Origin of the sequence: Leclercia sp. S52 (genome assembly GCF_039727615.1) — a bacterium.
In the GTDB taxonomy this organism is placed as follows: Bacteria; Pseudomonadota; Gammaproteobacteria; order Enterobacterales; family Enterobacteriaceae; genus Enterobacter; species Enterobacter adecarboxylatus_B.
In genome coordinates this window covers 3,969,082-4,081,230 of sequence record NZ_CP152474.1, presented here as the reverse complement: position 1 = coordinate 4,081,230, position 112,149 = coordinate 3,969,082, and the positions used below count along the sequence as shown (strand labels likewise).

Annotated in this window: 110 protein-coding genes, 1 tRNA gene, 1 other RNA gene and 8 pseudogenes (1 of these 120 only partly in view); 70 read left to right on the top strand and 50 right to left on the bottom strand. The window is 55.5% G+C overall.

The window, feature by feature from the left end; all coding sequences use genetic code 11:
* Positions 1–451: the 3' portion of a DUF2884 domain-containing protein gene (locus AAHB66_RS19510; protein WP_347114146.1), read on the top strand. It extends 269 nt beyond the left edge of the window; the window shows 451 of its 720 coding nt (coding positions 270–720); its start codon lies beyond the left edge, outside the window; it ends in the stop codon at positions 449–451.
* A gap of 120 nt (positions 452–571) precedes the next feature.
* On the opposite strand, the gene AAHB66_RS19505 is transcribed toward AAHB66_RS19510, so the two are convergent.
* The 6 genes from AAHB66_RS19505 to AAHB66_RS19480 form a co-directional block, all read right to left on the bottom strand.
* Positions 572–910: an endonuclease domain-containing protein gene (locus AAHB66_RS19505; RefSeq protein ID WP_347114145.1), complete on the bottom strand. Its 339-nt coding sequence runs from the start codon at positions 908–910 to the stop codon at positions 572–574.
* A gap of 63 nt (positions 911–973) precedes the next feature.
* Positions 974–2,116, bottom strand: coding sequence for a radical SAM family heme chaperone HemW (hemW, locus tag AAHB66_RS19500; protein WP_347114144.1), 1,143 nt, complete (start codon positions 2,114–2,116; stop codon positions 974–976).
* Positions 2,109–2,702 carry an XTP/dITP diphosphatase gene (locus AAHB66_RS19495; protein ID WP_347114143.1) on the bottom strand — a complete coding sequence of 198 codons (594 nt, stop codon included), beginning with the start codon at positions 2,700–2,702 and terminating at the stop codon, positions 2,109–2,111. The genes hemW and AAHB66_RS19495 overlap by 8 nt, the downstream gene beginning before the upstream one ends.
* A 3-nt stretch (positions 2,703–2,705) precedes the next feature.
* Positions 2,706–3,002, bottom strand: coding sequence for a DUF167 family protein YggU (gene yggU, locus AAHB66_RS19490; protein WP_333853941.1), 297 nt, complete (start codon positions 3,000–3,002; stop codon positions 2,706–2,708).
* Complete coding sequence (locus AAHB66_RS19485; protein ID WP_032613937.1) at positions 2,999–3,565, bottom strand: YggT family protein; 567 nt, start codon at positions 3,563–3,565, stop codon at positions 2,999–3,001. Before AAHB66_RS19485 ends, yggU begins: the two co-directional genes overlap by 4 nt.
* A gap of 21 nt (positions 3,566–3,586) precedes the next feature.
* Positions 3,587–4,288 (bottom strand): YggS family pyridoxal phosphate-dependent enzyme, encoded by a 702-nt coding sequence (locus AAHB66_RS19480; RefSeq protein WP_347114141.1) that lies wholly within the window; start codon positions 4,286–4,288, stop codon positions 3,587–3,589.
* A 17-nt stretch (positions 4,289–4,305) separates the two neighbouring features.
* Here AAHB66_RS19480 and AAHB66_RS19475 point away from each other — a divergent pair, with 17 nt between their 5' ends.
* Positions 4,306–5,283, top strand: a complete 978-nt coding sequence (locus tag AAHB66_RS19475) for a type IV pilus twitching motility protein PilT (protein ID WP_347114140.1) — start codon at positions 4,306–4,308, stop codon at positions 5,281–5,283.
* A gap of 99 nt (positions 5,284–5,382) precedes the next feature.
* Entirely contained in the window at positions 5,383–6,072 is a 690-nt protein-coding gene (locus tag AAHB66_RS19470; protein WP_347114139.1) for an IclR family transcriptional regulator, read from the top strand.
* A gap of 38 nt (positions 6,073–6,110) precedes the next feature.
* Here the strand turns inward: AAHB66_RS19470 and ruvX are convergent, their stop codons facing one another.
* The 8 genes from ruvX to metK all read right to left on the bottom strand — a co-directional run bounded on the left by ruvX (position 6,111) and on the right by metK (position 13,126).
* A complete protein-coding gene (gene ruvX / locus AAHB66_RS19465; protein WP_180209603.1) occupies positions 6,111–6,527 on the bottom strand; it encodes a Holliday junction resolvase RuvX in 417 nt (138 codons plus the stop codon).
* Positions 6,527–7,087, bottom strand: a complete 561-nt coding sequence (locus tag AAHB66_RS19460) for a YqgE/AlgH family protein (RefSeq protein ID WP_142487043.1) — start codon at positions 7,085–7,087, stop codon at positions 6,527–6,529. Before AAHB66_RS19460 ends, ruvX begins: the two co-directional genes overlap by 1 nt.
* A gap of 91 nt (positions 7,088–7,178) precedes the next feature.
* A complete protein-coding gene (gshB, locus tag AAHB66_RS19455; RefSeq protein WP_333853932.1) occupies positions 7,179–8,126 on the bottom strand; it encodes a glutathione synthase in 948 nt (315 codons plus the stop codon).
* 19 nt (positions 8,127–8,145) lie between these two features.
* On the bottom strand, positions 8,146–8,877 hold the full coding sequence (gene rsmE / locus AAHB66_RS19450) for a 16S rRNA (uracil(1498)-N(3))-methyltransferase (protein WP_347114138.1): 732 nt from the start codon (positions 8,875–8,877) through the stop codon (positions 8,146–8,148).
* Between the two features lie 113 nt (positions 8,878–8,990).
* Positions 8,991–9,698, bottom strand: a complete 708-nt coding sequence (endA, locus tag AAHB66_RS19445) for a deoxyribonuclease I (RefSeq protein ID WP_333853927.1) — start codon at positions 9,696–9,698, stop codon at positions 8,991–8,993.
* A gap of 94 nt (positions 9,699–9,792) precedes the next feature.
* Positions 9,793–10,290 (bottom strand): SprT family zinc-dependent metalloprotease, encoded by a 498-nt coding sequence (locus AAHB66_RS19440; protein WP_347114137.1) that lies wholly within the window; start codon positions 10,288–10,290, stop codon positions 9,793–9,795.
* Between the two features lie 72 nt (positions 10,291–10,362).
* The gene (locus AAHB66_RS19435) at positions 10,363–11,760 is read right to left on the bottom strand and encodes a sugar porter family MFS transporter (RefSeq protein ID WP_347114136.1); all 1,398 of its coding nucleotides are present in this window, start codon (positions 11,758–11,760) and stop codon (positions 10,363–10,365) included.
* A gap of 211 nt (positions 11,761–11,971) precedes the next feature.
* On the bottom strand, positions 11,972–13,126 hold the full coding sequence (gene metK, locus AAHB66_RS19430) for a methionine adenosyltransferase (protein ID WP_337017038.1): 1,155 nt from the start codon (positions 13,124–13,126) through the stop codon (positions 11,972–11,974).
* A 660-nt stretch (positions 13,127–13,786) separates the two neighbouring features.
* Between metK and yqgB the strand changes: the two genes are divergently transcribed.
* The 3 genes from yqgB to speB all read left to right on the top strand — a co-directional run bounded on the left by yqgB (position 13,787) and on the right by speB (position 17,112).
* Positions 13,787–13,918: an acid stress response protein YqgB gene (gene yqgB, locus AAHB66_RS19425; RefSeq protein ID WP_127472193.1), complete on the top strand. Its 132-nt coding sequence runs from the start codon at positions 13,787–13,789 to the stop codon at positions 13,916–13,918.
* Between the two features lie 8 nt (positions 13,919–13,926).
* Positions 13,927–15,903: a biosynthetic arginine decarboxylase gene (speA, locus tag AAHB66_RS19420; protein ID WP_347114134.1), complete on the top strand. Its 1,977-nt coding sequence runs from the start codon at positions 13,927–13,929 to the stop codon at positions 15,901–15,903.
* Between the two features lie 288 nt (positions 15,904–16,191).
* Entirely contained in the window at positions 16,192–17,112 is a 921-nt protein-coding gene (gene speB / locus AAHB66_RS19415) for an agmatinase (RefSeq protein WP_014071686.1), read from the top strand.
* A 3-nt stretch (positions 17,113–17,115) separates the two neighbouring features.
* Here the strand turns inward: speB and AAHB66_RS19410 are convergent, their stop codons facing one another.
* A complete protein-coding gene (locus AAHB66_RS19410) occupies positions 17,116–18,327 on the bottom strand; it encodes an MFS transporter (protein ID WP_347116525.1) in 1,212 nt (403 codons plus the stop codon).
* Positions 18,328–18,741: 414 nt separating this feature from the next.
* On the opposite strand from AAHB66_RS19410, the gene AAHB66_RS19405 reads away from it, so the two are divergent.
* From AAHB66_RS19405 to AAHB66_RS19340, 14 genes and pseudogenes are all read left to right on the top strand, one after another.
* On the top strand, positions 18,742–19,065 hold the full coding sequence (locus tag AAHB66_RS19405; protein ID WP_013098654.1) for a non-heme iron oxygenase ferredoxin subunit: 324 nt from the start codon (positions 18,742–18,744) through the stop codon (positions 19,063–19,065).
* On the top strand, positions 19,062–19,370 hold the full coding sequence (locus tag AAHB66_RS19400; RefSeq protein ID WP_347114133.1) for a recombinase-like helix-turn-helix domain-containing protein: 309 nt from the start codon (positions 19,062–19,064) through the stop codon (positions 19,368–19,370). The genes AAHB66_RS19405 and AAHB66_RS19400 overlap by 4 nt, the downstream gene beginning before the upstream one ends.
* A gap of 10 nt (positions 19,371–19,380) precedes the next feature.
* A complete protein-coding gene (locus AAHB66_RS19395; protein ID WP_347114131.1) occupies positions 19,381–20,403 on the top strand; it encodes an aromatic ring-hydroxylating dioxygenase subunit alpha in 1,023 nt (340 codons plus the stop codon).
* Positions 20,403–21,153: pseudogene (locus tag AAHB66_RS19390) on the top strand (SDR family oxidoreductase). Before AAHB66_RS19395 ends, AAHB66_RS19390 begins: the two are co-directional and overlap by 1 nt.
* 12 nt (positions 21,154–21,165) lie before the next feature.
* A complete protein-coding gene (locus AAHB66_RS19385; protein ID WP_347114129.1) occupies positions 21,166–21,954 on the top strand; it encodes an IclR family transcriptional regulator in 789 nt (262 codons plus the stop codon).
* Positions 21,955–22,032: 78 nt separating this feature from the next.
* A pseudogene (locus tag AAHB66_RS19380) lies at positions 22,033–22,944 on the top strand (VOC family protein); the annotation flags it as partial.
* Positions 22,945–22,956: 12 nt separating this feature from the next.
* Entirely contained in the window at positions 22,957–24,144 is a 1,188-nt protein-coding gene (locus AAHB66_RS19375; protein ID WP_347116523.1) for an FAD-dependent oxidoreductase, read from the top strand.
* A gap of 26 nt (positions 24,145–24,170) precedes the next feature.
* Entirely contained in the window at positions 24,171–25,427 is a 1,257-nt protein-coding gene (locus AAHB66_RS19370; protein ID WP_347114127.1) for an MFS transporter, read from the top strand.
* A gap of 10 nt (positions 25,428–25,437) precedes the next feature.
* A complete protein-coding gene (locus AAHB66_RS19365; RefSeq protein WP_347114126.1) occupies positions 25,438–25,968 on the top strand; it encodes a cupin domain-containing protein in 531 nt (176 codons plus the stop codon).
* Between the two features lie 9 nt (positions 25,969–25,977).
* Positions 25,978–26,748, top strand: a complete 771-nt coding sequence (locus AAHB66_RS19360) for an alpha/beta hydrolase (protein WP_347114124.1) — start codon at positions 25,978–25,980, stop codon at positions 26,746–26,748.
* Positions 26,732–27,526, top strand: a complete 795-nt coding sequence (locus tag AAHB66_RS19355; RefSeq protein WP_347114122.1) for an SDR family oxidoreductase — start codon at positions 26,732–26,734, stop codon at positions 27,524–27,526. The genes AAHB66_RS19360 and AAHB66_RS19355 overlap by 17 nt, the downstream gene beginning before the upstream one ends.
* 9 nt (positions 27,527–27,535) lie before the next feature.
* Positions 27,536–28,306, top strand: a complete 771-nt coding sequence (locus AAHB66_RS19350) for an aspartate dehydrogenase (protein ID WP_347114121.1) — start codon at positions 27,536–27,538, stop codon at positions 28,304–28,306.
* Between the two features lie 9 nt (positions 28,307–28,315).
* Positions 28,316–29,786 (top strand): annotated as a pseudogene (locus tag AAHB66_RS19345) (aldehyde dehydrogenase).
* Between the two features lie 13 nt (positions 29,787–29,799).
* Entirely contained in the window at positions 29,800–31,440 is a 1,641-nt protein-coding gene (locus AAHB66_RS19340; RefSeq protein WP_347114120.1) for a thiamine pyrophosphate-binding protein, read from the top strand.
* 48 nt (positions 31,441–31,488) lie between these two features.
* On the opposite strand, the gene AAHB66_RS19335 is transcribed toward AAHB66_RS19340, so the two are convergent.
* A complete protein-coding gene (locus AAHB66_RS19335; RefSeq protein ID WP_347114118.1) occupies positions 31,489–32,247 on the bottom strand; it encodes a M48 family metallopeptidase in 759 nt (252 codons plus the stop codon).
* Positions 32,248–32,527: 280 nt separating this feature from the next.
* On the opposite strand from AAHB66_RS19335, the gene tkt reads away from it, so the two are divergent.
* On the top strand, positions 32,528–34,519 hold the full coding sequence (gene tkt / locus AAHB66_RS19330) for a transketolase (RefSeq protein ID WP_347114116.1): 1,992 nt from the start codon (positions 32,528–32,530) through the stop codon (positions 34,517–34,519).
* Between the two features lie 44 nt (positions 34,520–34,563).
* Here the strand turns inward: tkt and AAHB66_RS19325 are convergent, their stop codons facing one another.
* From AAHB66_RS19325 to AAHB66_RS19305, 5 genes and pseudogenes are all read right to left on the bottom strand, one after another.
* The gene (locus tag AAHB66_RS19325; RefSeq protein WP_347114114.1) at positions 34,564–35,214 is read right to left on the bottom strand and encodes an ATP-binding cassette domain-containing protein; all 651 of its coding nucleotides are present in this window, start codon (positions 35,212–35,214) and stop codon (positions 34,564–34,566) included.
* Positions 35,208–35,885 (bottom strand): ABC transporter ATP-binding protein, encoded by a 678-nt coding sequence (locus AAHB66_RS19320; RefSeq protein ID WP_347114113.1) that lies wholly within the window; start codon positions 35,883–35,885, stop codon positions 35,208–35,210. Before AAHB66_RS19320 ends, AAHB66_RS19325 begins: the two co-directional genes overlap by 7 nt.
* On the bottom strand, positions 35,873–36,580 hold the full coding sequence (locus tag AAHB66_RS19315) for an energy-coupling factor transporter transmembrane component T (RefSeq protein WP_347114111.1): 708 nt from the start codon (positions 36,578–36,580) through the stop codon (positions 35,873–35,875). The genes AAHB66_RS19320 and AAHB66_RS19315 overlap by 13 nt, the downstream gene beginning before the upstream one ends.
* Complete coding sequence (locus tag AAHB66_RS19310; RefSeq protein WP_347116522.1) at positions 36,581–37,159, bottom strand: ECF transporter S component; 579 nt, start codon at positions 37,157–37,159, stop codon at positions 36,581–36,583.
* 36 nt (positions 37,160–37,195) lie between these two features.
* Positions 37,196–37,612, bottom strand: a pseudogene (locus tag AAHB66_RS19305) (PPC domain-containing DNA-binding protein); the annotation flags it as partial.
* 376 nt (positions 37,613–37,988) lie between these two features.
* Here AAHB66_RS19305 and epd point away from each other — a divergent pair.
* From epd to AAHB66_RS19275, 6 genes are all read left to right on the top strand, one after another.
* Positions 37,989–39,008 carry an erythrose-4-phosphate dehydrogenase gene (gene epd, locus AAHB66_RS19300; protein WP_106994362.1) on the top strand — a complete coding sequence of 340 codons (1,020 nt, stop codon included), beginning with the start codon at positions 37,989–37,991 and terminating at the stop codon, positions 39,006–39,008.
* Positions 39,009–39,057: 49 nt separating this feature from the next.
* Complete coding sequence (gene pgk / locus AAHB66_RS19295; protein WP_032613905.1) at positions 39,058–40,221, top strand: phosphoglycerate kinase; 1,164 nt, start codon at positions 39,058–39,060, stop codon at positions 40,219–40,221.
* 89 nt (positions 40,222–40,310) lie between these two features.
* Positions 40,311–41,390, top strand: a complete 1,080-nt coding sequence (fbaA, locus tag AAHB66_RS19290) for a class II fructose-bisphosphate aldolase (protein ID WP_032613902.1) — start codon at positions 40,311–40,313, stop codon at positions 41,388–41,390.
* Between the two features lie 188 nt (positions 41,391–41,578).
* Positions 41,579–42,436: a small-conductance mechanosensitive channel MscS gene (locus AAHB66_RS19285; RefSeq protein WP_347114109.1), complete on the top strand. Its 858-nt coding sequence runs from the start codon at positions 41,579–41,581 to the stop codon at positions 42,434–42,436.
* A 141-nt stretch (positions 42,437–42,577) separates the two neighbouring features.
* Positions 42,578–43,213 (top strand): arginine exporter ArgO, encoded by a 636-nt coding sequence (argO, locus tag AAHB66_RS19280; RefSeq protein WP_347114108.1) that lies wholly within the window; start codon positions 42,578–42,580, stop codon positions 43,211–43,213.
* Between the two features lie 92 nt (positions 43,214–43,305).
* Complete coding sequence (locus tag AAHB66_RS19275) at positions 43,306–44,097, top strand: oxidative stress defense protein (protein WP_347114107.1); 792 nt, start codon at positions 43,306–43,308, stop codon at positions 44,095–44,097.
* Positions 44,098–44,156: 59 nt separating this feature from the next.
* Here AAHB66_RS19275 and argP read toward each other — a convergent pair whose 3' ends face one another.
* Positions 44,157–45,050, bottom strand: a complete 894-nt coding sequence (gene argP / locus AAHB66_RS19270) for a DNA-binding transcriptional regulator ArgP (protein WP_106994367.1) — start codon at positions 45,048–45,050, stop codon at positions 44,157–44,159.
* Positions 45,051–45,200: 150 nt separating this feature from the next.
* On the opposite strand from argP, the gene rpiA reads away from it, so the two are divergent.
* Both rpiA and serA read left to right on the top strand, forming a co-directional pair.
* Positions 45,201–45,860 (top strand): ribose-5-phosphate isomerase RpiA, encoded by a 660-nt coding sequence (rpiA, locus tag AAHB66_RS19265; RefSeq protein ID WP_166185451.1) that lies wholly within the window; start codon positions 45,201–45,203, stop codon positions 45,858–45,860.
* Between the two features lie 268 nt (positions 45,861–46,128).
* Positions 46,129–47,361 (top strand): phosphoglycerate dehydrogenase, encoded by a 1,233-nt coding sequence (gene serA, locus AAHB66_RS19260; RefSeq protein ID WP_225758107.1) that lies wholly within the window; start codon positions 46,129–46,131, stop codon positions 47,359–47,361.
* 102 nt (positions 47,362–47,463) lie between these two features.
* Here serA and AAHB66_RS19255 read toward each other — a convergent pair whose 3' ends face one another.
* The 3 genes from AAHB66_RS19255 to zapA all read right to left on the bottom strand — a co-directional run bounded on the left by AAHB66_RS19255 (position 47,464) and on the right by zapA (position 48,640).
* Positions 47,464–48,060 carry a 5-formyltetrahydrofolate cyclo-ligase gene (locus tag AAHB66_RS19255; RefSeq protein WP_106994370.1) on the bottom strand — a complete coding sequence of 199 codons (597 nt, stop codon included), beginning with the start codon at positions 48,058–48,060 and terminating at the stop codon, positions 47,464–47,466.
* A gap of 25 nt (positions 48,061–48,085) precedes the next feature.
* Positions 48,086–48,269: non-coding RNA, 6S RNA (gene ssrS, locus AAHB66_RS19250), on the bottom strand.
* 41 nt (positions 48,270–48,310) lie between these two features.
* A complete protein-coding gene (gene zapA / locus AAHB66_RS19245) occupies positions 48,311–48,640 on the bottom strand; it encodes a cell division protein ZapA (RefSeq protein ID WP_032613890.1) in 330 nt (109 codons plus the stop codon).
* Positions 48,641–48,807: 167 nt separating this feature from the next.
* Between zapA and AAHB66_RS19240 the strand changes: the two genes are divergently transcribed.
* From AAHB66_RS19240 to AAHB66_RS19205, 8 genes are all read left to right on the top strand, one after another.
* Positions 48,808–49,386: a YecA family protein gene (locus AAHB66_RS19240; protein ID WP_146145529.1), complete on the top strand. Its 579-nt coding sequence runs from the start codon at positions 48,808–48,810 to the stop codon at positions 49,384–49,386.
* Between the two features lie 21 nt (positions 49,387–49,407).
* Positions 49,408–50,721 carry a Xaa-Pro aminopeptidase gene (pepP, locus tag AAHB66_RS19235; RefSeq protein ID WP_347114106.1) on the top strand — a complete coding sequence of 438 codons (1,314 nt, stop codon included), beginning with the start codon at positions 49,408–49,410 and terminating at the stop codon, positions 50,719–50,721.
* Entirely contained in the window at positions 50,718–51,896 is a 1,179-nt protein-coding gene (gene ubiH, locus AAHB66_RS19230; RefSeq protein ID WP_347114105.1) for a 2-octaprenyl-6-methoxyphenyl hydroxylase, read from the top strand. Before pepP ends, ubiH begins: the two co-directional genes overlap by 4 nt.
* A gap of 12 nt (positions 51,897–51,908) precedes the next feature.
* The gene (ubiI, locus tag AAHB66_RS19225; RefSeq protein ID WP_347114104.1) at positions 51,909–53,111 is read left to right on the top strand and encodes an FAD-dependent 2-octaprenylphenol hydroxylase; all 1,203 of its coding nucleotides are present in this window, start codon (positions 51,909–51,911) and stop codon (positions 53,109–53,111) included.
* Between the two features lie 428 nt (positions 53,112–53,539).
* Positions 53,540–54,634 (top strand): glycine cleavage system aminomethyltransferase GcvT, encoded by a 1,095-nt coding sequence (gcvT, locus tag AAHB66_RS19220; RefSeq protein ID WP_142487017.1) that lies wholly within the window; start codon positions 53,540–53,542, stop codon positions 54,632–54,634.
* Between the two features lie 23 nt (positions 54,635–54,657).
* Entirely contained in the window at positions 54,658–55,047 is a 390-nt protein-coding gene (gene gcvH / locus AAHB66_RS19215; protein ID WP_039029826.1) for a glycine cleavage system protein GcvH, read from the top strand.
* 127 nt (positions 55,048–55,174) lie between these two features.
* Positions 55,175–58,048, top strand: coding sequence for an aminomethyl-transferring glycine dehydrogenase (gene gcvP, locus AAHB66_RS19210; RefSeq protein WP_347114102.1), 2,874 nt, complete (start codon positions 55,175–55,177; stop codon positions 58,046–58,048).
* A gap of 76 nt (positions 58,049–58,124) precedes the next feature.
* Positions 58,125–58,868, top strand: coding sequence for an SDR family oxidoreductase (locus AAHB66_RS19205; protein WP_347114101.1), 744 nt, complete (start codon positions 58,125–58,127; stop codon positions 58,866–58,868).
* 58 nt (positions 58,869–58,926) lie between these two features.
* Here the strand turns inward: AAHB66_RS19205 and bglA are convergent, their stop codons facing one another.
* Positions 58,927–60,360 carry a 6-phospho-beta-glucosidase BglA gene (bglA, locus tag AAHB66_RS19200; RefSeq protein WP_347114100.1) on the bottom strand — a complete coding sequence of 478 codons (1,434 nt, stop codon included), beginning with the start codon at positions 60,358–60,360 and terminating at the stop codon, positions 58,927–58,929.
* A 115-nt stretch (positions 60,361–60,475) separates the two neighbouring features.
* Complete coding sequence (locus AAHB66_RS19195) at positions 60,476–61,207, bottom strand: MurR/RpiR family transcriptional regulator (RefSeq protein WP_347116521.1); 732 nt, start codon at positions 61,205–61,207, stop codon at positions 60,476–60,478.
* A 52-nt stretch (positions 61,208–61,259) separates the two neighbouring features.
* On the opposite strand from AAHB66_RS19195, the gene yqfB reads away from it, so the two are divergent.
* Complete coding sequence (gene yqfB, locus AAHB66_RS19190) at positions 61,260–61,571, top strand: N(4)-acetylcytidine aminohydrolase (protein WP_347114099.1); 312 nt, start codon at positions 61,260–61,262, stop codon at positions 61,569–61,571.
* Between the two features lie 164 nt (positions 61,572–61,735).
* On the top strand, positions 61,736–62,386 hold the full coding sequence (locus AAHB66_RS19185; RefSeq protein WP_347114098.1) for a hemolysin III family protein: 651 nt from the start codon (positions 61,736–61,738) through the stop codon (positions 62,384–62,386).
* A 98-nt stretch (positions 62,387–62,484) separates the two neighbouring features.
* On the opposite strand, the pseudogene AAHB66_RS19180 reads toward AAHB66_RS19185, so the two are convergent.
* Both AAHB66_RS19180 and ygfZ read right to left on the bottom strand, forming a co-directional pair.
* Positions 62,485–63,636, bottom strand: a pseudogene (locus AAHB66_RS19180) (IS481 family transposase); the annotation flags it as partial.
* 139 nt (positions 63,637–63,775) lie between these two features.
* A complete protein-coding gene (gene ygfZ, locus AAHB66_RS19175) occupies positions 63,776–64,756 on the bottom strand; it encodes a tRNA-modifying protein YgfZ (RefSeq protein ID WP_347114097.1) in 981 nt (326 codons plus the stop codon).
* A gap of 304 nt (positions 64,757–65,060) precedes the next feature.
* On the opposite strand from ygfZ, the gene sdhE reads away from it, so the two are divergent.
* Positions 65,061–65,327 carry an FAD assembly factor SdhE gene (gene sdhE, locus AAHB66_RS19170; protein WP_142487010.1) on the top strand — a complete coding sequence of 89 codons (267 nt, stop codon included), beginning with the start codon at positions 65,061–65,063 and terminating at the stop codon, positions 65,325–65,327.
* A complete protein-coding gene (locus AAHB66_RS19165) occupies positions 65,308–65,721 on the top strand; it encodes a protein YgfX (RefSeq protein ID WP_347114095.1) in 414 nt (137 codons plus the stop codon). The genes sdhE and AAHB66_RS19165 overlap by 20 nt, the downstream gene beginning before the upstream one ends.
* 4 nt (positions 65,722–65,725) lie before the next feature.
* Here AAHB66_RS19165 and fldB read toward each other — a convergent pair whose 3' ends face one another.
* Positions 65,726–66,247, bottom strand: a complete 522-nt coding sequence (fldB, locus tag AAHB66_RS19160) for a flavodoxin FldB (protein WP_347114094.1) — start codon at positions 66,245–66,247, stop codon at positions 65,726–65,728.
* Between the two features lie 101 nt (positions 66,248–66,348).
* Here fldB and xerD point away from each other — a divergent pair.
* The 5 genes and pseudogenes from xerD (at position 66,349) to lysS (ending at position 72,438) form a co-directional block, all read left to right on the top strand.
* Positions 66,349–67,246 (top strand): annotated as a pseudogene (gene xerD / locus AAHB66_RS19155) (site-specific tyrosine recombinase XerD).
* Positions 67,247–67,267: 21 nt separating this feature from the next.
* The gene (gene dsbC, locus AAHB66_RS19150; RefSeq protein WP_347114093.1) at positions 67,268–67,981 is read left to right on the top strand and encodes a bifunctional protein-disulfide isomerase/oxidoreductase DsbC; all 714 of its coding nucleotides are present in this window, start codon (positions 67,268–67,270) and stop codon (positions 67,979–67,981) included.
* Between the two features lie 5 nt (positions 67,982–67,986).
* Positions 67,987–69,721: pseudogene (gene recJ, locus AAHB66_RS19145) on the top strand (single-stranded-DNA-specific exonuclease RecJ).
* A 91-nt stretch (positions 69,722–69,812) separates the two neighbouring features.
* A protein-coding gene (gene prfB / locus AAHB66_RS19140; RefSeq protein ID WP_333853859.1) for a peptide chain release factor 2 occupies positions 69,813–70,911 on the top strand; the annotation gives its coding sequence in 2 pieces (ribosomal slippage) (positions 69,813–69,887 and positions 69,889–70,911; 1,098 coding nt in all).
* 9 nt (positions 70,912–70,920) lie between these two features.
* Positions 70,921–72,438, top strand: a complete 1,518-nt coding sequence (gene lysS, locus AAHB66_RS19135) for a lysine--tRNA ligase (RefSeq protein WP_333853858.1) — start codon at positions 70,921–70,923, stop codon at positions 72,436–72,438.
* Between the two features lie 39 nt (positions 72,439–72,477).
* Here lysS and idi read toward each other — a convergent pair whose 3' ends face one another.
* On the bottom strand, positions 72,478–73,020 hold the full coding sequence (idi, locus tag AAHB66_RS19130) for an isopentenyl-diphosphate Delta-isomerase (protein WP_347114092.1): 543 nt from the start codon (positions 73,018–73,020) through the stop codon (positions 72,478–72,480).
* Between the two features lie 163 nt (positions 73,021–73,183).
* Between idi and actS the strand changes: the two genes are divergently transcribed.
* From actS to AAHB66_RS19115, 3 genes are all read left to right on the top strand, one after another.
* On the top strand, positions 73,184–73,921 hold the full coding sequence (gene actS, locus AAHB66_RS19125; RefSeq protein WP_347114091.1) for an amidase activator ActS: 738 nt from the start codon (positions 73,184–73,186) through the stop codon (positions 73,919–73,921).
* A gap of 80 nt (positions 73,922–74,001) precedes the next feature.
* Positions 74,002–74,075: transfer RNA gene (locus AAHB66_RS19120), tRNA-Gly, on the top strand.
* A gap of 687 nt (positions 74,076–74,762) precedes the next feature.
* Positions 74,763–75,374 (top strand): hypothetical protein, encoded by a 612-nt coding sequence (locus AAHB66_RS19115; RefSeq protein ID WP_347114090.1) that lies wholly within the window; start codon positions 74,763–74,765, stop codon positions 75,372–75,374.
* Positions 75,375–75,383: 9 nt separating this feature from the next.
* Here AAHB66_RS19115 and AAHB66_RS19110 read toward each other — a convergent pair.
* The 5 genes from AAHB66_RS19110 to AAHB66_RS19090 all read right to left on the bottom strand — a co-directional run bounded on the left by AAHB66_RS19110 (position 75,384) and on the right by AAHB66_RS19090 (position 78,241).
* Positions 75,384–76,504, bottom strand: a protein-coding gene (locus tag AAHB66_RS19110; RefSeq protein ID WP_105580531.1) for an IS3 family transposase whose coding sequence is annotated in 2 segments (ribosomal slippage) — positions 75,384–76,246 and positions 76,246–76,504 — 1,122 coding nt in all. Because the reading frame shifts where the segments join, the coding sequence is not laid out codon by codon here.
* A 445-nt stretch (positions 76,505–76,949) separates the two neighbouring features.
* Positions 76,950–77,258, bottom strand: coding sequence for a hypothetical protein (locus AAHB66_RS19105; protein WP_207909049.1), 309 nt, complete (start codon positions 77,256–77,258; stop codon positions 76,950–76,952).
* The gene (locus tag AAHB66_RS19100) at positions 77,240–77,437 is read right to left on the bottom strand and encodes a hypothetical protein (RefSeq protein ID WP_045623679.1); all 198 of its coding nucleotides are present in this window, start codon (positions 77,435–77,437) and stop codon (positions 77,240–77,242) included. The genes AAHB66_RS19105 and AAHB66_RS19100 overlap by 19 nt, the downstream gene beginning before the upstream one ends.
* Positions 77,438–77,442: 5 nt before the next feature.
* Positions 77,443–77,643 carry a hypothetical protein gene (locus AAHB66_RS19095; RefSeq protein WP_045623671.1) on the bottom strand — a complete coding sequence of 67 codons (201 nt, stop codon included), beginning with the start codon at positions 77,641–77,643 and terminating at the stop codon, positions 77,443–77,445.
* Positions 77,633–78,241: a tyrosine-type recombinase/integrase gene (locus tag AAHB66_RS19090; protein WP_045623673.1), complete on the bottom strand. Its 609-nt coding sequence runs from the start codon at positions 78,239–78,241 to the stop codon at positions 77,633–77,635. Before AAHB66_RS19090 ends, AAHB66_RS19095 begins: the two co-directional genes overlap by 11 nt.
* Before the next feature lie 2,073 nt (positions 78,242–80,314).
* Here AAHB66_RS19090 and AAHB66_RS19085 point away from each other — a divergent pair.
* The 9 genes from AAHB66_RS19085 (at position 80,315) to AAHB66_RS19045 (ending at position 87,778) form a co-directional block, all read left to right on the top strand.
* Positions 80,315–80,482 carry a hypothetical protein gene (locus AAHB66_RS19085; protein WP_022649293.1) on the top strand — a complete coding sequence of 56 codons (168 nt, stop codon included), beginning with the start codon at positions 80,315–80,317 and terminating at the stop codon, positions 80,480–80,482.
* Between the two features lie 102 nt (positions 80,483–80,584).
* Positions 80,585–81,421 (top strand): helix-turn-helix domain-containing protein, encoded by an 837-nt coding sequence (locus tag AAHB66_RS19080; protein WP_045617467.1) that lies wholly within the window; start codon positions 80,585–80,587, stop codon positions 81,419–81,421.
* Positions 81,422–81,842: 421 nt separating this feature from the next.
* Positions 81,843–82,238, top strand: coding sequence for a hypothetical protein (locus AAHB66_RS19075; protein WP_032623407.1), 396 nt, complete (start codon positions 81,843–81,845; stop codon positions 82,236–82,238).
* On the top strand, positions 82,228–82,584 hold the full coding sequence (locus AAHB66_RS19070) for a hypothetical protein (RefSeq protein WP_347114089.1): 357 nt from the start codon (positions 82,228–82,230) through the stop codon (positions 82,582–82,584). Before AAHB66_RS19075 ends, AAHB66_RS19070 begins: the two co-directional genes overlap by 11 nt.
* 689 nt (positions 82,585–83,273) lie before the next feature.
* Entirely contained in the window at positions 83,274–83,495 is a 222-nt protein-coding gene (locus AAHB66_RS19065) for a hypothetical protein (protein WP_023304372.1), read from the top strand.
* Complete coding sequence (locus tag AAHB66_RS19060) at positions 83,492–83,854, top strand: hypothetical protein (protein ID WP_023306398.1); 363 nt, start codon at positions 83,492–83,494, stop codon at positions 83,852–83,854. Before AAHB66_RS19065 ends, AAHB66_RS19060 begins: the two co-directional genes overlap by 4 nt.
* 15 nt (positions 83,855–83,869) lie before the next feature.
* The gene (locus AAHB66_RS19055; RefSeq protein WP_049110495.1) at positions 83,870–84,901 is read left to right on the top strand and encodes a major capsid protein; all 1,032 of its coding nucleotides are present in this window, start codon (positions 83,870–83,872) and stop codon (positions 84,899–84,901) included.
* A gap of 333 nt (positions 84,902–85,234) precedes the next feature.
* A complete protein-coding gene (locus AAHB66_RS19050; RefSeq protein ID WP_347114088.1) occupies positions 85,235–87,100 on the top strand; it encodes a hypothetical protein in 1,866 nt (621 codons plus the stop codon).
* Positions 87,101–87,778 (top strand): phage baseplate protein, encoded by a 678-nt coding sequence (locus tag AAHB66_RS19045; RefSeq protein ID WP_347114087.1) that lies wholly within the window; start codon positions 87,101–87,103, stop codon positions 87,776–87,778.
* A 5-nt stretch (positions 87,779–87,783) separates the two neighbouring features.
* Here the strand turns inward: AAHB66_RS19045 and AAHB66_RS19040 are convergent, their stop codons facing one another.
* A complete protein-coding gene (locus AAHB66_RS19040; RefSeq protein ID WP_045350901.1) occupies positions 87,784–89,019 on the bottom strand; it encodes a tyrosine-type recombinase/integrase in 1,236 nt (411 codons plus the stop codon).
* A 272-nt stretch (positions 89,020–89,291) separates the two neighbouring features.
* On the opposite strand from AAHB66_RS19040, the gene AAHB66_RS19035 reads away from it, so the two are divergent.
* Entirely contained in the window at positions 89,292–89,801 is a 510-nt protein-coding gene (locus AAHB66_RS19035) for a LysE family translocator (RefSeq protein WP_347114085.1), read from the top strand.
* A 162-nt stretch (positions 89,802–89,963) separates the two neighbouring features.
* Here AAHB66_RS19035 and fabV read toward each other — a convergent pair whose 3' ends face one another.
* From fabV to AAHB66_RS19020, 3 genes are all read right to left on the bottom strand, one after another.
* Positions 89,964–91,160, bottom strand: coding sequence for an enoyl-ACP reductase FabV (gene fabV / locus AAHB66_RS19030; RefSeq protein WP_347114084.1), 1,197 nt, complete (start codon positions 91,158–91,160; stop codon positions 89,964–89,966).
* Between the two features lie 171 nt (positions 91,161–91,331).
* The gene (locus AAHB66_RS19025; RefSeq protein ID WP_347114083.1) at positions 91,332–91,559 is read right to left on the bottom strand and encodes a hypothetical protein; all 228 of its coding nucleotides are present in this window, start codon (positions 91,557–91,559) and stop codon (positions 91,332–91,334) included.
* 83 nt (positions 91,560–91,642) lie between these two features.
* A complete protein-coding gene (locus AAHB66_RS19020) occupies positions 91,643–92,494 on the bottom strand; it encodes a nickel/cobalt efflux protein RcnA (protein WP_347114082.1) in 852 nt (283 codons plus the stop codon).
* Between the two features lie 123 nt (positions 92,495–92,617).
* On the opposite strand from AAHB66_RS19020, the gene rcnR reads away from it, so the two are divergent.
* From rcnR to AAHB66_RS19005, 3 genes are all read left to right on the top strand, one after another.
* Complete coding sequence (rcnR, locus tag AAHB66_RS19015) at positions 92,618–92,890, top strand: Ni(II)/Co(II)-binding transcriptional repressor RcnR (protein ID WP_347114081.1); 273 nt, start codon at positions 92,618–92,620, stop codon at positions 92,888–92,890.
* A 73-nt stretch (positions 92,891–92,963) separates the two neighbouring features.
* Positions 92,964–93,194 carry a 4Fe-4S mono-cluster protein YjdI gene (yjdI, locus tag AAHB66_RS19010; protein ID WP_333853799.1) on the top strand — a complete coding sequence of 77 codons (231 nt, stop codon included), beginning with the start codon at positions 92,964–92,966 and terminating at the stop codon, positions 93,192–93,194.
* Between the two features lie 10 nt (positions 93,195–93,204).
* The gene (locus AAHB66_RS19005; RefSeq protein WP_039029866.1) at positions 93,205–93,477 is read left to right on the top strand and encodes a GNAT family N-acetyltransferase; all 273 of its coding nucleotides are present in this window, start codon (positions 93,205–93,207) and stop codon (positions 93,475–93,477) included.
* 53 nt (positions 93,478–93,530) lie between these two features.
* Here AAHB66_RS19005 and AAHB66_RS19000 read toward each other — a convergent pair whose 3' ends face one another.
* Positions 93,531–94,760, bottom strand: a complete 1,230-nt coding sequence (locus tag AAHB66_RS19000) for an amino acid permease (protein ID WP_347114080.1) — start codon at positions 94,758–94,760, stop codon at positions 93,531–93,533.
* Between the two features lie 118 nt (positions 94,761–94,878).
* On the bottom strand, positions 94,879–95,340 hold the full coding sequence (locus AAHB66_RS18995) for a multidrug/biocide efflux PACE transporter (protein WP_347114079.1): 462 nt from the start codon (positions 95,338–95,340) through the stop codon (positions 94,879–94,881).
* A gap of 106 nt (positions 95,341–95,446) precedes the next feature.
* Between AAHB66_RS18995 and AAHB66_RS18990 the strand changes: the two genes are divergently transcribed.
* The 3 genes from AAHB66_RS18990 (at position 95,447) to AAHB66_RS18980 (ending at position 96,931) form a co-directional block, all read left to right on the top strand.
* Positions 95,447–96,322, top strand: a complete 876-nt coding sequence (locus AAHB66_RS18990) for a LysR family transcriptional regulator (protein ID WP_347114078.1) — start codon at positions 95,447–95,449, stop codon at positions 96,320–96,322.
* Between the two features lie 80 nt (positions 96,323–96,402).
* Positions 96,403–96,807, top strand: a complete 405-nt coding sequence (locus AAHB66_RS18985) for a hypothetical protein (RefSeq protein ID WP_347114077.1) — start codon at positions 96,403–96,405, stop codon at positions 96,805–96,807.
* Positions 96,788–96,931 carry a hypothetical protein gene (locus tag AAHB66_RS18980; RefSeq protein WP_347114076.1) on the top strand — a complete coding sequence of 48 codons (144 nt, stop codon included), beginning with the start codon at positions 96,788–96,790 and terminating at the stop codon, positions 96,929–96,931. The genes AAHB66_RS18985 and AAHB66_RS18980 overlap by 20 nt, the downstream gene beginning before the upstream one ends.
* A 14-nt stretch (positions 96,932–96,945) precedes the next feature.
* Here AAHB66_RS18980 and AAHB66_RS18975 read toward each other — a convergent pair whose 3' ends face one another.
* Together AAHB66_RS18975 and AAHB66_RS18970 are read right to left on the bottom strand one after the other, a co-directional pair.
* A complete protein-coding gene (locus AAHB66_RS18975) occupies positions 96,946–97,722 on the bottom strand; it encodes an ABC transporter substrate-binding protein (protein WP_347114075.1) in 777 nt (258 codons plus the stop codon).
* Between the two features lie 14 nt (positions 97,723–97,736).
* Positions 97,737–98,915, bottom strand: a complete 1,179-nt coding sequence (locus AAHB66_RS18970) for a M20 aminoacylase family protein (protein ID WP_347114074.1) — start codon at positions 98,913–98,915, stop codon at positions 97,737–97,739.
* 247 nt (positions 98,916–99,162) lie between these two features.
* On the opposite strand from AAHB66_RS18970, the gene AAHB66_RS18965 reads away from it, so the two are divergent.
* Together AAHB66_RS18965 and AAHB66_RS18960 are read left to right on the top strand one after the other, a co-directional pair.
* Positions 99,163–100,341, top strand: coding sequence for an acetyl-CoA C-acetyltransferase (locus AAHB66_RS18965; RefSeq protein WP_347114073.1), 1,179 nt, complete (start codon positions 99,163–99,165; stop codon positions 100,339–100,341).
* 327 nt (positions 100,342–100,668) lie between these two features.
* Entirely contained in the window at positions 100,669–101,352 is a 684-nt protein-coding gene (locus AAHB66_RS18960) for a porin (RefSeq protein WP_347114072.1), read from the top strand.
* Between the two features lie 150 nt (positions 101,353–101,502).
* Here AAHB66_RS18960 and AAHB66_RS18955 read toward each other — a convergent pair whose 3' ends face one another.
* Positions 101,503–102,678 carry an oligogalacturonate lyase family protein gene (locus AAHB66_RS18955; protein ID WP_347114071.1) on the bottom strand — a complete coding sequence of 392 codons (1,176 nt, stop codon included), beginning with the start codon at positions 102,676–102,678 and terminating at the stop codon, positions 101,503–101,505.
* A gap of 455 nt (positions 102,679–103,133) precedes the next feature.
* On the opposite strand from AAHB66_RS18955, the pseudogene kduI reads away from it, so the two are divergent.
* The 3 genes and pseudogenes from kduI to AAHB66_RS18940 all read left to right on the top strand — a co-directional run bounded on the left by kduI (position 103,134) and on the right by AAHB66_RS18940 (position 106,524).
* Positions 103,134–103,971, top strand: a pseudogene (gene kduI, locus AAHB66_RS18950) (5-dehydro-4-deoxy-D-glucuronate isomerase).
* A gap of 62 nt (positions 103,972–104,033) precedes the next feature.
* Positions 104,034–104,795: a 2-dehydro-3-deoxy-D-gluconate 5-dehydrogenase KduD gene (kduD, locus tag AAHB66_RS18945; RefSeq protein WP_032613810.1), complete on the top strand. Its 762-nt coding sequence runs from the start codon at positions 104,034–104,036 to the stop codon at positions 104,793–104,795.
* A gap of 313 nt (positions 104,796–105,108) precedes the next feature.
* Entirely contained in the window at positions 105,109–106,524 is a 1,416-nt protein-coding gene (locus AAHB66_RS18940) for a sugar porter family MFS transporter (protein WP_347114070.1), read from the top strand.
* Between the two features lie 80 nt (positions 106,525–106,604).
* On the opposite strand, the gene AAHB66_RS18935 is transcribed toward AAHB66_RS18940, so the two are convergent.
* From AAHB66_RS18935 to AAHB66_RS18915, 5 genes are all read right to left on the bottom strand, one after another.
* Positions 106,605–107,732, bottom strand: coding sequence for an oligogalacturonate lyase family protein (locus AAHB66_RS18935; protein WP_347114069.1), 1,128 nt, complete (start codon positions 107,730–107,732; stop codon positions 106,605–106,607).
* A gap of 66 nt (positions 107,733–107,798) precedes the next feature.
* Positions 107,799–109,088 carry an ABC transporter substrate-binding protein gene (locus tag AAHB66_RS18930; RefSeq protein ID WP_347114068.1) on the bottom strand — a complete coding sequence of 430 codons (1,290 nt, stop codon included), beginning with the start codon at positions 109,086–109,088 and terminating at the stop codon, positions 107,799–107,801.
* A 13-nt stretch (positions 109,089–109,101) separates the two neighbouring features.
* On the bottom strand, positions 109,102–110,229 hold the full coding sequence (locus tag AAHB66_RS18925; protein ID WP_347114067.1) for an ABC transporter ATP-binding protein: 1,128 nt from the start codon (positions 110,227–110,229) through the stop codon (positions 109,102–109,104).
* A gap of 12 nt (positions 110,230–110,241) precedes the next feature.
* Positions 110,242–111,144, bottom strand: a complete 903-nt coding sequence (locus AAHB66_RS18920; protein WP_032613800.1) for a carbohydrate ABC transporter permease — start codon at positions 111,142–111,144, stop codon at positions 110,242–110,244.
* Positions 111,137–112,027: a sugar ABC transporter permease gene (locus AAHB66_RS18915; RefSeq protein ID WP_032613798.1), complete on the bottom strand. Its 891-nt coding sequence runs from the start codon at positions 112,025–112,027 to the stop codon at positions 111,137–111,139. Before AAHB66_RS18915 ends, AAHB66_RS18920 begins: the two co-directional genes overlap by 8 nt.
* Positions 112,028–112,149: the final 122 nt, after the last annotated feature.

Here is a 112,149-nt window from a genome sequence, read left to right as displayed (position 1 = left end):
TGCCCTGACCCGCGTGGAAAAAGGCCGTGTCGCGCTGGATAAGATCATCGCTAAAGAGGTGGGGGAGAGCAGCAATATGCGCTCGCGCCTGACCAAACTGGACGCGCAGTTAAAAGAGCAGATGAACCGCATTATTGAACATCGTACCGATGGCCTGACGTTCCACTATCAGGCGATCGATCAGGTGCGCGCCGATGGCCAGCAGCTGGTGAATCAGGCGATGGGCGGCATTTTGCAGGACAGCATCAACGAGATGGGCGCCAAAGCGGTGCTGAAAGGCGGTGGCAATCCGCTGCAGGGCGTGCTGGGTAGCCTGGGTGGCCTGCAAACCTCGATTCAGAATGAGTGGAAGAACCAGGAAGCGGATTTCAAGGCGTTCGGCAAAGATGTGTGTAAGCGCGTTATATCGCTGGAAGAGAGCCGCAAGGGGCTGGTGGGGTCGCTGAAGTAGGTTAGTGCTTCAGTGCGGTCTGGGCCCCTCACCCCGGCCCTCTCCCCAGGGGAGAGGGAGTAAATGTTCCCTCTCCCCTGGGGAGAGGGAGTAAATGTTCCCTCTCCCTGTGGGAGAGGGTTAGGGTGAGGGCATCAGGCATTGCAGGTGCTCCAGAATAGTCATTAATACTCCCTCCTCATTCGCCCTGAATTCATTATTCCAGAACCGAATTACACGCCAGCCTTGCGCATTCAGATACGCGGTCCTGCGCAGATCATATTCCTCATCATCCTGATGTTGCCCGCCATCCAGTTCAACGATTAACCGCGCCTTAAAGCATGCAAAGTCAACGATGTAAGAACCAATTGGCATCTGGCGGCGGAACTTGTAGCCATAGAAATGACGCCCCCGGAGTAAATACCAGAGACGTGTCTCTTCAGGCGTCATATTTATTCGTAACTGTTTTGATTTTTCCATCCCCGCACTCTGCCAGCTTTTCCTTCAGCCAGCAGAACGGGATGCAAAATCCTGAATCAGGCTTCAGGACTCTTCGGCGAGGAATAGCTCAAGGAGGGAGTTTAAGAACAGTTTGCCATGCTCGGTGATCTGCCAGAACGCATCGCATTCGGTCAGATACCCCTGCGCCAGCGCCTCGTCAATCTGCGGGCGAATCACCGACTCCGCTAACCCGGTATATAATGCAAACTCTGCGCGCGGCGCGGCTTCCAGCAGGCGGAAGCGGTTCATAAAGAACTCAAACGGCTTATCTTCGGCTTCGACGTCGTGCTGGCGCTCCAGATAGCGTCCTTCCATATAGCCACGCGGATGTCGCGTTTTGGCGGTACGCAGAATACGCCCGTCCGGGAAGGTTACTTTGCCATGGGCGCCGCAGCCAATCCCCAGATAATCACCAAAACGCCAGTAGTTCAGGTTGTGCTGGCACTGATAGCCCGGCTTCGCATAGGCCGAGGTTTCGTACTGCTGATACCCGGCGGCGGTCAGCAGCTGGTGGCCCTGCTCGAAAATATCCCACAGCGCATCATCATCAGGCAGCACCGGCGGGCGCGAACCAAACAGCGTGTTCGGCTCAATGGTCAGCTGATACCAGGAGAGGTGCGGCGGGTTCAGTTCAATGGCCTGGCGCAGATCGTCCAGCGCTTCCTCCAGGGACTGATCCGGCAGACCGTGCATCAGGTCGAGGTTAAAGCTGCGCAGGCCCAGCCCGGTCGCCAGGTGCGCGGCGCGCTTTGCCTCACCCGGGCCATGAATACGGCCCAGACGCTTTAGCTTTGGCTCGCTGAAGCTCTGTACCCCAATGGAGATACGGTTCACCCCGGCGCGCTGATACTCGACAAAACGGTCGGCCTCAACCGTACCCGGATTGGCCTCCATGGTAATTTCTGCATCCGCAGCCAGATTGAGGCGCGCACGCACGCCATCCAGCAGCGTCTGCATCGCCGGGCCTGAGAGCAGGCTCGGCGTACCGCCACCGATAAAAATGGTCTTAACTTCACGTCCCTGCGCGTAAGCGACGTCGGCGTCCAGATCGGCAAGCAGATGCTGAACGTAATCGTCATGAGGCACTTCGCCTTTCAGCGCATGCGAGTTGAAATCGCAGTACGGGCATTTCTGCACGCACCACGGGATGTGAATATAAAGACTCAGAGGTGGCAAATTAGCCATTACGTAACGCTTCCAGTAACAGTTTCAGTGCGCGCCCACGATGGGAAATCGCGCTTTTTTCTTCGCGGGTGAGTTCCGCGGCGGTTTTGCCCTCGGTCGGGACAAAGAAAATCGGATCGTAGCCAAAGCCGCCGTTGCCTGCCGACTCGCGAGCGATGACGCCCGGCCAGCTGCCGTGGCAGACAATCGGCGTAGGATCTTCGGCATGGCGCATATAGACCAGCACGCAGTGGAACTGCGCCTGGCGCTGCTCATCCGGTACGTCCTTAAGCGCTTCCAGCAGCTTTTCGAGGTTCTGCTGGTCGCTGGCATCGACGCCGGAATAGCGGGCGGAGTAAATCCCCGGCGCGCCGCCCAGCACGTCCACCGCCAGACCGGAGTCGTCAGCAATAGCTGGCAGACCGGTGACCTGCGCGGCATGGCGCGCCTTCAGAATGGCATTTTCGATAAAGGTCAGGCCGGTCTCTTCGGCAGAGTCCACGCCCAGCTCGGTCTGCGCGACCACATCCAGACCGAAATCATTTAACAGCGAGGCCAGCTCGCGCACTTTACCGGCGTTACCGGTAGCGAGAACAACTTTTTGCATGTGTTAATCCTGTTGTATCAGTGCCGCGACTTCCGTCGGGATTTGTTGCGGATTAAGAATTTTGACCTGCTTGTGACGTCCCAGTTCACCTTTCTCGATCAGCACCTGGCTTTTCGCGACGCGGAACTGTTTTGCCAGATACTTCACCAGATGGGCATTCGCCTGGCCATCCACAGGAGGGGCGGTGATGGCGACTTTTACTTCGTCGCCATGCAGCCCGATAATCGAATCGCGGCTGGCTTTCGGCTGAATATACAGCCGTAAAACCAGCCCGTCGGCGCAGGTGCTGACAGCACTCATAGCGCCATCCACAGCCCCGGCAGCAGGATGTTGCCCGTGGATTGCAGCAGTTCAGCGATACCCATATTGATCACGTACAGCAGCAGCACGAGGATCATCGGGGAGAAGTCGATCCCGCCCATGGCTGGCAGCAGATTACGAATCGGACGCAGCAGTGGGTCGGCAAGCTGAATCAGGGAGTACTCCACCGGGCTGCGGCCCTGGCTCACCCAGCTCATGATCGCCATCAGCAGCAGTACCCAGAAGATCAGCAGGCCGATCGTTTTTATCAGGATTAACACCGCCGCGATCCAGATGATCGGCTGGAAGGTGATGACCATAAACAGCACGATCGCTTTCACCACGCAGAGGATCAGCGCCACCAGCAGAGAGGCGCTATCAATCGGCCCCATCGGCGGGATCACCCGGCGCAGCGGCCCGATGATTGGCTGCGTCACTTTGACGACAAACTGTGAGAAGGGGTTGTAAAAATCACAACGGGCCCACTGCATCCAGACGCGTAACAAAAGCACCATCGTATACAGTTCAATGACCGTTGAGAGCAGGAAGGTCAACGTCTTCATGGCGTTCCTCAGGTTTCCTTATTATTGGGTGTAATCGCGCGCACCGAAAATTGCTGTGCCGATGCGCACCATGGTGCTGCCAGCCGCAATCGCGGCAGCCATATCGTCCGTCATGCCCAGTGAAAGCGTGTCGACCGTTGGGAAGCGTGTTTTAAGCGCCTCAAATGCTACAGCCATTTGCCGCGCAACCGCAAACTGCCTGTCGTAATCTGACTCCGGGGCCGGGATCGCCATTAACCCGCGAAGCCTGAGGCCAGGCAGCGCCGCCACCTGATCCGCCAGCTGATCCAGTTCCTCCAGAGCAATACCTGACTTGCTGTTTTCGTCGCTGATATTGATTTGAATCAGCACGTTAAGCGGCGGCATCTCTGCCGGACGCTGCTCGCTCAGACGGCTGGCGATGCGCAGACGATCGACGGTATGACACCAGTCGAAATGCTCCGCTACCAGCCGGCTTTTGTTCGACTGTAATGGCCCGATAAAGTGCCACTGCAGATCCGCGGTGCCTTGTTCCTGGAAGTGGCGGATTTTTTCCACCCCTTCCTGCACGTAGTTTTCACCGAACATGCGCTGGCCTGCAGCAATCGCTTCTGCGATGGCACTCGCAGGCTTGGTTTTGCTGACTGCAAGCAATGTAATTTCTTCTGAAGCACGGCCGCAACGCGTTGCTGCGGCTGAGATTTTGTCCCTGACCTGTGCCAGGTTATGCGCAATGTCGTTCATTTTCCGAGGATCATTAAATGGATATGGAAGAAATTGTGGCCCTTAGTGTAAAGCATAACGTGTCGGATCTACACCTGTGCAGTAACGCACCACCGCGCTGGCGGCGACGAGGGAAGATAGAATTCGCCCCGTTTCCCGGGCCGGATGTGGTGAAGCTGCTCAAAAGCTGGCTCAGCGACGAACAGCAGGGAGCATGGTGCGCCCAGGGGCAGGTGGATTTTGCCGTCAGCCTGGAGGCACTCCGGCTGCGGGGCAGCGCCTTCGCCCATACGCAAGGGTGCTCGCTGGCGCTCCGGCTGCTGCCGGAACGGTGCCCGCAGCTGCGCACCCTGGGCACGCCGCGGGCGATCCCCGAGCTGCTGACCAGCGATAACGGCCTGATCCTGGTGACCGGGGCCACCGGCAGCGGCAAGTCCACCACCCTGGCGGCGATGGTCGACTTTCTCAATCACCACAGCGACGGGCATATTCTGACCCTGGAAGATCCGGTTGAGTTTATCCATCAGAGCAAGCGTTGTCTGGTGCAGCAGCGGGAGATTGGCCTGCATTGTCCCTCTTTTGCCGATGCGCTGCGGGCGGCGCTGCGTGAAGATCCCGACGTGCTTCTGTTAGGCGAGCTGCGCGACAGCGAAACGATCCGCCTGGCGCTCACCGCCGCAGAGACCGGACATCTGGTGCTGGCGACCCTGCATACCCGGGGTGCCGCCCAGGCGATAGAGCGGCTGGTGGATGCCTTCCCGGCCGAGGAGAAAGAGCCGGTACGTAAGCAGCTGGCCGGCAGCCTGCGCGCGGTGCTGGCGCAAAAGCTCGAAAGGGATAACCAGCAGGGACGCGTCGCGCTGTTTGAGCTGCTGGTTAATACCCCTGCGGCGGCCAATTTGATCCGTGAAGGCAAAACCTTTCAACTGCCCGGGGTGATCCAGACCGGCCTGCAGGCGGGAATGCTAAACTTCGATCAGAGCCGGGCTGAGCGCAGGGCGCAGGGGCGGCTGTAATGCGCGTTCAGTTTCCGGCAGAGAATGATTTTCACAGCCTTGTATCCTTTTGCACGGGCGGTAAAATCGAGCCACTAATTGCACACCTTGAAAGCGGCTATGTCATCACAACCGAACCAAAGTCTTATCGACGGCATTCGCTGTCTGCAATATCTGGTTTCCAGCGGCCGCGCCATCGGCTGCCGTGAACTGGCGCGGCTGATGGGGATCAACACCACCCGTGTTAACCGTTTGCTGATGACCATGGCCTCCATTGGCCTGACCATGCAGGACGATCACCGTCGCTACCTGCCGGGCCCTGGCATCCATGCGCTGGCGGCCCAGTCAATCCGCGGCTCAGAGCTGTTCTCCCGCGCCTTGCCCCGGCTGGAGCGCGATGCGCCACGCGATATCGTGGTGGCGCTGGGTGTGCTGTGGGAGGATCAGGTGATCTATATCTGGCACGCCGTGCCTGGCAGCCAGGCCAGCCAGGCGCTGGCTGGCTTTCATATGCTGCCTGCCTGGCAATCGGTGATTGGCATGTCGCTGCTGGCGAGTGAGACGGACGAGGCATTGATGCCGCGCTTCACGCCCGAGCAGTGGAAAAACCTTGCCCCGCACGTGGCGCAGCAGCGCCAGCAGGGGCATGTAGTCTGGCACCATGACGACGGCGAAGTGTCGATGGCCATACCCGTGGGCGTGCATCATGCCGCGCTGGCCTTTGCCGGGATGTGGAATGTTGACGACGAGCATGTCCGCACGCGTCTGGCTGAACTGACGGCGCTTAACGCCACGCTGCTGGAAGAGTAAGGGGCATTTGCCCGGGCAGCCGGGCAAAGGGTAGGGGATCAGTAACCCTGCTCGAAGAAGCTTTCGAGGATAATCACCGCCGAGGCGGAATCGACGCTGCCTTTATTGAGCGCGCGGAAACCGCCGTGCTCAAACAGACCGGCGCGGGCTTCTACGGTGCTCAGTCGTTCATCGTGCAGCTTGATCGCCACGCCAAAACGGCCATGAATTTTATTGGCAAAGTTACGCGCGCGGGCAGTCAATGGCTGTTCAGTGCCATCCATATTCAGCGGCAGACCGACAATGACCTCATCCGGCTGCCACTCTTTCAGCAGTCGCTCAATCAGGTTCCAGTCCGGTGTGCCGTTTTGCGCTTTCAGCGCCGTCAGCGGGCGGGCGGTGCCGGTGATGCGCTGGCCGATCGCCACGCCGATACTTTTGGTGCCGAAATCAAACGCCAGAAGCGTGCCGCTCATCAGGCGTGCCCCGCTACGCCAGGCATGGTCTGGATATCAATGCCAATCAGCTTTGCTGCATCACGCCAGCGATCGGCGATAGGGGTTTTAAACAGGATGTTTAAATCTGCCGGGGCCGTCAGCCAGGCGTTATCCAGGATCTCCTGCTCAAGCTGGCCTTTTTCCCATGAGGAATAGCCAAGCGCCACCAGCACATCGGCAGGCTGCTTTTCTGTGCCCAGGGTTTCCAGCACGTCGCGGGAGGTGGTGATCACGGTGTTATCGGAGATACGGATACTGGAGGAAAAGCCTGGCGGCGTGTGCAGAATAAAGCCGCGATCTTCGGCCAGCGGGCCGCCCAGCATCACCGGTTTATCGAGACGAATTTCAGGAACACGTTCGTCCTGGGAAATTTTTAATTTGTCCAGAATGCCTTCAACAGACAGATTTTCCAGCGGTTTATTGATGATAATCCCCATCGCGCCATCTTCGCTGTACTCGCAGATGTAAACGACCGCACGACGGAAAATCGGATCCTGGAGAGCAGGCATGGCAATCAGAAAGTGATGCTGTAAATTCATTGTCAGAGGTTCTGTTTCCTGGTTTAAAAAGCGACAGCACCCAGTATGCGGACAAACCTGAATGCTGTCACTAACAGTATTGGCTGGGTTATTACTGCTTCAGACGTTTTTCGATCGCATCCATCAGCATGCCGGTAATGGAGACCGGGAACGCGGCTTCGATTTCGCGAATACAGGTCGGGCTGGTGACGTTCACTTCCGTCAGGCGATCGCCAATGATATCGAGGCCAACAAAGATCAGCCCTTTGGCTTTTAACATCGGGCCGACGCGGCGGGCAATTTCCCAGTCGCTTTCGGTCAGCGGACGCGGTTCGCCACGGCCACCGGCCGCCAGGTTACCGCGGGTTTCGCCGCCCTGCGGAATACGCGCCAGGCAGTACGGCACCGGCTCACCGTCCACCACCAGCACGCGCTTGTCGCCGTCGACAATCGCCGGGATATAGTTCTGCGCCATGCAGTAGCGGGAGCCATGCTCGGTCAGCGTTTCGGCGATCACGCCAAGGTTCGGGTCGCCCTCTTTAACGCGGAAGATAGACGCGCCGCCCATGCCGTCCAGCGGCTTCAGGATGATATCGCCGTGTTTCTGCCAGAAGGCTTTCAGCTGCGCTTTGCTGCGCGTCACCAGCGTCTCTGGCGTCAGGTCGGAGAACCAGGCGGTGTAGAGCTTCTCGTTACAGTCGCGCAGGCTCTGCGGTTTGTTGACGATCAGCGTCCCTTTCTCTTCTGCGCGCTCAAGAATATAGGTGCAGTAAATGTATTCGGTGTCGAACGGCGGATCTTTACGCATCAGGATGACGTCGAGTTCGGCCAGGGGCAGATCCTGCTCGGAACCGAATTCATACCATTTATCGTAATTCTGCTCGACGTTGACGATGCGGGTGCGCGCACGGGCTTCGCCGTTAATCAGGTACAGGTCGCTCATCTCCATATAGTGGAGCTGATAGCCGCGACGTTGCGCTTCCAGCAGCATAGCGAAGCTGGAATCTTTCTTGATATTGATGCTTGTGATGGGATCCATCACGATGCCGAGCTTGATCATTGTCTTCTCCGTTAATGCTTCAACCTAAATCGCCAAAACGCACCTGCAGGGCAGTGATGGCGGTTAGCGCGGTGGTCTCAGTACGCAGAACGCGGGGTCCCAACAGAATATCAGTAAACTGGTAGCGTGCGGTCATGGCGATCTCCTCTGCCGACAGACCCCCTTCCGGGCCAATCAGCAGCCGCACGCGTTCAACCGGCAGCGGCAGGGTGTTAATACTGGCGCTGGCGCGGGGATGCAGGTTGAGCTTCAGACCCTGTTCCTCTTCCGCACACCAGGCTTCAAGATCCATTGCCGGGCGGATCTCCGGGACGCGATTGCGGCCACACTGTTCACAGGCGGCAATAGCGATTTTTTGCCACTGCTGGAGCTTCTTATTCAGACGTTCGGCATCCAGTTTAACGCCGCAGCGCTCAGAAAAAAGTGGCGTAATGAGGCTTACACCCAGTTCGATCGATTTCTGGATAGTGAATTCCATTTTTTCGCCGCGCGACATCACCTGGCCTAAATGGATATGCAGCGGCGATTCACGATCGTCGATTTCGCTACTCAAAATATTAACCTGCACGCTTTTTTTATCGGCGCGGGTAATTTCTGCGTCAAACACCTGGTTTGAACCATCAAACAGCTGAATTGACTGGCCTGCGCCCATACGCAGCACGCGGCCAACGTGGTTGGCGGCCTCTTCAGACAGGGCAATTTCACTGCCAGCGGCGATCAATTCAGGATGATAAATACGAGGAACACGCATAGTTAAGAAGTCCATCAAGAGCTGAGTCCCCGGCACATTCTGTCCCCTCTCCCCTGTGAGGAGAGGGTTAGGGTGAGGGGCATATGTAAATAAACAATTGCCGCTAGTGTAGGTTAGCTCTTTTGCGCCTGGCAAGCGCGCTGGACGTACGGGTTGTGATTCCCCTGCACTTTGGCAATGCGCTCGTCGCGCTGGCACTCCCAGGCCGTCACCGGATAGAGTTTATCCCATGCGTTAAAGAGCTGGGTTTGCTGGCGGGAGAGGTTGAGGTCATAGCGGTCGCGCATATAGAAGTAGGTGCGGGCAATGCTGCCGCGGGCGCGGGCGGGTGGCTCGGCAAGCTTCTCTTTGAAGTCGACCTTCATGGCGCACTGACCGTACTGCCCTTCGCCGCCGTTCCACTGGCTGTACATAAAGTTGCCGCGATCGCCGTTCACCTCGCCCACGGCGGGCTGCAGGTTATGCATATCGCTCTCTATCTGGCGATAGACCGGGTCTTTGGCGCAGTTTTTACGCCCGCCATCCTGCCAGCACTGACGCTGGTGGCCAAACTGCCAGGCTGGCACCACATGTTCCCATTCGATACGGCTGGCGCGGTTCTCATTTTTACGCACTTTGTAGCCGCAGGAGGCCAGATCCACGACCCCTTTTTTGCCCTGCCAGTTAATTTTGCAGCCACAGTAAAAATCGCCCGCGACGTCAGCGTTGACCTTCACGCCTGCGGCTTTTGCCTGAGAGAAACTGTTAATACCTTCGGCCAGCGCATGGCCTGAGAACGCCGTCGTCAGAAAGGCGACCGCGAGAGAAAAATTACGGGACATCGTGAACTCCGTGTCAAAACGAGCCCGCAACGTAACGAAAGTTGTTCCTGTATGCAATCAGGCAGATCATGAATGTTCCTGATGATTCTGCCGCTTACTCCGCAATAAGGGGTTCGCCGCACTTCACGCAGCGGTAGGTGGCTTCGCCGCGCACCACCCGGTTATGGCGACGCACGGTGAGCTGGTGCTGCTGGCACTGACAGCGGTAGGGGAATGTATTGCGCCGTACCGAATCAAGCTCGAACTGGTGTGTTCGACGCGCCGGAACGCCCAGCACTGCTTCCATCATCCATTTCCACTCTTTGCCGTGGGGTGACACGCGGCCAAAGTGCTTCCATACCAGCAGATGCGCCAGCTCGTGCGGGATCACTTCATCGATAAAAGCCTGCTGGTTTTCCAGCATCAATACTGGATTGAGGCGGATTTCATAGGCATCCAGCCAGGCGGTGCCTGCTGCGGTGCCGCGCTGCTGCCAGACCAGTTTGGGTTCAGGGTAGTTCCGGGCGAGCTTCAGATTGGCCTGCGCCAGGTTGTCACGCAGGCTGCGCATGGCGGCTTGCTGAAGCGCAATGGGGAGACGGGGTGTTTTCATAACGGCAGAGCATAGAGCCTGTAGCGGGGCGGTGCAAGCGGCTTCCTCCCGGACGGGAGGAAGCCGAAAGGATCAGTCGTGAGCGCCAATTTCGCGCAGTGGACGGCCTTTCATCAGGTTACGTTCAATATGCTCCAGCGACACGTGTTTGGTTTCAGGAACCAGCCACAGCGTCAGCACGATAAACAGCAGGTTCAGACCGCCGTACACCCAGAAGGTGTTGGCATTGCCGAACGTATCGAGCATGGTCAGGAAGGTTGCGCCGACGATCATGTTGGCGATCCAGTTGGTAGCGGTGGAGCAGGTGATGCCGAAATCGCGCCCTTTCAGCGGCTGGATCTCGGAACACAGCACCCAGATCAGCGGACCTGCGCTCATTGCAAAACCAACGATAAACATCAGCAGCATCCCGACGGCCACGTACTGCATGGTCGTGGACTCGATACCCACATGCAGCATCGTACCCAGCACACCCATGCCAACGGCCATCACCAGGAAGCCCAGCGTCAGCGTCGGTTTACGGCCCCAGCGATCCACCAGGCCGATGGCGATAAAGGTCGCCAGCACGTTGGTCAGACCGACGATCACCGTGCCCCACATCTGTTCAGTGGTGTTGCTGTAACCCGCCAGCTCAAAGATTTTTGGCGCGTAATACATGATGACGTTCATCCCGGTGAACTGCTGCATCACCTGCAGCAGCACGCCAAGGAACACCGCCCGGCGGAAGTTGCTGTTCTCTTTAAACAGCGCCCAGCCGCTCTGTTTGACCTTCAGGCTTTCGCGGATCTCTTCCAGCTCGCGTTTCGCTTCTGCACTGGTATCGCGCAGGCGCAGCAGCACGCGCTCCGCATCGTTAAAGCGCCGTTTGGCCGCGAACCAGCGCGGGCTGTCAGGCAGGAAGAAGACGCCGATGAGCAGCAGGATCGCCGGGATAATTATAACCCCCAGCATCCAGCGCCATGCGCCGCTGTAGCTGAACGCGGTGTCAGAAAGATAGGCGCCGAGAATACCGATGGTGATCATCAGCTGATACATGGAGATCATGCTGCCGCGAATTTTCTCCGGGGCGATCTCCGACAGGTAAAGCGGGGCGGTGTAGGAAGCAACGCCTACCGCCAGGCCCAGCAGCACGCGGGAGACAATCAGCACTTCCACGTTAGGGGCTGCAGCGGAAAAGAGTGAACCGGCGACAAACAGAATGGCACCAATCATCAGGCTCTTTTTACGCCCGAGTTTGAAGGAGAGCCAGCCGCTGCCGACCGCGCCGACCGCCGCACCGAACATCATCGAGCTGACCACCCACTCCTGGGTGTGGGAGCTGATCTGGAATTCATCCGTGATGAAGGGCAAGGCCCCGGCAATCACGCCGATATCAAGACCGAAAAGTAATCCTGCCAGTGCTGCGAGGAAGCAGACGAAGAAGGTCATCGTCTTGTTTGACGTCCGCCCCTGTTTTTTATTGTCAGGCATTTTGCCCTCCATTTGGCTTAGCTGTTTCATCAATGTAAAGATTTGATTAGGAAACAGTAAAAGTATGTCAGAGGGGCGGGTGTGACAAAGAGAGTAATCCGAAAGGGGGGCTGATTTTATCTGGATGTAAGCGATTTCACTGAGGGCGTTATGCAGCAGAAAACAAAAAAGGCCAGCACGGGGCTGGCCTTTCAGAAGCGCTGTCAGTCGATTATTTCAGACCGGCAGCTTCACGCAGCTGGGCGGCTTTGTCGGTTTTTTCCCATGGGAAATGTTCGCGACCAAAGTGACCGTAAGCAGCGGTTTCTTTGTAGATTGGGTGCAGCAGATCCAGCATCTGGATCAGGCCGTATGGACGCAGATCGAAGAACTCGCGCACCAGCAGGGTCAGCTGCTCAGAGGACACTTTTTCGGTACCAAAGGTTTCAACCATGATGGAGGTCGGTTCTGCTACGCCGATGGCGTAGGAGACCTGGATCTCACAGCGGTCAGCCAGACCGGCGGCAACGATGTTCTTGGCAACATAACGCGCTGCGTAGGCTGCGGAACGGTCAACTTTAGACGGATCCTTACCGGAGAAGGCACCGCCACCGTGACGCGCCATGCCGCCGTAGGTATCAACGATGATCTTACGACCGGTCAGACCGCAGTCGCCCATTGGCCCACCGATAACAAAGCGGCCCGTTGGGTTGATGAAGTATTTGGTAGAGGCGTTCAGCCACTCGGTCGGCAGAACCGGCTTGATGATCTCTTCCATCACCGCTTCCTGCAGGGATTTCTGGTCGATATCTTCAGCGTGCTGAGTTGACAGAACTACCGCGTCGATGCCGACAATTTTGCCGTCGTCGTACTGGAACGTGACCTGGCTTTTCGCATCCGGACGCAGCCACGGCAGGGTGCCGTTTTTACGCACTTCAGCCTGACGCTGCACCAGACGGTGAGCATAGGTGATTGGCGCTGGCATCAGCACGTCGGTTTCGTTGGTTGCATAACCAAACATCAGGCCCTGGTCGCCCGCGCCCTGCTCCAGCGGATCGGCACGGTCAACGCCCTGGTTGATGTCCGGGGACTGTTTGCCAATGGCGCTCAGTACGGCGCACGAGTTGGCATCAAAGCCCATATCAGAATGCACATAGCCGATTTCACGCACGGTGTTACGGGTGATCTCTTCGATATCAACCCATGCACTGGTGGTGATTTCACCGCCAACCATTACCATGCCGGTTTTGACATAGGTCTCACAGGCGACGCGCGCTTTAGGATCCTGCTCAAGGATCGCATCCAGTACGGCATCGGAGATTTGGTCAGCAATTTTATCAGGATGTCCTTCTGATACAGACTCGGACGTAAACAGGTGTTTTGCCATGTTTTAATTTACCTAAGGAGAATTTGTTTAGCTCAAACTGTCGTGTGGGGTCGCCGAGGCAGCTTTTTCCACCAGGACTTGCAGATGATGACACTGGCAGTCTGAGTGTTAATCAGTATGGATGGATTAACATCTGGACGGCTATTTTAGGTCACTTCTTCGCCCGATTTCCAGCTTTTTTTATATATGCGCTTACGGCCCTGAAAACCCGAGTGGAAATTTTTGCTGACGGTCCCGGCAATGCGCACATTTATATTTTGCATTTTCCCCGTCTTGTCGGTATAAAACGCGGCGCGCGGCTCATACAAAAAAGCACACGACGTTTCTTCGTGTCGCCACTTCCAGCCGGGTAAAGCAGTGAACTTTTAGCTTTAACTTGTCGCGAGTTTTATCAGGCTTGCGTGGAGGTGATACGAGATAATGAACCGTCGTTTTCCGCTTAGTCAGTTCTGCCTTTCAGGCCGGAACATGCTCCCCGCCATTCGCATTTCTAATCTGCAAACCTGCCGATGTTATACCCATCTCGGCGCTTCTCAGGATTCCAGGGCAGGCACTACGCTTTGTGAAGACTGAACAAGGGCGCTCTTGTAAATACAAGAGTTTTCTCGTGGTTTCGCCGGACCTTGTCATACAGAGTTCGGATACGTGTTTTACAATGATATGAATAAGAAACCGGTCGCACGCCCCGGCTTTCAGCATTCTGTGCTGGAAATCCGGTCGGATAATGGGTTGTTATCGCAGATTGACGCTGCGATAGTAGTCAACTGTTTTACACTGAATAGTAAGAGTTGAGGTTCGCTATGTCTGACGACATGTCTTCGTTTTCGCCTTCGTCAGCAGGCGAACAGGGTGTACTACGTTCTATGCAGGAGGTTGCGATGAGCTCCCAGGAAGCCAGCAAGATGCTGCGCACTTACAATATTGCCTGGTGGGGCAATAACTACTACGACGTCAACGAACTGGGCCATATCAGCGTTTGCCCGGATCCTGACGTACCGGAAGCGCGCGTCGATCTCGCTAAGCTGGTGAAAGCGCGCGAAGCGCAGGGGCAGCGTCTGCCTGCACTGTTCTGCTTCCCGCAGATCCTGCAGCACCGTCTGCGTTCCATTAACGCCGCCTTCAAACGCGCGCGTGAATCTTACGGTTACAACGGCGACTATTTCCTGGTCTATCCGATCAAGGTGAACCAGCATCGTCGCGTTATCGAATCCTTAATTCACTCCGGCGAACCGCTGGGGCTGGAAGCCGGTTCCAAAGCGGAGCTGATGGCGGTACTGGCCCATGCCGGAATGACCCGCTCGGTGATCGTTTGTAACGGCTATAAAGACCGTGAATACATTCGTCTGGCGCTGATCGGCGAGAAGATGGGCCACAAGGTCTATCTGGTCATCGAGAAGATGTCCGAGATTAATATCGTGCTGGAAGAGGCCGAGCGTCTGAACGTGATACCGCGTCTTGGCGTGCGTGCGCGTCTGGCCTCGCAGGGCTCCGGTAAGTGGCAGTCCTCCGGCGGTGAAAAATCCAAATTCGGCCTCGCAGCGAACCAGGTTCTGCAGCTGGTCGAAATCATGCGTGAGCGTGGTCGTCTGGACAGCATTCAGCTCCTGCACTTCCACCTCGGTTCGCAGATGGCCAACATCCGCGATATCGCCACCGGCGTGCGCGAGTCGGCCCGTTTCTACGTCGAGCTGCACAAGCTGGGTGTGAACATCCAGTGCTTCGACGTGGGCGGCGGTCTGGGCGTGGACTATGAAGGGACCCGCTCGAAGTCCGACTGTTCGGTGAACTATGGTCTGAACGAGTACGCCAACAATATTATCTGGGCGATTGGCGATGCCTGTGAAGAGAACGGTCTGCCGCACCCGACGGTGATCACCGAGTCCGGACGTGCGGTTACCGCGCACCACACGGTGCTGGTGTCTAACATCATCGGCGTTGAGCGCAACGAATACACCGAAGCCACACCGCCGGAAGACGATGCACCGCGCGCGCTGCAAAGCATGTGGGAAACCTGGATTGAGATGCACGAGCCAGGTACACGTCGTTCCCTGCGCGAGTGGCTGCACGACAGCCAGATGGACCTGCACGATATTCATACCGGCTATTCATCCGGAACATACAGCCTGCAGGAGCGTGCCTGGGCCGAGCAGCTGTATCTCAACATGTGCCACGAAGTGCAGAAACAGCTCGACCCGAGCAACCGCGCGCACCGTCCGATTATCGACGAGCTGCAGGAGCGTATGGCGGACAAAATGTACGTCAACTTCTCCCTGTTCCAGTCGATGCCGGATGCATGGGGTATCGATCAGCTGTTCCCGGTCCTGCCGCTGGAAGGCTTGAATCAGGTGCCTGAGCGCCGTGCGGTGCTGCTGGATATCACCTGTGATTCCGACGGGGCTATCGATCACTACATCGACGGTGACGGGATCGCCACCACCATGCCGATGCCGGAGTACGATCCGGAGAACCCGCCAATGCTGGGCTTCTTTATGGTCGGGGCCTATCAGGAGATTCTGGGCAACATGCACAACCTGTTCGGGGATACCGAAGCGGTTGACGTGTTTGTCTTCCCTGACGGCAACGTGGAAGTGGAGCTCTCTGACGAGGGCGACACCGTGGCGGATATGCTGCAGTACGTGCAGCTGGATCCGAACAAGCTGCTGACCCAGTTCCGCGATCAGGTGAAAAAGACCGATCTGGACGATACCCTGCAGAAACAGTTCCTGGAAGAGTTTGAAGCGGGTCTGTACGGCTACACGTATCTGGAAGACGAGTAAAAAAAACCTCCCTCTCCCTGTGGGAGAGGGTCGGGGTGAGGGCATCAGGCTACAGCGTTGCTGATGCCCGGTGGCGCTGCGCTTACCGGGCCTACAAATGTAGGCCGGATAAGGCGAAGCCGCCATCCGGCAGATTGCTATACTCACTTGAACCCGTACGAAATAGCAGCGATAATCCGCCGCAACAGGCACTATTCGAATCAATCCCTTCCTCGTCGGGTTTAACGACGCGGAGGGGATTTTTTTTCATCTATTTTTAATGCACCGACGTTATAAAGAGGTCAGGACATGAGCACTTTAGGGCATCAGTACGATAACTCCCTGGTATCGAACGCTTTTGGTTTTTTACGCCTTCCGATGAACTTCCAGCCGTACGACAGCGATGCGGACTGGGTGATCACCGGTGTGCCATTTGATATGGCGACATCCGGCCGTGCCGGTGGCCGTCACGGCCCGGCAGCGATCCGTCAGGTCTCCACCAACCTGGCCTGGGAGCACAACCGTTTCCCGTGGAACTTCGACATGCGCGAGCGCCTGAACGTGGTTGACTGCGGCGACCTGGTATATGCCTTCGGTGACGCGCGTGAAATGAGCGAAAAACTGCAGGCCCACGCCGAGAAGCTGCTGGCTGCCGGCAAGCGTATGCTCTCCTTCGGGGGTGACCATTTCGTGACCCTGCCGCTGCTGCGTGCTCACGCGAAGCATTTCGGTAAGATGGCGCTGGTGCATTTCGATGCTCATACCGACACCTATGCGAACGGCTGCGAATTCGACCACGGCACCATGTTCTTCACCGCGCCAAACGAAGGCCTGATCGATCCAAACCACTCCGTGCAGATCGGTATTCGTACCGAGTTCGATAAAGACAACGGCTTCACCGTGCTGGACGCGGGCCAGGTGAACGATCGCGGCGTGGATGACATCATCGCGCAGGTGAAGCAGATTGTTGGCGATATGCCGGTATACCTGACCTTCGACATCGACTGTCTGGATCCAGCCTTTGCGCCTGGCACCGGCACCCCGGTGATCGGCGGCCTGACCTCCGATCGCGCCATTAAGCTGGTACGTGGTCTGAAAGATCTGAACATCGTGGGCATGGACGTGGTAGAAGTGGCCCCGGCTTACGACCAGTCCGAGATCACCGCGCTGGCCGCGGCGACCCTGGCTCTGGAAATGCTCTACATCCAGGCGGCGAAGAAAGGCGAATAAGCCTTACGCGCTAATTGCTGCTGCGCGACGCATGCGCAGCAGCAACATTCCGCCCGCCAGCAGGGTGATAGCCTGAGAGACCACCAGAACCGAAAAGCCGGAACTGACCGACCCGACCGATCTCATCACCATCCCCATCAGCAGCGGAATAAAGGCCGCGCAGATATTGCCGATCCCATTGATGATCCCGTACGCGCTTCCCACCGCTTCCCGCGCGGCATGGTGCTGGATCACCGCCGGAATAGCCGCCCCCTGAAGCCCCCAGAAGACGTTAGCCGAGAGCATAAACAGCGCCAGCCATGCCGGCTGATGGCTCAGCATCAGCGCAACCACCGACAGCGCCGTCAGCAACCCGCCTACCACAAACAGCACCGGCGCCTGTTCCGGACGCATTTTGTCGAGCAACACGCCGCCGAGGAATTTCGAGCCAAGGCTTAGCAGGAAGGGGATGGCCGCAAGCCAGCCCGTCGCGTGCAGCGAGAAGTGGTGCTCATCGCGCAGCCATGCCGGCAGCCACGCGCTGCTGCCCCAGAGATAGCTCAGCGTGGCGATTTCCACCAGCAGGATCCATCCGAGCAGCGGCGTTTTCCAGGCCAGCGTAAAGGTCTGCATAAACCCCGGTTTTTTCCTCTTCACCGGGCTGCGTGGCGCTGGCAGAAAACGCCAGATAAGACCGCCGCCGAGTACCAGGTTCATTACCGCCAGCGCGTAAAATGACCCGGCCCAGCCCAGATGCGCCATCAGCCAGGTGACCAGCGGAAAGCCGATGGCCAGCCCGAGAGAGACGCCGAGCGCGGTCACGGCGTTGGGTTTACCTATCTCCTCCGGGCTAAAGTTGTCACTGATAAACCGCGTTTTCAGGGAAAAGAGCGGCCCTTCGGCAATACCCAAAATCACGCGGGCGATGAGCATGCCCATCAGCGAGCCTAACAGCGGAGAGATGGCGCACACCACGGCCCATATCGCAATACTGATTAATAGTCCCCGTCGGTAATGCAGTTTGCTTTCAATAACCGGCGTTAATAATAAAGCGGAAAAACCATAACCCAGAAGAAAGCAGGTCATGAGCATTCCTTGTAACATTCTGTTTTCATTTAACTGAAAATGATCGGCAAATTCCGGGTTTAAAATCATCACCGAGATATTCACCCGGTCGACGTAGGAAATAATAATCAGTAATAACAGTGCGATTGTGCCTTGCCATCTTGCCGTCATCATGCCCGCCTTAAGTTTTTATCTCTTTATATTTTTATCAATGTGATTGTTACGCAGGTAAAATGGTTCACCTGTGAAACTCATTGTTTGTAAAGATTATTTTAAAAATAAGTTTCACTGGTGAAACACCGCTCAGACTCTTTCTTTTATTTTTAAGGAGTAAAATGAAAAGAAGTCAATATCATTTTTGCAATTTTAAAGGGCATCAATAAAACGTATTCATTCACGGCTTAATAATGAAAATTTCATATCGCTGCATTTTTTCGTGATCCTTTGCACACTTAACTAATTAATTGCCATTCAATTAACAAATTCGTCACATTGCCGCTTGACGAAACATTCATCGCTTTTATATTGACCGTATTAAATAAGAAACAGAGTTTCATATATGAAACAAAAGCCTGGAGGATCGTGATGAGCTGGATAGGCGTATGTGACGCAGAACAAGTACAGGAAGATTTCCCTTTTAGCGGTAACGTTGAGGGCAAAGAGATCGGTGTTTATTTGATTGACGGTGAGTATTACGCCCTTGAAGACGTATGCCCGCACGCCTATGCGCTGCTGAGCCAGGGCTTCGTGGAAGACGGTAAAGTGGAATGCCCGCTGCACGAGGCGGTTTTCGACGTTAAAACCGGCCAGTGCCTGCACGGCCCCGGCGGTCGTAACCTTAACCGCTACCCGGTTCGGGTCTTTGAAAACCAAATCCAGATTACCTTCGTCGAGGAGACCGTGGCATGAGCGACACCCTGAACTTCAATCCGGCGCTGCCGGAAAGCCGTCAGTTTACCCCTCCCGCAGAGGGCGGTAACGGCGCCATCCATAAGCCGGGTGATTACACCAACCTGATCTGGCAAACCCGCAGCCGCGAACCGGAAAACTGGGAAGTGAACCTGATCGCCACGCTGGAAGATCTCTTCGAACAGGGCGCGGAAACTTTGCCTGAGCTGGTTAACGGGCTGAACGCGATGCGCATGCACGATCTGCAGGGCGAGCCGTGGAGCGAGACCAGCTTCCAGGCATTCTTACAGGTTAACGGCTACTGAGGACAACGCGATGACGACTACCGTACAAAACTATCTCGATAAAGGTCTGCGTGGGCTCTGGTATCCGGTGCTGGCCAGCTGGGAAGTGCAGTCTGCGCCGGTGGGCATTACCCGCCTGGGCGAGCAGATTGTGGTCTGGCGTAACAAAGACGGCCAGGTACAGGCGCTGGAAGACCGCTGTCCGCACCGCGGCGCGCGGCTGTCGATGGGCTGGAACCTCGGGGACCGCATCGCCTGCTGGTATCACGGCGTGGAAGTGGCGGGCAACGGCGAAGTGAAAGATGTGCCCGCCGTGGATAAATGTCCGCTGGTTGGCCAGCAGTGCGTGCGCAGCTACAACGTGCAGGAGGCGCACGGCGCTATCTTCCTGTGGTTCGGCGTTACCGCTGACCAGCAGCCGGACGAACTGACCTTCCCGGATGAACTCGCCGATACGGACGACTTCAGCAACTTCCTCTGTACCGCCGCATGGAAATGCAATTACCAGTACGCGCTGGAAAACGTGATGGACCCGATGCATGGCACCTATCTGCACTCCTCCTCGCACTCGATGGCGGAAGGGGACCGCAAGGCCGACATGGTACTGCAGCCAACCAAAACCGGCTTCATCTTTGAGAAGAAAGGCCAGAGCGGCATCAACTTCGACTGGGTGGAGCTGGGCAACAGCGGCACCTGCTGGATGCGTCTCTCCATTCCGTATAAAAAGCGTTTCGGGCCGGGCGGCCACTTCTTTATCGTCGGCATGGTGGTGCCGGAAGATAACGACAACTGCCGCGTCTTCTTCTGGCGCATCCGCCGCGTACAAGGGTGGCAGCGCGATATGTGGCGCTTCATGTACCGCAATCGTCTGGAAAAACTGCACTGGGAAGTGCTGGAGCAGGACCGCGTAGTGCTGGAAAGCCTGGCGCCAAACGCCCGCGACCATGAATACCTTTATCAACACGACGTCGGCCTCTCCCGCCTGCGCCGCATGATGCAAAAGGCCGCCAAAGAGCAGCTGGCGATGCGCGAAGCGCAGCAGGGAGCCGCCTGATGAACGGGCTGTTGAGCGGAAAACGCATCGTTGTGACCGGCGCCGCGCGCGGGCTGGGCTATCACTTTGCCAAAGCCTGCGCGGAGCAGGGCGCGGCGGTGGTGATGTGCGACATCCTGAAAGGCGAGCTGGCTGAGAGCGCGCACGGGTTAAGTGAGCAAGGCTATGCGATCGAATCCCACGTTATCGATCTGGCCGATCCGCACTCCATCGAGCAGGTCTTCAGCGCCATTGGCGAGCAGGGGCAGATTGACGGGCTGGTGAACAACGCGGCGATGGCCACCGGCGTGGGCGGTAAAAACATGCTCGATTACGATCCGGATCTCTGGGATCGGGTGATGAGCGTGAACGTTAAAGGCACCTGGCTGGTGACCCGTGCTGCAGTGCCGCTGCTGCGCGAAGGGGCGGGGATCGTGAACGTGGCCTCCGACACCGCGCTGTGGGGCGCGCCGCGCCTGATGGCCTATGTCGCCAGCAAGGGGGGCCGTGATTGCCATGACCCGCTCAATGGCGCGCGAGCTGGGTGAAAAACGCATTCGCATCAACGCCATCGCCCCGGGGCTCACCCGCGTCGAGGCAACCGAATATGTGCCCGCCGAACGGCATCAGCTCTACGAAAACGGCCGCGCGTTAACGGGCGCACAGCAGCCGGAGGATGTCACCGGCAGCGTGGTCTGGCTGTTAAGCGATCTGTCGCGGTTCATCACCGGACAGCTTATCCCGGTCAACGGCGGTTTTGTCTTTAACTAAGGTATGGCGATTATGGCAAACGATCAGGAAGTGAAGTATCTGGTGCCGGGGCTGGAGCGCGGTTTACAGCTGCTGTTGGCCTTTGGCGAGCAGCATCGCGATCTGACCTTTGCCGAGCTGCACCGGCTGGTGGATATGCCGAAGGCCACCGCCTACCGCGTGGTCCAGACGCTGGAGTACATGGGCTTTCTGGAGCGTAACGCGCGCACCAATACCTTCTCGCTGGGCATGAACGTGCTGCGTCTGGGCTTTGAGTACATCGCCTCGCTGGACGTGGCGCAGGTCGGCCAGCCGGTGATCGAACAGCTGCGCGACCTGAGCCAGTGCAGCAGCCATCTGGCGATCCGCGACGGACGCGACATCATCTACGTTGCCCGCGTCAGCGCCGCCGGGTCGCGCATCAATCAGGTCAGCATTGGTACCCGTTTACCGGTGCACTGCACGTCCCTGGGACGCATGCTGTTGACCGATATTTCCCGCGCCGATTTTGAACACCTGTTCCCGCACGAACGCCTGCCGGGCAACACGCCGGGGCAGCTCCACGACCGCGAAGCCCTGTGGCAGATGGTGCAGCAGGACAAAGCGCGCGGGTATGTGATCGGCGAATCCTTCTTCCGCCACGGCATCTCCTCCATCGTCTACCCGGTGTATGACCGCAGCGGACGGGTGGCGGCGGTGGTGAGCATTCTGGTGCCGTCGGAAGAGATCCCGCAAACCGACCGCGAGCGCCTGCAAAACGACGTCCGTCTGGCGGCGGATAAAATCTCTGGCTTCTTAGGGTATTTGTCACAGGCCAGTTAAATCAGTGAGTTAACGTCAGGCGCTTGACTGCGTCGGGCATGTTTTACGCCCAATTTGGGCCAGATGAGGCAACGAACGATGAGTGTAACCGGAATTGAAAAGCTGGAATTTGGCGTGGAAGACCTGACGCACTGCGCCAAATTTATGCGTGATTTTGGCCTGACGGGCGATGCCAGCGGCCAGCGTTTTACCACCTTAAGCGGCGCGCGTGTGGAACTTAACCCCATCGACAGCCCCGACCTGCCGCCGGCCTTTGAAGCGGGCAACACCCTGCGCCGCATGACCTGGGCGGTGGCCACGCAGGGCGATCTGGATGCGCTGCGCCCGAAGCTTGCGCAGCAGCCCGGTTTTCGCGAGGTGGGCGGCGCGCTGGAGTGTCTCGACCCGAACGGCATGACGCTGCGCGTGCAGGTCAGCCAGCAGACTGACGTAGAGCTGTACGTCGAGCCGATCAACCAGTGGGGCGATGCCCGCCGTATCGACACCCCGAGCCCGGTTTATGACCGTGCCCAGCCGATTAACGTCGGGCACGTGGTGTTCTTCGTGGAGGAGCTGGCGGCAGTGGAAAAATTCTATCGCGAAGTGCTTGGCTTCCAGGTCTCGGATCGCTACATCAACCGCGCCGTGTTTCTGCGCTGCGGCGTGCGCGGCGGCCATCACAACCTGTTCCTGCTGCAGCTGCCGAACCGCAAGCGCGGCCTGAACCACGTGGCCTTTACCGTGCGCGATATTCATGAAGTGATCGGCGGCGGGATTGCGATGAACAAAAACGACTGGAGCACCTTTATTGGGCCGGGCCGCCATCCGGTGTCGTCGGCCTACTTCTGGTACGTCAACAGTCCGACCGGCGGCGCGTTTGAGTATTACACCAATGACGATTACCTGACCGAAAACTGGCAGCCGCGCGAGCTGGAGCACTCCCTTATCTCCTTTACCGAATGGGCGGTGGAAGGCGGGATTGACCACGACACGCGCCGTCAGCAGAAAAAAGCCGGAGGCGGTATGACCTCGCGCATTGTCATTATCGGCGGCGGTCAGGCGGGCGGCTGGGCGTCGAAGACCCTGCGCGACCAGGGCTTTGACGGCGAGATTTGCGTGGTGGCGGAAGAGGAATGGGATTTCTACGAGCGCCCGCCGCTGTCAAAAGCGTCTCTGCTGGAGCCGGACGCAACCCTCCCGCGCCTGTTTACCGAAGAGGCGCAGCAGACGTTGAACCTCAGCTGGTACCGTCCGCTGCGTGCTGAACAGATCGATCGCGAGGCGAAAACGATCGTTTTGAGCAACGGTGAGCATCTTAGTTACAACATGCTTTTGCTTGCCACCGGTGGGCGGGCGCGCCTGCCGGGCGAGGCGTGGGCGAAGCATCCTCAGGTCTTTACCCTGCGTCACTGGCAGGACGCGCAGCGCCTGAAGCGTCGCCTGACGGAAAGTCAAAACCTGGCGATTATTGGCGGCGGCTGGATCGGCCTGGAGATTGCCGCTTCCGCGCGTAAAAGCGGCGTGGCGGTCACGCTGTTCGAGCAGCAGCCTGCGCTGTGTATGCGTTCGGTGAGCGGTGAGGTGTCTCAGCAGTTAGAAAAGATCCATCGCGAGCAGGGCGTGGATATCCGCACCGGCTGCGGCGCGCTGGAGCTCGAAGATAGCAACGGCCTGCCGGTCATCCACTGCGACGGTAAACGGGAAACCTTTGATGCGGTGGTGGTGGGGATCGGCGTCGATCTCAATCTCGAGCTGGCGCGCGACGCCGGGCTGAAAACCGGGCGCGGGATCGTTGTGGATGCCCAGGGCCGTACCTCGGATCCGTTTATCTTCGCCGCGGGCGACGTCGCACAGCATCATCACCACGGTTTGTGCATCCAGTCATGGGCGTTTGCCCAGAACCAGGCGGTGGCGACGGCGAAGGCGATGCTCAACCCCAATGCGCCAGGCTACGACGACGCACCGTGGCTGTGGTCGGATCAATACCAGCACAATATTCAGATCCTCGGCATTCCGCAGCCGGGGAGCAGCACGATAGTGCGTGAGGACAGGCTGTTCTTCTCGCTGGACGCGAACGGGCGGCTGACGCAGCTGGTGGCGTTCAACGATGCGCGTACCGTCAAGCTGGCGAAGCGCTGGATGGCGGCCGGGCGGGATTTATCGGACGTGCCGCTCGCCGATCCGGCCTTTTCACTGATGTCATTGCGATAAAAAAACCGCACCCGTAGGGGGGAGACATGACCACATTAGAGACCAACACCGCGCCCGTTGAGGCCAGCGGTGAGGGCACCCGCACGCCTGAAAAAGCGGTGCGCTGGGCCATTCCGCTGTCGCTTTTGGCCTGCGTGCTGCTGGCGTTTTTCGACAAAATCAGCATTGCGGCGCTGTTTTCTGACGGCCATTTCCAGCAGGCGATGGGCATAGATTTTGACACCACGCGCCTCGGCATTCTGATGAGCGCTTTCCTGCTGAGCTACGGCTTTTCGTCAGTCTTTCTCAGCGGGCTGGGGGACAAAATTGCGCCGCTGCGCCTGCTCACCGGGATGATGGTGGTGTGGTGCGTGCTGATGGTGGCGATGGGCTTTACCCATAACTACACGCTGATGATTGTCCTGCGCATCCTGCTCGGCGTGGCGGAGGGGCCGCTGTTCCCGCTGGCCTTCGCCATCGTGCGCCACAACTTTCCGCAGCATCTGCAGGCGCGCGCCACCATGCTGTGGCTGCTGGGCACGCCCGTTGGCGCGGCGTTGGGTTTCCCGCTCTCCATCTGGCTGCTGAACACCTTCGGCTGGCAGAGCACCTTCTTCGTGATGGCGATGCTTACCGTGCCGGTGCTGCTGTTTGTGCGTATCGGCCTGCGCGGCATCCGGCTGGAGGCGAAACCGACAACATCACAGGCCTCGCAGGATGAACGTCGTGCGGCCCGGCGCGAGCTGTTTATCAGCCCGCACTTCTGGATCATCTGCATCTTTAACATCGCCTTCCTGACCTATCTGTGGGGTATCAACGGCTGGCTGCCGGGCTACCTGATTAAGGGCAAAGGTATTCATCTGGAGCACGCGGGCTGGCTGTCGTCGATGCCGTTTATCGCCATGCTGGCGGGTGAGGTGATCGGCGCCTGGCTCTCGGATCGGGTCGATAAGCGTGCGGCGGCCTGCTTTATCTCAATGGCGGGGGCAGCGGCAGGGCTGGCGGTGGTGATGCATCTTGATACTCCGTTGACCGTTATCGCGGCGATGAGCTTCAGCACCTTTATGTGGGGCACCGGTGCACCCAACATTTTCGCCCTGCTGGCAAAAGCCACCCATCCACGGGTGAGCGCCACGGCGGGCGGCATTTTCAACGGGCTGGGAAACTTTGCGGGCGCGCTGTCGCCGGCGGTGATGGGCGCGCTAATCGCCTACACCCACAGCATGGATTCCGGAATGATTTTTCTGGCGGTGATGGCGGCGGTGGGCTGCGTCCTGTTACTGCCGCTGCTGAGACGTTACTGAGGAGAGTGTTATGACTGATTCAACCGTAACTGCAAAACCAGGCGTTAAACCTGACCATCTGACCATGGAAGAGTGGGTCGAGTCGCGCATTGCGCGCTTCGAAGGCCGTAAATACGACTGGAATGCGCTGAAGTTCCAGGCCGATTTTGACCCGAAATATCGCCGCGCCCAGATGCGCTACATCGGCACCGGCGCCACGGGCGTGGCGAACGACACCAACACCGTACAGGCGGACCATTTTACCTTCTCCACCATGGTGCTGCCGTCGAAGTGTGAAGGGCCACTGCATCTGCACGATGATGTGGAAGAGGTGTTCTTCATGCTCAAAGGGCAGATCACGCTGATGATTCAGGACGGCGATAACTACACCGAAACCGTGCTGCGCGAGCGCGATCTGATTTCCGTTCCGGCGGGGATCTACCGCGGGCTGTTCAACCACGGCGAAGAAGAGGCGCTGATGTGCGTCATGCTGGGTACCAACAAGCCGGAGATCCCAACCTACCCATCCGATCATCCGCTTTCCAAAGTGAAGCGGAACTAAGGGGGCTTCATGACGGAGTTTCGGGAACAGGGCAGCGGTATTCCGCTGATGCTGCTGCACGGTATCAGCTCCGGCGCGGCCTCCTGGCATAAGCAGATGTCGCTGGACGGCTTTCGCGTGCTGGCGTGGGACATGCCCGGCTATGGCGAAAGCCCGATGCTGGCGGTAGAGCGGGCAAACGCCGGTGATTACGCCGACGCGCTGGCGGCGATGCTCGATCGCGCGGGCATCTGGCAGGCTGTGCTGGTCGGCCATTCGCTGGGGGCGCTGGTTGCCAGCGCGTTTGCCGCGAAGTTCCCGGATCGCGTCCTGCACCTGGTGCTGGCGGATGCCGCGCAAGGCTACGGCCAGGCCGCACCGGCGCAGCGCGAGCAGGTCTGGCGCAACCGCGAGCAGCAGATGGCGCTGGGCGGGGAAATCCTCGCCCAGACCCGCGCCGCGAAACTGTTGCGCCCCGGCGCACGTGCGGAGGATATCGCCGTCGTCGCGGCGGGAATGCGCAAGCTTCGCCCGGAAGGCTACCTTGCCGCCGCGTGGATGCTGGCGCACGACGATATTCATGCCTGGCTTGAACGCTACGCGGGCAACTTTGAAGTCTGGTGCGGCGAGCAGGATGCGATCACCCAGCCGGAGCTGGTACAGGGGCTGGCGCTGCGCTACGGCATGCCGTTTATCGCTATTCCGCAGGCCGGACACGCCAGCTATCTCGATAACGACGCGTTTTTTAACCAACAGCTTTTACGCATTAACGAAGAGGTGCGCGATGAATGCACAAATTGATGGACGCGTAGCGGTCGTCACCGGCGGTTCTTCTGGTATTGGCTTTGAAACGCTGCGGCTGCTGCTGGGCGAGGGGGCAAAGGTGGCCTTCTGTGGCCGCGATCCGGACCGTCTCGCCAGCGCCCACGCCGCGCTGCAAAACGACTACCCGGACGGGGAGATTTTCGCTTACCGCTGCGATGTGCTGAAAGCCGACGAGGTGCTGGCGTTTGCCCGTGCCGTGAACGACCGCTTTGGCGCGGCGGATATGCTGATCAACAACGCCGGGCAGGGTTACGTGGCGCACTTCCACGACACCCCGCGCGAGGCATGGCTGCACGAAGCCGAACTCAAACTGTTTGGGGTGATCAACCCGGTGCAGGCGTTTCAGCCTTTGCTGGAGCAGTCAGATATCGCCTCCATCACCTGCGTCAACTCCCTGCTGGCGCTGCAGCCGGAGGAGCACATGATTGCCACCTCCGCCGCCCGCGCGGCGCTGCTGAACATGACGCTGACGCTCTCGAAAGAGCTGGTGGGTAAAGGCATTCGCGTCAATTCCATCCTGCTCGGCATGGTGGAATCGGGCCAGTGGCAGCGCCGCTTTGAGAACCGGGCGGACAAAAGCCAGAGCTGGCCAGAGTGGACGGCGGATATCGCGCGCAAACGCGGCATTCCGATGGCGCGCCTCGGCAAACCGCAGGAGCCCGCGCAGGCGCTGCTGTTCCTCGCCTCGCCGCTGGCCTCGTTTACCACCGGGGCCGCGCTGGACGTTTCCGGCGGTTTCTGCCGCCATCTGTAAGGACGCATCATGAAAAAAATCATGTTAATCGGTTTTGGTGCCATGGCGCAGGCGGTGATTGAGCGTCTGCCTGCCGGTGTGGCTATCGGCTGGATCGTCGCGCGTGAATCTCACCACGCGGCCATTCGCGCGCAGTTTGGCGATGCGGTGGTGGCGCTGACCTCCCCGATGGCGTGCGCCGACACGCCCGATCTGGTGCTGGAGTGCGCCAGCCAGCAGGCGGTGGCGCAGTACGGCGAAGAGATTCTGCGTCGCGGCTGGCATCTGGCGGTCATCTCCACCGGCGCGCTGGCGGACAGTGAACTGGAGCAGCGCCTGCTCAGCGCGGGCGGCAAGCTGACGCTGCTCTCCGGGGCGGTAGCCGGCATCGACGGGCTGGCGGCGGCGAAAGAGGGCGGGCTGGAGCGCGTGACCTATCAGTCGCGTAAAAGCCCGGCCAGCTGGCGCGGCAGCTACGCCGAGCAGCTTATCGATCTTAATTCGGTGTCCGTTGCACAGGTCTTCTTTGAGGGCAGCGCCCGTGAGGCGGCGCGCCTGTTCCCGGCGAACGCCAACGTGGCGGCGACGGTGGCACTTGGCGGCGTAGGGATGGACGACACGCGCGTGCAGCTGATGGTCGACCCGGGAACAAAACGCAACACCCACACGCTGCACGTCGAAGGCGTGTTTGGCGAGTTCCATCTGGAGCTGAGCGGGCTGCCGCTGGCCAGCAACCCGAAAACCTCCACCCTGGCGGCACTGAGCGCGGTCCGCGCCTGTCGCGAGCTGGCCCTGAGCTGAGGAGTGACGATGGACGATCTGAAGATTTTTATTGGCGGCCAGTGGCGACACGGCGGTGGCAATCCGATGCAGAGCCACTTCCCGGCAGACGGGTCGATCAACGCGACGCTGAACGCAGCAAGCCTGGACGATTTGCAGGAAGCCATTGAGGCCGGAGAGCGCGCCTGGCGCAATCCAGACTGGCGCAACAGCCTGCCGCATATGAGAGCCAGGATCCTGCACAAGGTCGCGGATCTGATTGAATCCCGCGTGGACGAGCTGGCGCAAATGCAGAGCCGCGATAACGGCAAGCCGCTGGCGGAGGCGCGTGGGCTGGTGATGAGCGCGGCGGGAACGGCGCGCTACTTCGCTGCCGCCTGCGAGCTGCTGGAAGGGGAACTTCCGACCCCGCGCCAGCAAGATTTGCTGACGCTGAGCCGCTATGAGCCGCTCGGCGTGGTGGCGGCCATCACGCCGTGGAACTCGCCGATTGCCAGCGAGATGCAGAAAGTCGCCCCGGCCATCGCGGCGGGTAACGCGGTGATCCTCAAACCTGCCGAGGCTACGCCGCTGATGGCGCTGGAGCTGGCGCGGATTTTTGAACAGGCCGGGCTGCCCGCCGGGCTGCTGAGCGTACTGCCGGGCAAAGGCTCGGTGATTGGCGATGCGCTGGCGCGTCACCCTAAGGTGCGCAAAATTTCCTTTACCGGCGGCACCACCACGGGACGTCATCTGGCGCACGTGGCGGCGGAAAAACTGATCCCGGCGTCGCTGGAGCTGGGGGGGTAAATCCCCGACCATCGTGCTGGAAGACGCGGACGTTGAGCAGGCCGCGCGCGGGATCTGCTACGGCATTTTCAGCTCGGCAGGGCAGGCGTGCATCGCCGGTTCACGGCTGTTTATCCACCAGAGCATTTACGCCCCGCTGATGGCACGGCTGCTGGAGTTAACCCGGGGTCTGCGCGTCGGCCATCCGTTTACCGACGGCACGCACGTAGGGCCGCTGATTAACGAGAAGCACCGCCAGAGCGTGATGGAGTATGTCGAGCTGGCGAAGCGTGAAGGCGGTCGCGTGCTGTGCGGCGGGGAGATCCCGGCCGATCCCACGCTGGCAAACGGCAGCTTCTTCCAGCCAACCATTATCGAAGGGCTGAGCAACAGCGACCGCGCCTGTCAGGAGGAGATCTTCGGCCCGGTGCTGGTGGCGATGCCGTTTCGCGATGAAGCTGAGCTTATCCGCGAGGCGAACGACTCGGTTTACGGCCTGGCGGCGGGGATCTGGACGCGCGATACCGGGCGCGCCCTGCGTCTGAGCGAGCAGCTGGAGGCGGGTACGGTGTGGATCAACACTTACAAGGTCTTTGCCATTTCGACCCCGTTCGGGGGCTTTAAAGAGAGCGGTCTGGGCCGCGAAAAGGGCATTCAGGGGCTGAAGGCCTGGATGCAGCAAAAGAGCATTTATCTGGCGACGGGTAACAGCGTCAACCACTGGTGCGACTGAGAAAGGGTGAGCAATGAGCGAAATGATAACCGTCGGCGACGCCATCGCCAGAACGCTGGAGCAGTATCAGGTTGAGGCCATCTACGGCGTCATCTCTATTCACAACCTGCCGATCGCCGATGCGGTAGGGCAGCGCGGCAACATCCGCTTTGTGCCCGCACGCGGCGAGGCGGGGTCCGTCACCATGGCCGATGCACACGGGCGGTTTTCCGGTCTCGGCGTGGCGCTGACCAGCACCGGCGCAGGGGCAGGTAACGCGGTAGGCGCGCTGGTAGAGGCGATGAATGCGAATACGCCGCTGCTGCATTTAACCGGTCAGGTGGAAAAAGCCTGGCTGGATGCCGATACCGGCTTTATCCATGAAACGCGCGACCAGCTGACCTTCCTGAAGGCCAGTTCAAAGCGGGCGTACCGCATCAGCAATGCCAACCAGGCAATGGCTATTCTGCATAAAGCCATTCAGGACGCGCAGACCCCGCCGTGCGGGCCGGTCTCTGTTGAAATCCCGATTGATATTCAGGGGGCAAAAATTCCGCTGTCGCTGGTAACGGCGCCTGTGAAACCGGCATCGGTTTCAGCGGTAGATGCCGGAGTGGTTGATGCGCTTTGGGCGCAGCTTAAGCAGGCGAAACAGCCGCTGCTGTGGCTGGGCGGCGGTGCGCTGACATGCGTTGATGCCGTGAAACAGCTGGCGGATGCGGGCCTGACCGTTATCTCCAGCACCCACGCGCGCGGCGTGCTGCCGGACAGCCACCGCGCCAGTCTGCGGGCGTTCCACAACTCGCCGTCCGTTGAAGCGCTTATCGCCCAGTGTGACTTTACGCTGGTCGCCGGTTCACGCCTGCGCAGCAACGAAACGCGCTCCTGGACGCTTGAGCTGCCTTCTCCGCGCGTGCAGATCGATATCGACCCGGCGGCGGCGAGCCGTAATTATCTGATGGATAACACCCTCATTGCCGATTGCTCTGCGCTGTTAACGGCGCTGGCGGCGAAAACGCAGGGCCGCGAATGGGGCAATGCCCGGTGGGATACGCAGGTACAGCAGGCGGTTGAGCAGGCTGAACAGGGGCTTCGCGAGCAGTGCGGCGCCTATGCAAAGCTCAACGACGCCATCGAGAAAGCGCTGCCGGAGGATGGCATGCTGGTGCGCGATATCACCGTTTCCGGCAGCCTGTGGGGCAGCCGCCTGTTCCGCGCCAACGGCCCGCTGATGAACATCCACTCTCTGGCCGGGGCGATAGGCATGGGCCTGCCAATGGCCATCGGCACCGCGATTGCCAACCCGCAGCGTAAAGTGGTGGGGCTGGTGGGGGACGGCGGCCTGAGCCTGAACCTTGGCGAACTGGCGACGCTGGCGCAGGAGAAAGCCAACGTGACGCTGCTGATCATGAACGATGGCGGCTATGGGGTGATGCGCGGCATTCAGGATAAGTATTTCGGCGGGCGTCAGTATTATAACGAGCTGCATACGCCGGACTTTACCCTGCTGGCGCAGGCGATTGGTCTGCAGGCGTGGAGCGTTGAGCGGGCTGAAGATTTTGATGCGGTGATGACGGAAGCGCTGGCGATGCCGGGACCGTCGGTGGTGGAAGTGCGGATGGGGAAGATTGGCGCGCTGAAGTTTGCCGGGCCGCCGCAGAAGACGCTGTACTGATAACGCGTTGTTGCCCGGTGACGCGGTGCGCACCGGGCAGCTGTGCAGTTATTTAATGCCGTCTGTCGCCATGCGATCGCGAATATGTTGCGCACGCTCTGCAGAGGCAGGGTGGTCGTCAAACATTGAGCTTTGACGACCCGCTTCCTGTTGAGCCAGTTTTTCGAAGCTGGTGGCTAAACCTGACGGGTTGATGCCGCGTTTGCGCAACAGATCGTAAGAGTAGTCATCGGCCTCAGATTCCTGACGCTGGGAGAACTGGGAGTTGACCAGTTTTTCACCGAGATCGCCAAGCTGCGACTGGGACAGGCTGCCGACAATGCCGCCGGCAGACGCTGCCGCCACGCGCACCGCATTGGTACCGAGGGCAACCTGCATTCCTTTCTTCACGTGGCCGAGGGCAACGTGACCCATTTCATGCCCGATAACCGCTTCGACTTCGTTGTCGGTCATCATATCCATCAGCCCGCTGTAGACGCGGATACAGCCGTTGGCCATGGCGAAGGCGTTGACGTCTTTGGCCATGTAAACCTTATAGTTCACCGGCTGGCCATTGATGTTGTCGCCAAGGGCAGAAGCAATCTTATCCAGACGCTGAGCGTAGGTGCTGCCAGCCGGGGCGATGGTGGCTTTACCGTCCATCTCCTTACAGGCCTCATCGCTTAATGTTTTAACCTGAGCATCGCTCAGGGAGTAGGCCTGAAACGCCTCTGCCCCGGAGCTCATCAGCCCGCCAGAGTCCATATTCTGACACCCGCTCAGCAGGAGCGTTGTTCCCAGAGCCAGCACTATCGCACGCATTTTCATTTGGTTGCTTCCGCACTCGTTAAACACGATAAATTCTGAAAGTACATCACGGCAGCGAAGCCGGAGTATGGCTAAGTATAAAGAATATAAACGGAGGCGGGCGAGAAGATTGCGCAACGTGCGAGCCTGTTCCAGAGATTTCTTAACCGGCAAAAGAATGGTCCATGTACATGCTTTGTCGCTTGGGTTACATTGTTGGCACTTTTTTCTGGCGTAGCCCAAAACGCGCTGTCGTCAAGCCGAAACGGGTATGGCCTTCAACATCCGATCTGGAGTCAAAATGTCCTCACGTAAAGAGCTTGCCAATGCTATTCGTGCGCTGAGCATGGATGCTGTACAAAAAGCTAAATCCGGTCACCCGGGTGCCCCTATGGGTATGGCTGACATTGCCGAAGTGCTGTGGCGTGATTTCCTGAACCACAACCCGCAGAACCCGGCATGGGCTGACCGCGACCGCTTCGTGCTGTCCAACGGCCACGGCTCCATGCTGATCTACAGCCTGCTGCACCTCACCGGCTATGACCTGCCAATCGAAGAGCTGAAAAACTTCCGTCAGCTGCACTCCAAAACCCCGGGACACCCGGAAGTGGGTTACACCGCAGGTGTCGAAACCACTACCGGTCCGCTGGGTCAGGGTATTGCTAACGCAGTGGGCATGGCGATTGCTGAGAAGACGCTGGCGGCGCAGTTCAACCGTCCGGGTCACGACATTGTTGACCACTTCACCTATGCGTTCCTCGGCGACGGCTGCATGATGGAAGGTATCTCTCACGAGGTATGCTCCCTGGCCGGTACCCTGAAGCTGGGCAAACTGGTTGCGTTCTATGACGACAACGGCATCTCCATCGACGGCCACGTTGAAGGCTGGTTCACCGACGATACCGCAGCACGTTTCGAAGCCTACGGCTGGCACGTGGTGCGTGGCGTTGACGGCCACGATGCGGAAGCGATTAAACGTGCAGTAGAAGAAGCACGCGCTGTGACCGACAAACCGTCCCTGCTGATGTGCAAAACCATCATCGGTTTCGGTTCCCCGAACAAAGCCGGTACCCACGACTCTCACGGTGCACCGCTGGGTGACGCAGAGATCGTTCTGACCCGCGAACAGCTGGGCTGGAAACACGCCGCGTTTGAGATCCCATCTGAGATCTACGCGCAGTGGGATGCTAAAGAAGCCGGTCAGGCAAAAGAAGCCGCCTGGAACGAGAAATTTGCTGCCTACGCTAAAGCCTTCCCACAGGAAGCGGCTGAATACACCCGTCGTATGAAAGGTGACATGCCGTCTGACTTCGACGCGAAAGCGAACGAGTTCATCGCTAAGCTGCAGGCTAACCCGTCCAAGATCGCCAGCCGTAAAGCGTCCCAGAATGCCATCGAAGCTTTCGGTCCGCTGCTTCCAGAATTCCTGGGCGGCTCCGCTGACCTGGCGCCTTCTAACCTGACTATCTGGTCTGGTTCCAAAGCGATCAACGAAGATGCTGCCGGTAACTACATCCATTACGGTGTACGTGAATTCGGTATGACCGCGATTGCCAACGGTATCTCCCTGCACGGTGGTTTCCTGCCGTACACCTCCACCTTCCTGATGTTCGTGGAATATGCCCGTAACGCGGTGCGTATGGCTGCGCTGATGAAACAGCGTCAGGTGATGGTTTACACCCACGACTCCATCGGTCTGGGCGAAGATGGCCCGACTCACCAGCCGGTTGAGCAGGTCGCTTCCCTGCGTGTCACCCCGAACATGTCCACATGGCGTCCATGTGACCAGGTTGAATCCGCGGTAGCGTGGAAATATGGCGTTGAGCGTCAGGACGGCCCGACCGCACTGATCCTCTCCCGTCAGAACCTGGCTCAGCAGGATCGTACCGAAGAGCAGCTGGCGAACATCGCCCGCGGTGGTTACGTGCTGAAAGACTGCGACGGTCAGCCGCAGGTGATCTTCATCGCCACCGGTTCTGAAGTTGAACTGGCCGTTGCGGCCTGGGATCAGCTGGCAGGCGAAGGCGTGAAGGCCCGCGTGGTTTCCATGCCGTCTACCGACGCCTTCGACAAGCAGGACGCGGCTTACCGTGAATCCGTGCTGCCGAAAGCCGTTTCTGCCCGTGTTGCTATCGAAGCGGGTATCGCTGACTACTGGTTCAAATACGTGGGCCTGAACGGCGCAATCGTCGGCATGACCACCTTCGGTGAGTCTGCTCCGGCTGAGCAGCTGTTCGAAGAGTTTGGCTTCACCGTTGAGAACGTGGTCGCAAAAGCGAAAGAACTGCTGTAATCACATAAGCAGAACAAATAAAGGGTCGCGTAAGCGGCCCTTTTTTATGGCGATAACCGACCTGCCTCCAGACGAACCACGCGCGAGAAATGACGCCGGGTAAAGGCCGGGTCATGACAGATCGCCACGATGCTGGTTCCCCGCTGACGACAGACCTCCAGCCAGTTTTCAAATACCGACAGCCAGTGGGGATCAAAGTCCCGGCTGGGTTCATCCAACAGCAGAACCTCTGGCGCCATCGCCTCCAGACTGGCGACGGCCACCATTCGCCGCTGCGCGGTATGCAGATCCAGAGGATGCGCGTCGGCAACCTCCTCTAACCGGCACAGCTGTAATGCGGCCTGAGTACGGCGCGCAATGTCTGCCGCCGGTAATTTTTGCAGCTTCAGGCCAAACGCCACCTCTTCGGCAACTTTACTGTGGAAAATCTGGTTTTCCGCCTCCTGAAACAGCACGCCGACATGACGGGCACGCTGGCGGTTTTTCAGGTGGGCTATCGGTTCATCCTTGAAGAGCACCTCCCCGGAGGAGGGGGCAAGAAGCCCGGCCATGATGCGCAACAGCGTGGATTTTCCCGCGCCATTATCACCCGTCAGTGCCAGCCATTCGCCTTCCCCAAGCGCAAGAGAGATGTCGCGCAGGCACTCATCTGCCGCGCCTGGCCAGCGATACCTGACCTGATTGAGGGTTAACATAAGGGGTGTAATGCTCCGTCGCGCAGCTGCCAGGCCTGCTGGCAGTGGGGAATAAAAGGGGAAGGGTTGCGCTCGAATAGCACAATCAGAGCCTGTTGTTCCAGCGCCCAGCGGTGCAGCCGAACCAGCAGCCTGTCGGTGGCTTGCGCGGTCAGGCGGCTAAAAGCTTCATCGAGGATCAACAGCCGGGGCAGCATGGCGAGCGCGCTGGCGATCGCTATGCGCTGAGTCTCACCGCCGGAGAGCGTCCCGGGATGGCGCTGGCGCAGCGGCTGACAGTCGGTCAGGGTGAGTGCCGCGTCAATGCGCTGCAAAATTTCCGCTTCATCCAGGCAGAGGTTTTCCGGGCCAAACGCCACCTCCTCCTCAACGCTGAAGGTACAGCCGGAAAGCTGCAGATAAGGCGACTGCTGCACCAGCTGGATGGTGGATGCCCGTTCCACGAGGGACAGCTCTCCAACCGGCGTTCCCAGCAGAAGACCTTTGCCTGCGATCTTCCCGGGCAGGAAATCCGGGTACCAGCCCGCCATAAGCTGCGCCAGGGTGCTTTTCCCGCTGCCGTTATCGCCAAAAATTGCCACCATTCCCGGCCCGGAACAGTGAAAGTCCAGGCATGAAGGCGGATGGGTGGCATGGAGGGGGAGAAAACGAAACTGCTCTAGCGTAACCATATCCAGACTCCCGTTTCCGTCACCATCAGCAGAACCATGCCGTAGCGCGCCAGGCGCTGCAAGGTGCTGTCCTGCGGAGCCCACAGCGTGGTGCGCGTGCGATGCAGGCGAAAGCCGCGCATATCCAGCGCCGCTCCGCGTACGGCTAAATCATTGAGCGCATTGTGGGTGAGCGGCACAATCAGAGCTGGGATCGCGGTCAGACGCTGATACCAGGCCTCATCCAGCGGCACGCCCCGCGCCCGCTGGGCTTCATGAATTATCGTCAGCTGGCGTTTAAGCTGTTCAACCACCAGCAGCGGGCCGGCAAACAGGTAGGCCACGCCAGGCGGCAGACGGGAGGCAAACAGCGCCCGGATAAAGCGCTGAACCGGAACATAGGCCATCCACAGCTGCGACGTCGAGACAATGGCCAGGATGCGCAGCCACAGGGTGATGGCGTGCGCCCAGCGCTGCGGATCGCGAGGCTGACCGCTGATCCACTCTACCAGCATGCCGCCATGCACCAGCCATAACCCCGTCCCCAGAGGGATCATCAGTAAGGCAACATACTTTGCCCGCCTGCGGGTAGGTTTCAGCACCAGCAGGCAGAGAAAGGTGGCCAGGCTGTAAACGGGCAGCAGGGTCTGGGCTGGCAGCAGCAAGGTGCTGCAGGCCGCCAGCGCCCACAAGGTTAACGAGGTAAAGGGGTGCATTTAGCGCACGGCTGACATCGTCGGGAACTGGCGCGTGGTGCGTAAGGGCAGCTGGCGCAGCAGGATCCACACCAGCACTGCGGTCAGCACCTTATCAACCAGATTGGCGCCCAGCACGGTGATGGCGACCGACTCCACCAGGTTTTGCCCGACGGCCTGGAACCAGGCGACAAACAGATCTGCGCCGCCTCCGGTGACGCCGCCAAAGAGGGTGGTGCGTAACGGTACCGCAACCAGGGTGACGGCGAGAGTAATAACGATCCCGCTGATGACCACTTTCGGCAGGGTGCGAAACCAGCCCGCCCGCGCCAGCCAGCCGGCGACCAGCCCGATAACCATAGCCACTGGTGCAAAGGCGGCGGCAATGGGATCGGTTAACAGCCCCCACAGCAGGTTGGTCAGCAGACCGGTCAACATGCCGATGACCGGGCCGAGCAGTACGGCGCTAATCAAGGTGCCGATGGAGTCGAGGAAAATGGGCAGCTTAAGCATGCTGATCAGCTGACCGCCGATCATGTTAATGGCAATAGCGATCACAATCAGGACCAAAGCCTGGCTGGAAAACGGGCGACGCGACATAGAGAAACCTCTTGTTGAGTGGTCAATTAACGGGGGGGAGATATGCAGTTCGTCATAGCCGGAAAGCGGGCAGGGCTGGCGGCTAAATGCCAGATCCCTCAGCTCACCGATCACTAACTCAAGGGTGGTGCGCACGGTGCAGCCTGGCATCATATGACCTCCCAGCATCGCCCCTTGTGGGTCCGATACGCTGAGGTGCAGATGTTCGCCGGTCAGCTCAAGCGTGCCATTGAGGGAGATAATTTCCCAGGTTCCGGTGAGCAGGGTGGTGGCCTCCTGTCCGGCATAGCGCAGCGCGACGTCGGTCAGGCTACCGGTACAGCCAGCAATCCAGGCGGCGCGTAGCTGTTGCTGTTGCACAAAGCCCCGCAGCTGCGAAAACACTTCCTGGCCGGGAAGCAGACGAAGGGCATAAAAGCGGGCTTCTGATGAAGAGGTGCGAGGCATGGTCATAATTTGCAGGTCTCCGAGACTCGGACGAGCCGCACATAATATCGGCACCGGAGGATATGCTTTCTGATATAAATCAGGATTTACGCCGCGACAACGAAAAGATATTGCTACGCTTATTCACGATTCTGGAATATGGAATAAAACCGGTGATAATTGCACTTTAAATGTGACGCACGTCATATAGCTGGCTTATTGGTCTGGACAGACATTCCCTTTATTCCATGTTTCGCTTATTCTAGCTGAAGCGTTTCAGTCGATTAAACGTTCGACAAATGACCAATCAGTTGGAGTTTGTGACAGGCGAGGATTCCCCTCAGAGCGTTGCTGCATTACTCTGTCAGCCACCTCGAATCAGGGAAAGCTTTGCAGGAGACTTATGACCGTACGCGTAGCGATTAATGGTTTCGGTCGCATCGGACGCAACGTGGTTCGTGCTTTATATGAATCCGGGCGTCGGGCGGAAATGACCGTGGTGGCCATCAATGAACTGGCGGATGCCGCAGGCATGGCGCATTTATTGAAGTATGACACCAGCCATGGGCGCTTTGCCTGGGACGTTCGTCAGGAGAGAGAGCAGCTGTTCGTTGGTGATGACGTGATTCGTGTGCTGCACGAGCAGACGATCGACGCCTTACCCTGGCGTGAGCTGGGCGTGGATGTGGTGCTCGACTGTACCGGCGTCTACGGCAATCGCGAACACGGCGAAGCCCATCTGGCGGCTGGCGCGAAGAAAGTGCTCTTCTCACATCCCGGCAGTAACGATCTCGATGCCACGGTGGTTTACGGCGTTAACCATCATGAGCTGCAAGCGGAACACCGCATCGTCTCCAATGCCTCCTGCACCACCAACTGTATTATTCCGGTCATCAAACTGCTGGACGATGCCTATGGCATTGAATCGGGCACCGTGACCACGATTCATTCCGCCATGCACGATCAGCAGGTCATTGACGCATACCACCCGGATCTGCGACGCACTCGCGCGGCGAGTCAGTCCATTATTCCGGTGGATACCAAACTGGCGGCCGGTATTACCCGAATTTTCCCCCAGTTTGAAGACCGTTTTGAAGCCATCGCCGTGCGTGTTCCTACTATTAACGTGACGGCGATCGACCTCAGCGTAACCGTGAAAAAACCGGTAAAAGCCTGTGAGGTCAACCTGTTGCTGCAAAAAGCGGCACAGCAAGCATTTCATGGTATAGTTGACTATACGGAATTACCGTTGGTCTCAGTAGATTTTAACCACGATCCGCATAGCGCCATTGTTGATGGCACTCAAACGCGCGTGAGTGGAGCGCATCTGATCAAAACGCTGGTCTGGTGTGATAACGAATGGGGCTTTGCTAACAGGATGCTCGACACCACGTTAGCCATGGCCGCACAAGGTTTCAGGTAAGACGCGTATTGCGTCTGCAAAACTTTAAGAATCAACGAGAGGATTCACCATGTCTGTAATTAAGATGACCGATCTGGATCTGGCAGGTAAACGCGTTTTCATCCGTGCGGATCTGAACGTACCGGTTAAAGATGGGAAAGTGACCAGCGACGCGCGTATCCGTGCATCTCTGCCAACCATCGAACTGGCACTGAAGCAGGGCGCGAAAGTGATGGTCACCTCCCACCTGGGTCGTCCGACCGAAGGCGAGTACAACGAAGAATTCTCTCTGCTGCCGGTTGTTAATTACCTGAAAGACAAACTGTCCAGCCCGGTACGTCTGGTTAAAGACTACCTGGACGGCGTTGAAGTTGCTGAAGGTGAGCTGGTTGTTCTGGAAAACGTTCGCTTCAACAAAGGCGAGAAGAAAGACGACGAAACCCTGTCCAAAAAATACGCTGCCCTGTGCGACGTGTTCGTAATGGATGCTTTCGGTACCGCTCACCGTGCGCAGGCTTCTACTCACGGTATCGGTAAATTCGCTGACGTCGCCTGTGCAGGTCCGCTGCTGGCTGACGAACTGGAAGCACTGGGCAAAGCCCTGAAAGAACCAGCTCGTCCAATGGTTGCTATCGTTGGTGGTTCTAAAGTGTCTACCAAACTGACCGTTCTGGACTCTCTGTCCAAAATCGCTGACCAGCTGATCGTGGGTGGCGGTATCGCCAACACCTTCGTTGCCGCTCAGGGCCACAACGTGGGTAAATCCCTGTACGAAGCAGACCTGGTTGACGAAGCCAAACGCCTGCTGACTACCTGTGATATCCCTGTTCCAACTGACGTTCGCGTGGCAACCGAGTTCTCTGAAACCGCAACCGCTGAGCTGAAATCTGTCTCTGACATCAAAAACGAAGAGCAGATTCTGGACCTGGGCGATGCCTCTGCAGAGAAACTGGCTGAAATCCTGAAGAATGCGAAAACCATTCTGTGGAACGGCCCGGTTGGCGTGTTCGAATTCCCGAACTTCCGTAAAGGTACTGAAATCGTGGCTAACGCGATTGCAGACAGCGAAGCATTCTCCATTGCTGGCGGCGGTGACACCCTGGCAGCCATCGATCTGTTCGGTATTTCCGACAAGATCTCCTACATCTCCACTGGCGGCGGCGCATTCCTCGAATTCGTGGAAGGCAAAGTTCTGCCAGCAGTAGCCATGCTCGAAGAGCGCGCTAAGAAGTAAGCCATTTTAGGGCAGGGAAACCTGCCCAATTTTCAGCGTGCTTTTAAGAGCTCGCCCCTTTCCAAGGCCGAAGATACAGGACTCGCAACATGTCTAAAATTTTTGATTTCGTAAAACCTGGCGTGATCACTGGTGATGACGTTCAGAAGGTGTTCCAGGTAGCAAAAGAAAATAACTTTGCTCTGCCAGCTGTTAACTGCGTCGGTACCGACTCAATCAACGCCGTACTGGAAGCCGCAGCAAAAGTTAAAGCTCCGGTAATCGTTCAGTTCTCCAACGGCGGCGCTGCGTTTATCGCAGGTAAAGGCGTGAAAACTGACGTTCCTCAGGGCGCGGCAATCCTGGGCGCAATCTCTGGCGCACATCACGTACACCAGATGGCTGAGCACTACGGTGTTCCGGTTATCCTGCACACTGACCACTGCGCGAAGAAACTGCTGCCGTGGATCGACGGTCTGCTGGACGCTGGCGAAAAACACTTCGCGGCAACCGGTAAGCCACTGTTCTCTTCTCACATGATCGACCTGTCTGAAGAGTCTCTGGAAGAGAACATCGAGATCTGCTCCAAATACCTGGCGCGCATGGCCAAAATGGACATGACTCTGGAAATCGAACTGGGTTGCACCGGTGGCGAAGAAGACGGCGTGGACAACAGCCATATGGACGCTTCTGCCCTGTACACTCAGCCAGAAGACGTTGATTACGCCTACACCGAACTGAGCAAAATCAGCCCACGTTTCACCATCGCTGCTTCCTTCGGTAACGTGCACGGCGTGTACAAGCCAGGCAACGTGGTTCTGACTCCAACCATTCTGCGTGATTCTCAGGAATACGTTTCCAAGAAACACAACCTGCCGCACAACAGCCTGAACTTCGTCTTCCACGGCGGTTCCGGTTCTTCTGCTCAGGAAATCAAAGACTCCGTAAGCTACGGTGTTATCAAAATGAACATCGATACCGACACCCAATGGGCAACCTGGGACGGTATCCTGCAGTACTACAAAACCAACGAAGCTTACCTGCAGGGCCAGCTGGGCAACCCGAAAGGCGAAGACCAGCCGAACAAGAAATACTACGATCCACGCGTATGGCTGCGTTCAGCCCAGACCTCTATGGTGACGCGTCTGGAGCAGGCATTCAAAGAGCTGAACGCGGTTGACGTTCTGTAATTTGCGCTGCTAAAAGCCTCAGAAAGCCCGCGTTAATCGCGGGCTTTTTTTATGCTTTTTCAACTGGCTACAGGCACTATTTATGTGATCTGTTTGGCAAAACTCCCCGCTTTTGTTTACCCTTTACTAACTTGCCTGCCTCGATGGGGGATGCATTTTTATGGTCTGGCTTAGATAAGGAATTTTGAATGGAAGATCTCGGTGTTGTAGATAGCATCAATAACGCGGGCTCCTGGCTGGTGCGTAACCAGGCATTGCTGTTGAGTTACGCCGTCAACATTGTGGCGGCTATCGCCATTATCATCATCGGTATGATCGTGGCGCGCATCATCTCTAATGCGGTTAACCGCGTGATGCGTGCGCGTCATATTGATGCCACTGTGGCAGATTTCCTCTCTGCGCTGGTGCGTTACGGCGTTATCGCATTCACGCTGATCGCGGCCCTTGGCCGTGTCGGGGTGCAAACGGCGTCGGTTATTGCTGTACTGGGTGCCGCCGGTCTGGCCATTGGTCTGGCCTTGCAGGGCTCGCTGTCAAACCTGGCTGCCGGGGTACTGCTGGTGACCTTCCGTCCTTTCCGCTCCGGTGAGTATGTCGACCTGGGCGGCGTGGCCGGTACGGTGCTGCAGGTGCAGATCTTCTCTACCACCCTGCGCAGCGCGGATGGCCGTATGGTGGTGATCCCGAACGGGAAAATCATCGCCAACAATATCATCAACTTCTCCCGCGAGCCCGTCCGTCGCAATGAGTTCATCATTGGCGTGGCGTATGACTCGGACATCGACAAGGTGAAGCAACTGCTCACCAATATTATCGAGTCGGATGACCGCATTCTGAAAGATCGCGAGATGACCGTTCGCCTGAACGAGCTGGGTGCCTCCTCGATCAACTTTGTGGTGCGCGTCTGGAGCCACAGCGGTGATTTGCAGAGCGTGTACTGGGACGTGCTGGAACGCGTGAAGCGCGACTTTGACGCCAACGGCATCAGCTTCCCGTATCCGCAGATGGACGTAAACTTCAAGCGCGTGAAGGAAACGGCGGAATAATACTTTCCCCATAACCCGGCACGCGCAATGCGTGCCGGGTTTAATCAGTTTCACTTATTGCCAATTAATATTATCCATTTCCTCTTATTATCCTCCCGCAGTATAGTCTGCCCTCAAGACAGTTTTTTGAGATTAATCCCCATGTTATCTTTTTACATTCAAGGGCTTATGATTGGCGCAGCGATGATCCTGCCCCTCGGCCCGCAAAATGCGTTCGTCATGAATCAGGGCATTCGTCGTCAGTATCATCTGATGATTGCGCTGCTCTGCGCGGTGAGCGATATGCTCCTCATCTGCGCCGGGATTTTCGGCGGCAGCGCGCTGCTGATGCAGTCCCCCTGGCTGCTGGCGCTGGTCACCTGGGGCGGGGTGGCGTTTCTGCTGTGGTATGGCTTTGGTGCTCTGAAAACGGCGATGGGCAACGATATTGAGCTGGCCAGCGCCGAAGTGATGAAGCAGGGGCGCTGGAAAATTATCGTCACCATGCTGGCGGTCACATGGCTCAATCCGCATGTCTATCTGGATACCTTCGTGGTGCTGGGCAGCCTGGGTGGGCAGCTCGATGCCGAGCCAAGACGCTGGTTTGCGCTGGGTACCGTCAGCGCCTCTTTCCTGTGGTTCTTTGGGCTGGCGCTGCTTGCCGCCTGGCTGGCTCCCCGTCTGCGCACCGCCAAAGCCCAGCGCATTATCAACGGCCTGGTCGGTGTGGTGATGTGGGTTATCGCTTTCCAACTGGCAAAAGAGGGGATTCATCATATTCGGGAACTATTCGACTAAGCGTTGTCTTATGGACATTCGACCAGCAGCCGCTAAGCTTGCTGGCATGCGCCCTGTTACATGGGCACTCTTCGCAACATGGAGGAATAAAAGTGAAGTTGAATGTAATCGCCCTGGCGGCATTAATAGGTTTTGGCGCAGCATCCGTTCAGGCCAGTGAACTGCCTGACAGCCCGCACATTGTGACCTCCGGTACCGCCAGCGTTGATGCGGCCCCGGATATTGCAACCTTAGCCATCGAAGTGAACGTGGCGGCAAAAGATGCCGCTACCGCCAAGAAACAGGCAGACGATCGCGTTGCGCAATATCTCTCTTTCCTGGAGCAGAACGGCGTCGCTAAAAAAGATATCAATTCTGCCAACCTGCGTACTCAGCCGGATTATGACTATAAGGATGGCAAAAGCATCCTGAAAGGTTACCGCGCGGTGCGTACCGTGGAAGTCACGGTGCGTCAGCTTGATAAGCTCAACTCCCTGCTGGATGGCGCGCTGAAAGCGGGTCTGAACGAAATCCGTTCTGTCTCCCTGGGTGTTGCGCAACCTGAGAAGTATAAAGACGAAGCGCGTAAAGCGGCGATTGATGATGCCGTGCGTCAGGCGCAGCAGCTGGCTTCTGGCTTTAACAGCAAGCTGGGCCCGGTTTACAGCGTCCGTTACCACGTCTCTAACTATCAGCCGAGCCCGATGGTACGCATGATGAAAGCGGAAGCGGCGCCAGTCTCTGCGCAGGATACCTACGAACAGCCAACCATTCAGTTTGACGATCAGGTTGACGTGGTGTTCCAGCTGGAGCCAGCGCAGGGTCAGCAGCAGAACCAGCAGGTTCAGCAGACTCAGCCGGTTCAGCAGAATCAGCAGCAGGATACGGCGACTAAAGCACCGTAAGTCTGGTATTCAGCACAGAAAAAAGGCCGGGTCAGCGTTAATGCGACCCGGCCTTTTTATTAGTCCTGACGCAGGACTTTATGTCCATGGGCCAGCAGCGCGTCGGTGACGTTGCGCATCATCCGGCTTTCCGGGGCAAAGCGGTGCCAGTAGAGCATACGGCGCTGGTGTAAGCCTGGTGTCAGGTCGATCAGCTCGCCGCTGTTCAGCTCTTTCTCGATCTGCAGATGCGGGATCATGCAGCAGGTGGTGCCCTGACGTGCCAGCTGGACGAAGGCTTCGGAGGAGTTCACGATATGGCAAGGTACGCTGCCCGGCGGCAGGTCGAAGTTCTGCTGTAAAAATGCCTGATGCATGTCATCAAGATGGTCAAAGGCTACGGCAGGTGCTTTCAGCAGCGCCGCGCGGGTAACGCCATTCGGGAAGTAACGCTCGGCAAAGGCTTTTGAGCCAACGAACAGATAATCCAGCGCCCCCAGCTGATCCACCAGGCAGCTTGGCAGCGCCTGAGGTTGGATACTGACTGCACCCACTACTTCACCGCGGCGCAGACGCTCCTGGGTACGGGTTTCGTCTTCAACCTGCAGATTCAGGCGAATAGGCGAATCGGCCAGCACCGGGGCGAGGGCAGGGAGGAGCCAGGTTGCCAGACTGTCGGCGTTGACCGCCAGAGAGAGCAGCAGCGGCGTAGAGCCAGTCTGTTCGTCGCCCAGCCACTCATCTTCCAGCAGCTCAACCTGACGCAGTAGCGCCAGCAGCTTTTGCCCCTGTTCGGTTGGACGCGGCGGCACGGTACGAACCAGCAGCGGCTGCCCGAACATGTTTTCAAGCTGTTTGATTCGTTGTGAAACAGCGGATTGGGTAATGCACAGCTTTTGTGCTGCGCGTTCGAATCCGCGTTCACGAATAACGGCATCAAGCGCCTGTAATGTTCTGTAGTCCGGACGTTTCATTGCTCTGGCTGACTCCCAAAAAATTCAATACTTCGCACTATGACATAAATTTATGTTTGATACAGACGAAATTGGTGACCTCGCAGATCACATGGCGCAGGCGAATGCTCTATAATGCGCGTCACGCAAAATCATCACGGGCACGAGATCATGACGCAGGATGAACTGAAAAAAGCAGTAGGATGGGCCGCTCTCCAGTATGTACAGCCGGGTACCATTGTCGGCGTGGGCACAGGGTCAACGGCAGCACACTTTATTGATGCGCTGGGCACCATGAAAGGCCAGATCGAGGGCGCGGTTTCCAGCTCCGATGCCTCCACGGAAAAGCTGAAAAGCCTGGGGATCACCGTTTTCGATCTCAACGACGTTGACCGTCTGGGGATCTACGTCGACGGCGCGGATGAGATCAACGGCCATATGCAGATGATCAAGGGCGGTGGCGCGGCGCTGACGCGTGAGAAAATCATCGCCTCCGTGGCTGACAAGTTTATCTGTATCGCCGATGCCTCCAAGCAGGTCGATATCCTCGGCAACTTCCCGCTGCCGGTTGAAGTGATCCCGATGGCGCGCAGCGCGGTTGCCCGCGAGCTGGTGAAACTGGGTGGCCGCCCGGAATACCGTCAGGGCGTGGTGACGGATAACGGGAATGTGATTCTGGATGTTCACGGTCTGGAGATCCTCGACGCCGTAGCGCTGGAGAATGCCATCAATGGTCTGCCAGGCGTGGTAACCGTAGGGTTATTCGCCAATCGTGGCGCGGACGTCGCGCTGATCGGCACTGCCGATGGCGTCAAAACCATCGTGAAATGATCTGACGGGGGGAGTCTCCCCCCCGCTAACTTTTTTTGCAACAGCGATATTCGGTGACTTGTGTCACATTTCGAAATCTCTCCTGACGATCCTGCCGCTTTCGTATTCCTTCACAGCATTATTCACTGCCAATTGGCGCTGTATGACATTTCTTCAGAGTCCCGACGCAAACGTTCATATTGCTGCAATAGTTTTTTTTGATATGTTGGCTGGAGCGGATTTCAATCCAGCACAACAACAGTTCAGACAATCAGACAGGGTCGGGGAAATGGCAAAGGTATCACTGGAGAAAGACAAGATTAAATTTCTGCTGGTCGAAGGGGTGCATCAGAAAGCACTGGATAACCTTCGTGCGGCAGGTTACACCAACATCGAATTTCACAAAGGCGCGCTGGATACCGAACAGCTGAAAGAGTCGATCCGCGACGCCCACTTCATTGGCCTGCGATCCCGTACCCACCTGACTGAAGACGTTATTGCCGCAGCAGAAAAACTGGTTGCGATTGGCTGCTTCTGTATCGGCACCAACCAGGTCGATCTCAATGCTGCTGCGAAGCGCGGTATCCCGGTATTCAACGCGCCATTCTCCAATACCCGTTCCGTGGCGGAGCTGGTGATCGGTGAACTTCTGCTGCTGCTGCGTGGCATCCCTGAAGCTAATGCCAAGGCCCACCGCGGGATCTGGAATAAACTGGCATCCGGCTCTTTTGAAGCGCGTGGTAAAAAGCTGGGCATTATCGGCTACGGCCACATCGGCACGCAGCTGGGCATTCTGGCGGAATCGCTGGGGATGCACGTCTTCTTCTACGACATCGAAAACAAGCTGCCGCTGGGGAATGCCACTCAGGTTCAGCATCTCTCCGACCTGCTCAACATGAGCGATGTCGTGAGCCTGCACGTGCCGGAAAACGCCTCCACCAAAAACATGATGGGTGCAGAAGAGCTGGCGCTGATGAAGCCGGGCTCGCTGCTGATCAACGCCGCGCGCGGTACGGTGGTGGATATCCCGGCGCTGTGCGAAGCTCTGAAAAGCAAACATCTGGCGGGTGCTGCCATCGATGTCTTCCCGACCGAGCCGGCGACCAACAGCGATCCGTTCACCTCGCCGCTGTGCGAGTTTGACAACGTGATCCTGACTCCGCACATCGGGGGCTCTACTCAGGAAGCGCAGGAAAACATTGGTCTCGAAGTAGCCGGTAAGCTGAGCAAATACTCTGACAACGGCTCAACCCTGTCGGCGGTTAACTTTCCGGAAGTCTCTCTGCCGCTGCACGGCGGACGTCGTCTGCTGCACATCCACGAAAACCGTCCGGGCGTGCTGACGGCCATTAACCAGATCTTCGCTGAGCAGGGCGTGAACATCGCCGCACAGTATCTGCAAACTAACGCCCAGATGGGTTATGTGGTTATCGATATCGAAGCGGATGAAGACGTTGCAGAGAAAGCGCTGCAGGGGATGAAGGCTATTCAAGGCACGATTCGCGCGCGCCTGCTGTATTGATTGTGCGGTTTGTGGTGTCGGGTGGCGCTTGCGCTTACCCGACCTACAAAGTCCGAGGGTTTATGTAGGCCGGGTAAGGCGTAGCCGCCACCCGGCTTTATTCTACCAGAGCCAGATTTTGCTGGGCGTCACCACCGCAGGCAGCGGAATATCCCATTTCTCTACCGGTAACGCGTCCACGCGCTGACAATCATGGGCATAGCCTACGGGCTGTAAGCCGTGCTGCTGCCAGTTTTGCAGAGTGCGATCGTAAAAACCTCCGCCCATACCCAAACGCTGTCCGCTCTCATCAAATGCCACCAGCGGCGTCACCAGTACGTCCAGCTGATCCAGCGGCAGCACGTCGCGCACGTCCAGCTTAGGTTCGGTGATTTTCAGACGATTCACCACCAGCTCGCTGTGAGGATGGTAGTGCAGAAACAGTAAGTTCCCCGGGCTGAACGGGTGAAGTACCGGCAGGTAGACTTTTTTCCCGGTGCGCCAGAGCTCATCGATCAGCGGTTGGGTATCGAGTTCGCCATCAAAAGAGAGGAACAGGGCAACGGTATGCGCCATCACGACGGGTGGATAAGCCATCATGCGGGCCGCGGCTTGCTGCGCGAAATGGGCTTGCTGTTCGGATGTTAAGGCTCGGCGTTGCTGACGGATAAACTGACGAATGTGTTGACGAGAGGCAGGGACTTCAGGAAGTTGCGTCATGGTAGTCGCTGGGTAGAAAGGTGAGGGAATCTCCGAGATGCCGCCGCAGGCTGTAACCCTTGAACCCTTGGTTCAAGGTGAATGTGTCGTCATAGTTTTAAGGCTTCTCGGACGAACCGAGCATGCTCACCAACCATGGAGCGCCACATTCTTGTGGTATGAAATATCGGCTCAGGGGACTGGCCCGCATGCGAACATCTCAGAGAAATTTTTCCTTCAGGGTCACTCTACCATAGTAGACCACGAAGTGTTATTCAAAGTTTTGCCCCGGTCTGTCTGTAATTCGACCCTGATCAAGCAATGCCTGTTCAATGGTCTGCTGGAGCATTTTAATGCGTTGTTCCATGCTCGCCGCGTAATCGCGGGTCTTCGCTTTTTCCTGAGCCAGTTCATAACTGATGTTCAACGCGGCGATGAAGACCAGCTGCTCAGTATTTGTGACTCTAGTGCGTTCTTTTAAATCTTGCAACCGCTGATTCAAATCATCCGCAGCCTGATTCAAAGCATCCCTTTGTTCAGGCGGACAATTCACTCGCAGCGAACGGCCAAAAATTTGGATATCGACGGGTTGTGCAGACATGCCACCTTCCTGCTGTTTGACTGCGCTGCCTTCACTTCCGCTACCGGGGGCTGCGAAGGGGCGACACTATAGCTACCCTGGCGTGTAGAAACAAGCCCTATTCTGGTTCACCAGGGTCCAAAGTGGTAGCATATCATGAATATTCCTCCCTTTGATGACGAATGAGCATGTCTATGCAGAACGAAATGCCTGGTTACAACGATGTCAGCCAGTTACTGAACCAGCAGGGAGTGGGTTTAACCCCGGCTGAAATGCACGGTCTGATCAGCGGGATGCTGTGTGGTGGAAACAACGACAGCTCATGGCTGCCGCTGGTTCACGACCTGACGAACGAGGGTCTGGCGTTTGGGCACGACCTCGCCCAGGCGTTGCGCAGCATGCATGGCGCAACCAGCGATGCGCTGGAAGACGACGGCTTCCTTTTTCAGCTTTATCTGCCTGATGGCGACGACGTCAGCGTGTTCGATCGCGCCGATGCGCTGGCCGGTTGGGTCAATCACTACCTGCTAGGGTTGGGTGTGACGCAGCCTAAGCTGGAAAAAGTGACGGGCGAGGCCGGGGAAGCGATCGACGATCTGCGTAACATCGCTCAGCTGGGCTACGATGAAGACGAAGATCAGGAAGAGCTGGAGATGTCACTGGAAGAGATCATCGAGTACGTGCGTGTGGCGTCGCTGCTTTGCCACGATACCTTTACGCGCGTAAAACCGACCGCGCCGGAAGTGCGCAAACCAACCTTACACTAATAACGATTCCAGGAGGGTGTCATGACTCAGCAAGAGTACCTTCGCCGCCGTCAGGCGCTGCTGGCGACTATGCAGCCGGGCAGCGCCGCGTTGATTTTTGCCGCACCGGAAGCCACGCGCAGCAACGATAGCGAATATCCGTACCGCCAGAGCAGTGATTTCTGGTACTTCACCGGCTTCAATGAGCCGGAGTCGGTGCTGGTGCTGATCAAAAGTCACGACACCCATAACCACAGCGTGCTGTTTAACCGCGTTCGGGATCTCACCGCCGAGATCTGGTTTGGCCGCCGTCTGGGCCAGCAGGCCGCGCCGGAAAAGCTGGGCGTGGATCGCGCCCTGGCGTTCAGCGAAATCAACGAGCAGCTCTACCAGCTGCTCAATGGCCTGGATGTGGTCTACCACGCGCAGGGTGAATACGCCTATGCCGATGAGATTGTCTTTGCCGCGCTGGATAAGCTGCGCAAAGGTTCCCGGCAAAATCTGAAAGCCCCTGCAACCCTCACCGACTGGCGTCCTGCCGTCCATGAACTACGCCTGTTTAAATCGGCGGAAGAGCTGGATGTGATGCGTAAGGCGGGTGAGATCAGCGCTCTGGCGCATACCCGGGCGATGCAAAAATGCCGTCCGGGGATGTTCGAATATCAGCTGGAAGGCGAAATTCACCATGAATTTACCCGCCACGGCGCACGCTATCCGGCCTATAACACCATCGTTGGCGGCGGTGAAAACGGCTGCATTCTGCACTACACCGAAAACGAATCGGAACTGCGGGATGGCGATCTGGTGCTGATCGACGCCGGATGCGAATTTAACGGCTATGCCGGGGATATCACCCGCACCTTCCCGGTCAACGGCAAATTCACCCCGGCCCAACGCGCCATCTACGACATCGTCCTGCAGTCGCTGGACACCGCGCTGATGCTGTTCCGCCCCGGTACCTCCATTCAGGACGTCACCGGCGAAGTGGTGCGCATTATGATTAGCGGCCTGGTGGATCTGGGGATCCTCAAGGGCGATGTCGAACAGCTGATTGCTGAGAACGCGCATCGTCCTTTCTTTATGCATGGCCTGAGCCACTGGCTGGGGCTGGATGTGCATGACGTGGGCGTCTACGGTCCGGAACGTTCCCGCGTGCTGGAGCCCGGAATGGTGCTGACCGTTGAACCGGGGCTCTATATCGCCCCGGATGCCGACGTGCCCGCCGAGTATCGCGGGATCGGCATTCGTATCGAAGATGACATCGTGATCACCGAATCCGGTAACGAAAACCTGACGGCTTCGGTAGTGAAAAACGCCGATGAGATTGAAGCCCTGATGGCGGCGGCTCGCCCATGAGCATCATCATCGTTGGCGGAGGCATGACCGGCGCCACCCTGGCGCTGACGATCTCCACCCTGACCCAGGGTAAACTGCAGGTCCATCTGGTTGAGGCCGTGGCGCCGCAGTCGAACGGCCATCCGGGGTTTGATGGCCGCGCCATCGCCCTGGCGCAGGGCACCTGCCAGCAGCTGGCCCGCAGCGGCATCTGGCAGGCGATTGCCGACTGCGCTACCGCGATCGAAACCGTTCATGTCAGCGACCGGGGCCACGCCGGGTTTGTCACTCTTGAGGCGCAGGATTATCGAATTGATGCGCTGGGGCAGGTGGTTGAGCTGCACGACGTAGGTCTGCGCCTGTTCCGCCTGTTGCAGGATGCCCCTGGCGTGACGCTGCATTGCCCGGCGCGCGTAGAACACTTCACCCGCAGCGAAACCTCGGTCAGCGTCACGCTGGATGACGGCAGTACGATCGAGGGTCAACTGCTGGTGGCGGCCGACGGCTCCCGTTCGGCGCTTGGCCAGCAGTGTGGCATCCAGTGGCAGCAGCAGCCATACCATCAGCTGGCGGTGATCGCCAATGTCGCCACCGCCGAACCGCACCGTGGCCGCGCCTTTGAACGTTTTACCCAACACGGTCCGCTGGCGATGCTGCCGATGTCGCAGGGGCGCAGCTCGCTGGTCTGGTGCCATCCGCTGGAAAAGGCGGATGACGTGCAGGGCTGGTCTGACGAACGCTTCTGCGCCGAGCTGCAAAAAGCCTTTGGCTGGCGGCTTGGGCGTATTACTCATGCCGGGAAGCGTTCGGTCTATCCGCTGGCATTAACCACCGCGTCGCAGTCTGTCTCCCATCGCGTCGCGCTGGTGGGCAATGCGGCGCAGACGCTACACCCCATCGCTGGACAGGGCTTTAACCTCGGACTGCGCGATGTGATGAGCCTTGCCGAAACGCTGGCGCAGGCCTTTGCCCAACAGCAGGATTGCGGCGCGTATCCAGTGCTGGGCCAGTATCAGAAACGACGTCAGGCAGATAAAGAAGCCACCATCGGCGTGACCGACGGGCTGGTGCATCTGTTTGCCAATCGCTGGGCACCGCTGGTTGCAGGGCGTAACCTGGGGCTGATGGCGATGGAATTATTCATTCCGGCACGCGACGTGCTGGCGCAGAGGACTCTCGGTTGGGTCGCTCGCTAAGGAGTAAACAAAGTGCAGAATGTTGATGTCGCCATTGTCGGTGGCGGAATGGTAGGACTGGCGCTGGCCTGCGGTCTGCAGGGTAGCGGTCTGCGCGTGGCGGTGCTGGAGCAGAAACCGCCTCAGCCTGTCGCTTCCGATGCGCCGCCTGAACTCCGGGTCTCGGCGATCAACGCCGCCAGTGAAAAGCTGCTGACCCGCATCGGCGTCTGGTCAGACATTATCGCCCAGCGCGCCAGCTGCTATCACGGGATGGAAGTGTGGGATAAAGACAGCTTCGGGCATATCGCCTTTGATGATGAGAGCATGGGCTACAGCCATCTTGGTCATATCATCGAAAACGCGGTGATTCACCATGCATTGTGGCAGAAAGCGCAGCAGTGCAGCGACGTCACGCTGATTGCCCCCGCGCAGCTGCAGCAGGTGGCCTGGGGCGAAAACGATGCCTTTATCACCCTGCAAAGCGGCGACATGCTGACCGCGCGCCTGGTGGTGGGGGCCGATGGCGCAAACTCCTGGCTGCGTAACAAAGCCGACATTCCGCTGACGTACTGGGACTACCGCCATCATGCGCTGGTCGCCACCATCCGCACCGCAGAGCCGCATCAGGCCGTGGCCCGGCAGATTTTCCATAACGACGGTATCCTCGCCTTTCTGCCCCTCAGCGATCCGCATCTCTGCTCGATCGTCTGGTCGCTGTCCCCTGAGAAGGCCCAGCAGATGCAGGAGGCGTCCGCCGAAGAGTTCAATCAGGCCCTGTGCGTGGCCTTTGATAACCGGCTGGGGCTCTGCACCGTCGAAAGCGAGCGTCAGGTGTTCCCGTTAACCGGTCGCTACGCGCGGCAGTTCGCGGCGCACCGTCTGGCGCTGGTGGGTGACGCGGCGCATACCATTCATCCGCTGGCCGGGCAGGGTGTGAACCTGGGCTTTATGGATGCCGCCGAGCTGGTGAGCGAGCTGCGCCGCCTGCATCGTGAGGGCAAGGATATCGGGCAGCATCTTTACCTGCGCCGGTACGAGCGCAGCCGTAAGCACAGCGCGGCCATGATGCTGGCGGGCATGCAGGGGTTCCGTGAACTCTTTGCCGGTGCCAATCCGGCGAAAAAACTGCTGCGCGATCTCGGCCTGAAACTGGCTGACACCCTCCCGGGCGTCAAACCCCAACTTCTGCGTCAGGCGATGGGTCTTAACGATCTGCCGGACTGGCTACTTTAATTTAGAACCCCGTCACACTTTATTCTGTCGGCCTGTGGGTCGGCAGAATTCCCTCGTTTGAAATAATCTAATTTCACCGACTTTTTCGCATTAGATTATCTAATCTGGCTATTTTTATGTTACGGAAATTCCGCGCGTTTTTCCGCACTAAATATCAGCCCATGCTAAATCCTGTCTTATTAACTTTGCTTTTGTGCGGGATGTTTCGCATTTTTATAGTGAATAACTCTGTACGCTTTGCTGGCATTTTTGACCATAAGCTAATGTGATGACCCACTTTGCCTTATGGTTAACCGCCGTTTTCGGTGGTAAGTTCAGGTAAAAGAGAACGTTTGCGTCGGCGTCCGGGAGCGATGCCGATGCCGGGTTTTATGGTGATTTTTTCAGCATAAAACGCAAGACAGCCCAGCTTATTCAACGAGGAAAAGATGGCTCAACAGACGCCTTTGTACGAACAACACACCTTATGCGGTGCGCGCATGGTCGATTTCCATGGCTGGATGATGCCGCTGCATTATGGTTCGCAGATTGATGAGCATCATGCGGTGCGCACCGATGCCGGTATGTTCGACGTCTCGCATATGACCATTGTCGATCTGCACGGCAGCCGCACCCGGGAGTTTTTGCGTTATCTGCTGGCGAACGACGTGGCCAAACTCACGAAGCCGGGCAAAGCGCTCTATTCCGGAATGCTGAATGCCTCCGGCGGCGTGATTGACGACCTGATTGTTTATTACCTCACCGAAGATTTCTTCCGCCTCGTTGTTAACTCCGCCACCCGTGAAAAAGACCTCGCCTGGATCACCCAACACGCTGAACCTTACGCCATCGACATCACCGTGCGTGACGACCTGTCGCTTATCGCGGTGCAGGGGCCGAACGCGCAGGCGAAAGCCGCATCCCTGTTCACTGATGAACAGCGCCAGGCCACCGACGGCATGAAGCCGTTCTTTGGCGTGCAGGCGGGCGATCTGTTTGTGGCGACCACCGGCTATACCGGTGAAGCGGGCTACGAAATTGCGATGCCGAACGAAAAAGCGGCCGATTTCTGGCGTGCGCTGGTGGAAGCGGGCGTTAAGCCGGCCGGCCTGGGGGCGCGCGATACGCTGCGTCTGGAAGCCGGGATGAATTTGTATGGCCAGGAGATGGACGAAGGTGTCTCTCCGCTGGCGGCTAACATGGGCTGGACCATTGCATGGGAGCCGGCCGATCGCGACTTTATCGGTCGTGAAGTGCTGGAGCAGCAGCGTGAGAAGGGCACCGAACAGCTGGTTGGCCTGGTGATGACCGAGAAGGGCGTGCTGCGCGGCGAGCTGCCGGTACGTTTCACCGACGCCAATGGCAACCACTGCGAAGGCATTATCACCAGCGGCACCTTCTCCCCGACGCTGGGATACAGTATTGCTCTGGCGCGTGTGCCGGCGGGTATTGGCGAGACTGCCGTGGTGCAGATCCGCAACCGCGAAATGCCGGTCCGCGTGACCAAACCGATTTTTGTTCGCGCCGGTAAGCCGGTCGCCTAATTATTTTTATCAGGAGAAATTCAATGAGCAATGTGCCAGCAGAACTGAAATACAGCAAAGAACACGAGTGGCTGCGCAAAGAAGCCGACGGCACCTACACCGTTGGGATCACCGAGCATGCTCAGGAGCTGTTAGGTGACATGGTCTTTGTGGATCTGCCGGAAGTGGGCGCGACCGTAACCGCCGGTGACGACTGCGCCGTGGCCGAATCTGTAAAAGCCGCTTCTGATATCTATGCGCCAGTGGGCGGCGAAATCGTGGCGGTTAACGACGCCCTGAGCGACTCCCCGGAGCTGGTAAACAGCGAGCCATACGGCGAAGGCTGGATCTTCAAAATTAAAGCCAGCGACGAAGCGGAAGTTGCCGCCCTGCTGGATGCGACTGCGTACGAAGCCCTGTTAGAAGACGAATAACGTTGTGCCGGATGGCGCTGCGCTTATCCGGCCTACAGGACAACGTAGGCCCGGTAAGCGTTAGCGCCACCGGGCAACAGAGTTACAGACAACTACGATTCACTGCACGTTTCAGGAACCATCGCTCATGACACAGACTTTAAGCCAGCTTGAAAACCGTGGCGCCTTCATTGAACGTCACATTGGGCCGGATGCTCAACAACAGCAGGAGATGCTGAAGACGGTTGGCGCGGATTCGCTCGACGCACTGATCGGCCAGATCGTGCCAAAGGATATTCAGCTCGCGACCCCACCGCAGGTGGGTGAATCGACGACTGAATACGCTGCGCTGGCGGAACTGAAAGGCATTGCCAGCCTGAACAAGCGCTTTAAGTCTTACATTGGCATGGGCTACACCAACGTGCAGTTACCGCCGGTGATCCTGCGCAACATGCTGGAGAACCCGGGCTGGTACACCGCCTACACCCCCTACCAGCCGGAAGTCTCTCAGGGCCGTCTGGAAGCGCTGCTTAACTTCCAGCAGGTTACTCTGGATCTGACCGGTCTCGACATTGCCTCGGCCTCGCTGCTGGATGAAGCCACTGCCGCCGCAGAAGCGATGGCGATGGCAAAACGCGTCAGCAAACTGAAGGGTGCAAACCGCTTCTTCGTCGCCGCCGACGTTCACCCGCAAACCCTCGACGTGGTGCGTACCCGTGCGGAGACCTTTGGTTTTGAGGTGATCGTTGATGACGCCGATAAAGTGCTGGATCACCAGGACGTGTTCGGCGTACTGCTGCAGCAGGTTGGCACCACCGGTGAAGTGCACGACTACGGCACCCTGATTACCGGGCTGAAGGCGCGCAAGATTGTCGTCAGCGTGGCGGCCGATTTTATGGCGCTGGTGCTGTTAACCGCTCCGGGCAAACAGGGCGCGGACATCGTCTTCGGCTCTGCGCAGCGCTTCGGCGTGCCGATGGGCTACGGCGGTCCACACGCGGCCTTTTTCGCCGCGAAAGATGAATTCAAACGCTCCATGCCAGGCCGCATTATCGGCGTATCAAAAGATGCCGCCGGTAACACCGCCCTGCGCATGGCGATGCAGACTCGCGAGCAGCACATTCGTCGTGAGAAAGCGAACTCCAACATCTGTACCTCGCAGGTGCTGCTGGCTAACATCGCCAGCCTGTACGCCGTCTTCCACGGCCCGGCTGGCCTGAAGCGTATCGCCAGCCGCATTCATCGTCTGGCGGATATCCTCGCCTGCGGCCTGCAGCAGAAAGGACAAAAACTGCGCCACGCGCACTTCTTCGATACCCTGTGTGTCGAAGTGGCCGACAAAGCGGCGGTGCTGGCCCGTGCTGAAGCCGCAGAGATCAACCTGCGCAGCGACATCCTGAATGCTGTGAGCATCACCCTGGATGAGACCACCACTCGCGAAGATATCCAGGTGCTGTTCAACGTCCTGCTGGGCGAAGGTCACGGTCTGGATGTGGCTACCCTCGACAAAGAGGTGGCGCATGACAGCCGCTCCATTCAGGCGACCATGCTGCGCGACGACGCGATCCTTGCCCATCCGGTGTTTAACCGCTACCACAGCGAAACCGAAATGATGCGCTACATGCACTCGCTGGAGCGCAAGGATCTGGCCCTGAACCAGGCGATGATCCCGCTGGGCTCCTGCACCATGAAGCTGAACGCCGCCGCTGAGATGATCCCGATCACCTGGCCGGAATTCGCTGAGCTGCACCCGTTCTGCCCGGCAGATCAGGCGGAAGGCTACCATATGATGATCAACCAGCTCTCCGACTGGCTGGTGAAGCTGACCGGCTACGACGCTCTTTGCATGCAGCCGAACTCCGGCGCTCAGGGTGAGTACGCGGGCCTGCTGGCAATCCGTCACTATCACGAGAGCCGCAACGAAGGCCATCGCGATATCTGCCTGATCCCAAGCTCTGCGCACGGCACCAACCCGGCCTCGGCCCAGATGGCAGGGATGGAAGTGGTGGTTGTCGCCTGCGATAAGAACGGCAACATCGATCTGGCGGACCTGCGTGCGAAAGCAGAACAGACCAGCGATAAGCTCTCCTGCATCATGGTGACCTATCCGTCCACCCACGGTGTGTACGAAGAGACTATCCGTGAAGTGTGCGAAATCGTGCACCAGCACGGTGGCCAGGTCTACCTCGATGGTGCCAACATGAACGCCCAGGTGGGCATCACCACCCCAGGCTTTATCGGCGCGGACGTGTCGCACCTGAACCTGCACAAAACCTTCTGCATTCCGCACGGCGGTGGCGGCCCGGGTATGGGTCCAATCGGTGTGAAAGCGCACCTGGCGCCGTTCGTACCGGGTCACAGCGTGGTGCAGATCGAAGGCATGCTGACCCGTCAGGGCGCGGTCTCTGCGGCACCGTTCGGCAGCGCCTCTATCCTGCCAATCAGCTGGATGTATATCCGCATGATGGGTGCGGAAGGGCTGAAGAAGGCCAGCCAGGTGGCGATCCTCAATGCGAACTACATCGCAACGCGTCTGAAGTCCGCCTTCCCGGTGCTCTACACCGGTCGCGATGGCCGCGTGGCGCACGAGTGTATTCTGGATATTCGTCCGCTGAAAGAGCAGACCGGCATCAGCGAGCTGGACATTGCTAAGCGTCTGATCGACTACGGCTTCCATGCGCCAACCATGTCGTTCCCGGTCGCGGGCACGCTGATGGTTGAGCCAACCGAATCCGAAAGCAAAGCCGAACTGGACCGCTTTATCGACGCGATGCTGGCAATCCGCATGGAGATCGACCGCGTTCAGGATGGTGAATGGACGCTGGAAGATAACCCGCTGGTTAACGCCCCGCACACCCAGCACGAAATGGTGGCGGAGTGGAATCACGCTTACTCCCGCGAGCTGGCGGTCTTCCCGGCAGGCGTTGCCAACAAGTACTGGCCGACCGTGAAGCGTCTTGATGACGTCTACGGCGACCGCAACCTGTTCTGCTCCTGCGTGCCGATGAGCGAATACCAGTAACCTTTCTGCTATAACATAATCTGTAGGCCGGGTAAGCGTCAGCGCCACCCGGCTTTTTTTTATCTGGAGGTAGTGAATGGCAATCGCACTTGTAACCGGCGCCAGTCGCGGAATTGGCAAAGCGACCGCGCTGCAGCTGGCACGCGAAGGCTATACCGTGGCGGTGAATTATCACCACAACATCAAAGCCGCAACCGATGTGATCGCGCAGATTACGGAAGAGGGCGGCAGGGCCTTTGCCGTGCGGGCGGATATCAGCGACGAAGCCCAGGTCATGGCGATGTTCGATAGCCTCGACCGTGAAGGCGAGCCCCTTACCGCGCTGGTTAACAACGCCGGCATCCTGTTCGAGCAGAGCACCATCGAAAATCTCTCTGCCGAGCGCATTAACCGGGTGCTGGCCACCAACGTAACCGGGTATTTCCTCTGCTGCCGTGAAGCGGTGAAACGCATGGCGCTGAAGCATGGCGGGAAAGGCGGGGCGATTGTGAACGTCTCGTCCGCGGCATCGCGACTGGGTGCGCCGGGGGAGTATGTGGATTACGCGGCCTCCAAAGGCGCGGTGGATTCACTGACAACCGGGTTATCGCTGGAGGTGGCGGCGCAGGGCATCCGGGTTAACTGCGTCCGTCCGGGGCTGATCTACACCGAAATTCATGCCTCCGGCGGGGAGCCAGGACGCGTGGATCGGGTGAAGTCGATGCTGCCGATGCAGCGTGGCGGCCAGCCTGAAGAGGTGGCGCAGGCGATTGTCTGGCTGCTGAGCGAGAAGGCGTCGTACGTGACGGGCAGTTTTATTGAGTTAGCGGGCGGGAAGTAATCCCACCCGTATCATTTGTAGGCCGGGTAAGGCGAAGCCGCCACCCGGCGTTACAGAGTTAAAGTTTCTCGCCGTTGCTGGCGATAACGGCTTTGTACCACTCAAAGCTCTTCTTGCGCGAACGGGACATGTCGCCGGTGCCGTCGTCGTGCTTGTTCACGTAGATAAAGCCGTAGCGTTTGCTGTACTGACCGGTGGTGAACGACACGCAGTCGATGCAGCCCCACGGGGTGTAGCCCATCAGGTCCACGCCATCGTAAGTAACGGCTTTTATCATCTCTTCGACGTGGGCGCGGAGGTAGTCGATACGGTAGTCATCGTTGATGCTGCCGTCTTCTTCCACTTTATCGTAAGCGCCGAAGCCGTTTTCCACGATAAACAGCGGCTTCTGATAGCGCTCATACAGTTCGCACAGGGCGTAGCGCAGGCCCACCGGGTCGATCTGCCAGCCCCAGTCCGATGCTTTCACGTGCGGGTTCGGGACGCTGCCTTCGAAGCCGGAGATCGCATCGCCAGTACCGCCTTCCGCTTTCACCGCGTTGGTCATGTAATAGCTGAAGCCCAGATAGTCACAGGTGCCTTCACGCAGGATCTGCTCGTCGCCCGCTTCCATATTGATGGTGAAACCGCGGCGCTCCCATTCGTTCAGCACGTAAGACGGGTAGTAACCGCGCAGCTGCACGTCGGTAAAGACATAGCGCTCACGCATCGATTCCTGGGCAAACATCACGTCTTCGGGTTTGCAGGAGAACGGATAGAGCGCCACCATCGCCAGCATGCAGCCGACTTTCATTTCCGGGTTGATACGACGCGCGGCTTTCACCGCCAGGGCGCTGGCCACGAACTGGTGATGCAGCACCTGATACATGGTCTCTTCCGGGTTCTGATGCTCGGTATAGACCACGCCGGAGCAGCAGTAGCCGAACAGCGGGGCGCGCCAGTTACGCTGGTTGTTGATCTCGTTGAAGGTCATCCAGTATTTGACCTTGCTCTTGTAGCGCTCAAACACCACTTCAGCGAACTTAACGAAGAAGTCCACCACCTTACGGTTGGTCCAGCCGCCGTACTCCTGCACCAGGTGCAGCGGCATTTCGAAGTGGGAGAGGGTGATCACCGGCTCGATGTTGTACTTCAGCAGCTCATCGAACATGTCATCGTAGAACTTCAGCCCCTCTTCGTTCGGCTGGGTTTCGTCACCTTTCGGGAAGATACGGGTCCAGGCGATGGAGGTGCGGAAGCATTTGAAGCCCATCTCGGCAAACAGCTTGATGTCGTCTTTATAGTGGCCGTGAAAGTCGATGGCTTCATGGTTCGGGTAGTATTTGCCCTCAACCACTTCCTGGGTGATCTCACGCGGCACGCCGTGTGCGCCGCCGGTCAGCACGTCACAAATGCTCGGGCCTTTGCCGCCTTTGTTCCAGCCGCCTTCAACCTGATGCGCCGCAACCGCGCCGCCCCATAAAAAGTCTTTTGGTAAGGTGAGTTTTTTCATCTTTGCTAATCTCATTTATTACTGACTGTTTTTGAGTCTAACAAAGGGGATTAAAAAGTCACGATATAACAATTCGCAGAAATTGTAATATGTTACATATGAAAAACAGGGTGTTTTATTCCGTTAATTTCTTCGCCAGTTTACGCCCCAGGGATTCAAGAATATAAATCACCGGGATTTGCGTCGTAATATCATAGACGCCTGCGATACGGGTTTGCGGGACGTGCCAGGAGAGATTAAAGTCCGCCAGTTTCGCCAGCCGCGAATGTTCGTGGCTGGTGATGGAGAGCACCTTGCAGTGATGCAGGCTGAACTGGCTGGCGAAGCGCAGGATCTCTTCGGTTTCGCCCGAGACCGAGAGAACAATCGCCAGCGCATTTTTCGCCATATCATTAGTGACCGGGAAATAAGGATCGTCGATATGGTTGCTGAATTTACCAATATTGGAAAAGAAGCGTGCACCATATTTTGCCAGCGAACCTGAGGTGCCTGCGCCGACAAATATAATGCGCTCCGACGATAAAATAATATCGACGGCGTTATTTAATAGCGAATCAAATTCGTCGTTGTTTACGCTTTTGAAAAAACTGATAATCTCGCTGGCACCAAAATTGGCCTGCTGCGGTTCGTTTTGTTCGAGATATAACTTAAAACGGACGCGGAATTCAGAATAGCCATCGCAATTCAGCTTGCGGCAAAAGCGTAGCACGGTGGTGGTAGAGACCCCCGCCGTATCCGCCAGTTCGCGGATGGTCATGTACATCACCCGATCGCGGTTTTTAATGACGGTGTTGTAAACCATCATCTCCAGATTATTGAGACTGGCAATGGCGGAATGGGAGAACATGCTCACAGGGGCTAAACTCACTCATCAGACTTCATCTTCAGGGAATAATAACATGCAGCCAAACGACATCACTTTTTTTCAGCGCTTTCAGGATGACATTCTGGCCGGGCGTAAGACCATCACCATCCGTGATGAGAGCGAGGCGCACTTTAAAGCGGGCGATGTGCTACGGGTGGGGCGTTACGAAGACAACGGCTATTTTTGCACCATTGAGGTGACGGGTACCTCGACCGTGACGCTGGAGACGCTGACCGAAAAACATGCTCAGCAGGAGAACATGACCCTCGGTGAACTTAAGCGGGTCATCGCGGAGATCTACCCAAATCAGACTCAGTTTTATGTCATTGATTTTAAATGTCTTTGATTTAAATCGGAACGCCCGTTAGCTGAAAATATCATCCAAATATATGATTGTATTAAATAAATATTTATATGATATTTATTTTAGCTAACAGGTGTTCACTGGAATCATTCTCAGTTAGCATAGTCAGCGATGCAGTATTCACTTATGTTTTCCCGGAGTTCTCTATGGTTAGCAAACCATTAACCGCACAGGGATATTCGCTGGCTGAGGAAATAGCCAACAGTATTAGTCACGGAGTCGGCCTGGTGTTTGGCATCGTCGGGCTGGTATTGCTGCTGGTTCAGGCGGTCGACACCAACGCCAGCGCGCTGGCGATAACCAGTTACAGCCTGTACGGCGGAAGCATGATTCTGCTGTTCCTGGCATCTACCCTTTACCATGCCATTCCGCATCAGCGGGCCAAGATCTGGCTGAAAAAATTCGACCACTGCGCCATCTATCTGCTGATTGCCGGGACCTATACGCCGTTTTTGCTGGTGGGGCTGGATTCACCGCTGGCGCGCGGGCTGATGATTGTTATCTGGGGCCTGGCGCTGCTGGGGATCCTGTTCAAGCTGACCATCGCGCACCGTTTTAAGATGCTGTCGCTGGTGACCTATCTGACCATGGGCTGGCTGTCGCTGATTGTGATCTATCAGCTGGCGGTTAAACTGGCGGCAGGTGGGGTGACGTTGCTGGCGGTGGGCGGAATTGTCTATTCGCTGGGGGTGATTTTTTACGTCTGCAAGCGCATCCCCTATAACCACGCGATCTGGCACGGGTTTGTGCTGGGAGGCAGCGTGTGCCATTTCCTGGCGATTTATTTGTACGTTTAAGGTGATGTGCGGCCTGATGCCCTCACCCCAGCCCTCTCCCACTGTACGGTCCGGGGACATGGTAGACAGATGTTCGGGGACATGGTGAACACTTTTTAACATCCTTTACCCATGGTGATCGACTTTTTCTTCAGGTCGATCACCCCCACTTTCATGCTGTACCACCAGACCTCATAGCCTCCATCATCTGCCGTTTCCCGCAGACCAACCCGCTCTCCCCTGAACGCCTTGCCTGCCATCAGACTGACGCCGCGGATTGTCAGCTTCCCGCTGATATCCACCTTCCGGACCTGCACGTCCTCGTCGTATTCCGGTGGCCTTGTGTGGCCGCTGTACTGCCGTGCAGACGGCTGGTAGCGGGAGGCCGGCACCGCCATACCCAAGGCCTCATGCGGGCGTTCAAGGTTATAGACCGTCCGCCAGTGATCGAAGGCGCGCTGCAGTTCACCGCTGTCCGTGAACCACTTACCCTGCAGGACTTCCGCCTTCAGGCTGCGGTGAAAACGCTCCAGCTTGCCCTGGGTCTGCGGATGGTAAGGCCTCGAGTGGCTCACCCGGATCCCCTGACGCATCAGCCACAGCTCCAGTGCCGTCCAGATGCCGGTGGTGTCGCCCCAGGGCGCGCCGTTATCCATGGTCATCCGGTCCGGCAGGCCGTAGCGTTCAAACACCCCGACCAGCTGCTGCTGCACGGTCTCACGCCGTTCATCGGGACAGTGCATCAGGCACAGGGAAAAACGGGAGTGGTCGTCCAGCAGGGTGAGTGGATGGCAGCGTCCGCCGCCAAAGGGAAAGTGGCCCTTGAAGTCCATCTGCCAGAGCTGGTTGGGGGCCGAATGTTCGAAGCGCCCTGTTGCGGGCACTCCTGGCGCACCACCCGGCAGCAGGCCATGGCGGGCCATCAGGTTATGGACGGTGCTGAAGGCAGGCATGCGGTGGCCCTGGTCTTCCAGCCAGCGCTTGATCTTGCGCGCGCCCCAGCGTTAGTGACGGACATGTGCCATACGCAACAGGTCAGTGATGTCGTCGGACGACCGGTTCGGGGAATGATGAGGAATGCGGGGGCGGTCCTGAAGACCGGGAGCGCCTTCCTCAGCCCAGCGGCGAAGCCACTTGTAGCCGGTGGCAGGTGAGATGCCGTAGTGACGGCACAGTGCGCGGACGTTCGCCCCGTCCTGCGAGGCGAACAATACAAACTCGGTACGTAGTGACATGGTATCTCTCGCATCCCACGGCATAAGCGACTCCACAGACGGGTTCTTATGCCTTAGTTGTAAGTGTCTACCATGTCCCCGAACAAGTGTTCATGATGTCCCCGGACCGTACACCCACAGGGAGAGGGTGCACACATTAAAAACGGTAACCCCAGGGTTACCGTTTTGCTTTTATTCACTCTTCCAGCGAATACGGCAGCGGCTCGATGCTCAGGGTATTCACATCTTCACGCACGCGGAATACGCTGTCGGGTTCCATGTCATTGTTCATAACGGCCTGCACCAGCAGACGACCATCATCGAGCTGAACGGCGGCGAGCACGGTGCCGGTCCGGCGCCAGTTCTCACCCATTTTCAGCTCCAGATCTTCGCCGGCTTCCGGTACACGGCTGGCCTGGCCCGCCAGATACCACAGCGCGCGTTTGTTGGCACCGCGGAACTTCGCGCGGGCGACCATCTCCTGGCCGGTGTAGCAGCCTTTTTTAAAGCTGATCCCGCCGAGCGCCTGCAGGTTGGTTGCCTGAGGAATAAACTGCCCGCTGTTGGCGGCGTCGATAACCGGGATGCCCGCTTCAATGTTCAGCGACAGCCACTGCTGGCTGTTATTCAGCTGGGCTTCGCCACGCAGGGCCTGGGTCACGCGCTCTGCGGTGGCAACATCGGTCACCAGCAGGAAGCGTTCCGCCGGGTGTTCAAACCACAGCAGCGAGGTGGCACCATCGTGGGTTACCTGTTTTTCGGCATCAGGCAGTTCGCTGAACAGGTTTTTCAACGCTGCGCGCGCCTGGAACCCGGCTACGCCCAGCAGCACCAGCTCGTCATCGGCGGCGATGGTCACTTTTGAGAACACCGCATATTTTTTCAGCTCGGCGAGCTGCGCATCGCGCAGGCTGCGGCGTTCGATCAGGGCAAAACCGTCCTGGCGGCGGAAGAGGCGCAGGTTGCTCCACATCTTGCCTTTCGGATCGCAGTGCGCGGCCAGCAGGTGTTGGTGTTCGGTCATTTGACTGACGTCAGCGGTCACCTGGCCCTGCAGGTACTTTTCGCTGTCCGCGCCGACGAGAGTTGCCAGCGCCCAGTCATCAAGAGTCATAAGCGTCAGCGGCAGACGCGCAGAGGCGACAGGCTGGCGCGGAGAAAAAGGTGTGAATGCCATAGTGATGTCCTGAATTGCATAACGCTTTGTTGATGCCTAATGGTAAAAGAGACTGTAGCCAATGCAAGCGGTTTCAACAGGCTATTCGTGCCCTCGCGCTGTTCTGCGTAACGCGACGCAAAACGGATGAACACCCGTTTTTGTTGTGGTTTTTTCTGGAAGAGTGCGCCTGCAACGCAATATTCCAGTAATGAAACAGCAAAAAACACGTTACACTAAGAGCCGTTTCTTCCCGGTAGATTCTCATTCTCAGCCGATACGAACGGAACACTGCCTGAACTCAACGTTATGCAGGAAAATGCACATGGACATTACTAACAAAGCCCGCATTCATTGGGCATGCCGCCGCGGTATGCGCGAACTCGATATCTCCATCATGCCGTTCTTCGAATACGAATACGACACCCTGAGCGATGAGGACAAACAGCTCTTCATCCGCCTGCTGGAGAACGACGATCCTGATTTATTTAACTGGTTGATGAATCACGGCGAACCTGCCGATGCCGAACTGCAACGAATGGTGCTTTTAATTCAAACACGGAATCGGGAACGTGGTCCTGTGGCAATCTGATTTACGCGTCTCGTGGCGCGCCCAGTGGATGTCTCTTTTGCTCCACGGCCTGGTTGCGGCCTGCATTCTGCTGATGCCGTGGCCGCTGAGCTACACCCCGTTATGGCTTATCTTACTGTCGCTGGTGGTTTTCGACAGCGTGCGCAGCCAACGGCGCATTAATTCCCGCCAGGGCGAAATCAAACTGTTCATGGACTCCCGTCTGCACTGGCAGGGCAGCGAGTGGGAGATTGTCGGCTCGCCGTGGATGTTAAATGCCGGGATGATGCTCCGGTTACGTAAAGGCGACGGAAAACGCTACCAGCATTTGTGGCTGGCGGCAGACAGTATGGATGAAGGGGAGTGGCGGGATCTGCGCCGGATGCTTTCGCAGCAACCGACGCAGGGGCGGTAGCGGGTTAACTGAACTGCTCCGCCATTTCGCCGAGGATCTGCTCGCACCAGCTCTGCAGGCGTTCCTCGCTCAGATCGTATTGATTCGTCTCATCAAGGGCCAGCCCGACAAACAGCTGGCCATCGGCAATGATCGGTTTCTTGCTGGTAAACTCATAGCCTTCGGTCGGCCAGTAACCGATGAAGGTCACGCCTTTTGGCGCCAGCTTGTCGTGCAGCATCCCCAGCGCGTCGAGGAACCACTCGCCGTAGCCCAACTGATCGCCCATGCCGTACAGCGCGATAATTTTACCTTCCAGCTGCAGGCCATCCAGACTATCCCAGATGGCTTCCCAGTCTTCCTGCAGCTCACCGAAATCCCAGGTCGGGATACCGAGGATCAGCACGTCGTACTGCTCCATCAGCGTCGGGGCGTCGTCTTTAAGATTATGCAGGGTGACCAGTTCCGGACCGATAATGTCGCGAATTTTCTCTGCGGCCATCTCGGTGTAGCAGGTGCTGGAACCATAAAACAGACCAATATTCATCGCTAAAATGTCTCAATACTTGCTATGACTTTGCGAGTAGTGTACCAGAAACAACCTGCATTCAGGCATAATGCACCCATTGCAGAACGAAAGAGGCTGACGTGGAAAAGGATCTCGCACTCATCGAGCAGTTTCTCGATGCGCTGTGGCTGGAGAAGAATCTTGCCGAAAATACCCTCAGCGCTTACCGACGCGATCTGGGGATGCTGGTGGCCTGGTTGCATCATCACGATCTCTCGCTTGCCACGGCCCAAAGCGGGGATCTGCAGGCGCTGCTTGCCGAGCGTATGGAGGGGGGGCTATAAAGCCACCAGCTCCGCGCGGCTGCTGAGCGCCATGCGACGCCTGTTCCAGCATCTGTATCGTGAGAAATTACGCGCCGACGATCCCAGCGCCGTGCTGGCGTCACCCAAGCTGCCCCAGCGTCTGCCGAAGGATCTCAGCGAAGCACAAGTTGAGAGATTATTACAGTCGCCGGTGGTTGACCAACCGCTGGAGTTACGCGATAAAGCGATGCTTGAGGTCTTGTACGCGACGGGACTGCGCGTCTCTGAGCTGGTCGGTCTGACGATGAGCGATATCAGCCTGCGTCAGGGCGTGGTGCGGGTGATCGGTAAAGGCAACAAAGAGCGTCTGGTGCCGCTGGGTGAAGAGGCGGTGTACTGGCTGGAGAACTATCTTCAGCATGGGCGTCCGTGGTTGCTTAACGGTGTCTCCATTGATGTGCTGTTTCCTAGCCAGCGTGCGCAACAGATGACGCGTCAAACCTTCTGGCATCGCATCAAACATTACGCCACACTGGCGGGTATCGACAGTGAAAAACTTTCGCCGCACGTTCTGCGTCACGCTTTTGCGACCCATCTTCTGAATCACGGCGCCGACCTGCGCGTGGTCCAGATGCTGCTTGGGCACAGTGACCTTTCAACGACGCAAATCTACACGCATGTCGCGACGGAACGCCTGCGGCAGCTACACCAACAGCATCACCCACGTGCGTGATGACTTGTAACAGGAACCAATATGAAAAAGTCTTTAGTGCTGTTCTCTCTGCTGGCAGCCTCATTATCTGGCCTGGCGCATGCTGACGATGCGGCCATTAAACAGTCTCTGGCGAAGCTCGGCGTTACCGGGAGCGAGATCCAACCTGCGCCGATCCCAGGGATGAAAACCGTGATGACCAGCGGCGGCGTGCTGTACGTTACCGAAGACGGTAAGCACTTTCTGCAGGGGCCGCTGTACGATGTGAGCGGCGCCCAGCCGGTCAACGTCACTAACCAGATGCTGATGAAAAACCTGAACGCGCTGGAAAAAGAGATGATCGTTTACAAAGCGGCGCAGGAAAAGCATGTCATCACCGTCTTCACCGACATCACCTGCGGCTACTGCCACAAGCTGCACGAAGAGATGAAAGACTACAACGCGCTGGGGATTACCGTGCGTTATCTTGCTTTCCCGCGTGCGGGCGTGCAGAGCCAGCCTGAGCAGGACATGAAAGCCATCTGGTGTGCGAAAGATCGCAACAAAGCCTTTGATGACGCTATGAGCGGCAAAGGCATTCAGCCCGCCTCCTGCGATATCGACATCGCCAACCACTACGCGCTGGGCGTGCAGTTTGGCGTGACCGGTACGCCCGCCATCGTCCTGAGCAACGGCTACGTGGTGCCGGGTTACCAGGGGCCGAAAGAGATGAAAGAGTTCCTCGACGCGCACCAGAAACAGTTTGGCGGTAAATAATTCGCGTGAAATCTTCGATACAACTCCGTCGTCGTGAAGTGAACGACAGCGCCGCGTTACCCGCGGAGCTGTCGCCCCTGTTGCGTCGACTGTACGCCAGCCGTGGCGTGCAAACGGCAGACGACCTTGAACGAAGCGTAAAAGGCATGCTGCCCTGGCAGGCGCTGAGTGGCGTCGATACGGCCACGGAGCTGCTGTACAACGCTTTTAGGGAAGGGACGCGCATCATCGTGGTGGGGGATTTCGATGCCGATGGCGCCACCAGTACCGCGCTGAGCGTGCTCAGCCTGCGGGCGATGGGGTGCGATAACGTCTCCTACCTGGTGCCGAATCGCTTTGAGGATGGCTACGGCCTGAGCCCGGAAGTGGTCGATCAGGCCCACGCCCGCGGCGCGCAAATGATCCTCACCGTCGACAATGGGATCTCATCCCATGCCGGTGTCGATCGTGCGCACGAGCTTGGGATCCCGGTGCTGGTCACCGATCACCACCTGCCTGGCGACACGCTGCCGGCGGCGGAAGCGATCATCAACCCCAACCTGCGCGACTGCGACTTCCCGTCGAAAGCGCTGGCGGGCGTCGGCGTGGCCTTCTACCTGATGCTGGCGCTGCGCACGAAGCTGAGGGATAAGGGCTGGTTCGAGGCGCAGGGCATTGCCGCGCCCAATCTGGCTGAATACCTCGATCTGGTGGCGCTGGGCACCGTGGCGGACGTGGTGCCGCTGGATGCCAATAACCGCATTCTCACCTGGCAGGGCTTAAACCGCATTCGGGCGGGCAAATGCCGGCCGGGCATTAAGGCGCTGCTGGAGATCTCCAACCGGGAGCAGCAGCGGCTGGCGGCCAGCGATCTGGGCTTTGCCCTCGGTCCGCGTCTCAACGCCGCCGGGCGACTGGATGATATGTCGGTGGGCGTAGCGTTGCTGCTGTGCGACAACGTCGGCGAAGCGCGCGTGCTGGCCAACGAGCTGGATGCCCTGAACCAGACCCGCAAAGAGATCGAGCAGGGGATGCAGGCCGAAGCCCTGATCCTGTGCGAAAAGCTGGAGCGCAGCGGCGAGACGCTGCCCGGCGGGCTGGCAATGTACCACCCCGAGTGGCACCAGGGGGTGGTCGGGATCCTGGCCTCGCGCATCAAAGAGCGTTTTCACCGGCCGGTGATTGCGTTTGCGCCGGCCGGAGACGGCACGCTGAAAGGATCGGGCCGATCCATCCAGGGGCTGCATATGCGCGATGCGCTGGAGCGTCTGCATACGCTGCACCCGGATCTGATGATCAAATTTGGCGGCCACGCGATGGCGGCGGGCTTGTCGCTGGAGGAGGCGAAGTTCGAGCGGTTCCAGCGCCTGTTCAGCGAGCTGGTCACCGACTGGCTTGATCCGGCCCTGTTGCAGGGGGGAAGTGGTCTCCGACGGTCCGTTAACGCCTGCTGAAATGACCATGGAGGTGGCGCAAATGCTGCGTGATGCCGGGCCGTGGGGGCAGATGTTCCCGGAGCCGCTGTTCGATGGTCGTTTCCGTCTGCTGCAACAGCGGCTGGTGGGTGAACGCCATCTGAAAGTGATGGTGGAGCCGGTCGGCGGCGGTCCGCTGCTGGACGGTATCGCCTTTAACGTCGATACCAGCATCTGGCCGGACAACGGCGTGCGCGAAGTCGAACTGGCCTACAAACTGGATATCAACGAGTTTCGCGGCAACCGCACGCTGCAAATCATCATCGACCATATCTGGCCACTTTAGCATCACTATTCCGCTATAAAACAGGGCGTGAATCCGGTACAATTCCGCCCTTATCTCCGCATTTTGACTAGTCCATAAAAGAAAACAGACCATGTTTGAAATTAATCCGGTAAAAAACCGCATTCAGGACCTCACGGAGCGCTCCGACGTTCTTAGGGGGTATCTTTGACTACGATGCCAAGAAAGAGCGTCTCGAAGAAGTAAACGCCGAGCTGGAACAGCCGGACGTCTGGAACGAACCTGAACGCGCACAGGCGCTGGGTAAAGAGCGTTCCTCTCTGGAAGCTATCGTCGATACGCTGGATCAGATGGCGCAGGGTCTGGATGACGTGTCCGGGCTGCTGGAGCTGGCCGTTGAGGCCGACGACGAAGAGACCTTCAACGAAGCCGTGGCAGAACTCGACGTGCTGGAAGAGAAGCTGTCCCAGCTGGAATTCCGTCGCATGTTCTCCGGTGAATACGACAGCGCTGACTGCTACCTGGATATTCAGGCCGGTTCCGGCGGGACAGAAGCCCAGGACTGGGCCAGCATGCTGACCCGTATGTACCTGCGTTGGGCGGAAGCCCGCGGCTTCAAGACCGAGATCATCGAAGAGTCTGAAGGCGAAGTGGCAGGCCTGAAATCTGTCACCGTTAAAATCATCGGCGATTACGCCTACGGCTGGCTGCGTACTGAAACCGGCGTTCACCGCCTGGTGCGTAAGAGCCCGTTTGACTCCGGCGGCCGTCGTCACACCTCCTTCAGCTCCGCGTTTGTCTATCCGGAAGTGAAGGACGATATCGATATCGAAATCAATCCGGCCGATCTGCGTATTGACGTTTACCGCGCCTCCGGTGCGGGCGGTCAGCACGTTAACCGTACAGAATCCGCAGTGCGTATTACGCACTTGCCGACCGGGCTGGTAACACAGTGCCAGAACGACCGTTCCCAGCATAAAAACAAAGACCAGGCCATGAAGCAGATGAAAGCGAAGCTTTATGAACTGGAGATGCAAAAGAAAAATGCTGAGAAGCAGGCGATGGAAGATAACAAATCCGACATCGGCTGGGGCAGCCAGATCCGTTCTTACGTCCTTGATGACTCCCGCATCAAAGACCTGCGTACCGGTGTTGAAACCCGTAACACGCAGGCGGTGCTGGACGGCAGCCTGGACCAATTTATCGAAGCAAGTCTGAAAGCAGGGTTATGAGGAACCAACATGTCTGAACAACAAGCACAGGGCGCTGACGCGGTCGTCGATCTTAACAATGAACTGAAAACCCGCCGCGAGAAGCTGGCTGCACTGCGCGAGCAGGGCGTGCCGTTCCCGAACGATTTTCGTCGTGACCACACCTCAGACCAACTGCACGCTGACTTCGACGCTAAAGAGAACGAAGAGCTGGAAGCGCTGAACATCGAAGTGGCCGTTGCAGGCCGCATGATGACCCGTCGTATCATGGGTAAAGCCTCCTTTATTACGCTGCAGGACGTTGGCGGCCGCATTCAGCTGTACGTCTCACGCGACGATCTGCCGGAAGGCATCTACAACGAGCAGTTCAAGAAATGGGACCTGGGCGATATCCTCGGCGCCAAAGGCAAGCTGTTCAAAACCAAGACCGGCGAGCTGTCCATTCACTGCACCGAGCTGCGTCTGCTGACTAAAGCCCTGCGCCCGCTGCCGGACAAGTTCCACGGCCTGCAGGATCAGGAAGCGCGCTACCGTCAGCGTTACCTGGATCTCATCTCTAACGATGAATCCCGCAACACCTTCAAAATTCGCTCCCAGATCATGGCCGGTATTCGCCAGTTCATGGTTAAACGCGACTTTATGGAAGTGGAAACCCCAATGATGCAGGTGATCCCGGGCGGTGCCTCTGCGCGTCCATTCATCACCCATCACAACGCCCTGGACCTCGACATGTACCTGCGTATCGCGCCGGAACTGTACCTGAAGCGTCTGGTGGTTGGCGGTTTCGATCGCGTATTCGAGATCAACCGTAACTTCCGTAACGAAGGCATCTCCGTGCGTCATAACCCAGAGTTCACCATGATGGAACTCTATATGGCGTATGCGGATTACAAAGATCTGATCGAGCTGACCGAATCCCTGTTCCGTACCCTGGCGCAGGACATTCTGGGCACCACCGAAGTGCCTTACGGCGAAGAGGTCTTCGACTTCGGTAAGCCGTTCGTTAAGCTGACCATGCGCGAAGCGATCAAGAAATACCGTCCGGAAACCGAGATGGCCGATCTGGACAACTTCGATTCTGCAAAAGCGATCGCCGAAAGCATCGGTATCAAGGTTGAGAAGAGCTGGGGTCTGGGCCGTATCGTGACCGAGATCTTCGAAGAAGTGGCCGAAGCGCACCTGATTCAGCCGACCTTCATCACCGAGTATCCGGCAGAGGTTTCTCCGCTGGCGCGTCGTAACGACGAGAACCCGGAGATCACTGACCGCTTTGAATTCTTCATCGGTGGCCGCGAAATCGGCAACGGCTTCAGCGAGCTGAACGATGCAGAAGATCAGGCGCAGCGCTTCCAGGATCAGGTTGATGCGAAAGCGGCAGGCGACGACGAAGCCATGTTCTTCGACGAAGACTACGTGACCGCGCTGGAACACGGCCTGCCGCCAACTGCAGGTCTGGGCATTGGTATCGACCGTATGGTTATGCTGTTCACCAACAGCCACACCATCCGTGACGTGATCCTCTTCCCGGCGATGCGTCCGGTGAAGTAAGTCGTACAGATGTAAAAAAAAGCCCCGGAAGGGGCTTTTTTATTGCGCTGCGAAGGCTCTGAGTGCCTCGCGAGCCGCACTTGCTTCCATGACCATCCACGGGCTAAAGGCCCAGGGCGTTGCATCCAGCGCGCGGAATAACGCCTCCAGCTCAACCCACTGATAGTCCATCACTTCATCATCATTTATTGTTATTTCACTGGTGATGCGAGCGGCAAATACCGGGCAAATTTCATTTTCAACAATCCCGGAAGGGTCGGTTTTACGGTAGCGAAACTCAGGCGCGACGGGGGTGATATGAGTAATTTCAGCACCCACTTCAAAACGGCAGCGGCGGATAATCGCCTGCTCTGTCTCTTCGCCAGACTGCGGATGGCCGCAGACCGAGTTCGTCCAGACGCCGGGCCAGGCTTTTTTGCTCAGTGCGCGTCGGGTAATCAAGCATTCACCGTTGGCGTTAAAGAGCCAGGAGGAGAATGCCATGTGCAGTGGGGTATGTGAGGTGTGTGCGGCGTATTTTTCCTGAGTGCCAATCACCTTTCCCTGGTCATTTACCAAAATAACGTGTTCTTGAATGCTCATTCGTGCTCCAGGACCAAACATGCCAGACGGTTCAGCACCATCAGCGGCAATATTATACTGCATTCTTATACGAACGGTTTGTCGCGCAGAGCGGAAAAGGCTGACCCAAATCAGTCCGGGCTGCTATCATAGCGCGGCCATTCACGTTGACCGAGGAACTGTTTTGTTTGCAGGAAGCCCGACGAAAAACCCTGTTTCTGCTCTGTTTTGCCTGATCCTGGCCCTGTTGCTGGCGGGATGCGCGGGCAATCAGTCATCGGACTCTGGTCCTGTGTATACCGTTAAGCGCGGCGATACGCTGTACCGCATCTCGCGTGCCACCGGCACCAGCGTGAAGGATCTGGCGCGTCTGAATAATATTTCGCCGCCTTATACCATTGAAGTGGGGCAAAAGCTGAGGGTCAACGGCAGCAGCACCACGACCAAAAAATCCTCTTCAAAGCGCAGCGGTAAAACCGCCGCTGTGACACCTTCTTACGCTGTACCTAAGTCCTCCTGGCCGCCTGTCGGGCAGCGCTGCTGGGTCTGGCCTGCCAGCGGAAAAGTGGTGATGCCGTACTCCACCGCAGAAGGGGGAAACAAAGGGATTGATATCGCGGGTACCCGCGGATCGCCTGTGTACGCTTCGGATGCGGGCAAGGTGGTCTATGTCGGCAATCAGCTGCGCGGTTATGGCAACCTGATCATGATTAAGCATGGCGAGGATTACATCACCGCCTATGCCCATAACGACACCCTGCTGGTGAATAACGGACAAAACGTGAAGGCCGGGCAGAAGATTGCGACTATGGGCAGCACCGGCTCCAACACCGTGGCGCTGCATTTCCAGATCCGTTATAAGGCGACGGCGATCGATCCGGTACGCTATTTACCGGCGCAGGGCGGTAATCCTAAGTGCTAAGTGGTTATTTTATCGCCGGTTAGCGCAAAGGAGTCTTGTCAGGAGAGGCGTAAGGTCTATAATGCTTTACGCACCTCAAAGCGGGCGTAGTTCAATGGTAGAACGAGAGCTTCCCAAGCTCTATACGAGGGTTCGATTCCCTTCGCCCGCTCCAGAATCTCCCCAGGTGGAACCGTTCGAAAAACTCCGGTTCTTTCAGCATGTTACGCAGTAGTGCTTACTAACATGCTTAGGCGTTCTACCATAGTTCACTACTTTGACACTTGTCACGAATGGTTACTCGGTGAAATGAGAGTGTAGCCAATCGTCGGCGGTGGTTTCAAGTTCTTACCGCGATAGCCCAACAATGAACGCAAAGCCTACACCAGGCAGCGACGGATCGCACTTCTCATAACCTTACAGTGAAGCGCATTTTTTGCCGATGCTCCCACATGCCACACGTCGCGATGACGTTGCAGGGAATAAACAGGTTTATGGTGGTCACGGTACTTGCAGACCATATGCAAGCTCTGCCAGCGGTTCGGCCTCGCTCCTTCGGGTACATGGTCATCCTGATAAACTTCACTGTCTGACATAACCCTGATGAAGTCGCCAGAGGCTCCGCTTGTTGTCTTACCACCAACGGGCTTATTGGCTGCTATTGCATTTTATTTCTTAGGTGGTATTGTGAGCTTAGGCACCCGCCTAAGTTTTGGACAGCTTAAAAAAGGTAGCAGTACCGCACACATTCTTTTAAACCTTCTTCAAAGTGTCGGATCTGGCAAATGGTTGAGGGTAACAAAATGTCCAATACCAAACCTTAAATGATTGCCAAGAGATCTGATGCGCGGAGTGGTTTATCATGAACGCTGCTATCCAATCTATCTGCTACAACATTTCTCAACACCCTGAAATTCGTAACACACCCTTGAAACGTTCCCACCTTCACGAGGTGATTTCTGCTCTCTTAGGCTATGCCAGCCATGCGGCAATGGTTGAAGAAGACAAGAAGCCACAGCTTGAATATAGCCTTTCTGAGGCAGAATATATTGTTCTGAATTTGCCTCAAGGTTTGGAAAGAGCGCTGAAGTTTGGCGTATCTGATGATGCATTTCGTATCTTCATCTCAGAATTAAAGTCTGGCTTGTCTGCGAAGGTATCCGAATCAGTGGATGATTTTTATGATGACCATATTCGGGAAATCCTCGAAGAAGAGATATACCGAGAAGCGTCAGACTCTGGGGAGATGGCTGAGAGTAACGCTTACTTCGAATCCCTTCCAGATATGGATTACAACCTTACATTCAGTGGTGATCTTTGGAAGTCGGTTGATGAGTGGTCAATTTCTGATACGGGAACACTGTCAGGTGAGTATGATCCCGAAGGTGATCGTATGTACAACGGGCATTTGCTTAACGTCCAAGGTAAGTTAACGTTTGCAAAAGCAGGGCGTTTGACCTGCCCCCAGGATTAGATACAACCTTCAGTTAGTAATGTCGGTTGGTTTTTCTTCATATTTCCCGTTTCGCCAGTCCGCTGCAAATTCAGCCGGAGTCTGGTAGTTCAGCGATGAATGTGGACGACACTCGTTATAATCCTGCCGCCAGTCATTAATCGTTTTCCTGGCGTGAACTATATCGCTGAACCAGTGCTCATTGAGGCACTCATCCCTGAATCGTCCGTTAAAACTTTCAATAAATCCGTTCTGTGTTGGCTTGCCCGGCTGGATAAGCCGCAGCTCCACCCCATGCTCATAAGCCCACTGGTCAAGTGCTCTGCAGGTAAACTCCGGCCCCTGGTCCGTTCTTATCGTCGCCGGATAGCCGCGAAACAGTGCAATGCTGTCCAGAATTCGCGTGACCTGAACGCCTGAAATCCCGAATGCGGCGGTAATCGTCAGACACTCCTTCGTGAAGTCGTCCACGCAGGTCAGGCACTTGATCCTGCGACCGGTGGCCAGCGCGTCCATGACAAAATCCATCGACCAGGTCAGGTTGGGCGCCTCCGGGCGGAGCAGCGGCAGACGTTCTGTTGCCAGCCCTTTACGACGTCGTCTGCGTTTTACGCCCAGCCCGTTAAGGTGGTAAAGGCGGTACACGCGCTTGTGATTAACATGAAGGCCTTCACGGCGCAGTAACTGCCAGATGCGTCGGTAGCCAAAACGCCTGCGCTCCAGTGCCAGCTCAGTGATACGCCCTGATAAATGCGCATCAGCAGCCGGTCGCTGAGCCTCATAGCGGCAGGTCGACAGGGACAAACCTGTAAGCCTGCAGGCACGACGTTGCGACAGACCGGTCGCATCACACATCAACACCACAGCTTCCCGCTTCTGGTCTGTCGTCAGTACTTTCGCCCCAGAGCCACCTGAAGCGCCTCCTTATCCAGCATGGCTTCAGCGAGCAGCTTCTTGAGGCGGGCGTTCTCTTCCTCAAGCGACTTCAGGCGCTTAACCTCGGGCACCTCCATACCGCCATACTTCTTACGCCAGGTGTAAAAGGTGGCGTCGGAAATGGCGTGCTTGCGGCAGAGCTCACGGGCAGAAACCCCGGCTTCGGCCTCTCGGAGAATACTGATGATCTGTTCTTCGGAAAAACGCTTCTTCATGGGGATGTCCTCATGTGGCTTATGAAGACATTACTAACATCGCGGTGTATTAATCAACGGGGAGCAGGTCACCCCCCTTGATTATTTCAAAGCCCGTATGTAATCAAGCAAGGCTTTCAGTTGGCTACCTTTCATCGCAGGAACACGAATACGCATATCAGCCTTTCCTGTACTGGCGTACCTGCTTTCCCCCTTGCAGTAATCGAAGGCTCATTGTTATGATCTGATGGTCTGGCATTCCTAACACTCCGTGGTGGTTTGTTGTTTGTCGGATCGCTGTGTGGGATGTTCTCAGCATCCTGCACAGCACTATTAACAGCATTGCGTAAATTTCTCGGTAACAGATGACGCTGTATCGTCGTCCCTGCAAACTTCACTACCTGCGTATAAACGCACACCGTAGCACCACACCAGATAAAGCTGGTGATTAGCTCTTCTTCCTTTTTCAATACTCATCTCCGAGAATTGCACCTAAGAAAAATTCTGTTTGCTCTTCGCTGCCTTTGACGCTGTAACACTCGATAGCCTTTCTCATTTCGCTTTCGTCCGTATAACCAGCCAGCCATTCTATCAGGCTTTCTAAATACTCCTCCGCTCTGTTCACGTCGTGATCTTCTGGTAACACCTTGATTGCATCTGCCATGAAACAGGCTTCTACGTGGTCGTAATGAAACAGCAGGGCAAGAATACTTTCTTGTTGCCATTGTTCAGGCGTTTTCAATCCGTAACTGTTAGTCATTTGATACTCACCCATTTACGATCCTCGTTCGGTGTTGCTTGTTGAATTGCATCTTTCAACACCTGTTCAAAGTTCACGCCGTGCTCCTGGCTTCTCTGCCACATGTCCAAAAATGCTACGGCGAATTTCAATTCTTCTTCGCTCTTAATAGGGCTGAAAGCGGTTGTGTGTTCGTTCATCTCTATAATCTCCATACTCATTACTCCTCTTCAAAGGTCATTGTGTAGCGGCATTGCTGCGACGGTCTGATCGTCACTGTCTCTGTATAATTGGCGTTGCTATAAACGCAAATCCGCGCGTTGTCTGTTTCCTGTTCGTCACTAAGAACAAGGGTTATTTGTCCGGCATTTGCCAGGGCTGGCAGTAGTGCCAGCGTCAGCACAAGATATTTAGATTTCAAGGCTAAACTCCTCTGTCAATTCGTCGCCTACTTCGAGCGTGTAACCAATATAAAAGAGCGTTGACCGTGGATCAGCATGACCCAGGAGAAGGGCGATCTGTTCAACCGGCACACCTGCACTGAATAAAATTCGCCCTTTTGATTTTCGCGGGGTATGACACCCTACGTTAGAGAATCCCACTCTACGCCCGATCTTGCTGAACTCAGTGAACACAGTGTTACGGGTTACGGCGTTGCCTTTGCTACGGAGATCGCCTTTGCTAAAGATGAAATCCGTCTTCACAGGCATAGTGGATTGTTCCTCTCTCCGCATCTCTACGATTTTCCGCATGGTGTCAGTAATCTTGATACGGAGCGGTTTCACCTTCTTATTAGGATCTGCCTTTCGTTTAGATTTCTGCTGTTTCACCTCGATATGCGTTTTCCCTGCACTGAATTGTGACCAGGTGAGGGTTAACAGGTCAGAGATACGTAATGCGCTCTCATACTGCATCACCCATGCACAGTAGAACAGGTTTGTTCTGGTATTGCGTCGTAGCTCTGCCGCCACTGCTTTCACGTCCTCCGCGCTTTTAAGCGCAACTGCGATACCTTCCATTCTTTATCCCTCCTCTTGTTCGTTTCGTTGAAATCATAATTGATCAGAAATTGATCATTTTCAATATGTTGCACGATACATTTGTTTATGAAGAGCACGAAATGATCAAAAGGTATGCGCGGTTGCTTGAGTTGCTTAACGGCGTGATCGAGGCCGCCCCAATTCTGCCGCCCGTCAGTACCGAATATCTGTAACTGATTGAAAAATAAAAATAAATTAAATTTCATCAATGATTCATAAAACTGTGGTTATGTCAAGAAATTTATTTTCGATGGTGGGGTGTTACCCCTGTTCGCACGGTGAGGTGATGTAAAAGTGTACTGATTCAATTAAATCAATGAGTTGCAGAATACACTTTATGAAAGTGTATCGAAGCGGGGCGAAATTGCACGACAGATGATAATAATTCTCACCTGAGTTGATTGCATCAAGAGATGATTAGAATGCTAACTAATTGGCGGGTTTCAGCATGGAAAAAGCGAATTGTTACTTTATAACAAATAAACGAGAGAACTCGTTCAACGAATCCGGCACGGGTGCAAAGTAGTTTTCATGACAAATGGCGCTGTATTCAGCACTACACAACGGTTTGGCTAAACTGATCATTCTGACAATGAAAGTGAACAATCTACTTTAGCTTACATTTACCCAGGATCTTTACCTGTCATTTAAGATAGGTTTTGACGTTAATAATGTATGGTTTTGATAGGGATAACCTAATATTTTCCTCTGGCTGTTCTTAGGATTGTTGCATGTGCGATTCGTAGTGAGCAGGGCGACGATCTACCGTTGGGTGAAGGGCTGAAAGTGACGTTTTGTCACTCTCGTAATATACGGGAAAAACCCGTATGTTCAGATGTTGGTTAACTGGATATACGGGAAAAACCCGTATGTCTGCATGATGACATACAGGAAAAACCCGACTATGTGACGGAGCGTCACACATACTAATCGTCCTATCTGTGACGTTATGTCACACTTACAAACTACTTCTGTGACGTTATGTCACACCTGGGGCACGTTATCTGTGACGTTATGTCACACTATAAGACTACTTAATTATAATACTAAGATCTATAAGACTATCTTTCATGGTTTTGCGCTTGTCGCAAAGATCTTTTGCCTGGCGCCTATCGCCGTCACTCCTGGCAAGCAGCCTTACTTCGCTTCCTTTCGGGCTACGTTGGCTGGCCTCGTTCCGCTCACGACGCAGCGATCAGCGCATCTGTCTGTGATTGTGCCAGGGCTTCGCCCTCGTGAAACGAGGCACAGAAGCTATGCGCCGTGTGCGCAATGTCTTTCGGCATAACTTCTGCCTGTCTTCCATGCTCCGCATTTCATCCATGCGAAGTTAGCCCACGGCTAAGGCTTCACTGGTCGCTGATAGCTCCAGTTCATCCAGCCTCAATCCAATACCAACACCTACTATCCTGATAACTACCGTTATCCCTCTGTAGTTGTGCTATTGGTTTCGGTAAGTGCCAGAGGGCGCACAGGAAGCCCGTAGAGCGATTTAAACAGGGTAGGGAATGCAATGGTAGCCTGAAAGCGTCAGAACGCCGCAGAGAGCGTTACAGGCTGTTTTTCGTTGTTCTTGTGGCTGTCTTCTCTGGTGGCAAGTTCTACCACAAAAACAGATTGACATCCATTGTTTATTTTGTGTATAAAGAGCACAAATCGCAAAGCAGAAATACAACGCATTGAAAATGATCAAAAAAATTTCGAATAATCACCGTTAAGGGGTTGACAAAAGTTTAGAAATAGGTTAGAATACCCATATAGCATAAAACTTTATCCACATAATCTCTTAATGCACTTTGAGCCGTCAGGCTGCAAGGTGTCTTTTTATTTACGCCAACCATAGGAGGCCACACTGAGATACTTTGACGTTGAAGACACACTTCAACAATTGAAAGACGGAACCACCAACCGTTACCGCATCCGAGCACTACGCAACGCTTGCCGCGCTCGTGGATACCACGAGAGGGAAGCCTTTCTCACAGAAGTATTGAAGCGCTGGGATGAAATCCGCACTTCGACCACCAACGAATAAACCAGAAGGAGGAAACCAGAATGATCGAGAAGAAAACCAAACTACCGCCGTCCACATCGTTAATGATCCCGGATGCCACATTCCAGATTCTGTTCAAAGAAGCAAAGCGCCGAAAAATGAGCGTAAGCGCACTACTTCTTGAAGAGTGTCAAAACCTGGCGGTTAAATATTCGAAAGCTGGCGCGTAACAACTACGAAACAGCATTTACATCCCCCCACGAATGAGAAGCGGAGAAAACCCAAATGAAGAGCATTCGTAATTTACTGAGCATACATAGGAGCATAGAACAATGGCAAAAACCCTCGCCGAGATTAAGGCAGATCCAAAATACCAATACACCGATAAAGATGGAAAAGTAAGAGATCGTACAATCAACATCCCGCATTACTTCCGAGAGATTCCACGTATTTATTCTCCCAATCTCGAAAATGGTTTCATGGATTTTTGCCCGAAGGCGCAAAAGTTGTACTGTTATTTTCAGGGATGGGAAAATTCAGGGAATTTCTGTTACGAAAGCCAGACAGAACTTGGAAAGGTGATCGATTTATCCAGGGAGCACACCTGCAAACTCATTCAGAAGCTGCAAGATGCAGGGCTAATCACGAAAGAGAAAAACCCTGGTTATCGTTCCAAAGTTTACCGCACGTTTCCGATCACTGATGCGCACATTACTCCACCAGAAGCACTGACAGTGCAGCCTGATATCATTTCTGACGTAGTGATACACCAGGCAGCGCCTGAATCAGCTACCGCAGAGGAAACGCCGGATGATGCACCGAATTGGGATGCACCAGAACACCTGGAACCGCCAGCACCAACAATGATTAATGTCATAGAGGACGCTGTGATCGTTGCTGAGGGCACCCATGAAAGCGTTGCAACAACCACGGAAAGCGATCAAATGGTCATTGATGATGATGTGATTGTTGAGGCTGTTTGTGAGCGGCTCTCACGTCCTGAAAGTCTGAGACAAAGCCAAAGATTCGACACATTTACAGCGTATGCGCGTCGTGTCCTACAGAATGACGATAAACGCCTACCAAAAAGAATTGAGGAGAGGTTAGAGGAACGCTTTGAACAACTTCACCCGCATCTTTATTCAAGATTCGACCCAATACCATTTTAACCAGGAGGATTATGAATAGCCTATACCTATTGAACGAAGATACAAAGTTTCAACTCGGATGCAACGAAGTATGCAGACGAATCTATAACCACCTTGCAAGCCTCCACCGTGAGAATGGAACATTCCGTTCCAGCGTCAAAACTCTGGCATCTGCCCTGGGATACTCGGAAAGCGGGATCAGATATTGGCTATCCCTTCTTCGCGATGCCAAAGTGATCGCTATCACCAGGCGCAGCAATCACTACGATTTTGACGTTAACCACAATGTTTCTTTCATCACTACAACCAACTGATGAACAACGCGAAAACTAAATAACAATCAATGGGAAACTTTTATGATAACTGCTTTATGGTGGTTCACCATATTCTATGGCGTATACGTTATGACAAGACAAGGAGTTTCCCCCTCTACGAGGAATGAATGGGAAAAAGAAAACGTAACGTAGTTACAAAATTTGAACGAAACGCACAATCATTATTACGAACATCTGATTTTCAAAATCTATCTCGCCTTTCGAAGGAATACAATTCTGTTCCTGGTGAATGGCAAACAACAATAATTGAAGAGAATAGCCCTGCAATGTCTCCTGACGAGATGGGCGCATTACAGGATATTCTCAATAGCTGCCCTGGTGCATTCTGGAAACCCAGGAAGATGAAAATCTTCAATGTGGATTCTTCAAATCTCCACAAATGGCAAATTCTTAATTTCTCCTCATACGAACATTATTGCGGCTGGCTTTCGGTTAATCACCTTAACAATTTAACCCGCGACTTTGACACCCTATTTGATACCAAGGAACATTATGACTCTTAACACTATGGACACCGTGAACATCGTGAACACCCTTATTAACTCTTTCCACGATATCTGGCATTTACCAGCCCTGCGGCTTGTTAATAAGGCGTGGCGTGAGAGAACGCCCTCCGCGCTCCTGGAAGCGCTGCAATACACCGAGCAGGCAATCACCGCCCTTGAACACTGGAGCGCTGCTGTAGAGCACCTGGTGCAGATGAACGGGGATACCGTCACCGTGGATCAGGCGTGGCGCATTGCCAAAGACCTTGAAGAGCTTGCTTGCTCCCTGCAATACATCACCGCCGAACTTGCGGAACTGGCAGGAGCCATTGCCGAGAAATACGCAGTAAGCGAATTTGAATAAAAATGCAAGAAAAGTGAATAAAATGTTGGTTTAGGTATTGACAAATTAACAGAAATGTTATAGAATAAGAAGTAGGGATAGTATTCGAATCACTTCATCCTCTTGAATGCCGTTTCCCATAGCGGCACTCTCTCCATCTGAATTTTCTCTCTGAAAGCTGGTTGTTTTCCTTTGTTGTGTTTAGTTCCAAAGGGTGGCGCGGGCGTTCCCACTTGTGTCGGGTGGTAACGGACAATCACCGCGCACATTCTCTTTCAGAGAGCAAATTCTTTGCTCTAAACCTTATAACCCCGTTAGGATTATAAGCAGTCAGACTGAATAAACGCCGTCAGCGGTAGTTACGTTCAGGCTGGCAAATCTTCTATTAATACACTCCCGAAAGTGTCCGGTAGTAGATAGATAAAGAAAGCCTCATTTTATTCCTGGGCGCTGCTACACGCTTTTAAAAATGAGGAGCAATGACGGGCGAAACCTTCTTCTGTTATTCATAACAGTTGCGCCCTTCATTTTTTTAAAGAAACCATTCTTTAACATCATAATCCTCCGAAACGAAAATGACGTTAAACAATGCTTTCTAACAAGGGCATACTCTCCAGGGGCTTAATCGCCCCTTTTTAACAACTTGCGTTAACACTTTCGTTATTAATGAAAAGATGAACGCAGTCACAACGCGAAGGAAACAAAAATAGATGTTTCTACTTAATAACAAATCGCGTGTACTCAAATATAAAAATGATGTTCTCACCGTCAATCCTCAGATGATTGAGATGGTGGCTCAGTATGCTGGTTGTTCGGTTGATGAAGTGATCAAAGCGATGGATACATATTTTCCTGACGAATCACCAAAACAAGAAACCACTATTCAGGATTTGATTGCACGTAAAGTAAATAAGGAATCAACCAAACAATGATTATTGACCTATCAGAAGTCTTTCCGGTACGTAAAAGCTACACAGATATTGTGAGTGCTGCGACCGACAATTTTGCAGCAGTAGACAGTAAAGTGTTTGCTTCTCTTCCTGCTGATGTGCAGTGCGGCGATGTGCTCGATATCACTGGCGCTCTCTATACCTCTGGGAATGTGGCTTATGTCGTCGTCTCAGACTTCGTTAAAGCTGGAAGTAATAAGCCTGTGAACGTCCTACGCGCTCCCAACGTTGGATCATACGTTGCCCTCAAGAGCGACAATCTCAACGCAGCTAACCACGCAGCAGCGATCAGCGCATTACAGGCGCAAGGCTTCGCCACTCGTGAATTTTTCACCTCTTAAGCAAGGAAGATAATAATGATTATTGGAAACGAGCGTATCGACCTTTCCCCATTATTCCAGCTAACCAGCACCAGAAATTTCCTACTCAGTTCTCTAAATCTCTTTGATGGTGTAGGCGTTTCTTCTCATAAAGTTAGTGTGTCCCGTCTGCTGGAAGATAACACCAGCCTGTTCAACCAGCCTACGGCGCGTTTCTCAAACGAGCATAACGTAACATCCCGTCAGAGCGGCAAAGAATGGCTGATCGAGCTTCCCTTCTTTATGAGGGAGGATCTTATTGTTCCGGCAGATATCCAGGGCAAGCGCAAACCAGGAAGCGACATTCAAGAAACAGTGACGGACATTTACAGCGATTACATGGGTAAACACGCTGTAGCGTTTATGCGTACTCGTGAAAGTTACCTCGCACGTTCTCTGTTCTCTGGTCAGGTTTATACACCTAAGACAGACGATCTGTTAATCGACTTTGGCGACCTGTTCGGCGTAGCCCCGATGAATGCCACTCTTGATCTGTCAGCTACAGATAGCAGCACTCTACGTGCGATTGACGACATGGTGAGTCAAATCACCGAAGCGGCACAAGGTATGGCGTCACAGGTAGAGAGGATTATCGTTTTCGCCAAGGGTGGGTTCTATAGCGATCTGCGTTTCAGTCCTGCGATGGAGGCGGCTTTCCGCTATGTCAGCCCACTTGATGAAGGGAACGTAGTTTTCCAGCATCGTGACCTCCTGCCAGGCGTGAGCACTTTCAGTATTCCAGGCACGAATTGCGATGTTGTGAAAGTAACTGATCCGCTGCTACTTGCACAAATGGGTGATGCCGACGCTATCGCCATCCCGCAATTCGCTAAGGGAAGTGGTATTTACACCAATATCTACGGCGCGGCTTCGTCAACGTTCGAACTCCTTAATGCTGCACCTGCGGAAGTTTATAGCTGGAGCTTCGAAAGTGAGCGCGGAAACACGATCAACGTGATCTCGGAAAACTCAGCACTGCCAGTTAACCACGGCCTGAACTTCTCCGTTCACATTAAAGCCTCAGAATAACGAGCGATAGACGGTAGTTCTTCCCGTCTGGAAATAAAGAAGAACTTTAATCAGGGGCGTAGGGAACTGGAACACGCAAAGCAAATGCGCCAGCCCTTGCCCCTTTTTATTTCCAGAATAATGAGGAAAGATGAAATTGGAACTTATCCTAAAGAGTCGAGGCTTGCATTTACAACTAAATGATACAAATGCCGAGCAACTACTGAATTTAGCAGCCGTATCGAGAGCGCTTGATGTGAGCTATTCACATTTAAGACAACTTATTTTCAAGGGAATGAGTGTATCAGATGCACTTAATTATCTTGTGAACGAAAAGAAAGGGTGTGAATAATCATGCTTGAAATCCACACAAGTTCTATCAAGAACACGGTGAAATTTAGTGTTGATCGTAATTCAATGAAAGAAGCTATGGACGCTTTCGATCAAATTCAGAAGAAAGCCAAAGGCATTAAAGACCCTACGTTGAACATGAAAAGATTCAGCCAGGGGCTAAAATCTGCTGAAAGGGAACTCGATAAGCTGAATAAGAAAGCGTCAAAGCCTCGTAATAGCGATGAACGAGAAAAGGCAAGGGCAGCTAAGGCGCAAGCCCGTGTAGAGGCTCAGGCAGCGAAAGAGGCCGCAAGAAACGCACAGCGCCGTGAACGGGCTGAATTGAAGCTATTGGACACTGCCAGCAGCTTTAAGAGTATGCAGCACCTTACCAATGTTGAGCTTACACAGGCCGCGCTTGCAGCGTCACGGATCACTAAAGCCTATGCAGCAGGTACTATCTCTCTACAACGCCAGAACAGCGAGATTAAGCGCTTGCAGCAGAGCTACAGACGCATTAACGCAGAGCGTAGGGCAGCGGCAAAGGCGGGAGGGGCTAACGCTCTTGGTGGCGGTGGTAAGGCTACAGGGGCTATCTCTGGCTCTCTGATGGGATTAGGCACTGGTGCGCTTGCTGGCGCTGGGATTGGTGCGGCGGCTTACGGTGCTTATTCATGGGGCAAAGAGGCTGTTACAGCACAGGAAGAGCGTAGCGAGATTGTACAGCGTGCGAAGCTGGGAAATGTCGATTACAACGCGCTGGTTGCCCAAAGCCAATACGCTACCGCTAACGGGATCGACTCAGGAATGGGTATTCAGGGAATGAGAAAACTCCTTGATAATTATAAGGATATTCAGGATCGCATCGGTCAAACTCTCAATGAGGCTAAATACGATAAGAAATCTGGAGAGTGGAAAGGTGGTGATCAGGGGATTCTGTCAGCAGTGAACACTGCCGGATTCACTTTGAAAGATTTGCAGTCATACCAAAAGAACCCGATGGGCTTCGTCTCTGCCTATACCAACACGTTAGAGAAGCAGGGCAAATCACCAGAGCAAATCCTCGCATCGTTGGAACAGTTAGGTGATGACCTGGGCCTATACCATAAAGCGTTTATGAACGGCGGGAAGGCACTTACTGATCAGGTGGACGTGCTCAAGCGTAACGGGCAGTGGCTGGATGAAGCACAGCAGAATCAGCTTGTGGCCTACCGTAAGTTTAACCAGGAACTTAGCATTCTCTCCGATAGCCAGAAACTGGCATTCTTCGAAGGGTTTATGTCAGAGATTGACCCTGAAACCATGCGAGAGTTTAAGGAAGCTATGCAGGAGGCGTTACCCTTCTTCAATGGGCTTGGGAAAGCTGCGGGTGATGTAGTGGATGGTCTGATGAAAATGACCAACTGGATCACTGGAAAGCTCAACCTCCTCAATGGGGATAACACCTCTAAAGAAGCTGTTAGCCAGCATTACGGCACTACGTCAGCACCTGTACAGGCTGGAAGTAATCCAGTGGCTAACGCCTATGGAGCCAGCCAGCCGAAAGCGGATGGTCATGAGCATAATGTATTCGACACAGTGCGCGAATGGTGGAACGGGACAAGCGACGCTAAGGACGTGAGCAGCTACGCGCAGAGCACCAACGGAGATTACTCTCCTGTTTCGATGTTGAAACAGAGTGCAGCAGCGCCCGCTAAGCCAGCCAGTGCGCCGATCATGCAGCCTGTAGTATTGCAGAATCAGCTACCGGAAGGGCTTATCCATCTAACTATTTCTCCTGATCCAACGTTTGGAAACATGCTTAATGCTACCGTTGATCAGCGTATCAGTGATAACAATCAGCGTATGGTGCTGGCTGTTTCATCTGGACAAGGGACGGGGGGCTAAATGGCAACACCTGGAAGTTTAACTATCGGGGGCAGCGATGCCTCCCGTATCAATTCAACCTCGAATAGTAATAATAGCAGTGCTACCCGCACCAAAGGTGAAAACGGATTCACCATCCTGGCATCTGTATATAATTCGTCCTCAGATAGCTACATTCAAAACTATCAAGCGATAGTGTTTGATGCCGTGACGGATACGGGAATACGCAGACAGGCTGATATTACCAGCTATCCCGTTGAGAGCGGGGCAGAGGTGAGCGATCACGTTCAGATTAAGAATAATACATTCAAGCTCTCGGGGATTATTTCCGAAACTCCGGTGAGGCTGGAAAAGGATTTGTTATACAGCGCTGGTGTGAATGGCACTCGTATCAGTCAAGCTATCGAATACCTCGATAAGATGTTTGACAGTCGCCAGCCCATCACATTAGTGACAGAGCACAAAGTGTACGAGAATGTTATTCTCTCCGGCATTTCCTACGATTATAAATCTGAATACGCGATGCAATTCGATCTTGAATTTGAACAGATCAGACTTGTTAGCAAAGCTACAGTTAATGTTATCGCGACTAAAACGCAGGGAAATAAATCTGTAGGCGGTACGGTGAAACAGAAGGTAGTGAACAATGCACCTAAGAAAACCGAGGGTGATACGGTTACTACGGAGTTTAAGAAATAAGGGGCTTACGCCCCTTTTTTCGTTTCTGGAAAGATGATTTCTGGATAATCCACCATTTCCACATAGTCGGATAGCTCTTTCATGGAACACCCCGCGCTGTAGGTCTTGAATGCTTCTGTAGAAGCGGCTTGTGAAGAGTGCCCCGTGATATATCCGATCCGTTGTTCGGGTACTCCGGCACGGTCGAGACACGTGATAAAATGCCCCCTCAAACTGTGAAAGCACTGACGGTCTGTAGCCATAGGCACTACGCGACGCCGTAAGCGGGTGAATGCCTGGGAATAGAATGGTCCTTTCTTACCGTCTTTGCGTTCAATCTTGTTAGCCTGTGGTAACAGGTAATCTCCAGTGTTCAAACTCAGATAATAATCCACCATGCCGATCAGAAAAGCATGGATAGGAATGTGTCTAATCCCTGCCTTCGTCTTGGATTTGCTAATGTAGAATGTCCGTATCCCTTCCACCATAACGATCTCTTCTTTCTTCAAGCTGGCTATTTCGTCCAGCCTTGCACCAGAGAACAAACCGATCAGAATAACTGCTCGTAGCTCTTCGTCTGCTTCGTTGAGTAGTGTAGATAGCTGATGCCATTCAAACGGCTGATAGCTTTCAATTGTGCGCCGCGCTTCAAGGTTGTGACCATGGAACGGATTTAGGGGCGCTATAGCGTCATAGCGACGTTTGGCGAACTCGTAGAGGCTACCTAACGATGTAAGCCAGTTTTGCACCGTCTGGGGCGCTACATCGCGTTTCTGCTGTTCTTCTATGAAGTCTGTAACTAATCGGCGTCCAATCTGATCCAGACTGATATCAACTTTCCCAATACTCTGGAGAAACACCTCAACGGCTCGCGCTGATTTGCTCAGTGTGGAGAATGATCTCCGATCCTGGTATGCAGTAGCGTATTCATCTCGTAAGAAGCACAGATGAGGAATCGAACTGGCTCGTTCTTCAATCAATGGTTTATTCTTGTTCTTCCTGATTTGAGAGTGCAGGGAAGTGATCGCAAGCTGAATACGCTTATCCTCAGTATCAGGCTTGAACTGTTCTTTAAGGTTGTTCCACTCTACCAGCATGTGGTTACGGAAGTGACGCGCCTTGTAGATATCTCTTGTCCCTGTACTTTTCCGATACAGGCGCTTCCCGCCGAACATGTGACGCATATAAGACGGGATGTAGATTTGAAACTGCCATACACCGTCCGGTGAAAGATAAAGATACTCCTGGCCCTTGATTGTCATGAGACTGATCCTCTAAAATCTCGCAATCAAGTATCAATAATAGTTACTATGTTGATTCGATGATCGTCGCGTTGCGGAAATTATGAAACAGAGTTTCGATTCCCTTCGCCCGCTCCAGTCTCCCCAGCCAGAACCGTTCGAAAAACTCCATTTCTTTTCAGCATACTGCGCAGTAGTGCTTATCAACTCTTTTTTGAATAGTAATCTTCATTTAACGCATAACCATTCAGTGCTAGCATGGCAGGTCTGTTCTTGTATTTCTGGAGATGGCCATGCTGGACATAACAAACTTTGGGCTTTTTGCCCTGTCAGTTTTTCTTCTTTCCGTAACACCAGGGCCTGATATGGCCTACGTGATAGGTCAAAGCGTGGCTAACGGAAGAAGATCGGGGATCATCTCTGCGGCTGGTGTCGCCTTGGGTAGCTGTACTCATGCTGTAGCAAGCGCAGTCGGATTAACGGCATTGATTACCGCTTCTCCGCTGATGTTCACCATCATCAAGTATCTCGGGGCGGCTTATCTTATGTATCTCGGTAGTAAGATGGTTTTGGGAACCTTCGCAAAACAAACCACCAATCACAGCGAACCTGAACCCGTTAAGACCAAAGCTAATCTTACGAATCTGCTTTCTAAAGGCTTCATTACAACCTTAACCAATCCGAAGGTTCTCTTGTTCTTTATCTCCTTCTTTCCTCAATTTGTTTCACCTGGAGGCGCGCACCAGACAGCCTCTTTTCTGATCCTGGGGATGGCTTACGCGCTGATCGCTTTTTTTGACTGATTTAACCTTCGCCATACTTGCAGGTAGCGCCGCGGGTGCAGTCTCACAAAATCGGGGATTGCAGAAAATCCTGGATCGGATTGTGGGGGTGACATTTATTGGATTGGGATTGAGGCTGGCTCTGACTCGTCGTTAAAAAAAGGGGGCTTGCGCCCCCTTTTATTAGATTAATGTTTTCACATCAAAATCTATATTTGTATCGGTATCGGCTTCGTAGTTAACCTCTTCGAATCCGAACCCAAACAACTTCAGGAACTCTTCTTTATAAGCAATGTAATCTGTTAACTGCTCCAGATTTTCATCGGTAATCGTCGGCCATATTTCGCGGCACGCCTGCTGCACGTCTTCACGCAGTTCCAGATCGTCCATGCGAATTCGCTGTTCGTCATCAAGTTTGGCATCATCGCCGTACAGGCTGGTTGTCATCAGACGATTAATTTGCTCAATACAACCTTCGTGGATCCCACGGTCTTTCATGAGCTTGAACACGATAGAAATATAAAGCGGCATGACAGGAATGGCTGAGGATGCCTGCGTCACAACAGACTTCAACACCGCGACGTTTGCAGCGCCGTTGAGAGGAGCCAGCTTGTTGCGTAACGCTTTTGCCGCCCGATCCAGATCTTCCTTCGCCTTACCAAGCGCGCCGTGCCAGTAAATAGGCCAGGTCAAATCCGTGCCGATGTAGGAGTAGGCAACGGTCTTCACGCCATCAGCCAGAACGCCTGCGTTATTCAGCGCATCAATCCACAGTTCCCAGTCCTCGCCACCCATCACGGTAACCGTATTACGCACTTCTTCTTCGGTTGCCGGTTCAATGCTGGCGGTGATGATCTGATCTTTGTTGGTATCAATGGCTTTAGAGGTATAAACCTCACCGATTGGCTTCAGCGCAGAGCGAACAACTTCGCCAGTTTTTGGCATCTTTCTGACCGGAGACGCCAGCGAATAAACCACTAAATCAATCTGGCCTAAGTCTTCTTTGATCAGCTGGATGACTTCGTCGCGGCACTCATCGGAGAACGCGTCGCCGTTGATGCTTTTCGAGTAAAGGCCTTCACGTTTCGCTGCTTCATCAAAAGCCGCAGAGTTATACCAGCCCGCAGAGCCAGGCTTGGTATCCGTGCCCGGTTTTTCAAAGAAAACACCGATAGTGGAAGCACCGCCGCCAAATGCTGCAGAAATTCTGGATGCAAGCCCATAACCAGTTGAAGCACCGATCACCAGCACACGCGCAGGGCCATCAGTGAGTTTTCCGTTTTTGCGGACATACTCGATTTGTTTGTTTACGTTGACCTGGCAACCAACCGGATGTGTGGTGGTACAGATGAATCCACGAATCTTGGGTTTAATTATCATGTTGATTTTAATCCATATTCAAAATTTCTTTAACATACATTTAATGATAACTCTTTTAGGAACGGTTGTAATGAAGAATACGCCTTCATAACCTAACCAAAAGATTGATAATGATTTTTTAAAAGGTAAATGTTATTAGATTTCAGCGTCATCATGGCGGCGCCAGAATACCTACGTTAATAAGATTTGAATCAGCATCTGTACAAAATACAACGCACAGGCGATCTGTATTATCCGAAACCCCCATCTGAGATAACGCCATTTGTGGCGTTCCCTGGCATCAGCCTGGGCAATGGCCGGCTCCGCAGGCTGTTTTTTCCGCCTGGCTTTAAGTGCATCCCATGCCCAAAGGGCAAGTAATAAAATAACTAAACCTTTTAAAAATAGGGGGTTATCCATAGCGGTTCTGGCGCTCCGGGCAGTCTGCTGATAAAGAAAACAGACTACCCGAAAGACAATACATTAACTATGGTTATCAGCGTTTATCGCATTACGCCCAGATATCCATGGATCCCCATATAGATCCCCACCAGCCCAATCAGCACGCTGGAGAAGTACGGGGCTCTTTTGGCCATCGTATTAAACCCGCTCCAGCGTTTTGCCACCTGGCGCACGCTCACCGCAGCCCCTACGCCGACGGTCACCAGAGTGAGCGCCAGCCCAATGCTGAAGCTGACCACCAGCGTGGCGCCCAGGGTTAAGGCTTTCAGCTGGATGCAGATGAGCAGTACGGTGATGGCGGCAGGGCAGGGAATGAGCCCCCCGGTCAGGCCGAACAGCAGGATCTGCCCGTTAGTCACTTCTCTGCCGGCGAAGCGGCGCTGAATATCATTAGCGTGAGCGCGCTCGTGGGCATCCTGATACTCTTTTGAATTGACCTCCAGCCCTTCCAGCGCGGCATGGTCGTGCTCGTGATGATGATGCTCATGGTCGTGATGATGGTGGTCATGGTCATGATGAACATCATGCGCCTGCATCCCTGCCAGCCAGCTCTTTTCCCCTTGCCAGGTGCGCCAGAACATCCATACCGCGGTGCTCAAAATAATGGCCGCAGAGATCAACTGTAGCCATGGTTCGGCTGATTCCGCGGTGAACCTGTTGCTAAGGTACATCCCGCCAAAGGCAATCAGCCAGACGATGGCGGTATGGGAAACCGTTGCGGCCAGCCCAAGCATCACGGCCTGTCGCACCGTGCCTTTAATGGCGATGATAAATGCTGCCATCATGGTTTTGGAATGGCCGGGCTCCAGGCCGTGTAAAGCGCCCAGTAAGATGGCGCTGGGAATAAAAAACCAGGCATTACCTTGCTGAAGAAGAGCGGAAAATTCGTTCATGAAAAGGCTTCTTTGTGAGTTATTGGCGCTCTGGATTCTACTCCCCCCCAGTACACTATACTACCCCCCAGTAGATCGCCGGTGTTACAATCAGCGTCGATTTTCAGGTTAACGAGGTGCCACGTGTCGCATACCATCCGTGATAAACAGAAGCTTAAAGCCCGTACCAATAAAATTCAGGGTCAGGTCGCGGCGCTGAAAAACATGCTGGATGAGCCGCACGAGTGTGCTGCGGTGCTGCAGCAGATTGCAGCGATCCGCGGGGCGGTAAACGGCCTGATGCGGGAAGTGATCAAAGGCCATCTCACTGAGCATATCGTTCATGAAGGCGATGAAGTGAAGCGTGAAGAGGATCTTGATGTGGTGCTGAAGGTGCTGGATTCATACATTAAATAAATGTTAACTTTTTGAAGCTGCACGCCAGCGCTATGTTAGTTCCCGAACCCATAATAACCACAGAGGCAATGTCATGGATAACGAACTGCTGGAAGCGGGATACCGGGCCTATACCGGTGAGAAAATTGATGTCTACTTCAATACCGGTATTTGTCAGCACGCGGGAAACTGCGTACGCGGCAGCGCCAGACTCTTCAACCTGAAACGTAAGCCGTGGATCATTCCTGATGAAGTGGATGTTGATACGGTTGTGCGTGTGATTGATACCTGCCCAAGCGGCGCACTCAAATACCGCCACAAATAAGCGAGAAACTATGGAAATTCAGGAAGGCCATAACAAATTTTATGTCAATGATGCCGAAGGCAACCAGGTCGCTGAGATCGTCTTTGTTCCTACCGGTGAACACCTCAGCATTATTGAGCATACCGATGTCGATCCCAGCCTGAAAGGACAGGGCGTGGGTAAACAGCTGGTGGCGAAGGTAGTGGAAAAGATGCGCGCAGAAAACCGCAAAATTATCCCCCTGTGCCCGTTTGCGAAACACGAATTTGATAACACCCGCGAGTATGACGATATCCGTGCCTGATACTCACTATGCAGCGCGCCGTCCTGTTTAGCGCGCTGCACCTTTATTACCCGCTACGCAATAAACATCACCGACACGCATAACACCCCGACAATCAGCGTCAGCACATTGCCGACGGAGCGGTAAGGCTTCAGGGCCGGGATCAGGAAGGTCGACAGGGTTGGCATGATAAACAGGATCATGGCGATAAGCGGCCCGCTGATGGCGTAGATCATTGAGATGGCATTGGGATTAATGCAGCACACCGCAAAGGTGATCAGCGAGACCCCCATCACCGACACGGCCCGATTAAAGGCGCGACTTTTCTTCACGCCAACCTGATTTAACCCTGATTTCACCATCTCCGTCGCCCCCTCAATCACGCCGAAATAGGTGCCAAGAAACGATTTCGACATCGCGATGATGGCCACCACAATCCCGGAGATCCCAAGCCAGGAAGGGGAGGAGGGCATCATCGACAGCGCAGAGAGAATGGTGACCCCTTCTTCTTTGGCGGCGACGATGTAGGACGGCGGGATAGACAGCAGGCAGCTGAAGACGAAGAACAGCACGCTCAGGCAGATGATCAGGTACGCCACCTTCATGATGCGGGTACATTTGCCCATCGCGGCGTCGCCATATTTCTCCTGTCTGTCGACGGCAAAGGTCGAAATAATCGGCGTATGGCTGAAGGCGAACACCATCACCGGAATGGAGATCCACACCTGGTGCAGGGTGTGTTTATCTACGCTCATCTGGCTGGTGAGCAGCGAGGGCTGCCAGCTGTGGGTAAGATACAGCGACACCAGCAGGAAGTAAGCAATCAGCGGGAAGACCAGAAAGCCCATCACCCGAATGGTGACATGACGCCCCATCAGGAAGATCAGATTTAACGTCAGCACCACGCCCAGGCTGACCAGCACCCGCACGGTCATATCCACCGTCATATGCTTCGCCAGCTGTTCGGTCAGGGAGTTGGTGATCGCCACGGCATAGATCTGCACCACCACAAAAAAGGCGACAAAGTAGAGCGTGGTGATCAGATTGCCGATCTTTTTCCCGTAGTAGTGCGTCACCGCACCGGTGATCCCTTCGCTACCTTTAGTTTTTGCCGAGAGGATGAACTGACATAACGCTTTGTGGGGCCAGTAGGTGAATGGATACGCCACGAGGGCGGTGATAAACAGGACGACAGCGCCCGCAGATCCCAGCTGGATGGGCAGAAACAGGGTTCCTGCGCCCACGGCCGTGCCGTACAGGGCAAAGCTCCAGAGGGTCTCTTCTTTAGACCAGATTTTCGACATGAGAGAAACGTATCAACTATAAAACCAACAAAAAGGAGACTATTTTACCATAATCATCAGTTGGCGTGGCGGTTGGCGCGGGTTTAAGCGGGCCGGAAAGCATTTCCGGCCGGAGGGATTACCAGGTGGCAGTCTGGCGCTGCTGGCGTCGCTTCATGATGCGATCGCGCAGGGTGTCGTACGCCCAGTTATAGACCATGGTGTACGGCAGGAAGAAAATAAAGAAGCCAATCTCTAAGGTGAATGCCTGCAGCAGACTCACGCCCAGCACCAGCGACACAATGCCGACGCCGATAAAAATAAACCCGACCTCAAAGCCGAGGGCGTGCAGCGCGCGGACTTTGGCGGTACGGGTGATGATATGCCGCGGCCACAGCTTGTCGAACCCGGCGTTATAGATGATGTTCCAGATCATCGCCGTGGTGGCGAGCAGAATGGTTAATCCGCCCATCTCCAGCACCGGACGCTGCATCAGCCAGGCGGTGGTCGGGGCGAGGATCGCCGTGGCGATGCCCTCGAAACAGACGGCGTGAAAGATACGCTCCGGCAGTTTTCGGTGTTGAATATCGTTGTGCTGCATAACCTGATACCTCATTAACCTGCCAGAATGGGCAGAATCAGGCCGCTATTTTTATCGTTAAAACTGATATATAAAAGTTAGATTCCATCGATAATGTAGATACATCATGCGCTACTCCCCTGAAGCCTTAACGGCCTTTGTCGAGACGGTTGCCGCTGGCTCGTTCTCCGCCGCCGCCCGTCGTCTGCGTAAAAGCCAGTCCACCATCAGCACCGCCATCGCCCATCTGGAAGACGACCTCGGGTTTGCGCTGTTCGATCGCAGCGCTCGCCAGCCGGTACTCACCGCTCAGGGCAAGCAGGTGCTGGGCTACGTTCAGTCGATCCTTGCCGCCAGCGCGCGCCTTGACGAGCTGGCGGTCTCCCTCAGCGAAGAGACCGAAGCGCGGCTGAGCTTTGTGCTCTCCGATACCCTGCACCCGGACGTGCTGGAGGAGATGCTGTATCGTTTTGATGAGCGTTTTCCCCACACCGAATTCGAGTGCCTGATTGGCGAAGATGAGGATGTCATCGACCTGCTGCAAAAAGGGCGGGCGCACATCGGCCTTACCGAGGCGCGGGAGAGCTATCCCACCGACATTGCCGCCGTTCGCCTGCCGATGCAGACCCACATGGCGATCTATACCTCCGCCACCCATCCCCTCGCCGCGCAAAGACGCACTGAGGCCGATGAGCTGCACGGCTGGCGGGAGCTGCGCCTGAACACCTATCTGGAGCGCGAACCGGTACTGGCCCAGGGGCCGGTGTGGTCGGCACCTAACTACCTGATGTTGCTCAGCATGGCGGTGCAGGGCTTCGGCTGGTGCGCGCTGCCCTGTGCGCTGGTCGCGGAGTTCGCACCCTCGAATGCGCTGGTGCAGATTAACGTACCGGGCTGGCCGCGTTCGGTGGCAATCGATCTGGTGTGGAATAAACGCTCTCCGCCGGGGACGGCGGGAAACTGGCTGCGGCACTGGCTTCAGCACCAGGCGGATCCGGTGTGATGAATACGACATTCACCTGATCGGTACCGAAATATAAAAGGTCTACACTTAATGGGGTGAATTAACCGGCGAGAAGAGACATGAACGCTACACATACCATTACACCCCGCGTGCTGATGCTCTCAGCCAGAGACTGGGTGCCTAACCATCCCCATCTGCCGGTGCTGATCTATAAAGGGGCGATACTGGAAGGCGATCATGCCAGCCAGTTTGAACAACGCTTTGCCGACAACGGGTGGCCGCCCCAGTGGCGCGATGGGATTTTCGATTATCACCATTACCACTCCACTGCCCATGAAGTGTTGGGGATTGCCCGGGGAACGGCGCGCCTCGTGATTGGCGGCCCGGGGGGGAGAGGAGCTGGAGGTAGAAGCCGGGGACGCCCTGTTATTGCCGGCGGGAACCGGGCATTGCCGTTTATCTGCAACGCTCGATTTTCAGGTGGTGGGGGCGTATCCGCCGGGGATGGAGTTCGATCTGTGTAAGCAGGCGGCGACGCCGGCAATACTGGCCCGTATCGTTGCGCTGCCGTTTCCTGAGTCGGATCCGTTAAATGGCAACGAGCCCGCTTTAACCCAGTACTGGAAATCTCCGCCCTTCAGCCAGTGAAGGGCGGAACAGGGTTACTTGCCGGTATAAATATCAAAGCTGAAGTATTTTGAGGCGAGCTTTTTATAGGTCCCGTCGGCCAGGATCGCCGCGATGGCGCCGTTCAGCTCCTGGCGCAGCTTGTCATCCTCTTTGCGCAGGCCAATTGCCGCTCCGGCACCAAACAGGGCATCGTCCTGCAGTGCAGTGCCGACAAAGGCAAACTCTTTACCCTGCGGCTTGTTGAGGAAGCTGTACTCCGCCATCACCCCGGAGAGCACCGCGCCGTCAATGCGCCCGGACTCGAGGTCGCGGATCACCTGATCGGCACCCTGATAGGCCACGACGTTAACGCCCTTGCCGCGCCACTGCTCATTGGCATAAGTCTCCTGAGCGGACCCCTGCTCAACCCCGATGGTTTTCCCTTTCAGCTGATCCACACTGTTGCTGGCGAGACTGTTTTTACGCGCCACCAGGAAGGCCGGGCCGCTGTAAATCTTGTCGCTGAAGGCAATCTGCTTTTTACGTTTGTCGGTGATATACATCCCGGAGAGGATGGCATCAAATTTACGCGCCTTCAGGGAAGGAATGATGCCGTCGAAGTTGCTTTCAACCCAGACGCATTTCGCCTGCAGCTGCTGACAGATGGCATTGCCCAGATCGATATCAAAACCGACCACCTCGCCCTGCGGGTTTTTTGACTCGAAGGGGGCGAAGGTCGGATCCACGCCGAAACGCAGCTCTTTGGTCTCTGCTGCAAAGGCAGACGATGTCGCCAGCAGAGCGACCAGCGGTAAAAGGTATTTTTTCATTATCTGTCCCTGTCTTAACGGCAATAGTTTTCAACCAAACGGGCAAAGAAGGAGGCCCCGGTGGTAATGATCTCGTCATTGAAGTCGTAGCCGGGGTTATGCACCATGCAGCCGCCTTTTTCCCCTTTCTCGCCGTTGCCCAGCAGGAAATAGCTGCCCGGACGCTGCTGGAGCATAAAGGCAAAATCTTCACTGCCATTGGACGGGGAGACGCTGTCGAGTACCGCCTCCTCGCCAAAGAATTCGACGGCCAGCTGGCGGGCGAAAGCGGTCTGTTCCGCATCGTTGACCAGCACCGGGTAGGAGTCATAGATCTCCACTTCGCTGGTGGCGCCATAGCTGCGGGCGGTGAAATCGGTAAGCTCCTGAATGCGGCGGATCAGCAGGTCGCGGATCTCCGGCTTCATCGAACGCACCGTCAGCTCCATCACCGCGCTGTCCGGGATCACGTTGGAGGCAATGCCCGCCTGGAAGGTCCCGACCGTCACCACGGCGGTTTCACCCGGCGGCACGTTACGCGCCACGATGCTTTGCAGGGACATGATCAGGGCGGCCCCGGTCACGATCGGATCCACGGTGCGTTCCGGGTGCGCGCCATGCCCGCCGTACCCTTTCAGGGTAATTTTCACGGTATCGGCGGAGGCCATAAAGTTGCCTTCATAGAAGCCAAACTTACCGGTCGGCAGGTAAGGCATATTGTGCAGGGCAAAAATACGGTCGCAGGGGAAGCGGTCAAACAGCCCGTCTTTAATCATTAAATCCGCGCCGCCAATCGCCTCTTCGGCCGGCTGGAAGATAAGGTGCACGGTGCCGTTAAACTGGCAGGCGTCAGAGGCAATATACTTCGCCGCGGCCAGTAAAATCGCCGTGTGGCCGTCGTGGCCGCAGGCGTGCATTTTACCCGGGACGGTGCTGGCCCAGGGCAGATCGGTGGCTTCAAAGATGGGTAATGCGTCCATATCGGCACGCAGGCCGATGGATTTGCTGCCCTGGCCTTTGCTGAGCGAGCCGACCACACCGGTTTTTCCGATTTCGCGCGTCACCTGATAACCCCAGCCTTCGAGCTGGCGAGCCACCAGATTGCTGGTATTAAACTCTTCGAGGCTTAATTCAGGATTGGCATGTAAATGACGGCGGATGGCGATGATTTCTTCTTCTGATTCTTTTATTTCTGGAATGATACAGTCGGACATTTGTTACTCCAGTGTAAACGCGTGTTTGCATCTCCTAACTTATCGCCGCGCCGTCATAATGCAAATGCGTTATCTAATAATTACCGTGTTAATTATAAGTTGTGTGAATACATGCAGGCTTTACGTCGAGGTGTGCAAAATGAATGGCCGATCCTTTGTGATAAAACTCACTTTTTTTAAACAATTACATCATTAGTTGATAACACATACTCTACTATGTGCGGTGTCATTTTGCGCAGAGGTTGAGATGAAAGACGTCGTGATAGGGGGTGCGTTGCGCACAGCAATTGGCTGTTTCCAGGGAGCGCTCTCACGCCACTCGGCGGTAGATCTGGGCAGCGTGGTGGTCCGCGCGCTGGTGGAGCGCAGTGGCATTGAGGCCCACGAGGTCGATGAGGTGATCCTTGGTCAGGTGCTGACCGCAGGGGCCGGGCAAAACCCTGCCCGTCAGGCCGCGCTGAAGGGGGGATTACCTAACACCGTCTCTGCCATTACCATTAACGACGTCTGTGGCTCCGGGCTCAAGGCGCTGCATCTGGCAACCCAGGCGATCCAGTGCGGTGAAGCCGACGTGGTGATCGCCGGTGGCCAGGAGAACATGAGCCGCGCGCCGCACGTTCTGACCGACAGCCGCACGGGCGCCCAGCTGGGGAACAGCCAGCTTATCGACAGCCTGGTGCATGACGGGCTGTGGGATGCCTTCAACGATTACCATATGGGTGTCACGGCGGAAAACCTGGCCCGGGAATACGGGATCTCCCGTGAGCGGCAGGACGCCTACGCCCTCAGCTCACAGCATAAAGCCCGGGCCGCAATCGATGCGGGCCGCTTCCGGGATGAGATTGTCCCGGTCAGCGCGCAGAAGCAGAGCGGTGAACCACTGCTGGTAGATACCGATGAGCAGCCGCGAACCGACGCCAGCGCCGAAGGGCTGGCGTTACTCAATCCGGCTTTTGAACTCACCGGTTCCGTGACCGCCGGAAATGCCTCCTCTATTAACGACGGCGCTGCTGCGGTCATGATGATGAGCGAGAGCAAAGCCGAAGCGCTGAATCTGCCGGTGCTGGCGCGGATCAAAGCCTTTGCCAGCGTCGGTGTGGATCCTGCTTTAATGGGGATCGCCCCGGTGCATGCCACGCGCCGCTGCCTGGAGCGGGCAGGGTGGCAGCTGGCGGATGTCGATCTCATCGAAGTCAACGAAGCCTTTGCTGCCCAGGCGCTGTCGGTGGGCAAAATGCTGGAGTGGGATGAGCGCCGGGTCAATGTTAACGGCGGGGCGATTGCGCTCGGCCACCCTATAGGTGCGTCAGGCTGTCGTATTCTGGTCTCGCTGGTGCATGAGATGGTGAAACGCGATGCCCGTAAAGGGCTGGCCACGCTGTGCATAGGCGGCGGACAGGGCGTGGCGTTAGCCATAGAAAGATAAGCACCTTGATAAATATCAATCAAAATAAGCCTCCCACCGCGGAGGCTTATTTGTTTGTGATAGCCGTCATATTTTTACTCTTGTAAGTAAATCCTCAAACCTCCCCGAAATATTTACCACATTAATTGAATCTCTAATAACACTTTAGTGTGATCGCGATCCGTTAAATTCCGCTTAAAAACCCTCTTTTGTTGATATTGCTCACGCCTGGCTTTGCCAAAAAAAATGAAACAAATATTTACGATCATGATCACTAAAATTACGTGTTTAAAAAAATAAAATGCAATTCCATAAAAACGAAACATCATTTTAAACGAGGGTTTTTCCATGTTTAAGAAATCTCTGGTCCTTGCATCACTTATTGGCGCTTCTTTCGCAGCTCAGGCTGTCACCGTGGATCTGCGTCATGAATATATTGATAACGGCTCGAACGCAGACCGTGCTGCGGTTTCGCACCGTTTTGAAAATGGTTTTGGTTTTTCAGTAGAAGCGAAATGGAAATCCGGCGGCGATAAAGCCGATCAGCCATTTGCGGATGTGGTCGGTAATGGTCACGAAGACCAGATTAGCTGGCGCTGGAAAGCAACCCCGAATATTGCGTTAACACCAGGCTTTACGGTTGAAAGTAAAGACAGCTTCACCATTTATAAACCGTATCTGCATGCACAATATAGCTTCGATAATGGCTTCTACGTTGCCGCTCGTTATCGTTATGACTATACCCGTTATCCGTCAAGCGCGAATAAAGACGACGACAAAGTTAACCGTGGCGATGCGTGGGTTGGCTGGGTGATGGGCGACTGGCGTACCGAGCTGAACTATGTATACGCTAAAAGTTCAGAAGGCGTAATCCGTAATAACAATAAAGATTACTCCCAGGAATATAACGTCAAGCTGGCGTACAAAATTGATAAAAACTGGTCCCCGTACGGTGAAGTGGGTAACGTTGGTGTGAAAGAGACCGATGAGCGTCAGACCCGTCTGCGTGTCGGTGTAGCCTACTCCTTCTAATAACAAGCAGTACCTCCGGGATTAACCGGCTCGAAAGAGCCGGTTTTTTTATGCCTGCAATTTATTACTGCGCCGATACAGGGATAAAAAAAAGCCCTCCATAAAGGAGGGCAAGGCCAGTTACAGGAACACAAACACAAACACAAACATTTATTCACGCAACAGTTCAGGTTGCTCAGGAAGCTTCGCAATATAGAGAGCGGGTTTGCCGTCTTTATCGGAGCTAAACAGGACCGCTTTATCATCCGGGGTAAAGGATGGGTGCGGATGGGTCACCTGGCGGCTGTTCGCCACGGTTGCCCAGGAGGTGTCGTGACGCGCGATGCGGAAGTAGGCCTTTTTCGCCACGTCGAACGCATAGAGATAAGGATCGTTATCGATGGTGTAACCGCTGGTGTCCTTCACGTCGACCGGGGTACCGGAACCGTCACCCACCAGCATTGTGCCGTCAAAGTTACTCATCAGATGCGAACAGGCCGGCATTTGCATTACCGCGCTGTTCTCGCCGGTATCCGGATTGAAGCTGTACACGGTACGGCCTTGTTGACCTTTCAGATAAGAGACATACACCAGCGCCGAGCCGTTCGGTACCCAGAATTCATGGGTGCAGCTTTCGCCTTCCGCATGCTCTTTAACCTTACGCACGTTGCTGCCGTCTTCGTTGACCATCCACATACGGGCATCCACCAGATCGTGCGGGCCTTCGTGGCAAAACGCGACGGTGCTGTCGTCAAACGGACGGTAAATCGGATGGCCGAGCCAGTTTTTCTCTTCGTGGATCACGCTGCTTTCGCCGGTCTGCAGATCGACGCGCAGCAGGCGACAGTGCGGGCCCTTATGGAAGAAGTCGTGGAAGATTTTCCAGTCGTTCAGCGGGGTCCAGTCGCTCTTCGCAATTTCGATCCCCACCAGTTTGGTGCAGTCAGAGTTGGCCACCCAGGTGCCGTAGCCGACCCAGTCGTCGCTGACGCGGTACACTTCGCGCTCGACAAGCGTCGTCAGATTGACTTCCAGCAGGGTGCGATCATTCTTAACGTAATAGAGGGATTTATCGTCCGGCGACAGGAAGCCGCCGAAGGTGTTATCCCCCGCGCCTTCGGTTAACTGCACCGCTTCGGCCTTTTTCAGATCCAGCAGGTAGTAGTTCCAGTGGCCATCGAATTCGCCGGCAAACAGCAGATGGCTACCGTCGTTAAAAAAGCACTTTTGATAGAAGTAGTTACGATGACAGGTAACTTCAGGTGGGGTCAGGCGGGTCACTTCCACGCCTGTATCCGGATCGCGACTGACCTCATAGTTCAGTTTGACCCGCATGCCTTTTGCCATGATGCACTCCTTGAATTCGACAGCAGGATTTTGCCTGCGGTCCGATCGGTAAAATATGAGTTTAAAAACTGGGTGTTAAAATATCAAAACATCGTTTCAGTGTGTGTGACTGGTGGCGCACTTCTGAAGTAAAAGCCCACAAAATCATCACTCTCTTTACATCTGTTCAGATTTTTATCATCCCGGCATCAATTTTTTATTCTTATATAACCTATTGTTTAAATTGCAAATTAATTCGGAGATTTTAAAAGAAGCTTTTAAGAAAGCGATGTCAACTCCCTGACATTCGTGATCGCAACTGCAATTTTGAGATTAACTTACAGAAAAAGTGAAACATCGTTTTAAATGTAATTGAAAACCCATTTCACAGCAGATAATATGTGCCCATCATGAAAACGGAACACCGTTTTGTTAATTATCCAGGCCTTCGGGGCCGATAAATTCTGGAGGTTAATGTGGAAGTCAGACAAAGCATCCACAGCGCGCATGCAAAAACGCTGGATACCCAGGGTCTGCGCGATGAGTTTTTAGTCGAGAAAGTGTTTGTCGCGGATGAGTACACCATGGTGTACAGCCACATTGACCGCATTATCGTTGGCGGCATTAAGCCGGTGACCAAAACGGTCTCCGTCGGTGGCGAAGTGGGCAAGCAGCTCGGCGTCAGCTTCTTCCTTGAGCGTCGTGAGCTGGGCGTGATTAACATCGGCGGCCCGGGCACCATCACCGTTGACGGTCAGTGCTACGAGATCGGCCATCGCGATGCCCTGTACGTCGGGAAAGGCGCGCAGGAAGTGGTCTTTGCCAGCGTCGATAGCAGCAAACCGGCGAAGTTCTACTATAACTGCGCCCCGGCACACACCACCTATCCAACCAAAAAAAGTGACCCCGGCAGACGTTGCGCCAGTCACTCTGGGTGACAACCTCACCAGTAACCGCCGCACCATTAACAAATACTTCGTTCCTGATGTGCTGGAAACCTGCCAGCTCAGCATGGGTCTGACCGAGCTTGATCCGGGCAACCTGTGGAACACCATGCCGTGCCATACCCATGAGCGCCGCATGGAAGTGTACTTCTACTTCAACATGGAAGAAGACGCCTGTGTATTCCACATGATGGGACAGCCGCAGGAGACGCGCCATGTCGTGATGCATAACGAGCAGGCGGTGATCTCACCAAGCTGGTCTATTCACTCGGGCGTGGGCACGCGTGCCTATACCTTCATCTGGGGCATGGTGGGTGAAAACCAGGTCTTTGATGATATGGACCACGTAGCCGTTAAGGATCTGCGCTAGTCGCGGACAGTTAAGCACAAACTTGCCTGTTCGTTCAGGCGCTGAAAGATAAAGGATAAAAAATGATTCTTGATGCATTTTCTCTGCAGGGTAAAGTTGCGGTCGTTACCGGTTGTGATACCGGTCTGGGCCAGGGTATGGCGGTCGGTCTGGCAGAAGCCGGCTGCGACATCGTCGGGATCAACATCGTTGAGCCACAGGAGACCATCGAGCGTGTTACCGCGCTGGGCCGTCGTTTCCTGAGCCTGACCGCCGATCTGCGTAAAATCGACGCTATCCCTGAGCTGCTGGATCGTGCGGTGGCTGAATTCGGTAAAATCGACATCCTGGTCAACAACGCCGGTCTGATCCGTCGTGAAGACGCGATCAACTTCAGCGAGCAGGACTGGGACGACGTGATGAACCTGAACATCAAGAGCGTTTTCTTCATGTCCCAGGCGGCAGCGAAGCACTTCATCGCGCAGGGCAACGGCGGCAAAATCATTAATATCGCCTCCATGCTCTCCTTCCAGGGCGGCATCCGCGTGCCTTCTTACACCGCCTCCAAAAGCGGCGTAATGGGCGTGACCCGTCTGCTGGCGAACGAATGGGCGCAGCACAACATCAACGTTAACGCCATCGCACCGGGCTACATGGCGACCAACAACACCCAGCAGCTGCGTGCTGACGAAGAGCGCAGCGCGGCGATCCTCGAGCGTATCCCGGCGGGGCGTTGGGGTCTGCCAAGCGATCTGATGGGCCCGGTTGTGTTCCTGGCGTCCAGCGCTTCTGACTACATCAACGGCTACACCGTAGCGGTTGACGGCGGCTGGCTGGCGCGTTAATTCTCGCCCCTGCCAATAAACCTCTGCCCCCGGGCGGAGGTTTTTTTGTCCTGAATCAGACATTGTCCATATTAGTAAAAGAGGAAAATCCATAGTCATTTTACGAAAATGACGGGCATCACATCTTTATCGTCTACAAATCATGCTTTTAACACAAAGTGGGGAATATTCATCCTTGTTTTAAATTGTAATGTCCATCACAGATCGCCCCTTGCCAGCCAATAAATCCATATTTTCACGTTATACGACCTGACACTTTTTCAGGGTTTCTCGTAATTTCATTTAACGTCTTACGCTGTTCAGGCAGGAAAATATGACATCAATAAACGACTCTACCTTTATGCCCCGCGCCCTGCGCGATACCCGCAGGATGAACCTGTTTGTGTCCGTTTCCGCGGCGGTGGCCGGTCTGCTGTTTGGGCTGGATATCGGCGTGATTGCCGGTGCGCTACCTTTTATCACCGATCACTTTACGCTCAGCAATCGCCTGCAGGAGTGGGTGGTGAGCAGTATGATGCTGGGGGCAGCAGTCGGTGCCCTGTTCAACGGCTGGCTCTCATTCCGCCTGGGCCGAAAATACAGCCTGATGGTGGGCGCCGTTCTGTTTGTGGCCGGCTCGCTGGGCTCCGCGTTTGCCACGGGCGTGGAGGCGCTACTGCTTTCTCGCGTGCTGCTGGGCGTGGCCGTGGGGATTGCCTCCTACACCGCCCCCCTCTATCTCTCCGAGATGGCGAGCGAAAACGTTCGCGGCAAAATGATCAGCATGTATCAGCTGATGGTGACGCTCGGTATCGTACTGGCCTTTCTCTCTGATACGTATTTCAGCTACAGCGGCAACTGGCGCGCGATGCTGGGGGTTCTGGCACTACCGGCGGTATTGCTGATTGTGCTGGTGATCTTTTTGCCCAACAGCCCACGCTGGCTGGCGCAAAAAGGGCGACACGTCGAGGCGGAGGAAGTGCTGCGGATGCTGCGCGATACCTCTGAGAAAGCGCGGGAAGAGCTGAACGAGATCCGCGAAAGCCTCAAGCTGAAACAGGGTGGCTGGTCGTTATTCAAAATTAACCGCAACGTCCGTCGCGCGGTCTTCCTCGGCATGCTGTTGCAGGCGATGCAGCAGTTTACCGGCATGAATATCATCATGTATTACGCGCCACGTATTTTTAAAATGGCCGGATTCACCACCACCGAACAGCAGATGATCGCCACCCTGGTGGTGGGGCTGACCTTTATGTTTGCCACCTTTATTGCGGTGTTTACCGTCGATAAAGCGGGTCGCAAACCGGCCCTCAAAATTGGTTTTAGCGTGATGGCGCTGGGGACGCTGATCCTCGGCTACTGCCTGATGCAGTTTGATAACGGTACGGCGTCCAGCAGCTTGTCCTGGCTCTCCGTGGGGATGACGATGATGTGCATCGCGGGTTACGCGATGAGTGCTGCCCCGGTAGTGTGGATCCTGTGCTCTGAAATTCAGCCGCTGAAATGCCGCGACTTCGGGATCACCTGTTCCACCACCACCAACTGGGTGTCGAACATGATCATTGGCGCCACCTTCCTGACTCTGCTGGATGCTATCGGCGCGGCGGGCACCTTCTGGCTCTATACGGTGTTGAACGTGGTCTTTATTGGCATCACCTTCTGGCTGATCCCCGAAACCAAAGGCGTCACCCTGGAGCACATCGAGCGCAAGCTGATGTCCGGGGAGAAGTTAAGAAATATCGGCGTGTGAGGTTAACGCCCGGCGGCGCTTTGCTTGCCGGGCCGACAAAACCGTAGGCCGGGTAAGGCGTAGCCGCCACCCGGCTTTTTTCACACCCGAGCGAGATACAGCGCCGGCATCCCTTCTTCGTCCGAGGTATACAGCACCCACTTATTGTCCGGTGAAAACGACGGATGCGGGTGGGTGACCTGGCGATCGCCGTCCAGCACTTTCCAGCTGGTGTTGTGCTGGCAGACGGCGGTTTGCGTGCCTTGTGCAATATCGAACACCCAGATGAAGGGATCGTTGAGGCTGATATCCCCGGTATTGTGCGGGGCGCCATCGCCGACGATCAGCGAGCCGTCGTGGTTACTCATCAGGTGGGAGCAGGGCGGGATCGCCATCAGCTGACGGTTTTCCAGCGTTTGCGGATCGGCGCTGAACAGATAGCGCTTAGGATCGTTCTCCTTGTGCGCCACGTAATAGAGCGCCGAGCCGTCCGGCACCCAGAACTCGTGGGTAAAACTCTCGCCCGTGCCGTGCTGGCGCACCTTGCGCAGATTGCTGCCATCCTCATTGATCAACCACATGCGCGCATCGATCGCGTCGCGCGGGCCCTCGTGACAAAAGGCTACCGTACTGTCGTCGAACGGACGGTAAATCGGGTGTCCAAGCCAGCGTTTCTCCTGCAAAATCACCCGCCGTTCACCGGTTTGCAGGTCGATGTTGATCAGGCGGCATTCCGGGTTGGTGAAGTAAAACGCGCGGAACTTGCTCCAGTCGGTGAGCGGCTGCCAGTCGCTTTTTTTGATCTCGATGCCTACCAGCTTCGTGCAGTCAGAGTTCGCCACCCAGGTACCGTAGGCCACCCAGTCGTTATCGACCTCATACACCACATACTCTTCCAGAGTCTCAAGATCGACGCGGCGCAATTCGCGGCTATTTTTCACGTACCACAGAGAAGCATCGTCCGCGGAGAGAAAGCCGCCGAAGGTATTGTCGCCAGCGCCGTCGGTCAGCTGGGTCGCCTTTTGCTGTTCAATGTCGAGCAGGTAGTAGTTCCAGTGGCCCTCAAAGGCGCCGCCAAAGATCAGCTTGCTGCCATCGCGGGTAAAACATTTCTGATAGAAATAGTTACGGTGACAGATGATGTGCGGCGGCGTCAGGCGTATCACCTCGTGTCCGGTTTGGCTGTCCTGCCGGGTGCGAAAACTCAGGGGGATAATTTTTCCTTTCATGGCATGTTCCTTCAGATAAAAAAATACCCCACCGCATAACGGTAGGGTATTGATAACCTAAGATAATTAGCGCATTGCGCGTTTCAGGATGCGTTCAGCCTGACGCTGGAAGTCAGCGGCAGTCTCTTCCACGGTTTTCTGACCATAGTCGATGTACTGCAGGGAGGTGCCGAACTGAGCCACGATCTGCGGGTCGTCAAAGTATGGCGAGACGGAGAGTTTGGCTGGCAGAGACTGCGCCAGACGCAGGCCCGCAACCGCCGGATCGTTCTCTTTGATGGTGCCGTCTTCGGTCAGGTATTTCACCGCCACTTTGCTCAACGGTACGCCACGCTCCAGACCCAGGGTCTCAACGCCTTCTTTGCTGTTCAGCAGGAAGTTGATCACTTTCGCTGCGGCTTCCGGGTTCTTGGTAGATTTACCGATGGAGAGCATCTGGGCCGGTTTAAAGAACAGACCGGCATCGGTTGCACCCGGCAGCATTGGGTAGCTGCCCAGCTCCAGCTTCGCAGGTGGCTTCAGGTTGTCGGAGTATTTCTTGATGGTGGAGTTCCACATGTAGGTCCCGCCCCATTCACCCTCGATCCACGGCTTCATCTCATACATGTTGCTCTTACCGAAGGACGCGTAGTACTTGGTGTCCGGCATCACGTGGCTGTCGATCAGCTTTTTATAGGTCTGGAAGAACTCAACCCACTGCTCTTTGCTGTAAGAGAATTTCTTCGCCTGTTCGTCCACCGCCGGGATGTTGTACTTCTGGATCATGTAAGAGTTAAGCAGCGCCAGAGTATCCTGGTGCTCCAGCACCACCGGGTAGTACTGTTTGCCCAGTTTGCTCTCGAAGGCTTTACCCGCCGCCATCAGCTCATCCCAGGTTTTCGGGTATTCAACGCCCGCTTTTTTCCATGCTTCATCGTTGAAGTAGAAGACGCGCGCGGTCACGGAGATCGGGATCCCGTTCAGCTTGCCGTTCACCGTGGTGGACTGCAGCTCTTTCGGATCGAACTGAGACAGGTCGATCACGTCCTTCATTTTGTTCAGGTCGTAGAAGCCGTCGCCGGTTTTGGAGAAGATCGGCAGCCAGTTCCAGTTGGTCTGCATCACGTCCGGCTCGGTGCCGCCCGCGATTTGCGTGGTCAGACGCGAGAGGTGACCATCCCAGCCGGTGTACTCCGACTTAACGTTAATATCCGGGTTCTGTTTGTGAAACTCTTCCAGAGCTTTCAACGTCACCTGGTGACGGCCATTGCCGCCCCACCAGGACATACGCAGATCGGTGCTGTCCGCAGCAAAAGTGGGTAGGGCACTCATTCCAAAGGTAGCGGAGATAACGGCGCTTAAAAGCACTTTTTTCATTTTTATAACTCCATTAAAGAGAGATGTTCTGTTCAGTTTTTGCGTCAAAAATATGACACTTATTCATATCAAACTTAAAGTACACCTTACGGTGAAGGCCTTTGTTAATCATTGGCTTAGCTTCATCGGAAGGAATTCGGGCAGTCAGTTCATACTCGCCAACTTTCAGGTACACGAAGAATTCATGTCCCATGTTTTCCGCGCGAACCATCTCGCCGCTGCAGCTGCCCTGGGCAAAGGGCTCATCGGAGATCGAGACAAAGTCCGGGCGAATACCGTAGAAAATGTCCTGATCGACGTAGCTGGCGACTTTCTCTTTCAGCTCAGGGCTTAACGGCATGGTCTGGTTGCCGATGGTCAGGGAGAGCTGGCCGTCCTGCTGTACCAGCTTGCTGGCGCGGATGTTCATCTCCGGCGAGCCGATAAAGCCGGCCACGAACATGTTTTTCGGTTTGTGGTACAGGTTGTCCGGGGTATCTACCTGCATGATGTGGCCGAGCTTCATCACGCAGATGCGGTCGCCCATGGTCATCGCTTCGGTCTGATCGTGCGTCACATAGACGGTGGTCGCCGGTTTGCCGGAGGCCTTCAGCTGCTTGTGCAGGTCCGAAATACGGATACGCATCGAGGCACGCAGTTTGGCGTCGAGGTTAGAGAGCGGTTCGTCGAACAGGAACACGTCCGGCTTTTTCACAATCGCACGGCCTACGGCCACACGCTGGGCCTGACCGCCGGAGAGCTGGCGCGGCAGGCGGTCCAGCAGCTCATCCAGCTCGAGGATTTTGGCCGCTTCATTAACCTGGGCCTCAATCTGTGCTTTTGGCAGCTTGCTCAGCTTCAGGCCAAAGGCCAGGTTTTCACGCACGGTCATGTGCGGATAGAGCGCATAGTTCTGGAACACCATCGCAATCCCGCGCTCTTTTGGCGCGAGGTTGTTGACGATCTTGTCGCCGATGCGCACTTCGCCGCCGCTGATGGTCTCCAGACCGGCCAGCATACGCAGGGTGGTGGACTTGGCGCAGCCGGATGGGCCGACGATCACCATGAATTCACCTTCAGCGATTTTCAGGTCGATAGCATGTACCGCTTTGAAGCCGTTGGAGTAAACCTTTTCCAGTTTGTTGAAAATAACTTCAGCCATGATATTTCCCTCTTAACCTTTAATTCCGCTGCTGGTTACGCCCTGTACGAAGTAGCGCTGTGCCAGGAAGAAGACAATGATGGATGGCAGAATGGAGATGCTCGCCATTGCCAGAATTTCGTTCCACGGCGCACCTTCGGTGACGTCGATGGACATTTTCAGAGCCAGTGCAATCGGGTATTTATCCACGCTGTAGACGTAAATCAGCGGCCCGATAAAGTCGTTCATTGACCACATGAACTGGAACAGTGCCACGGAGATAATGGCCGGCTTCAGGATCGGCACGACCACGTACCACAGCACCTGAATGGAGTTACAGCCGTCAATCTGCGCCGCCTCTTCCATGTCACGCGGTACGCCGCGCAGGAACTGAATCAGCATGAAGACGAAGAACCCCTGGGTGGCGAAGGCCAGCGGCAGGTACAGTGGCATGTAGCTGTTCAGCATGCCCATTTCACGGAACATCAGGTACTGAGGGATCAGCAGCACGGTGCTTGGCAGCAACATGGTGGTGATAAGCGTCGCGAACCAGAACTTCTTCCACGGGATCTCGAAGCGGGCAAAGCCGTACGCCACGATGGTGGAGGAGATAATGGTCAGGATCACTTTCGGGATCACATACTTGAAGGTGTTCAGCATGTAATGACCGAAGTTGTACTCGGTACCGGTTTTCCAGCCGTTGATGAAGCCGTCCCAGGTCGCGTGGGCTGGCCACAGGCTCAGGGTGGTGAAGATCTCGTGGTTCGGTTTGAACGACGCCGAGAACATCCACACCAGCGGATAGAGCATCAGCAGGCCAACAAACAGCAGGATCACATAGCGAATGCTGGCGCTAATTTTTTCACGACGCAGCGTCCGCGCCACTTCACGTTCTGCGATGCTTCTCGCCGTGGAGAGTTGTTGAATATCAGCCATTTTTGCCTCCCTTATCGGCGGAGTAGAACACCCAGTATTTCGAAGACTTAAAGGCGATAGCGGCGAAGACCGCAACGACCAGGAACAGGACCCAGGCCAGTGCCGCGCCGTAACCCATGTCAAAGTACTTGAATGCGGTGTCGTAGATGTACAGTGAGAACAGGTAGGTGGAGTAGGTTGGTCCACCGCCGGTAATAACATACGGACCGGTAAATTCCTGGAACGCCTGAGTGGTCTGCATGATGAAGTTAAAGAAGATCACCGGCGTAATCAGCGGCACGGTCACTTTCATGAACATCTGCCACTTGGATGCGCCATCGATCATCGCCGCTTCATACTGCGACTGCGGGACGTTCTGCAGGGCGGCGAGGAAGATCACCATCGCGGATCCGAACTGCCACACGCGCAGCAGGGTCACGGACATCAGCGCCAGAGAGGGTTCGCCAAGCCAGTTCACCGCGTCAAAACCAAACACGCCGATAAAGCTGTTGAGCAGGCCGTCAATCGCAAACAGGGCGCGCCACAGAACGGCAATGGCCACCGAGCTGCCGAGGATCGACGGAATATAATAAGCGGTACGGAAGAAGCCGATGCCGCGCAGTTTAAAGTTCAGAACAAACGCAATACCGAGCGCAAAGGCCAGCTTCAGTGGGATGGTTAAAAAGACATAGGCAAAGGTCACGCCCATGGATTTCCAGAAGAGGGTATCTTCCGTAAACATGTAGCGATAGTTTTCTATGCCGTTAAATACCGGCGGGCTCATCAAATCGTACTCAGTAAAACTGAGGAAGAAAGATGAAACAAAGGGGAAGGCGGTGAAAAGTATCAACCCAATTATGTAGGGTGATATCCACGCCAGCCCCAACATCTTGTTTTCATTCATACATACCTACCTGGTAATTAATGGTTTAAAACGGAATCTGTACGGGTGCTGCTGGCCGCTGTTTCAATTTTTTAAAACTTATGAACCACCGTTTTCAATTTGTAAAACGACGTTTTAATTTA

Bases quoted from the DNA above. Each gene is read 5' to 3' on its own strand.
- AAHB66_RS19505 (WP_347114145.1), bottom strand. From the start codon at position 910: ATGGAAAAATCAAAACAGTTACGAATAAATATGACGCCTGAAGAGACA.
- yggU (WP_333853941.1), bottom strand. From the start codon at position 3,002: ATGAGTGCTGTCAGCACCTGCGCCGACGGGCTGGTTTTACGGCTGTAT.
- AAHB66_RS19285 (WP_347114109.1), top strand. From the start codon at position 41,579: ATGGAAGATCTCGGTGTTGTAGATAGCATCAATAACGCGGGCTCCTGG.
- AAHB66_RS19000 (WP_347114080.1), bottom strand. From the start codon at position 94,760: ATGTCGAAAATCTGGTCTAAAGAAGAGACCCTCTGGAGCTTTGCCCTG.
- AAHB66_RS18935 (WP_347114069.1), bottom strand. From the start codon at position 107,732: ATGAAAGGAAAAATTATCCCCCTGAGTTTTCGCACCCGGCAGGACAGC.
- AAHB66_RS19115 (WP_347114090.1), top strand. From the start codon at position 74,763: ATGAACGCTGCTATCCAATCTATCTGCTACAACATTTCTCAACACCCT.
- tkt (WP_347114116.1), top strand. From the start codon at position 32,528: ATGTCCTCACGTAAAGAGCTTGCCAATGCTATTCGTGCGCTGAGCATG.
- AAHB66_RS19050 (WP_347114088.1), top strand. From the start codon at position 85,235: ATGCTTGAAATCCACACAAGTTCTATCAAGAACACGGTGAAATTTAGT.
- endA (WP_333853927.1), bottom strand. From the start codon at position 9,698: ATGTCCCGTAATTTTTCTCTCGCGGTCGCCTTTCTGACGACGGCGTTC.
- AAHB66_RS19055 (WP_049110495.1), top strand. From the start codon at position 83,870: ATGATTATTGGAAACGAGCGTATCGACCTTTCCCCATTATTCCAGCTA.
- AAHB66_RS19395 (WP_347114131.1), top strand. From the start codon at position 19,381: ATGACGACTACCGTACAAAACTATCTCGATAAAGGTCTGCGTGGGCTC.
- ruvX (WP_180209603.1), bottom strand. From the start codon at position 6,527: ATGAGCGGCACGCTTCTGGCGTTTGATTTCGGCACCAAAAGTATCGGC.
- yqgB (WP_127472193.1), top strand. From the start codon at position 13,787: ATGAATAAGAAACCGGTCGCACGCCCCGGCTTTCAGCATTCTGTGCTG.
- AAHB66_RS18920 (WP_032613800.1), bottom strand. From the start codon at position 111,144: ATGGCTGATATTCAACAACTCTCCACGGCGAGAAGCATCGCAGAACGT.
- AAHB66_RS19340 (WP_347114120.1), top strand. From the start codon at position 29,800: ATGAGCGAAATGATAACCGTCGGCGACGCCATCGCCAGAACGCTGGAG.
- AAHB66_RS19405 (WP_013098654.1), top strand. From the start codon at position 18,742: ATGAGCTGGATAGGCGTATGTGACGCAGAACAAGTACAGGAAGATTTC.
- AAHB66_RS19205 (WP_347114101.1), top strand. From the start codon at position 58,125: ATGGCAATCGCACTTGTAACCGGCGCCAGTCGCGGAATTGGCAAAGCG.
- rpiA (WP_166185451.1), top strand. From the start codon at position 45,201: ATGACGCAGGATGAACTGAAAAAAGCAGTAGGATGGGCCGCTCTCCAG.
- AAHB66_RS18970 (WP_347114074.1), bottom strand. From the start codon at position 98,915: ATGTCCGACTGTATCATTCCAGAAATAAAAGAATCAGAAGAAGAAATC.
- AAHB66_RS19475 (WP_347114140.1), top strand. From the start codon at position 4,306: ATGGATATGGAAGAAATTGTGGCCCTTAGTGTAAAGCATAACGTGTCG.
- gshB (WP_333853932.1), bottom strand. From the start codon at position 8,126: ATGATCAAGCTCGGCATCGTGATGGATCCCATCACAAGCATCAATATC.
- AAHB66_RS19440 (WP_347114137.1), bottom strand. From the start codon at position 10,290: ATGAAAACACCCCGTCTCCCCATTGCGCTTCAGCAAGCCGCCATGCGC.
- AAHB66_RS19105 (WP_207909049.1), bottom strand. From the start codon at position 77,258: ATGGGTGAGTATCAAATGACTAACAGTTACGGATTGAAAACGCCTGAA.
- bglA (WP_347114100.1), bottom strand. From the start codon at position 60,360: ATGAAAAAACTCACCTTACCAAAAGACTTTTTATGGGGCGGCGCGGTT.
- AAHB66_RS18940 (WP_347114070.1), top strand. From the start codon at position 105,109: ATGACATCAATAAACGACTCTACCTTTATGCCCCGCGCCCTGCGCGAT.
- AAHB66_RS19385 (WP_347114129.1), top strand. From the start codon at position 21,166: ATGGCAAACGATCAGGAAGTGAAGTATCTGGTGCCGGGGCTGGAGCGC.
- fabV (WP_347114084.1), bottom strand. From the start codon at position 91,160: ATGATAATTAAACCCAAGATTCGTGGATTCATCTGTACCACCACACAT.
- fldB (WP_347114094.1), bottom strand. From the start codon at position 66,247: ATGAATATTGGTCTGTTTTATGGTTCCAGCACCTGCTACACCGAGATG.
- gcvP (WP_347114102.1), top strand. From the start codon at position 55,175: ATGACACAGACTTTAAGCCAGCTTGAAAACCGTGGCGCCTTCATTGAA.
- speA (WP_347114134.1), top strand. From the start codon at position 13,927: ATGTCTGACGACATGTCTTCGTTTTCGCCTTCGTCAGCAGGCGAACAG.
- AAHB66_RS19320 (WP_347114113.1), bottom strand. From the start codon at position 35,885: ATGGTTACGCTAGAGCAGTTTCGTTTTCTCCCCCTCCATGCCACCCAT.
- dsbC (WP_347114093.1), top strand. From the start codon at position 67,268: ATGAAAAAGTCTTTAGTGCTGTTCTCTCTGCTGGCAGCCTCATTATCT.
- AAHB66_RS18915 (WP_032613798.1), bottom strand. From the start codon at position 112,027: ATGAATGAAAACAAGATGTTGGGGCTGGCGTGGATATCACCCTACATA.
- AAHB66_RS19020 (WP_347114082.1), bottom strand. From the start codon at position 92,494: ATGAACGAATTTTCCGCTCTTCTTCAGCAAGGTAATGCCTGGTTTTTT.
- AAHB66_RS19045 (WP_347114087.1), top strand. From the start codon at position 87,101: ATGGCAACACCTGGAAGTTTAACTATCGGGGGCAGCGATGCCTCCCGT.
- AAHB66_RS19480 (WP_347114141.1), bottom strand. From the start codon at position 4,288: ATGAACGACATTGCGCATAACCTGGCACAGGTCAGGGACAAAATCTCA.
- hemW (WP_347114144.1), bottom strand. From the start codon at position 2,116: ATGGCTAATTTGCCACCTCTGAGTCTTTATATTCACATCCCGTGGTGC.
- yjdI (WP_333853799.1), top strand. From the start codon at position 92,964: ATGGATAACGAACTGCTGGAAGCGGGATACCGGGCCTATACCGGTGAG.
- AAHB66_RS19195 (WP_347116521.1), bottom strand. From the start codon at position 61,207: ATGTTCTCCCATTCCGCCATTGCCAGTCTCAATAATCTGGAGATGATG.
- AAHB66_RS18975 (WP_347114075.1), bottom strand. From the start codon at position 97,722: ATGAAAAAATACCTTTTACCGCTGGTCGCTCTGCTGGCGACATCGTCT.
- AAHB66_RS18955 (WP_347114071.1), bottom strand. From the start codon at position 102,678: ATGGCAAAAGGCATGCGGGTCAAACTGAACTATGAGGTCAGTCGCGAT.
- AAHB66_RS19325 (WP_347114114.1), bottom strand. From the start codon at position 35,214: ATGTTAACCCTCAATCAGGTCAGGTATCGCTGGCCAGGCGCGGCAGAT.
- lysS (WP_333853858.1), top strand. From the start codon at position 70,921: ATGTCTGAACAACAAGCACAGGGCGCTGACGCGGTCGTCGATCTTAAC.
- AAHB66_RS19400 (WP_347114133.1), top strand. From the start codon at position 19,062: ATGAGCGACACCCTGAACTTCAATCCGGCGCTGCCGGAAAGCCGTCAG.
- AAHB66_RS19435 (WP_347114136.1), bottom strand. From the start codon at position 11,760: ATGCCTGACAATAAAAAACAGGGGCGGACGTCAAACAAGACGATGACC.
- metK (WP_337017038.1), bottom strand. From the start codon at position 13,126: ATGGCAAAACACCTGTTTACGTCCGAGTCTGTATCAGAAGGACATCCT.
- AAHB66_RS19495 (WP_347114143.1), bottom strand. From the start codon at position 2,702: ATGCAAAAAGTTGTTCTCGCTACCGGTAACGCCGGTAAAGTGCGCGAG.
- AAHB66_RS18930 (WP_347114068.1), bottom strand. From the start codon at position 109,088: ATGAAAAAAGTGCTTTTAAGCGCCGTTATCTCCGCTACCTTTGGAATG.
- AAHB66_RS19040 (WP_045350901.1), bottom strand. From the start codon at position 89,019: ATGACAATCAAGGGCCAGGAGTATCTTTATCTTTCACCGGACGGTGTA.
- AAHB66_RS19005 (WP_039029866.1), top strand. From the start codon at position 93,205: ATGGAAATTCAGGAAGGCCATAACAAATTTTATGTCAATGATGCCGAA.
- AAHB66_RS19485 (WP_032613937.1), bottom strand. From the start codon at position 3,565: ATGAAGACGTTGACCTTCCTGCTCTCAACGGTCATTGAACTGTATACG.
- ygfZ (WP_347114097.1), bottom strand. From the start codon at position 64,756: ATGGCATTCACACCTTTTTCTCCGCGCCAGCCTGTCGCCTCTGCGCGT.
- AAHB66_RS18995 (WP_347114079.1), bottom strand. From the start codon at position 95,340: ATGCAGCACAACGATATTCAACACCGAAAACTGCCGGAGCGTATCTTT.
- AAHB66_RS18960 (WP_347114072.1), top strand. From the start codon at position 100,669: ATGTTTAAGAAATCTCTGGTCCTTGCATCACTTATTGGCGCTTCTTTC.
- AAHB66_RS19355 (WP_347114122.1), top strand. From the start codon at position 26,732: ATGAATGCACAAATTGATGGACGCGTAGCGGTCGTCACCGGCGGTTCT.
- serA (WP_225758107.1), top strand. From the start codon at position 46,129: ATGGCAAAGGTATCACTGGAGAAAGACAAGATTAAATTTCTGCTGGTC.
- AAHB66_RS19075 (WP_032623407.1), top strand. From the start codon at position 81,843: ATGGGAAAAAGAAAACGTAACGTAGTTACAAAATTTGAACGAAACGCA.
- AAHB66_RS19255 (WP_106994370.1), bottom strand. From the start codon at position 48,060: ATGACGCAACTTCCTGAAGTCCCTGCCTCTCGTCAACACATTCGTCAG.
- idi (WP_347114092.1), bottom strand. From the start codon at position 73,020: ATGAGCATTCAAGAACACGTTATTTTGGTAAATGACCAGGGAAAGGTG.
- AAHB66_RS19065 (WP_023304372.1), top strand. From the start codon at position 83,274: ATGTTTCTACTTAATAACAAATCGCGTGTACTCAAATATAAAAATGAT.
- AAHB66_RS18990 (WP_347114078.1), top strand. From the start codon at position 95,447: ATGCGCTACTCCCCTGAAGCCTTAACGGCCTTTGTCGAGACGGTTGCC.
- sdhE (WP_142487010.1), top strand. From the start codon at position 65,061: ATGGACATTACTAACAAAGCCCGCATTCATTGGGCATGCCGCCGCGGT.
- AAHB66_RS19185 (WP_347114098.1), top strand. From the start codon at position 61,736: ATGGTTAGCAAACCATTAACCGCACAGGGATATTCGCTGGCTGAGGAA.
- rsmE (WP_347114138.1), bottom strand. From the start codon at position 8,877: ATGCGTGTTCCTCGTATTTATCATCCTGAATTGATCGCCGCTGGCAGT.
- AAHB66_RS19470 (WP_347114139.1), top strand. From the start codon at position 5,383: ATGTCATCACAACCGAACCAAAGTCTTATCGACGGCATTCGCTGTCTG.
- speB (WP_014071686.1), top strand. From the start codon at position 16,192: ATGAGCACTTTAGGGCATCAGTACGATAACTCCCTGGTATCGAACGCT.
- argP (WP_106994367.1), bottom strand. From the start codon at position 45,050: ATGAAACGTCCGGACTACAGAACATTACAGGCGCTTGATGCCGTTATT.
- AAHB66_RS19240 (WP_146145529.1), top strand. From the start codon at position 48,808: ATGTCTATGCAGAACGAAATGCCTGGTTACAACGATGTCAGCCAGTTA.
- AAHB66_RS18925 (WP_347114067.1), bottom strand. From the start codon at position 110,229: ATGGCTGAAGTTATTTTCAACAAACTGGAAAAGGTTTACTCCAACGGC.
- AAHB66_RS19365 (WP_347114126.1), top strand. From the start codon at position 25,438: ATGACTGATTCAACCGTAACTGCAAAACCAGGCGTTAAACCTGACCAT.
- AAHB66_RS18985 (WP_347114077.1), top strand. From the start codon at position 96,403: ATGAACGCTACACATACCATTACACCCCGCGTGCTGATGCTCTCAGCC.
- AAHB66_RS19080 (WP_045617467.1), top strand. From the start codon at position 80,585: ATGGCAAAAACCCTCGCCGAGATTAAGGCAGATCCAAAATACCAATAC.
- AAHB66_RS18965 (WP_347114073.1), top strand. From the start codon at position 99,163: ATGAAAGACGTCGTGATAGGGGGTGCGTTGCGCACAGCAATTGGCTGT.
- AAHB66_RS19370 (WP_347114127.1), top strand. From the start codon at position 24,171: ATGACCACATTAGAGACCAACACCGCGCCCGTTGAGGCCAGCGGTGAG.
- AAHB66_RS19310 (WP_347116522.1), bottom strand. From the start codon at position 37,159: ATGTCGCGTCGCCCGTTTTCCAGCCAGGCTTTGGTCCTGATTGTGATC.
- AAHB66_RS19060 (WP_023306398.1), top strand. From the start codon at position 83,492: ATGATTATTGACCTATCAGAAGTCTTTCCGGTACGTAAAAGCTACACA.
- pepP (WP_347114106.1), top strand. From the start codon at position 49,408: ATGACTCAGCAAGAGTACCTTCGCCGCCGTCAGGCGCTGCTGGCGACT.
- yqfB (WP_347114099.1), top strand. From the start codon at position 61,260: ATGCAGCCAAACGACATCACTTTTTTTCAGCGCTTTCAGGATGACATT.
- AAHB66_RS19335 (WP_347114118.1), bottom strand. From the start codon at position 32,247: ATGAAAATGCGTGCGATAGTGCTGGCTCTGGGAACAACGCTCCTGCTG.
- AAHB66_RS19100 (WP_045623679.1), bottom strand. From the start codon at position 77,437: ATGGAGATTATAGAGATGAACGAACACACAACCGCTTTCAGCCCTATT.
- pgk (WP_032613905.1), top strand. From the start codon at position 39,058: ATGTCTGTAATTAAGATGACCGATCTGGATCTGGCAGGTAAACGCGTT.
- AAHB66_RS19350 (WP_347114121.1), top strand. From the start codon at position 27,536: ATGAAAAAAATCATGTTAATCGGTTTTGGTGCCATGGCGCAGGCGGTG.
- fbaA (WP_032613902.1), top strand. From the start codon at position 40,311: ATGTCTAAAATTTTTGATTTCGTAAAACCTGGCGTGATCACTGGTGAT.
- AAHB66_RS19090 (WP_045623673.1), bottom strand. From the start codon at position 78,241: ATGGAAGGTATCGCAGTTGCGCTTAAAAGCGCGGAGGACGTGAAAGCA.
- gcvH (WP_039029826.1), top strand. From the start codon at position 54,658: ATGAGCAATGTGCCAGCAGAACTGAAATACAGCAAAGAACACGAGTGG.
- AAHB66_RS19025 (WP_347114083.1), bottom strand. From the start codon at position 91,559: ATGGATAACCCCCTATTTTTAAAAGGTTTAGTTATTTTATTACTTGCC.
- AAHB66_RS19360 (WP_347114124.1), top strand. From the start codon at position 25,978: ATGACGGAGTTTCGGGAACAGGGCAGCGGTATTCCGCTGATGCTGCTG.
- gcvT (WP_142487017.1), top strand. From the start codon at position 53,540: ATGGCTCAACAGACGCCTTTGTACGAACAACACACCTTATGCGGTGCG.
- AAHB66_RS19375 (WP_347116523.1), top strand. From the start codon at position 22,957: ATGACCTCGCGCATTGTCATTATCGGCGGCGGTCAGGCGGGCGGCTGG.
- AAHB66_RS19035 (WP_347114085.1), top strand. From the start codon at position 89,292: ATGCTGGACATAACAAACTTTGGGCTTTTTGCCCTGTCAGTTTTTCTT.
- AAHB66_RS19315 (WP_347114111.1), bottom strand. From the start codon at position 36,580: ATGCACCCCTTTACCTCGTTAACCTTGTGGGCGCTGGCGGCCTGCAGC.
- AAHB66_RS19085 (WP_022649293.1), top strand. From the start codon at position 80,315: ATGATCGAGAAGAAAACCAAACTACCGCCGTCCACATCGTTAATGATC.
- ubiH (WP_347114105.1), top strand. From the start codon at position 50,718: ATGAGCATCATCATCGTTGGCGGAGGCATGACCGGCGCCACCCTGGCG.
- AAHB66_RS19460 (WP_142487043.1), bottom strand. From the start codon at position 7,087: ATGAATTTACAGCATCACTTTCTGATTGCCATGCCTGCTCTCCAGGAT.
- zapA (WP_032613890.1), bottom strand. From the start codon at position 48,640: ATGTCTGCACAACCCGTCGATATCCAAATTTTTGGCCGTTCGCTGCGA.
- argO (WP_347114108.1), top strand. From the start codon at position 42,578: ATGTTATCTTTTTACATTCAAGGGCTTATGATTGGCGCAGCGATGATC.
- AAHB66_RS19410 (WP_347116525.1), bottom strand. From the start codon at position 18,327: ATGACGGCAAGATGGCAAGGCACAATCGCACTGTTATTACTGATTATT.
- AAHB66_RS19070 (WP_347114089.1), top strand. From the start codon at position 82,228: ATGACTCTTAACACTATGGACACCGTGAACATCGTGAACACCCTTATT.
- kduD (WP_032613810.1), top strand. From the start codon at position 104,034: ATGATTCTTGATGCATTTTCTCTGCAGGGTAAAGTTGCGGTCGTTACC.
- epd (WP_106994362.1), top strand. From the start codon at position 37,989: ATGACCGTACGCGTAGCGATTAATGGTTTCGGTCGCATCGGACGCAAC.
- AAHB66_RS18980 (WP_347114076.1), top strand. From the start codon at position 96,788: ATGGAGTTCGATCTGTGTAAGCAGGCGGCGACGCCGGCAATACTGGCC.